General features: G+C 28.3%; 95 protein-coding genes, 1 tRNA gene, 1 riboswitch and 2 other annotated features. Of the genes, 17 read left to right on the top strand and 79 right to left on the bottom strand.

Annotated features, from left to right (window positions below):
* Positions 1-158: 158 nt before the first annotated feature.
* The 9 genes from spoVE to ychF form a co-directional block, all read right to left on the bottom strand.
* The gene (gene spoVE / locus QK892_RS07445) at positions 159-1277 is read right to left on the bottom strand and encodes a stage V sporulation protein E (protein WP_317272908.1); all 1119 of its coding nucleotides are present in this window, start codon (positions 1275-1277) and stop codon (positions 159-161) included.
* A 21-nt stretch (positions 1278-1298) separates the two neighbouring features.
* A complete protein-coding gene (gene mraY / locus QK892_RS07440; protein WP_317272907.1) occupies positions 1299-2273 on the bottom strand; it encodes a phospho-N-acetylmuramoyl-pentapeptide-transferase in 975 nt (324 codons plus the stop codon).
* Positions 2274-2306: 33 nt separating this feature from the next.
* Positions 2307-3668 carry a UDP-N-acetylmuramoyl-tripeptide--D-alanyl-D-alanine ligase gene (locus tag QK892_RS07435; protein WP_317272906.1) on the bottom strand — a complete coding sequence of 454 codons (1362 nt, stop codon included), beginning with the start codon at positions 3666-3668 and terminating at the stop codon, positions 2307-2309.
* Positions 3669-3679: 11 nt separating this feature from the next.
* Positions 3680-5134, bottom strand: coding sequence for a UDP-N-acetylmuramoyl-L-alanyl-D-glutamate--2,6-diaminopimelate ligase (locus tag QK892_RS07430; protein WP_317272905.1), 1455 nt, complete (start codon positions 5132-5134; stop codon positions 3680-3682).
* A gap of 99 nt (positions 5135-5233) precedes the next feature.
* Positions 5234-7429: a stage V sporulation protein D gene (locus tag QK892_RS07425; RefSeq protein WP_317272904.1), complete on the bottom strand. Its 2196-nt coding sequence runs from the start codon at positions 7427-7429 to the stop codon at positions 5234-5236.
* A gap of 86 nt (positions 7430-7515) precedes the next feature.
* Entirely contained in the window at positions 7516-7953 is a 438-nt protein-coding gene (locus QK892_RS07420) for a cell division protein FtsL (RefSeq protein WP_317272903.1), read from the bottom strand.
* A gap of 39 nt (positions 7954-7992) precedes the next feature.
* On the bottom strand, positions 7993-8925 hold the full coding sequence (rsmH, locus tag QK892_RS07415; RefSeq protein ID WP_317272902.1) for a 16S rRNA (cytosine(1402)-N(4))-methyltransferase RsmH: 933 nt from the start codon (positions 8923-8925) through the stop codon (positions 7993-7995).
* A gap of 11 nt (positions 8926-8936) precedes the next feature.
* Complete coding sequence (gene mraZ, locus QK892_RS07410; RefSeq protein WP_317272901.1) at positions 8937-9365, bottom strand: division/cell wall cluster transcriptional repressor MraZ; 429 nt, start codon at positions 9363-9365, stop codon at positions 8937-8939.
* A gap of 476 nt (positions 9366-9841) precedes the next feature.
* Positions 9842-10939 carry a redox-regulated ATPase YchF gene (gene ychF, locus QK892_RS07405; RefSeq protein WP_317272900.1) on the bottom strand — a complete coding sequence of 366 codons (1098 nt, stop codon included), beginning with the start codon at positions 10937-10939 and terminating at the stop codon, positions 9842-9844.
* A 194-nt stretch (positions 10940-11133) separates the two neighbouring features.
* On the opposite strand from ychF, the gene pdaA reads away from it, so the two are divergent.
* Positions 11134-11889 carry a delta-lactam-biosynthetic de-N-acetylase gene (gene pdaA, locus QK892_RS07400; RefSeq protein WP_394855011.1) on the top strand — a complete coding sequence of 252 codons (756 nt, stop codon included), beginning with the start codon at positions 11134-11136 and terminating at the stop codon, positions 11887-11889.
* Positions 11890-11914: 25 nt separating this feature from the next.
* Here the strand turns inward: pdaA and QK892_RS07395 are convergent, their stop codons facing one another.
* The 8 genes from QK892_RS07395 to QK892_RS07360 form a co-directional block, all read right to left on the bottom strand.
* Positions 11915-12577 carry a cyclodeaminase/cyclohydrolase family protein gene (locus QK892_RS07395; protein WP_317272899.1) on the bottom strand — a complete coding sequence of 221 codons (663 nt, stop codon included), beginning with the start codon at positions 12575-12577 and terminating at the stop codon, positions 11915-11917.
* Positions 12578-12581: 4 nt separating this feature from the next.
* Positions 12582-13727: a glycosyltransferase gene (locus QK892_RS07390; RefSeq protein WP_317272898.1), complete on the bottom strand. Its 1146-nt coding sequence runs from the start codon at positions 13725-13727 to the stop codon at positions 12582-12584.
* Positions 13728-13729: 2 nt separating this feature from the next.
* Positions 13730-15010, bottom strand: a complete 1281-nt coding sequence (locus QK892_RS07385; RefSeq protein WP_317272897.1) for a glycosyltransferase family protein — start codon at positions 15008-15010, stop codon at positions 13730-13732.
* Positions 15010-16545: a murein biosynthesis integral membrane protein MurJ gene (gene murJ, locus QK892_RS07380; protein ID WP_317272896.1), complete on the bottom strand. Its 1536-nt coding sequence runs from the start codon at positions 16543-16545 to the stop codon at positions 15010-15012. The genes QK892_RS07385 and murJ overlap by 1 nt, the downstream gene beginning before the upstream one ends.
* The gene (locus QK892_RS07375) at positions 16545-17276 is read right to left on the bottom strand and encodes a WecB/TagA/CpsF family glycosyltransferase (protein WP_317272895.1); all 732 of its coding nucleotides are present in this window, start codon (positions 17274-17276) and stop codon (positions 16545-16547) included. The genes murJ and QK892_RS07375 overlap by 1 nt, the downstream gene beginning before the upstream one ends.
* Positions 17277-17406: 130 nt before the next feature.
* Positions 17407-18495, bottom strand: a complete 1089-nt coding sequence (locus tag QK892_RS07370) for a tetratricopeptide repeat protein (RefSeq protein WP_317272894.1) — start codon at positions 18493-18495, stop codon at positions 17407-17409.
* Between the two features lie 185 nt (positions 18496-18680).
* On the bottom strand, positions 18681-20408 hold the full coding sequence (locus tag QK892_RS07365; RefSeq protein ID WP_317272893.1) for a phospho-sugar mutase: 1728 nt from the start codon (positions 20406-20408) through the stop codon (positions 18681-18683).
* 112 nt (positions 20409-20520) lie between these two features.
* The gene (locus tag QK892_RS07360) at positions 20521-21120 is read right to left on the bottom strand and encodes a 50S ribosomal protein L25 (RefSeq protein ID WP_317272892.1); all 600 of its coding nucleotides are present in this window, start codon (positions 21118-21120) and stop codon (positions 20521-20523) included.
* 203 nt (positions 21121-21323) lie between these two features.
* Here QK892_RS07360 and QK892_RS07355 point away from each other — a divergent pair, with 203 nt between their 5' ends.
* The gene (locus QK892_RS07355) at positions 21324-22787 is read left to right on the top strand and encodes an aminotransferase class I/II-fold pyridoxal phosphate-dependent enzyme (protein WP_317272891.1); all 1464 of its coding nucleotides are present in this window, start codon (positions 21324-21326) and stop codon (positions 22785-22787) included.
* A 40-nt stretch (positions 22788-22827) separates the two neighbouring features.
* Here the strand turns inward: QK892_RS07355 and QK892_RS07350 are convergent, their stop codons facing one another.
* The 16 genes from QK892_RS07350 to ytxC all read right to left on the bottom strand — a co-directional run bounded on the left by QK892_RS07350 (position 22828) and on the right by ytxC (position 40967).
* The gene (locus QK892_RS07350) at positions 22828-23952 is read right to left on the bottom strand and encodes a M15 family metallopeptidase (protein WP_317272890.1); all 1125 of its coding nucleotides are present in this window, start codon (positions 23950-23952) and stop codon (positions 22828-22830) included.
* A gap of 43 nt (positions 23953-23995) precedes the next feature.
* A complete protein-coding gene (locus QK892_RS07345) occupies positions 23996-25030 on the bottom strand; it encodes a hypothetical protein (RefSeq protein WP_317272889.1) in 1035 nt (344 codons plus the stop codon).
* 3 nt (positions 25031-25033) lie between these two features.
* Positions 25034-25480: a DUF523 domain-containing protein gene (locus QK892_RS07340; protein ID WP_317272888.1), complete on the bottom strand. Its 447-nt coding sequence runs from the start codon at positions 25478-25480 to the stop codon at positions 25034-25036.
* A gap of 80 nt (positions 25481-25560) precedes the next feature.
* On the bottom strand, positions 25561-27918 hold the full coding sequence (locus QK892_RS07335) for an endonuclease MutS2 (protein ID WP_317272887.1): 2358 nt from the start codon (positions 27916-27918) through the stop codon (positions 25561-25563).
* 16 nt (positions 27919-27934) lie between these two features.
* On the bottom strand, positions 27935-28291 hold the full coding sequence (locus QK892_RS07330) for a hypothetical protein (protein ID WP_317272886.1): 357 nt from the start codon (positions 28289-28291) through the stop codon (positions 27935-27937).
* A gap of 2 nt (positions 28292-28293) precedes the next feature.
* Entirely contained in the window at positions 28294-30645 is a 2352-nt protein-coding gene (locus QK892_RS07325) for a U32 family peptidase (RefSeq protein WP_317272885.1), read from the bottom strand.
* Positions 30646-30783: 138 nt separating this feature from the next.
* Positions 30784-31437, bottom strand: a complete 654-nt coding sequence (gene zapA / locus QK892_RS07320; RefSeq protein WP_317272884.1) for a cell division protein ZapA — start codon at positions 31435-31437, stop codon at positions 30784-30786.
* Positions 31438-31684: 247 nt separating this feature from the next.
* On the bottom strand, positions 31685-32494 hold the full coding sequence (locus QK892_RS07315) for a DUF368 domain-containing protein (protein ID WP_317272883.1): 810 nt from the start codon (positions 32492-32494) through the stop codon (positions 31685-31687).
* A 66-nt stretch (positions 32495-32560) separates the two neighbouring features.
* Positions 32561-34936: a phenylalanine--tRNA ligase subunit beta gene (gene pheT / locus QK892_RS07310; RefSeq protein ID WP_317272882.1), complete on the bottom strand. Its 2376-nt coding sequence runs from the start codon at positions 34934-34936 to the stop codon at positions 32561-32563.
* Between the two features lie 19 nt (positions 34937-34955).
* A complete protein-coding gene (gene pheS, locus QK892_RS07305) occupies positions 34956-35975 on the bottom strand; it encodes a phenylalanine--tRNA ligase subunit alpha (RefSeq protein WP_317272881.1) in 1020 nt (339 codons plus the stop codon).
* Between the two features lie 71 nt (positions 35976-36046).
* Positions 36047-36263 (bottom strand) — a binding site (T-box leader).
* 66 nt (positions 36264-36329) lie between these two features.
* Positions 36330-37112 (bottom strand): TrmH family RNA methyltransferase, encoded by a 783-nt coding sequence (locus tag QK892_RS07300; RefSeq protein WP_317272880.1) that lies wholly within the window; start codon positions 37110-37112, stop codon positions 36330-36332.
* A 13-nt stretch (positions 37113-37125) separates the two neighbouring features.
* Entirely contained in the window at positions 37126-37794 is a 669-nt protein-coding gene (locus QK892_RS07295) for a potassium channel family protein (RefSeq protein WP_317272879.1), read from the bottom strand.
* A gap of 13 nt (positions 37795-37807) precedes the next feature.
* Entirely contained in the window at positions 37808-39148 is a 1341-nt protein-coding gene (locus tag QK892_RS07290) for a TrkH family potassium uptake protein (protein ID WP_317272878.1), read from the bottom strand.
* A 106-nt stretch (positions 39149-39254) separates the two neighbouring features.
* On the bottom strand, positions 39255-39614 hold the full coding sequence (rplT, locus tag QK892_RS07285) for a 50S ribosomal protein L20 (RefSeq protein ID WP_317272877.1): 360 nt from the start codon (positions 39612-39614) through the stop codon (positions 39255-39257).
* Between the two features lie 20 nt (positions 39615-39634).
* Positions 39635-39832 (bottom strand): 50S ribosomal protein L35, encoded by a 198-nt coding sequence (gene rpmI, locus QK892_RS07280; RefSeq protein WP_073019840.1) that lies wholly within the window; start codon positions 39830-39832, stop codon positions 39635-39637.
* Positions 39833-40076: 244 nt separating this feature from the next.
* Positions 40077-40967: a putative sporulation protein YtxC gene (gene ytxC, locus QK892_RS07275; RefSeq protein WP_317272876.1), complete on the bottom strand. Its 891-nt coding sequence runs from the start codon at positions 40965-40967 to the stop codon at positions 40077-40079.
* A gap of 128 nt (positions 40968-41095) precedes the next feature.
* Here ytxC and QK892_RS07270 point away from each other — a divergent pair, with 128 nt between their 5' ends.
* A complete protein-coding gene (locus QK892_RS07270; RefSeq protein WP_317272875.1) occupies positions 41096-41797 on the top strand; it encodes a DUF6873 family GME fold protein in 702 nt (233 codons plus the stop codon).
* A 109-nt stretch (positions 41798-41906) separates the two neighbouring features.
* Here the strand turns inward: QK892_RS07270 and QK892_RS07265 are convergent, their stop codons facing one another.
* Positions 41907-42566 (bottom strand): HD domain-containing protein, encoded by a 660-nt coding sequence (locus tag QK892_RS07265; RefSeq protein WP_317272912.1) that lies wholly within the window; start codon positions 42564-42566, stop codon positions 41907-41909.
* A 98-nt stretch (positions 42567-42664) separates the two neighbouring features.
* On the opposite strand from QK892_RS07265, the gene QK892_RS07260 reads away from it, so the two are divergent.
* Positions 42665-42739: transfer RNA gene (locus QK892_RS07260), tRNA-Cys, on the top strand.
* A 50-nt stretch (positions 42740-42789) separates the two neighbouring features.
* Here the strand turns inward: QK892_RS07260 and hslO are convergent.
* The 3 genes from hslO to QK892_RS07245 all read right to left on the bottom strand — a co-directional run bounded on the left by hslO (position 42790) and on the right by QK892_RS07245 (position 44775).
* Positions 42790-43674: an Hsp33 family molecular chaperone HslO gene (gene hslO / locus QK892_RS07255; protein ID WP_317272874.1), complete on the bottom strand. Its 885-nt coding sequence runs from the start codon at positions 43672-43674 to the stop codon at positions 42790-42792.
* 20 nt (positions 43675-43694) lie between these two features.
* Positions 43695-44429, bottom strand: a complete 735-nt coding sequence (locus tag QK892_RS07250) for a class I SAM-dependent DNA methyltransferase (protein ID WP_317272873.1) — start codon at positions 44427-44429, stop codon at positions 43695-43697.
* A 94-nt stretch (positions 44430-44523) separates the two neighbouring features.
* Positions 44524-44775, bottom strand: a complete 252-nt coding sequence (locus QK892_RS07245; protein ID WP_317272872.1) for a small, acid-soluble spore protein, alpha/beta type — start codon at positions 44773-44775, stop codon at positions 44524-44526.
* Between the two features lie 192 nt (positions 44776-44967).
* On the opposite strand from QK892_RS07245, the gene QK892_RS07240 reads away from it, so the two are divergent.
* The 4 genes from QK892_RS07240 to QK892_RS07225 all read left to right on the top strand — a co-directional run bounded on the left by QK892_RS07240 (position 44968) and on the right by QK892_RS07225 (position 47888).
* The gene (locus QK892_RS07240; protein WP_317272871.1) at positions 44968-45960 is read left to right on the top strand and encodes an aspartate-semialdehyde dehydrogenase; all 993 of its coding nucleotides are present in this window, start codon (positions 44968-44970) and stop codon (positions 45958-45960) included.
* Positions 45960-46841 (top strand): 4-hydroxy-tetrahydrodipicolinate synthase, encoded by an 882-nt coding sequence (gene dapA / locus QK892_RS07235; RefSeq protein WP_317272870.1) that lies wholly within the window; start codon positions 45960-45962, stop codon positions 46839-46841. Before QK892_RS07240 ends, dapA begins: the two co-directional genes overlap by 1 nt.
* Before the next feature lie 9 nt (positions 46842-46850).
* Positions 46851-47606 (top strand): 4-hydroxy-tetrahydrodipicolinate reductase, encoded by a 756-nt coding sequence (gene dapB, locus QK892_RS07230; protein WP_317272869.1) that lies wholly within the window; start codon positions 46851-46853, stop codon positions 47604-47606.
* 117 nt (positions 47607-47723) lie between these two features.
* Positions 47724-47888, top strand: coding sequence for a hypothetical protein (locus QK892_RS07225; RefSeq protein WP_317272868.1), 165 nt, complete (start codon positions 47724-47726; stop codon positions 47886-47888).
* Positions 47889-47923: 35 nt separating this feature from the next.
* Here the strand turns inward: QK892_RS07225 and QK892_RS07220 are convergent, their stop codons facing one another.
* The 7 genes from QK892_RS07220 to QK892_RS07190 all read right to left on the bottom strand — a co-directional run bounded on the left by QK892_RS07220 (position 47924) and on the right by QK892_RS07190 (position 55662).
* Positions 47924-49570, bottom strand: coding sequence for a peptide ABC transporter substrate-binding protein (locus QK892_RS07220; protein WP_317272867.1), 1647 nt, complete (start codon positions 49568-49570; stop codon positions 47924-47926).
* A gap of 56 nt (positions 49571-49626) precedes the next feature.
* Positions 49627-50610, bottom strand: a complete 984-nt coding sequence (locus QK892_RS07215; protein WP_317272866.1) for an ABC transporter ATP-binding protein — start codon at positions 50608-50610, stop codon at positions 49627-49629.
* Positions 50610-51617: an ABC transporter ATP-binding protein gene (locus QK892_RS07210; RefSeq protein WP_317272865.1), complete on the bottom strand. Its 1008-nt coding sequence runs from the start codon at positions 51615-51617 to the stop codon at positions 50610-50612. Before QK892_RS07210 ends, QK892_RS07215 begins: the two co-directional genes overlap by 1 nt.
* 12 nt (positions 51618-51629) lie before the next feature.
* Complete coding sequence (locus QK892_RS07205) at positions 51630-52589, bottom strand: ABC transporter permease (RefSeq protein ID WP_317272864.1); 960 nt, start codon at positions 52587-52589, stop codon at positions 51630-51632.
* A 14-nt stretch (positions 52590-52603) separates the two neighbouring features.
* On the bottom strand, positions 52604-53524 hold the full coding sequence (locus QK892_RS07200; protein ID WP_317272863.1) for an ABC transporter permease: 921 nt from the start codon (positions 53522-53524) through the stop codon (positions 52604-52606).
* 440 nt (positions 53525-53964) lie between these two features.
* Entirely contained in the window at positions 53965-55104 is a 1140-nt protein-coding gene (locus tag QK892_RS07195; protein ID WP_317272862.1) for a pyridoxal phosphate-dependent aminotransferase, read from the bottom strand.
* Between the two features lie 18 nt (positions 55105-55122).
* Positions 55123-55662 carry a cob(I)yrinic acid a,c-diamide adenosyltransferase gene (locus QK892_RS07190; RefSeq protein ID WP_317272911.1) on the bottom strand — a complete coding sequence of 180 codons (540 nt, stop codon included), beginning with the start codon at positions 55660-55662 and terminating at the stop codon, positions 55123-55125.
* Positions 55663-55814: 152 nt separating this feature from the next.
* On the opposite strand from QK892_RS07190, the gene dapD reads away from it, so the two are divergent.
* Positions 55815-56528, top strand: a complete 714-nt coding sequence (gene dapD, locus QK892_RS07185; protein WP_317272861.1) for a 2,3,4,5-tetrahydropyridine-2,6-dicarboxylate N-acetyltransferase — start codon at positions 55815-55817, stop codon at positions 56526-56528.
* A 44-nt stretch (positions 56529-56572) separates the two neighbouring features.
* Here dapD and QK892_RS07180 read toward each other — a convergent pair whose 3' ends face one another.
* Both QK892_RS07180 and QK892_RS07175 read right to left on the bottom strand, forming a co-directional pair.
* Complete coding sequence (locus QK892_RS07180; RefSeq protein ID WP_317272860.1) at positions 56573-57238, bottom strand: single-stranded DNA-binding protein; 666 nt, start codon at positions 57236-57238, stop codon at positions 56573-56575.
* 110 nt (positions 57239-57348) lie between these two features.
* Positions 57349-58107 carry a polysaccharide deacetylase family protein gene (locus QK892_RS07175; RefSeq protein ID WP_317272859.1) on the bottom strand — a complete coding sequence of 253 codons (759 nt, stop codon included), beginning with the start codon at positions 58105-58107 and terminating at the stop codon, positions 57349-57351.
* Between the two features lie 130 nt (positions 58108-58237).
* On the opposite strand from QK892_RS07175, the gene QK892_RS07170 reads away from it, so the two are divergent.
* Complete coding sequence (locus QK892_RS07170; RefSeq protein ID WP_317272858.1) at positions 58238-58771, top strand: DUF4364 family protein; 534 nt, start codon at positions 58238-58240, stop codon at positions 58769-58771.
* On the opposite strand, the gene QK892_RS07165 is transcribed toward QK892_RS07170, so the two are convergent.
* On the bottom strand, positions 58768-59661 hold the full coding sequence (locus QK892_RS07165; protein WP_317272857.1) for a YncE family protein: 894 nt from the start codon (positions 59659-59661) through the stop codon (positions 58768-58770). The genes QK892_RS07170 and QK892_RS07165 overlap by 4 nt on opposite strands.
* Positions 59662-59830: 169 nt before the next feature.
* Here QK892_RS07165 and QK892_RS07160 point away from each other — a divergent pair, with 169 nt between their 5' ends.
* On the top strand, positions 59831-60079 hold the full coding sequence (locus QK892_RS07160; protein WP_317272856.1) for a TIGR03905 family TSCPD domain-containing protein: 249 nt from the start codon (positions 59831-59833) through the stop codon (positions 60077-60079).
* A gap of 12 nt (positions 60080-60091) precedes the next feature.
* On the opposite strand, the gene QK892_RS07155 is transcribed toward QK892_RS07160, so the two are convergent.
* Positions 60092-60742: a peptidoglycan recognition protein family protein gene (locus tag QK892_RS07155; RefSeq protein WP_317272855.1), complete on the bottom strand. Its 651-nt coding sequence runs from the start codon at positions 60740-60742 to the stop codon at positions 60092-60094.
* Positions 60743-60837: 95 nt separating this feature from the next.
* Positions 60838-61212, bottom strand: coding sequence for a hypothetical protein (locus QK892_RS07150; RefSeq protein WP_317272854.1), 375 nt, complete (start codon positions 61210-61212; stop codon positions 60838-60840).
* A gap of 406 nt (positions 61213-61618) precedes the next feature.
* Between QK892_RS07150 and QK892_RS07145 the strand changes: the two genes are divergently transcribed.
* Positions 61619-62248: a biliverdin-producing heme oxygenase gene (locus QK892_RS07145; protein ID WP_317272853.1), complete on the top strand. Its 630-nt coding sequence runs from the start codon at positions 61619-61621 to the stop codon at positions 62246-62248.
* 74 nt (positions 62249-62322) lie between these two features.
* Here QK892_RS07145 and QK892_RS07140 read toward each other — a convergent pair whose 3' ends face one another.
* The 18 genes from QK892_RS07140 to QK892_RS07055 form a co-directional block, all read right to left on the bottom strand.
* Positions 62323-62754, bottom strand: a complete 432-nt coding sequence (locus tag QK892_RS07140; RefSeq protein ID WP_317272852.1) for an RrF2 family transcriptional regulator — start codon at positions 62752-62754, stop codon at positions 62323-62325.
* Between the two features lie 85 nt (positions 62755-62839).
* A complete protein-coding gene (gene cysK, locus QK892_RS07135; protein WP_317272851.1) occupies positions 62840-63766 on the bottom strand; it encodes a cysteine synthase A in 927 nt (308 codons plus the stop codon).
* Positions 63767-63971: 205 nt separating this feature from the next.
* Complete coding sequence (locus tag QK892_RS07130; RefSeq protein ID WP_317272850.1) at positions 63972-64919, bottom strand: TDT family transporter; 948 nt, start codon at positions 64917-64919, stop codon at positions 63972-63974.
* 209 nt (positions 64920-65128) lie between these two features.
* A complete protein-coding gene (locus tag QK892_RS07125) occupies positions 65129-66079 on the bottom strand; it encodes a TDT family transporter (protein WP_394855010.1) in 951 nt (316 codons plus the stop codon).
* Positions 66080-66095: 16 nt separating this feature from the next.
* Positions 66096-67319: an NAD(P)/FAD-dependent oxidoreductase gene (locus QK892_RS07120; protein WP_317272849.1), complete on the bottom strand. Its 1224-nt coding sequence runs from the start codon at positions 67317-67319 to the stop codon at positions 66096-66098.
* Positions 67319-67732, bottom strand: a complete 414-nt coding sequence (locus tag QK892_RS07115; RefSeq protein ID WP_317272848.1) for a 4Fe-4S dicluster domain-containing protein — start codon at positions 67730-67732, stop codon at positions 67319-67321. Before QK892_RS07115 ends, QK892_RS07120 begins: the two co-directional genes overlap by 1 nt.
* Positions 67719-69824, bottom strand: coding sequence for a molybdopterin oxidoreductase family protein (locus QK892_RS07110; protein WP_317272847.1), 2106 nt, complete (start codon positions 69822-69824; stop codon positions 67719-67721). Before QK892_RS07110 ends, QK892_RS07115 begins: the two co-directional genes overlap by 14 nt.
* Positions 69825-70010: 186 nt before the next feature.
* Complete coding sequence (locus tag QK892_RS07105; RefSeq protein ID WP_317272846.1) at positions 70011-70466, bottom strand: MOSC domain-containing protein; 456 nt, start codon at positions 70464-70466, stop codon at positions 70011-70013.
* A gap of 5 nt (positions 70467-70471) precedes the next feature.
* Entirely contained in the window at positions 70472-71443 is a 972-nt protein-coding gene (moaA, locus tag QK892_RS07100; RefSeq protein WP_317272845.1) for a GTP 3',8-cyclase MoaA, read from the bottom strand.
* A 14-nt stretch (positions 71444-71457) separates the two neighbouring features.
* Positions 71458-71940 (bottom strand): cyclic pyranopterin monophosphate synthase MoaC, encoded by a 483-nt coding sequence (gene moaC / locus QK892_RS07095; protein ID WP_317272844.1) that lies wholly within the window; start codon positions 71938-71940, stop codon positions 71458-71460.
* Between the two features lie 9 nt (positions 71941-71949).
* Positions 71950-72966 (bottom strand): molybdopterin-binding protein, encoded by a 1017-nt coding sequence (locus QK892_RS07090; RefSeq protein ID WP_317272843.1) that lies wholly within the window; start codon positions 72964-72966, stop codon positions 71950-71952.
* Positions 72967-72990: 24 nt separating this feature from the next.
* Complete coding sequence (locus tag QK892_RS07085) at positions 72991-73482, bottom strand: MogA/MoaB family molybdenum cofactor biosynthesis protein (RefSeq protein WP_317272842.1); 492 nt, start codon at positions 73480-73482, stop codon at positions 72991-72993.
* Positions 73482-74045: a molybdenum cofactor guanylyltransferase gene (locus tag QK892_RS07080; RefSeq protein ID WP_317272841.1), complete on the bottom strand. Its 564-nt coding sequence runs from the start codon at positions 74043-74045 to the stop codon at positions 73482-73484. Before QK892_RS07080 ends, QK892_RS07085 begins: the two co-directional genes overlap by 1 nt.
* A 9-nt stretch (positions 74046-74054) precedes the next feature.
* The gene (locus tag QK892_RS07075; protein WP_317272840.1) at positions 74055-75257 is read right to left on the bottom strand and encodes a molybdopterin molybdotransferase MoeA; all 1203 of its coding nucleotides are present in this window, start codon (positions 75255-75257) and stop codon (positions 74055-74057) included.
* A 140-nt stretch (positions 75258-75397) separates the two neighbouring features.
* Positions 75398-75533: riboswitch (molybdenum cofactor riboswitch) on the bottom strand.
* 4 nt (positions 75534-75537) lie between these two features.
* Positions 75538-76035, bottom strand: coding sequence for a molybdopterin-guanine dinucleotide biosynthesis protein B (gene mobB, locus QK892_RS07070; protein WP_317272839.1), 498 nt, complete (start codon positions 76033-76035; stop codon positions 75538-75540).
* Positions 76036-76177: 142 nt separating this feature from the next.
* The gene (locus tag QK892_RS07065) at positions 76178-77404 is read right to left on the bottom strand and encodes an NAD(P)/FAD-dependent oxidoreductase (protein ID WP_317272838.1); all 1227 of its coding nucleotides are present in this window, start codon (positions 77402-77404) and stop codon (positions 76178-76180) included.
* Positions 77404-77811: a 4Fe-4S dicluster domain-containing protein gene (locus QK892_RS07060; RefSeq protein WP_317272837.1), complete on the bottom strand. Its 408-nt coding sequence runs from the start codon at positions 77809-77811 to the stop codon at positions 77404-77406. Before QK892_RS07060 ends, QK892_RS07065 begins: the two co-directional genes overlap by 1 nt.
* 11 nt (positions 77812-77822) lie before the next feature.
* Positions 77823-79907, bottom strand: coding sequence for a molybdopterin oxidoreductase family protein (locus tag QK892_RS07055; protein ID WP_317272836.1), 2085 nt, complete (start codon positions 79905-79907; stop codon positions 77823-77825).
* Between the two features lie 301 nt (positions 79908-80208).
* Between QK892_RS07055 and QK892_RS07050 the strand changes: the two genes are divergently transcribed.
* The gene (locus tag QK892_RS07050; protein WP_317272835.1) at positions 80209-81198 is read left to right on the top strand and encodes a DUF4003 family protein; all 990 of its coding nucleotides are present in this window, start codon (positions 80209-80211) and stop codon (positions 81196-81198) included.
* Positions 81199-81215: 17 nt separating this feature from the next.
* Here the strand turns inward: QK892_RS07050 and QK892_RS07045 are convergent, their stop codons facing one another.
* The 5 genes from QK892_RS07045 to QK892_RS07025 form a co-directional block, all read right to left on the bottom strand.
* Positions 81216-82157: a ribonuclease Z gene (locus QK892_RS07045; RefSeq protein WP_317272834.1), complete on the bottom strand. Its 942-nt coding sequence runs from the start codon at positions 82155-82157 to the stop codon at positions 81216-81218.
* 129 nt (positions 82158-82286) lie between these two features.
* Positions 82287-82997 (bottom strand): purine-nucleoside phosphorylase, encoded by a 711-nt coding sequence (gene deoD, locus QK892_RS07040; RefSeq protein WP_317272833.1) that lies wholly within the window; start codon positions 82995-82997, stop codon positions 82287-82289.
* A gap of 96 nt (positions 82998-83093) precedes the next feature.
* Positions 83094-84410 (bottom strand): bifunctional folylpolyglutamate synthase/dihydrofolate synthase, encoded by a 1317-nt coding sequence (locus QK892_RS07035; RefSeq protein WP_317272832.1) that lies wholly within the window; start codon positions 84408-84410, stop codon positions 83094-83096.
* On the bottom strand, positions 84411-85202 hold the full coding sequence (locus QK892_RS07030) for an ATP-grasp domain-containing protein (RefSeq protein WP_317272831.1): 792 nt from the start codon (positions 85200-85202) through the stop codon (positions 84411-84413).
* Positions 85199-86092: an ATP-grasp domain-containing protein gene (locus QK892_RS07025; RefSeq protein ID WP_317272830.1), complete on the bottom strand. Its 894-nt coding sequence runs from the start codon at positions 86090-86092 to the stop codon at positions 85199-85201. The genes QK892_RS07030 and QK892_RS07025 overlap by 4 nt, the downstream gene beginning before the upstream one ends.
* Positions 86093-86205: 113 nt before the next feature.
* Here QK892_RS07025 and QK892_RS07020 point away from each other — a divergent pair, with 113 nt between their 5' ends.
* Positions 86206-86637 (top strand): hypothetical protein, encoded by a 432-nt coding sequence (locus tag QK892_RS07020; RefSeq protein WP_317272829.1) that lies wholly within the window; start codon positions 86206-86208, stop codon positions 86635-86637.
* A gap of 134 nt (positions 86638-86771) precedes the next feature.
* Here the strand turns inward: QK892_RS07020 and QK892_RS07015 are convergent, their stop codons facing one another.
* The 3 genes from QK892_RS07015 to QK892_RS07005 form a co-directional block, all read right to left on the bottom strand.
* A complete protein-coding gene (locus tag QK892_RS07015) occupies positions 86772-89414 on the bottom strand; it encodes a valine--tRNA ligase (RefSeq protein ID WP_317272828.1) in 2643 nt (880 codons plus the stop codon).
* A 73-nt stretch (positions 89415-89487) separates the two neighbouring features.
* Positions 89488-89710 (bottom strand) — a binding site (T-box leader).
* Positions 89711-89791: 81 nt separating this feature from the next.
* The gene (locus QK892_RS07010) at positions 89792-89917 is read right to left on the bottom strand and encodes a CPC_1213 family protein (protein ID WP_317272827.1); all 126 of its coding nucleotides are present in this window, start codon (positions 89915-89917) and stop codon (positions 89792-89794) included.
* Positions 89918-89975: 58 nt separating this feature from the next.
* Positions 89976-90920 carry a carbohydrate kinase family protein gene (locus QK892_RS07005; RefSeq protein WP_317272826.1) on the bottom strand — a complete coding sequence of 315 codons (945 nt, stop codon included), beginning with the start codon at positions 90918-90920 and terminating at the stop codon, positions 89976-89978.
* 221 nt (positions 90921-91141) lie between these two features.
* Between QK892_RS07005 and QK892_RS07000 the strand changes: the two genes are divergently transcribed.
* Positions 91142-91498, top strand: a complete 357-nt coding sequence (locus QK892_RS07000) for a tetratricopeptide repeat protein (protein ID WP_317272825.1) — start codon at positions 91142-91144, stop codon at positions 91496-91498.
* Positions 91499-91549: 51 nt separating this feature from the next.
* Here QK892_RS07000 and QK892_RS06995 read toward each other — a convergent pair whose 3' ends face one another.
* The 3 genes from QK892_RS06995 to QK892_RS06985 are packed head-to-tail and all read right to left on the bottom strand — an operon-like array spanning position 91550 to position 94533.
* Complete coding sequence (locus tag QK892_RS06995) at positions 91550-92620, bottom strand: transglutaminase-like domain-containing protein (protein WP_317272824.1); 1071 nt, start codon at positions 92618-92620, stop codon at positions 91550-91552.
* A gap of 22 nt (positions 92621-92642) precedes the next feature.
* Positions 92643-93278: a recombination regulator RecX gene (gene recX / locus QK892_RS06990; RefSeq protein WP_317272823.1), complete on the bottom strand. Its 636-nt coding sequence runs from the start codon at positions 93276-93278 to the stop codon at positions 92643-92645.
* A 13-nt stretch (positions 93279-93291) separates the two neighbouring features.
* Positions 93292-94533 (bottom strand): M16 family metallopeptidase, encoded by a 1242-nt coding sequence (locus QK892_RS06985; protein WP_317272822.1) that lies wholly within the window; start codon positions 94531-94533, stop codon positions 93292-93294.
* A gap of 198 nt (positions 94534-94731) precedes the next feature.
* On the opposite strand from QK892_RS06985, the gene QK892_RS06980 reads away from it, so the two are divergent.
* Together QK892_RS06980 and QK892_RS06975 are read left to right on the top strand one after the other, a co-directional pair.
* Positions 94732-95412, top strand: coding sequence for a response regulator transcription factor (locus QK892_RS06980; RefSeq protein ID WP_317272821.1), 681 nt, complete (start codon positions 94732-94734; stop codon positions 95410-95412).
* Between the two features lie 43 nt (positions 95413-95455).
* Positions 95456-96907: a sensor histidine kinase gene (locus tag QK892_RS06975; RefSeq protein WP_317272909.1), complete on the top strand. Its 1452-nt coding sequence runs from the start codon at positions 95456-95458 to the stop codon at positions 96905-96907.
* Positions 96908-96978: 71 nt separating this feature from the next.
* On the opposite strand, the gene QK892_RS06970 is transcribed toward QK892_RS06975, so the two are convergent.
* On the bottom strand, positions 96979-97199 hold a 221-nt coding region (locus QK892_RS06970; RefSeq protein WP_317272820.1), incomplete at its 5' end, for a hypothetical protein.

Here is a 97199-nt window from a genome sequence, read left to right as displayed (position 1 = left end):
CATAGTTCTCCCACTTTTACATAATAATATATATTTTAATAATATCACTTTTTGGTTATTTTTTCATCATAAATTTTACTTAATTTAAAATTTAATAATAATTATTACACATAAATTAAAAAAGAGTGAAATTTAATATTAAAATTCACTCTTTTTTATTATATATTTTTACCTTGAACCTGCCTTGATATGTTTAAAAGTATTCCCATAGCCATCATATTAATAACTAATGATGTTCCTCCGTAGCTAATAAAAGGCATTGGTACCCCGGTTACAGGCATTGATCCTGTAACAACAGCAATATTTATAATTGCTTGAACTGCAATTATTGATGTAATACCTATGGCTAACAAAGTTCCATAAGAATCCATAGCTTTCATAGATACTTTTATTCCCCTCCAAACAAAAAATACAAATAGAAGTATAATAAATAAACAACCAATCAAACCAAGTTCTTCACCTATTATAGAAAAAATAAAGTCATTATGTGGTTCTGGCATATATAAAGTTTTTTGCCTGGATTGGCCAAGCCCAAGTCCAGTTACTCCACCAGCTCCCAATGCATAAAATGATTGTATTAATTGATACCCATCTCCTGCTGGATCTTGCCACGGATTTAAAAAGTTAAGCATCCTTGCTCTTCTATAATCTTCTCCAAATATAAAAAACATTACTGCAACTAATAAAACAGGAGCAACTTTCCCAAACAAATCTTTTAATCTTCCTCCTGCTACAAAAAGCAAAATGAATGTAACTATCATAATAATAGCTGCAATACTTAGATTCTTTTCTGCTAAAATCAACGCCGCAAAAAAACCTGATATCCCCAAATAAGGAACTATTCCTGTCCAGAATTTCTTAATTCCATCACCTTTTGCATCTAAGCTCATAGCTAAAAACATTACTACAGCGTATTTAGTTAGCTCAGATGGTTGGAATGACAATGGACCTAATTGAATCCATCTTTTAGCTCCATTTACTGCTGGGAAGAAAAATACAGCAATTAATAATGGTATAGTAATAATAAGTATATGCGGAGTAATCTTGCGTAATTTATGGTAATCAAAGTTTGCCATAATTGCCATTGCTATTAACCCAGTTATAGCCCAAATTAATTGTTTCTTTAAATATACCATACTATCGCCTTCTTTAAACATAGCATAATATGAACTAGCTGAATAAATCATTATTACTCCAATTGCAAGTAAAAGAATAACAGCATAAAATATACCATAGTCAATCTCACCTAACTTAGCTTTTTGTTTTGCTGCTCTCATAAAACCTCCTCCAATCGATGATTAAAGGGCCATAAATCCTATAAAGCATAAAACTACAGTAATAATCGCAAAAATTGTTACTATTTTAGTTTCACTCCATCCTATTTGCTCGAAATGATGATGAATTGGTGCCATCTTAAATAATCTCTTACCTCTTAATTTATATGATGAAACTTGTAGAATTACTGAAATAGTTTCAAATACATAAATTCCACCAACTATAAATAAAATAAGTGGCAATTCCAATATTAATGCAATAGTTGCTATTGCACCACCTATCGCTAATGAACCTGTATCACCCATAAATACCTTAGCTGGATATGCATTAAACTTTAAGAAACCAAGTAATCCACCTGCTAATATTATAGAAAAAATAGCTAGTGATTCATGTCCCATTGTGAATGCAACAACACCAAAAAAAGTTAAAACTAATACGCTAACAGTGGATGCTAATCCGTCTAACCCATCAGTTAAATTAACTGCATTGGTTGCACCTGCATAATAAACAATTACAAACGGTATATATAGCATTCCTAATGGTATTATTGTATTTATAAATGGTATTCTTAAAGCAGTACCTAAATTTACAGATCCATAAACTGCTATTGCAGTAGAAAAGATAATTAGTAGTAACATTTTTTGCCAAGCTTTTAGTCCTTCATTATCTTTTTTCACTATTTTTAATATATCATCTAAAAATCCAATAAATCCAAAAGCTAATAACGAATAAAGCGCTATCATTGCTTCATCCGTAGGGCTAAATCTCATCGCAATCATAACTATTAATGTTGAAATAATAAATATTAGTCCTCCAATAGTAGGAGTGCCTGCTTTTTTTAGATGGCTTTTAGGCCCTTCTTTTCTTATATTTTGACCAAATTTCAATTTAGTTAGCATAGGTATTATTATCGGTCCTATAATAATTGATACTATAAAAGATAATACTAATCCTATAGCTATTTTCGATGTTACAATGTCTATTAACTTCTCCCCCATTATTACTGCCTAAAAGGCAGTTCACCTCCTTTGTTATATTTCTACCTTTTCTAGTGAAATTACTATTTCTTCAAATTTCATGCCTCTTGATGCTTTTACTAAAATCACATCATTCTCTTTGACGATTGTACTTATACTACTGATAAAGTCCTCTTTATCATCAAAAGTTATAATATTATCTAATTCAAAGCCTTTCTTATAGCAATCTATATATTTCCCAATTACTATTAATAAGTCAACTTTATTTTTAGCATAATATCCAACTTCGGTATGTGCATTTATAGATTCATCACCAAGTTCATTCATAGTTCCTAGTATAGCAATTTTTCTTCCATTTTCATAAGAATTAAGAACATCAATTGAAGATTTCATTGAATCAGGACTTGCATTATAGCAGTCATTTATTATAGTGAATTTTTCTTTTTTAATAACTTGTAGCCTCATTGAAGTAGCTTCAAGATTCTTAATTCCTTTTTCCATGTCTGAAAATGATACATCCAACTTTTTACCTACTGCTATAGCCAACATCGAATTTAAAATATTATGTTTGCCAGCCATAGGAATCTCAAAATTAAATTGACCATCTTTATCTTTCACCGTAAAGGAAGTTTTATCCTCCTTTAGTATAATATTAACAGCATAGACATCATATTCATGATTATAGCCAATTCTTATAATTTCAAAACATTTATTTTTTATTTTTTGTAAATTATCATCTTCGTCATTAATAATTAAAGTATTGCTTTCATTGAAATAATTAAATATTTCCGACTTCGCTTTTAGTATATTATCTTGAGTCTTTAAATTTTCAATATGAGATAATCCTATGTTTGTAATTACAGCAATATCAGGTCGTGCACAATTAGCTAGTACATCTATTTCTCCTAAATTGCTCATTCCCATCTCTAATACTGCAACATCATAAGAACTGTCAAGTTCTAAAATCATAAGTGGTAATCCTATTTGATTATTAAAATTTCCTTTTGTTTTAAAAACCTTATACTTATGACTTAAAAAAGCTGCTATTAAATCTTTTGTTGACGTTTTACCACATGATCCTGTAACACCTACAACCTTAATTCCAAGTTTTTTTCTATAAAAGCTTGCTAGGTTTAATAAAGCTTCTTCTGAATCCTCTACCTTTATTACTGTTCCTAAATTATCACATTTTTCTATATCAAATAAGACTTCATCTACAATTGCTATGGAAGCACCTTTTTCAAAAGCTTCCATAACAAATTTGTTCCCATTAAATCTCTCACCATTAATTGCTAAATATATATTATTAGCTTCAATTTTTCTTGTATCTATACAAATTTTATTAAATTCCTTTTTTCCTTCTATTATCACTTTTCCTGCTGTAGCTTCTAAAACTTCATTTAAAGATAATTCCACCTTATACACCTCTATTTTTTTCTCTTATTTGCTAGGATTTCATCAACAACTTCTCTTTCATCAAAATGAATTATCCCTTCATTAGTTATTTGATAATTTTCATGGCCTTTGCCTGCTAGTACTACTACATCTCCTTCTTCAGCCATGTTTAATGCTAGCTTTATTGCTTCCGATCTATCTTCTATAGCTATATAATTTGATTTACTTATACCGGCAATTATTTCTTTTATTATAGCCATAGGATCTTCTTCTCTAGGATTATCAGATGTAATAACAGCTAAATCTGCTAGTTCAGTTCCAATCCTGCCTAATTCTGCTCTCTTTACCTTATCCCTATCTCCACCACATCCATATACTGCAATCAATCTGTTTTTAGTATAATCTTTCAGTGTTTCTAGTATATTTTTTAACCCATCAGGAGTATGCGCAAAATCAATTATAATATCATAAGGAATATTATATTTATGACCGATTCTTTCGCATCTTCCTGGAACAACTACATCTACAAGCCCTTGTGCAATATATCTATTATCAATATCTAAAACATCCATAGCAGCAATTGCTCCTAATGCATTATATACATTATATTCTCCTGGTAATATAGAATTGTAATTTTCCCCATTGACTTTAAAGTGAATGTCTCCTTCTTTTAACATAACTTCAGAAGCCTTAAAATCACTTTCATCTTTAATTGAATATGTCCTTACTTCCTTATTATCAAGGCTTTCAATGTCTCTTACAATTCTATATCCATAATCATCATCTATATTTATTACGCAAGTTTTACTTCTTTTAAACAGTTTGAATTTTGCATCATAATAATTTTCAAATGATTTATGAAAATCTAGATGGTCTCTTGTTAAATTAGTAAATATTCCAACTTCAAATTCACATCCGTAAACTCTATCTAGGTATAATGAGTGGGATGATACCTCCATAACACAATATTCACAATGGTCTTCAACCATATCTTTAAATAACTTTTGAAGTTCTAAAGATTCTGGAGTTGTCCTTTCAGATTTTACTTTTTTATCTCCAATATAATTCGCAATTGTGCCAACTAATCCAACTTTTTTTCCTGCTTTTTCTAAAATTGATTTTAATAAGTACACTGTTGTTGTTTTACCATTAGTTCCAGTTACACCTATTAATTTTAACTTACTTGCTGGATTGCCATAATAATTAGAAGACATAGTAGCTAAAGCTTTTCTACCTTCTTTAACTAATAATACAGTTATTCCTTCTTCTCTTATATTTATATCTCTCTCACATAGAATAACCTTTGCTCCAGCTTCTATTGCTTTCAAAGCATAGTTATGTCCATCAACTTCAAAGCCTGTAAGACAAACAAATAGGTCTCCAGCTTCTATTTTTCTACTATCATATTGGATGTGGTTTACCTCTACATCTTGGCTCCCACTTAAGACTTCAAAACTTACTCCTTTTAATAACTCTAATAACTTCATTTAACCATCTCCTTAATATTCTAAACGAAATCCCTATGTCTTTTGTATATAAATTTAGCATGTGAGTTTCCCACATGCTAATGTAAAGGGATATTCTAATTAATCTCCATATTCATTATTTAATACTAAATTAACATTAGTACCTTTAGAAATCATCTCACCTTTTGGTATGCTTTGTTTAACTATTGTTCCTTCACCTTCATAACTAAAAGTTATTCCGAGATCATCTAAAACGCTTGTCGCTATCTCTAGAGTGCTACCCCTTAAATCTGGCATAACGACATATTTATTATAAAACTCTATCTCTCCTGTGTCTATATTAATCTTAGAATTTTCTTTAACTGTATATCCTGGATAAGGTTTCATATCTGTTATTATAGACCCATTTCCTTGAATATTATACTCCAAATTATACTCTTTCAATATTTTTTTAGCTTCACTTATCTCAAGCCCTCTTAATTCTGGAATAACAACATCTTTCACTATACTGTTTATATCATCTTTAGGCATATTTTCATTCATGTAATTAAATATATCTGTAAACAACTCATTTGCTAAAGGAGCTACAATTTGACCTGCATAATATGTTCCGGTTCCAGGCTCATCTATTGAAATAAATACTGTAACTTGAGGATCATCTGCTGGAGCAAACCCTGCTAAAGATGAAATATATTTACCTGATTCATACCCTCCACCTTTAGGATTTACCTTTTGAGCTGTACCAGTCTTTGCTCCCACATGATATCCTTCAACATATGCTTTGCTTGATCCTCCATATGAAACAGTCCTTTCTAGGTAATCTCTTAATATAGCAGTTTTTTCTTCTGTAAGTACATCAACTATATTAGGCTCAAAAGATTCTTCTACAACATTCTCTCCTTTATCATTTACAGAAGTTATTTCCTTCATTAAATGAGGTTGTATTAACTTTCCACCATTTATAATACTATTATAAGCAGTCATATATTGAACTGCATTCACAGTATTTGTTTGTCCAAATGAAATCGTAGCTAAATCTGCTTCGTTAATATCTTCAGTCTTCTTAGTTATTCCCTTTGCTTCTCCAGGTAAATCTACCCCACTTATTTGTCCAAACCCTAATTTTTTAATATATTCATTTAATTTCTCCTTACCTATTCTCTTACCAATTTCCATAAATCCTACGTTACATGAATTTTGTAATATTTCTGGTAAAGTTTGAGTTCCATGGCCAGATGTCTTCCAACATTTTATAGTATGTGGACCTATTTTTAAACTTCCATTACAAACAAATGTATCATCTTCTTTAACTAATCCTTCTTCCAAATTTCCTATCATAGTAACTACCTTAAAAATAGAACCTGGTTCAAATGTATCGTTAACTAAATGATTTCTCCACATTTTTTGCACCTTTTCAGCTAAAGATTCTCCCTCATAATTCTCAGCACCTTCATATGGATTATTCGGGTCAAAATCTGGTTTGTTTACCATTGCAAGTATTTCACCATTATTAGGATCCATAATAATAATTGAAACTTGCTTTGCTAAATTATCATTATAACCTTCTTCAGCAATTTTTTCAGCAAATGCTTGTAAATTTGCATCTATAGTTAGAACAACATCTTTTCCATTTATAGGAGAAGTAAATTCTGAAATTGTATAAGGAAGTTCATCGTTATACTTGCTTAATTCTGAAATTCTAAGTCCAGGAGTACCTGATAAATAATCATTATATTCTAGTTCTATTCCAGTTAGCCCTTGTCCATCAATGTTAGTACTTCCTAAAACATGTGCTAGAAAATTTCCATTAGGATAGTATCTCTTTGTATCTGGAGAAACTATAACTCCTGGTATGTTTAAATTTTTAACCTTATCCGCTTGTTCTTTTTCTATTCTTCTTACAAGAATTGCAGCTCCTGCATCAGCCCCACTAGGCAATTTAGTATTTAACTTATCTAAAACCTTTTTCTCTTCCATACTAAGTGCTTCAGCGATTTCTGGTGCTATATCATTATTTGTGAGATTTTCTTTTCTCAAATGTCCTTTAATAGAGTTTAAATCAAAATCCACTCTATATACATTAGCAGACACTGCAAGTTCAACCCCATTTCTGTCCAATATACGTCCTCTTCTCGCATCAATTTTAACTTCACTTGTCCATTGTTCTTCAGCGCCTAAAGCATAATCTTCCCTTTTAACTATCATTATATAAGATAGTCTTATCATAAGAAGACTAAATAAACATATCAATACTATAAGCGCTAATGATATTCTCTTTTTCATTAGCGCTTTATCTCTATAACTCTTTCTATTCACATCAATGCCTCCATGCAATTAATTAATAACATGTTGAGTATAATTAATACTCTTTATCTGGCAAGTGTACTATTTTATTACTTATGTTACTCTCTAATATCAGCGAAGAAATCCTTAGTTATATTTATAGTTATAGTATCTTCCTTTTGAGGCACTACCATTCCTGTTTCACTGGCAACTAATTTTATCTCATCAAGGGAAGCAAGTTTTAATAAATTAACTCTTAAGGCCTCATTTTCCGCTGTAGCTGTCTTTATATTACTCTTAACACTACTTAAATCATTCTGCATTCTATAAACTTTCCCATCTCTAGCAATAGTTAAAACCCCAAAAACTAAGGCGATAGATGCAACTTGTAATATATTCTTTACAACAGCTTTTTTAGTTTCTTGTGCTTTTCTAAGTTGTTCTTTTTTTTGTCTCTCTATTTCTTCTCGTACTTGTCTTTTCTTTTCCTCATCATATCTTCTCTTTGGATTTAAAGCTGTATTTCCCCTTATATAATCATATTCCTTATTAACCATTTTATTACACCCCCATTGTCTTTTACTTAGTTTTTTTTATTATATTCTCTCTATTACCCTTAATTTAGCACTTCTACTTCTTGGATTTTCATCAATTTCTTCTTTTGTTGGCTCAATTGCTTTTCTTGATATAAGCTTTACTTTTGCTTTTCCCCCACATACACATATAGGGAACTCTCTTGGACAAGTACACGCTGTAGCTAACTCCTTAAATTTAAGCTTTACTATCCTATCTTCTAAAGAGTGGAATGTTATTATAGCCATTCTTCCACCTTTATTTAATCTGTTTACTCCGTCTTCAATAGCCTTATTAAGTATAGATAACTCGCTATTAACTTCAATTCTAATGGCTTGGAATGTTCTTTTAGCTGGATGCGGTCCTTCTCGTCTTGCCTTCGCAGGTATTGCAGCCTTTATTATCTCAACTAATTCTAGTGTAGTTTCAATATTTTTCTTTTCTCTATTTTCCACTATAAATCTTGCTATTCTTTTAGCAAATTTTTCTTCACCATAATCTCTAATTATTTTATAAATTGTCTCTTCGTCATAATTGTTTACTACATCATAAGCTGATAATGAATTTTCCCTATTCATTCTCATATCTAATTGTGCATCCTGCATATAGCTAAACCCTCTATCTCCTGTATCTAATTGATAAGAAGATACACCTAGATCCATTAGTATTCCATCAACCTTTTCAATATCTAACTCATTTAATATAGAATCTATATTATAAAAATTATTATGTACGTATTTTACATTTTTATAATTCTGTAACCTAGCACTTGCTGCCTTTAATGCATCTTTATCTTGGTCGATTCCTATTAATAGTCCATCATCAGAAAGATTTTTCAATATTTCTGATGAATGTCCACCTCCACCTAGAGTTCCATCTACATAGATTCCATTTTCTTTTATTTTCAATCCCTCTATACACTCATTTAAAAGTACAGATACATGTTTAAATTCCATAATGATTCTCCTTATATTCCTAAATCACTCATTTTTTCAGCAATAGAGTCAAAATCTATATCTGATTCGTTATATTCTTCCCATTTTTCTTTGCTCCAGATTTCTACTCTGGTTAATACCCCTATACTTACTATTTCCTTTTCTATACCTGCATATTCTTTTAAGTTTTGAGGAATTAATCCTCTTCCTTGTTTATCTACTTCAATCTCACAAGCACCTGAAAAAAAGAATCTTACAAATGCTCTAGCATCCTTATTGGTAAGTGGTAAAGATTTCAACTTAGTTTCTAAAGTTTTCCATTCTTCCATTGGGTAAGCATAAAGACATCCATCTAAGCCTTTAGTAATAACAAACTTACTACCTAAGCCTTCTCTTATTTTAGAAGGAACTATCATTCTGTTTTTGGCATCTATTGCATGTTGATATTCTCCAATAAACATCTTTAACTCCACCTTCCAAGAAATTCTCCACCACTTCTAACCACTTTCAACCACTTTATACTTTAATTTTATAATTTTTTGCTAAATACTTCAAGGTTTATTTCATTTTTTGATGCTATTTATTTGCAAAATAAATAAGTGTGATATATAAGGTCACTTATTCCGTCGCGTTGCTCCAAGTCATCGTAACCTTATATATCACACTTCAAAACAAAAGGAAGGAATTTATAAAAGGATATTCTCAAGGGTAATCCTTTTATAAATTCCCCGTATAATAATAAAGAAGGGTCAAATATTATATTTCTCGGGACCTCGGATTCGCTCCAAGTCACACTAGCATTATATTTTTCTCTCTTATATCTAAAGGAAATAATTCCTCATTTCATTCGGAATTATGAAAATTAATAATGAGGTAATATTTTTATAAATTCCCAAAAAATAAAAAGGTTGATTTTTATCAACCTTTTTTATTAATTTTATACATTAAATCTGAAATTAACAACATCTCCATCTTTCATAACATAATCTTTACCTTCTAATCTGTAAAGACCTTTTTCCTTTGCTGCTGCTTCAGAACCACATTCAAGTAAATCATCATACGAAACAATTTCAGCTCTTATAAATCCTCTCTCTATATCTGAGTGAATTTTGCCAGCAGCTTGTGGAGCTTTTGTTCCTTCTTTTATAGTCCACGCTCTTACTTCTTGAACTCCAGCAGTTAAATAACTAATCAATCCTAACAACTTATAACTTGCTCTTATTAACTTGTCTAAACCTGATTCTGTTAGTCCATATTCACTAAGCATTTCTAACTTTTCATCATCTTCTAATCCCGATAACTCTTCTTCAAGTTTAGCACAAACTATAACTACTCCAGAATTTTCTACTTCAGCATAAGCTTTTACCTTTTGTACATACTCATTATTTAAATTGCCTTCCATCATATCATCTTCTGATATATTACAAGCATACAGAACTGGCTTAGAAGTAATTAAGAATAATCCTTTTATTATTTCTTCTTCTTCTTCAGTAACTTCTAATGTTCTAATAGGTAAATTTTGCTCTAAATGAGCTTTTACTTTCTCCATTAAAGCATATTCTTCTTTGGCCTTTTTATCTCCAGACCTTACTTGCTTCATACTTCTTTCCATTCTTCTTTCAAGAACTTCTAAATCAGCAAATATAAGTTCTAAATTAATAGTTTCTATATCTCTAATAGGATCAACTGAACCCTCAACATGCACTACATTTCCATCATCAAAACATCTAACTACATGAACAATTGCTGATACTTCTCTTATATGAGATAAGAATTTATTTCCTAGTCCTTCTCCTTTAGATGCACCTTTAACTAGTCCCGCTATATCATAAAATTCAACAGCAGTATAAACTTTTTTCTTAGTATTATACATTTTTTCTAAAACATCTAATCTCTTATCTGGAACACTTACTACTCCAACATTTGGTTCTATAGTACAAAAAGGATAGTTTGCTGATTCAGCTCCAGCTTTTGTTATTGCATTAAATAAAGTACTTTTACCTACATTAGGTAAACCAACTATTCCTAAATTCATCTATGTACATTCCTTTCCTTACTTATTCACATCTTAACATCTTTAAAATTATACTCTACTCTCCAAATTATTTCAACATATAAAGATACAAGTCATGTTTTGATTACTTTCATTCTATTTCCAGAATAAAAGAATTATTTTAGATAAAAATAATTCTAAAGGAGGCGAGAATTTTGAAAAACACAAAAAAATTTATGATATTGATGATTGCTTTGTTCTTTACTCTTACTTTATCTCCTAAAATAGTAAAGGCATCAGATGATTTAGAACTTAATTGGTATTTCGTTAAAAGAGGAAACGGTACTACTCCAGAACAACCAAAAGAATCAGCCAGCTTTCTATCAGAATATAATGCTTATTATGTAGGAGATACCAATTCAAAAATTCTTTACTTAACTTTTGATGAAGGATATGAAAATGGCAATACTCCCAAAATACTAGATACATTAAAAGAAGAGAATGTACCTGCAGCATTTTTTGTAGTTAAACCATATATAAAAAAAGAACCAGAAATAATTAAAAGAATGGTAGATGAAGGTCACTTAGTTTGTAATCATTCCTCTCATCATCCATCAATGGCTAGCATAAAAGATAATGAAAAATTTAAAATAGAGCTTTCCGAGGTCGAAGATGAATATAAATCTTTAATTGGTGAAGATATGCCAAAATTCTTTAGACCGCCTATGGGAAAATACTCAAAGAATTCATTAAAGAAAACTAATGATTTAGGTTATAAAACTATATTTTGGAGTTTTGCTTATAAAGATTGGTTAGTTGATAATCAACCTGAAGAAACTGCAGCAATTCAAAAAATAGTTGCTGGAGTTCATCCTGGATCAATAATTCTTTTACATGCTGTTTCCGATACAAATGCTAAAATATTAAAGAATGTAATTCAACAACTAAAATCTCAAGGTTATGAATTTAAATCTTTAACGGAATTACCTTAAAATAACTATCCTAAAAAAGTCTCTATTAATTTATAGAGACTTTTTTAGGATAAATAATTTCATCTACTTCATTCATTAAGTTACACTTTTTTACATAAGAATTATTTATAATACTATTACATTTTTTCTCTATTTCAATAGTAAATTTCTCTTCTCGTAAAAAATTTAAATTTACTTTAACATTAATAATTGCACTTTCTATAGCAGAATGTAACAAAGTTAATGCAACTCCCGCATCAGAAATCAAATTTTTATTTCCATATTTTATAGCAAACTCAATATTATCATAAAACTTAATACATTCTTCAGCTAGTTGTAAAGGAGTTTCCATTGCCTTTATAGTAAATTCTTTAATCTTTTCTTTTCGAAATTTTATTTCCTCATTATTATTCTTAGGTAATTTATAAGAGTTCATTAAACTTAAGAAATCTTCTCTATCCTTCTCCATTAATTCTTGAGCTTTTAAAATTATTTCTTTGGCATCATTTTGTAAAATAATCATCTTTTCTTTTTCTTCTTCTTTTAAGCTGTCATAAACTTTCTTGCCTATAGTTAATGAATATACCATGGAATTCAAACTTGCAGAAAGAGCTAAAACTAGCGCTGCAGTACTTCCACCTCCTGGAGATGGTGCATCAGAAGATAATTCATTTAAAAATTCTTCTATTCTATATTCTTTAAATAACATTTAATCACCTTTCTTTCAAAAGTTCATCATATACATTCAATATTTCACTAATTATTTTTTTCTTTGAATATTTTTCTATGCATTCCTTTCTAATTGCTTCTGGATTATATGAACCTAAATTATTAATTATATTGTTCATTGCATTTCCTAATTCATCAATATCATTTACCTTAACTAATAAGCCATTATTTTTATTGATAATGTCCTCTGCCCCACCATTATATGTACCTATAATAGGCTTTCCAGATGCCAACGCTTCTATATATACTACACCAAAGGTTTCATATTTTGAAGCAAGTACAAAGACATCACATTTACTCATATAGCTAAAAACTTCTTCTCTAGATAAAGCTCCTAAGAAATCAACTTGTTTATCTATATTAAGCTCTCTAGATAAATTAATTAAATAATCCTTTTGACTTCCATCTCCACCTATTATAAGTCTTGTATTAGTACTCTTAAAATAATTAGAAAAAGCTTTTAATAAAACATCCATCCCCTTTTCCCCTTCTAAAAAGGCTAAAGAAAAAAATGTTACTACATTATTTTTATTTTTATTTATATTGAATTTTTCAACTGGAATTAAGTTATGTATTACCTTTATATCTCTTCTTCCAGAGAATTCTATCATCTCTTTTTTTAGTCCATTCCCTACAGCAATTAAAGCATCAGCATCCAAATATGACTTTTTAATAAAAGGCTTGTAGCTTTCTTTAATATACATGGCAGTCTTTAACGATGAATGTTCTGTTATAACTAAGGGAATATTATATTTTTTAGCAATATACGCTGCACTTATTCCAGCCCAAAAAGAAGATTGGCAATGTATCAAATCAACTTTTCCTTCTTTTTTTACAATCTCTTTATATAACTTCTCTAATCTCTTATTAAACACACTAAACATCTTAGGATTCTTAGGTAAATAATTAAAATTTTTATATCTATATGTTCTTAATTTATCTTCAAGACTATAACTAATCCCTATTTTTTCATTAACTTTAAATAATTGTGTTAAAGGCCAAATTTCATTATAAGCTACTGTAACCTTTACTCCACTTTCTTGAATAGCATCTGCTTGCTCTTTAAAAAAACTTCCATGGACAGGATTTCTTTTATTATTATACCATGATGGTATAAACATAACGTGCATTGTTAATCCTCCCTTAATATCGAATCTAATCTCTTAGATATATTTTCCCATTCATATTCATGAATTTGATTTGATTTATAACCATTTATAATTTTTGTTGATAGCTCTACTATGGCAGTATTTATATTATCGCTATCATTTATGGCTACTCTACACTTATCTATATTACTAACAACATCAATTATAGGATCATTTTCATCACCTAAAACAACCAATATATATGCTAAACAACCAAAATAATCGTATATTTTAGCAGGAATTTGCTTAGAGTTTTTGTTTCCAAATAGCAATAGTATATCAGCATTCACCATATAACCCAATGCTTTCTTATAGGGAATTCTATTTGATACTTTGACATTTTCTATTTGAATAAGCTCATTTTTCACATCTTCATTATCAATATTTCCAAAAAATAAAATATTGAATTTTTCATACAGGCTTCTATTTTCTTCTTTTATTTTTTTTACCGCGCTTATAAATGGTCTTATATCCCTTAGCTTTGAAAATATCTCCCCTGCATATACTATATTAATCTTATCTTTTTCAATCAATGAAGGAGTTTCATTGTTCTTTATATCATCATATACCTTGGCATCATACCCCCTAGTTATTATGAAAGTATTTTCTATCTTTAGATTATATGTTTGTAAATAGTCATCTCTATTGGCTTTTGTGACAAAAATATGCTTATCTGCTAAGTTAATTATTTGCCTTTCATATCGTCCCTCAATCTTTCTTCTTATAAAGCTAGAATTCTCCCTTGTTGAATCTTTAAGCCATGGATCGCTCCAATAAGCTATCCATTTAAGAAATTTAAACTTCTTCTTAATTCTATAAGCACAAATATGACTTGATGGAGGTTCATGCATTGAAAACATAACATCAAAATTTTCATTTTTCATTAATTCTACTCCATACTTACTAGCTTTTATAGCCCAATATAAATACATATCTGGAATAGCAAATAATCTCTTTATTTTTCTTAGTAATCCCTTTATACCATTCTTTCGTTTATTAATAGTATTATTTAATGAATTATTTCTTTTTTTAGGCATAATCTTTTCAAAAATTTTCCCTCCAGAAATAATATGTGTGTTTATTTTTGGATCTAACATACTAAATATATATTCGTCATAATAGATTGAATCAGGAGGAAAATTTACAGTTAAAAGATGTATTTCATTTTCATCAAACTTAGCTAAATTATTCAAATATTGTAGTGTTTCTATTGATGCTGAATTATTAATTAATGGTGAATAACAAGCTATAAATAATATTTTCATTAACTTATCCTCCTTCCAAATTTCTCTTCAATGATATTTAAAAACTCTTCAAATTCTTCAATTTTAAAAACTTTGCACAATATAAAAAATGTAATTGCCCCTACTGAGGCATCTAATAGGATAATTAAAAATGAATTATCTATGAGAATAAATTTATTTAAATAATAAAGTACTATTATCATAATCAAAGAACTAATAGTAATTTTGGAAACCTTAATGAAAAGTTCTTTAACATTGAAACTACCTATTAATCTTCTTGTAGAGTTCAATAATAATATAGATATTATAAATGCTGATATAGAAGTTGCAATTGCAATTCCTAATACTCCTAAAAATTTAGATAAAGTAATACTTAATACGATATTAACAAAAACTCCTACTATACCATTTATAGCTGTTACCTTTGTCTTTTTCATTGAAAATAAAGAGGAGTTTAATATATCTCTAATTCCTGCAAAAGGTAATTGAATGGCATATCCAAGTAAAGACATAGATGTTAAAATAACCGCATTAGAATCAAATCTTCCTCTTTCGTATATCACTTTCACAATATCATCACTTAAAAAGATTACTCCAAATGTAATTGGAATTAAAAATAAGCAAATAATAACAATTGACCTGCTCAAATATTTCAAGAAACCTTCCTTGTCTCCTTCATTTAATCTATTTGCCATAAGAGGGTAAACTACAGAAACTAATGAAGTTGTAATTGCAGTATTTGCAAATTGTATAATTCTTTGTGAGTACTCTAACGCTGCCATAGATCCAGTAACTAGTCCAGATGCTACACTTTTATCTACTAACATATTTATAGAATTGGCACCTGCTCCAATTATTACAGGAATAATAAGTACCATCATTATTTTTAACTTTTCATCATTTAAATTAATTTTCAATTTAATTCTATATCCATTTTTATATAATGAAGGTATCTGCACTATAACTCTCAATAAATTTCCTAAAACATTGGCTATTGCTAATCCAACTACACTAACATCTCTAAATAATAATAGATATATTATTATAGGAACGTTAAAGAAAATTCCTAATAGAGCAGGTATAACAAAATCCTCACACACCTGAAGTATTGATGCAAAACAAGCATTCACACATAGAAGTATAATATTAAAAATTGTAATTCTTGTAAGCAGTATAGTTAAATGAATTTTTTCATCTCCAAAATTAGGAACAAAAATCCCAACAATATCTTTAGTAAAAACTAAGCCTAAAATTATTACCAATATAGAAATTACTGATAAAATATTAATAATGTTATTTGAAAAATCAAACATTTCTTCCTTACTTCTACTATGTTTAACTTCGCTTAACATAGGTATAAATGTTGTTGAAATGGCAAGACCAACAATCATGAAGACAGATTCAGGTATTGATACAGATGCTACATATATATCATAGGAATCTTCAACACCAAAATGATAGGCAGCTAAAATGTCTCTTGCAAAACCAATAACCTTACTTAAAATTGTCATTGCCATAACTATAAAAGTTGCTTTAAATATTTTATTTCTACTCATTATTTAATCTTTTTTCTCCTTATTACAAGTAATAAAAACTTAGGAATACTACCTAATCTTTTTATTCTCCAAGGTTCTTTTGATACCCTATATAACCACTCCAAACCAAGTTTTATCATCCATTTAGGTGCTCTGTTAACTTTTTCAGCAATTACATCAAAACTTCCGCCAACTCCCATAAAGATTTTACATGGAAGTTCATTCATATATCTCACTATAAACTCCTCTTGCATAGGGCAGCCCATTGCTAGAAAAATAGCATGTGGTTTTTTTTCTTTTATTTCTTCTAAAACTTCAGTAGCATTATCAATATTAAAATAACCATTCCTATATCCAGCTATATTTACATTTGGAAACTGTACTATAATATTAGCTACACATGCTTTTAAATTCTCCTCTTTAGTTCCTAGTAAATATATACTTTTATTTTCCAATGATAATTTTTTAATTATTTCTTTCATTAAGTCTATTCCTGCAATTTTTTCTTTAACAGGAGTTTTTATAAATTTAGCCGCTATTTGCACTCCTACTCCGTCAGGGATAATTATAGAACTACTAGAAGTAAAATTTTCAAATAGTGTTTTATTATTTAAACCAGTATAAAGCACCTCAGGATTACCAGAAATTATATGAATTTTATCTTTCATATCTATATATTCAATAGCATCCCTAAGACTATTCTTAAAAATTTTATAGCCTAATATATTAATAAAGTTATTATTCTCTTCCATCTTATCTCCTTAATAATTAATACGTAAAATTATCCATAACTATAATATCATATTTATTTAATTTACTAAAGTTATTACTTAATAATCTATCATATAAAAATTGGAAGTTTATAAAAACTTCCAATCAACATTACTTATTCAGTATTTTTTCTAAATCCATAACTATTTCATCTTCTGGACTTAATTTCTTTGCAATTTCTAGATGAAGTTTTGCTTCATCGTAATTCCCTAAATTCATGTAACACATAACTATATTAGTGCATACCTCTACTTCTTTATTTACTTCAAAAGCTTTTTTAAAGTACTTGATAGCACCTTCAAAGTCATTGATACAAGCATAATTAATTCCTAATTCTACTACTACTTCATAAATTCCACTCTCTCTTGCTATGCTTTCATTTAAATAATATATAGCTTTCTCATAATTTTCTAATTTTCTATATGCAACGCCTAAATAATAGTATATTAACGGATTATTATCAAAATTATCAAGTAACTCTAATAACATTTTTATTGTTTTAACTGGATCATCTTTTAAATGTTCAATTGCTATTTCATAATTTGAAATGTTATTTATATCATCAATTAAACCCTTAATTTCTTCTGTTACCTTACCACCCATATTAATAAATTCATTAATTGCTACTTTTGAAGCTTTATAATCATCACTATCCTTAAGTATTAGTGCTTTATATAAATATGCTTCTGGAATCTTTAATAAATGTTTTTCACAATAATCAATATCGTTAAGTAAAATATCCTTAAACCCACTATCCTTTTCTCTTATACTTTCTCCAACTAATAAAAGTTTCTTCATAATATCTGTATCTTTAGAAAATCTATAATATCCTTTTAATAACAAATATCCATCAATAAGTTTATCATCTTTTATCTTATTAGAAATTATACTTCTTATACAATTATCGCTATCTTTAATATAAGATAAAATAATCTCGTAATCTTCAATGAATTTTAATTTTTCGTCTGCTCCTATAGCTAAAAACATTCCTTCAATAAAATAAAAGATAGGTAAATTTTTAATTTTAATTTCATCTTGAATATTAGTTGTTATATATTCAGATGATATAGGTAAATATAAATCTTTGTTAATAAAAGATATATAATTTGGTATACCTACACTATTTTTAAATCCATCTTTATCTATTTCTAAAAATAATAGTTTACTTAGTTTTTCCTTAAAAACTGCATTATAATCCAAAAAGATTCCTCCTTTTTATTGGCTTAATATACATAATACTATATATTTATTAAGCTTTCAAACCTCAATTTCAATTATTGTCGCCTTTTGGAGAATTATTCACTCAATTTCATTAAAAAGTGGAAGTATATTTGCTATACAAATAAAGTATAGCAACATAAAACTTCCACTTTTAATATATAATATTAATTTAATTTTTCATTAATTAATTTAACCACTTCTGATTTAAAGCTTTCAAGTTGCTCTTCAGCATCATTTAATCCACTACCTTGAACAGCCACATAAGCCTTCATCTTCGGCTCAGTTCCTGATGGTCTAACTACAAACCATGAACCATTTTCTAAAACAAATTTAAGAACATTAGATTTTGGAAGATTAATATCTTTTTTTCCACCATTAATCAAATCTTCTTCAACGCTTAATTTATAGTCATACTTAGTATTTATCTTAACGCCATTAACTTCTACAAGTTTTTCATTTCTTAGTGAATCAATGCATTTGACTATTTTTTCAGCACCTTCTTTTCCTTTTAATTCAAAGGATACTAAAGTTTCTTTAAAGTAACCATACTTATCATATAACTCAATTAATCCATCGTAAAGGCTCTTTCCTTTTTCTTTATAATATAAAGTCATTTCAGCAATTAGCATAGATGCTATAACCGCATCTTTATCTCTTACGAAATCTCCTGCTAAATACCCATAGCTTTCTTCAAAGCCAAATAAATATGTCTTATCTTTATTTTCTTCGAAGCCTTGCATCTTTTCTCCAATATATTTAAATCCTGTTAAAACTTCCATAAGTTCAATATTATATGCTTCAGCTATGTTCTTTGCGCCATCTGTTGTTACTATAGTCTTAATAACAACTCCATTTTCTGGTAGCCTATTTTCTTCTTTTAAAGCATCTAAAATATATTGTGTTAATAATAACCCTGTTTGGTTACCTGTTAATACTCTATATTCTCCTTCACTATCCTTTACAACTACACCTATTCTATCACAATCAGGATCAGTTGCAAAAATAACATCCGGATTTTCTTCCTTTGCCATTTCTAATGCTAGCTTAAATACAGCTGGCTCTTCTGGATTAGGATATGAAGCTGTTGGGAAGTTACCATCAGGCATTTCTTGTTCCTTAACTACTGATACACCAGTATAACCAAGTTCCTTTAGTACTCTTCTAACTGGCATATTTCCTGAACCATGTATTGGAGTATATATAACTTTTAAATCATTTGCATTTTCTTTAACTAATTCTTTTCTTATAGTTAATCCTTTAACTGCATCTATATATAATTTATCTATATCTTCACCAATATATACTAATAGATTTTTTGATATAGCTTCTTCTTCAGATATATTTTTAATCATATCAAAATTATCTATTTTATTAACCTCACTTATTATTATGTCTGCCTTTTCATCTGTCACTTGACCACCAAATTCATCATAAACCTTATATCCATTATATTCCTTAGGATTATGTGAAGCAGTAACTACTATCCCCCCAGTGCACTTTAACTCTCTAACTGCAAAAGAAAGCATAGGAGTTGGTCTTAATCCTTCATATAAATAAACCTTTATATTATTAGCACATAGAGTTAAGGCTGCAGCTTTTGAAAACTCTTTTGACATATTTCTAGAATCATATGCTATTGCTACTGCTGGATTTTCAAATCTTCCATTTAAATAATTTGCAAATCCTTGAGTAGCCTTTGATACAGTGTAGATATTCATTCTATTACTACCTGCTCCAATTACCCCTCTAAGACCACCTGTACCAAAGTCAAGATCTTTATAAAATCTATCTTCAATCTCTTTTTCATCTTTAATACTTCTTAATTCCTCTTTCATAACATCATCTACAACACTTGATGATAGCCAATCATTATACTTCTCTTTATACAACATATTATACCTCCTAAATGTAGTGATCAGCTAATATTATACACTAAAAATTTGAAATTTGAAATAAAAAAATGTAAAGAATGAAAAAGCTTCATATCTTTACATTTTTAGACACTTATCTATTATTTTCGCTATTTTCTTCTGCAGTTTCCATATCATCACTTACAGTTTTTCTTTCATATGTAACTGAAGCGATTACAGTATTTAAATCGTCAATTATAGATAATTCAGATGCCACTTCTAAATCTCCTGCCCTATATACATATCCATTATCACTAGAATTAATATTAATCTTTATATATTTAGGAAGCTTATCTGCATTACATTCCACTTTAATAGAGTCTTTCTCTTTTTGAAGTACCATACCTTTTTTATTTAAGTATCCTTCACCTTCATAATATATAGGTACACTTGAGACTATTTTTTTATTTTGATCTAGCTCTTCTAAATCCAAATGAATTATTTTATGAGTAACAGGGTCTCTTTGAACATTTTTTATTAACGCTTGACATCCTTCTCCCTCTAAATCAAAATTCACAATTCCATGTTCACCATTTTTTGAAATTTCTCTACATAATTCAAGTTCTGCTACTTCAAACATAAATTCATTTGTTCTCTTTCCATACAGTATTCCTGGAACCTTGCCACTTCTTCTTAATTTTTTTGCATTATTAGGTATACTCGTATCTCTTTTATTTAAATTTAGGCTATTCACAAATAACTCCTCCTATTATTTAACTTCTCTTCAAATATTGTTATCATTTTTCATTATTTTTATTCAAAATTTACTAATTTACTATTTATTAAATAAATTAAAAGTTTATATTGCATAGTTCTAATTTTTTAAATATAATATTTATGTTTGTATAAAACTATATAAATAACAACAATACTATTCTTAAGAAAGAGGGTGCTTTTGTGTATAAAATGAATCAAAATGAAACTCCATTGTTTAATGCTTTAATGGAATATGTAAATAGAGAAACTCTACCCTTTCATGTACCTGGACATAAAAAAGGAGAAGGAGTAGATAATGAATTCAAAAATTTTATAGGAGATAATCCTTTTAAAATAGATGTTACAGTTTTTAAATTGGTAGATAGCCTACATCATCCTACTGGACCAATAAAAAAGGCTCAAGAATTAGTTTCTGATGCTTATGGCTCGGACGCTTCATTCTTCTCAATCCATGGTACTTCTGGTGCAATACAAGCTATGATATTATCGGTGGTAAATGATGGGGATAAAATAATAGTCCCTAGAAATGTACATAAATCTGTTACTTCAGGGATAATATTAAGTGGTGCACGTCCTGTTTTTATAGAACCAGAAATCGATAAAAAGCTAGGAATTGCACATGGTGTTACTCCGCATACTGTTGCTAAAACACTAGAAGGGAATCCTGATGCTAAGGCAGTACTAATTATTAATCCTACTTATTATGGAGTTGCTACTGACATCAAAAAAATTGCAGATATCGTTCATAGCTACAATATACCTTTAATAGTTGATGAAGCCCATGGTCCACACCTAGCATTTTCAGAAAAGCTACCAATGTCAGCATTAGAAGCCGGGGCAGATATATGCGCTCAAAGTACCCACAAGATTATTGGATCACTTACTCAAGGTTCTTTATTACATGTTAAAAGCAAATATGTTGATCCTAAAAGAGTTCAACAAATACTAAACTTGTTACATACAACTTCACCATCATATATTTTAATGGCTTCTTTAGATTGTGCTAGAAGACAAATTGCTTTAGAAGGTAAAGATTTATTAGATAAGGCTATTGAGTTATGTAAATATACAAGATCTGAAATAAATAAAATCCCTGGATTTTATTGTTTTGGTGAAGAAGTATTAGGAAAACCTGGATCATATTCTTTTGATCCTACTAAACTTACAATTTCCTCTAGAGAACTTGGGATAACTGGTTTTGAATTAGATATGATTCTAGCAGAAAAATATCATATACAAATGGAATTATCAGATTTCTATAACGTATTGGCAGTTGGCTCCTTCGGCGATACTAAAGAAGGAATGGATACATTAATATCTGCATTGAAATCTATTTCTGAAGAATATTATGGTAAAAGAAAGCCTATTCAGGACTTCATAGATATACCTAATATACCTGAAAAAATATTAGAACCTAGAGAAGCTTTTTATAGTGAAAAAACTTCTATTTCTTTGAAAGATAGTATAGGAAAAATCTCTGGAGAATTTTTATTAGCTTATCCTCCAGGTATACCAGTACTTTGCCCTGGAGAAATAATTACTAAAGAGGTTGTAGACTATGTCTATGATTTAAAAAGGGCTAATTTATATGTTCAAGGAACAGAAGATCCAACTGTAGAAAATATAAAAATAGTTATAAGATAAAAAATAGGAAGTAAGTATAAAAACACTTACTTCCTATTTTTTATAAACCTAAATATTCTTCTAATGTTAAATCATTATTTTCAAAGTTTTTACTATGTTCTACTCCAATATACCTAAAGTGCCAAGATTCATGCATATATCCTGTAATCCATTCTTTTCCTTCTGGATATCTTAAAATAAATCCATATTTTGTGCAATTATTTTTAAGCCACTCACCCTCATCAGTATATTTAAAATTTTCATCTGCCCACAATGATCTATCTACACCACCTATGTCAAAAGCTAGTCCCGTTTGATGTTCACTAAATCCTGGTTTTGCTGAAAATGTATCTGTAGGGTCTTGTCCATAATTCGCAACATAGTTATTATAAAGTGTATTTTGTGTCCAATAGCTTCTATAAGTCGAAAATGCATTTAAATAAATTCCCTCTTGTGCAGCATCAGCTTTCATTTTTTCAAAAGCTTCTCTTGCCTCTTCATTTTCACCTGGAAGAAAAGTATCTGGAAGCCCATATTCTTTATTAACTATTAATATTCCATTTATATACTTTGGCTCCCTAAGGCTAGGATTCTCATTAGATTTCTCTTCATAAGTGGAATTTAATTTTCTAGTATAAGCTACTTTTTTTGTTTCGTCTATGTAATTATTTAATTCATCTAGCTTTTCTTTAGCTAAACTATATTTTTTTTCTTGAAATAAGTTATTATATTCGTTAATAAAATTATTTAACTTTTCTTTTTCAGTATCATTGAAATCATTAATACTATCATCATTGATACTATTAAAATATTCTTCTAACTCTATTTCATTAATAGCACTTAAATCATTTATCTTTGATTTTAATTCTAAAATTTGATTTTCTATCTCATCAGTAAAATCATTAGATAAATTTTTTTCAATACTCTTAATCAATTCATCTATTTCAGCCAAACTATCTTCATTCCCATAAAGATTTTGATAGCTAATCTTTAATTTTTTAAATTCATTTATATATTCTAAATTTTCATTAAACCTTTCATTCGCCTTAACTTCTCTTCTGATTAAAGAAAAATGTTGAAACTTTATTGGTACATATAACGCTGTCCATAAAATAAATAAAAATATAACTATTTTTATAAAATTAGATTTCAATATTTTTCTGTATTTTCTTGATTTTTTTCCCAATCTTAAACCTCCATTAATAATCTAATCAATTTTTATAACCATACTATTCCTTTAAAAGCTTTTTAAGATTATCTCTTAAGTTCCTATCTAACGAATATTCACTTAAATAGTGAATTCTACTATTTATATCGTCATCGCCTTTATCTAATGCAAAGTAAGTTATTGCAGCTTCTATACTTAAGTCATCATCTATTTTAGCTAACTTTATAGACTTTGGATCACCTTCTTCAAGCATCATTATCTCATCTAAGTTAAGAGTTCCCTTATTCATTGCTATTGCTTTTAAAAATTTTAGGTGTCCTTTAGTGAATTTTTCTGCGGCATTAATTAAATGATTTAAAGTTTTGTAGGCATATTCTATTTCTCCATTTTTAACGAATCCCTTATAAAAGTGCTGTATTAATCCAACTACTTGGCTGTTTCCCTTAATTTGAGACATAAATCCTAATATTTTTATTTTATTTTCATCATTAAAAGCTATTAAATTACCCATTATCCAATTAATTATTTTATTTGTCTCTACTCCTTCAGAAGCTAACTTACATAATAGATTTGTTGCTTTTAAGTTTAATTTAGAATTTTTTTGCGATACTCTTTGTAAAACTGGAACAGCATCTTCTTTAAAACTATATATTATCATCAAAATTGAATTTTCAACTACAATTGACCACTCTTGCTCATTAATATATTTTTCTATATATTTTGAAGGTCTATTAACCTTCCCATTTAAAAATTTAGGAATATTCCCTATATTGGCTTTTCCAATCTTTTTAGCTGCTTCATAAGAAGCAACCTTTACTTCTTTAAAATCATCATATAAATCTATAATCCTTATAATTTCGCCAGATATCAACTCATCTAATTCTTCCTGTGATAGTTTTACTTTTTCTTCATTATTTTCTTCATCGTCTTTAGCTTCACATTCTATATCTTTTTCCAATGTTTTAAACTCTGATTGAATATCTTGTTTTTTTTCATCATTTTCATAATATATATCTTCAGTCTTTTCTTCTAATTCATCTTCATATTCGTCGTATTTATCATTTTTTGCTTTCTTAAAAAAATTAAAAATCCCCATAATTTAACCTCCAAAGTCAACTTCACTTATAACATCTATTCCATTTTCATTTAAAATAGTAGCAGTTATACCCTTTCCGCATACTTTCGTTCCAGTGAAACTACCATCATAAATATAGTTTACTCCACAAGATGGACTACCTTCCTTTAATATCGCAGTTTTTACATTACTTAACTTCGCTATATGTAAAGTTTCAATTGCACCTTTTAAAAATGCTTCTGTCACATCTATATTGTCTTTAGTAATAACCTTATCATTTTTATTAATTACGCCCTTTGCTGTCCCTTTTATCTCAGCAGGTGTTCTAGGTGTTGAAAGCCCCCCTAATTGTTCAGGACAAACCAAAATCGCTTTTCCTTCTTTTAAAAGCTTTAAACATCTTTCATTTAAATTATTACTACCACTATATTTACAATTAACACCGCATAAGCAACTACTAATAAGATACATACTAACACCTCTTCTCTTTATTATTATATCATAAAAAAAGACTCGAAAAAACGAGCCTTTTTATTTTAATATTATTTTAATTATTTAAGTATTACTATAGTAACACCATCTCCACCTTCACCATATTCACCAAGTCGATAGCTCTTCACATGAGGATGTCTCTTTAGCATATCATTAATTGCTTTTCTAAGTACTCCAGTTCCTTTACCATGAACGACTGTTACTTCTCCTAAATTTGACATATAAGCTTCATCTAAATATTTATCTACCTTGTAGCATGCTTCTTCTGAATCCATTCCTCTTAAATCGATTCTACTCTCTATAGATTTTAAATTTAAATTTAATTCTCTTTTCTTTCTTTCCTTCTTTGTAGATGCATTCTTAACTTTTCTTAGGTCTTTAAGCTTAACATTTATTTTCATTATTCCAGCCTCTACTTGAACATCACCTTTAGAATCTGGCATTGAGATAATAATAACATTTTGATTTAATGATGGTAAATAAGCATCCATTCCTAATGTAACCTTATCTATCGCTTCACCATTATTTTCTCTTTCTTTAACTAATGAAGCTTCTTTACTTTCTAAGCTATCTTTAAGTTTCTTTCTTTCTTCTTCAAGTCTTGCTCTTCCACCTTGTGCAATTCCTAGCTTTTCAAGTTCCCTCATAGCTTTTAATATTTCATCAGCCTCATCCTTTGCCTTTAAAATGATATTTCTCGCTTCTTGTCTTGCTTCACTATAAGCTTTATCTCTTATTTCATCCAATCTTTTTAACTTTTCATCATATTTCTTTTTAATTGCATCTGCTTCAATTTTTAATTTTTTAGCTTCTCTTGCATCTCTATTTGCAATAATACTCTTCTCTTGCAGGTCTCTAATTAAGTCTTCAAACTTTAGATTTTCTGAAGATATATTTTCTCTTGCTTTAGAAATTACATCTTCTCTTAAACCTAATCTCTTTGATATTTCGAAAGCATTTGATTTTCCAGGAACTCCTATTAATAATCTATAGGTTGGTTTTAAAGTTTCAACGTCAAATTCTACAGAAGCATTTTCTATACCTGTTGTTCTTAGCGCATACCCCTTTAACTCACTATAGTGAGTAGTTGCAATTATTCTTGCTCCTTGTTCTCTTAAAGTATCTAAAATTGCGATAGCAAGTGCAGCACCTTCAGTAGGATCTGTTCCTGAACCTATTTCATCAAATAATACTAAAGAATTCTCATCAGCACTTTCCATAATTTTTACAATACTAGTCATATGAGAAGAAAATGTTGATAATGATTGTTCTATACTTTGTTCATCACCTATATCAGCAAAAATTGTTTTAAAAAAGCTTACACTAGAATTGTCTTTAGCTGGAATTAATAATCCACTTAATGCCATTAAATGTAGTAATCCTACTGATTTTAATGTTACAGTCTTACCACCTGTATTAGGTCCAGTAATCATTAAAGTGCTAAATTCCTTACCTAGGTATATATCTGATGGAACAACAACTTTAGGATCTATAAGAGGATGTCTCCCTTGAATTATATCAAAACTTTTATCTTCATTTACATCTGGGCATATAGCATTTAAACTTGAAGCATATTTTCCTTTAGCAAAAATGAAATCTAATTCTGTAAGAATATTATAATTACTTTCAATAGTCTCTATAACTTCATAAACTCTATTGGATAAATCCATGAGTATCCTTTCAATTTCTGCTTTTTCTTTAAGTTTAAGTTCTTTTATTTCATTATTTAAATTAACAAGACTCATTGGTTCTATGAAAAGAGTAGCTCCAGTTGAACTTTGATCATGTACAAGCCCAGGAACTGACCCCTTATATTCAGCCTTTACTGGTAATACATATCTGTCTCCCCTCATAGTATATAGTGAATCTTGAAGATATTTAGCATTAGCTCTTACAATTGAATTTATTTTATCTCTTACCGATGAATTCTTTTCTTTTAAATTTCTTCTTATTGAACTTAATGTGCTACTTGCCTTGTCACTAATTTCCTCTTCAGATATTATTGACATTTCAATAATATTTTCCAATTGTTTTATAGGTGTTAAAATATAAGCAAGATCCTCAAGTATTAAATGTGGTTTTTCATCATCTCTTCTTGAAATATAATCCTTAAATCTTCTTGAACATCTTAGCATTCCACCAATTTTCAATAATTGTCCAGCTGATAATATTCCACCCTTTTTAGCTCTTTCAACACCTTCTTTTACATCATGCAATCCTTCAAAAGGAGGATTTCCTTTTGTAATTAAAAGATCTAAAGCTTCATCTGTTTCTTTTAGTTTTTTTCTCACTTCATATATTGTTTCATAAGGTTCTAATTTATCAACTATTTCTTTACTGCTAGCTGTTACAGCATATTCTTTTAACTTTTCTTTTATTTTATTAAATTCTAATACTTTAAGAGTTCTTTTTTGCATATTATCTCCTCTTTTACTATTTACTAGTTTTATTAAGTAAAATTCCTATATTTTTATTAAATCTAGTGTAATTAAAAATTCCTAAACTGATACCAATTAAACTATATAAAGCACCTAAAATCTCAAATGTGTATAATACAATTCTATTATTAACATCAATAAAAATTGATAAGAAACATAGAGTAATCCCTAATGCAACTAAAATAATTTGTTTTTTCCAAAGTCTACTTAATAAACTAATACATTTACCTTTAGATTTATGACCTAATTCTGTTATTGACTTAAAATCTTTATATTTTTTAGTTAATAATATAAAAATTAAGTTTAACAGAGTAGTTGCTACAATTAAAATTGTGCTTATTATTAACCTCATTATTATTCTATTCCTCTTCTATAATGACCTTTAGTATATTCATTAGAATTTATTTTTTCTTCTCCCTTAATCATTCTTAAAACCTTTTTTACTTCATTGTAATTTTCATCTCTAAATTCAACTCTAAATGAGTTAACACCAAGACTTATTAAATCATCTTTTTCCTCAATAAGATTTATAGGTTTTGGATTTAGTATATAACTTCTACAGAATATATCAGTCATTACTCTAAATTTTTCATTCATTCTATCAATTAATGTAAATTTATCTCTAGTACATGCTAAGTTACAGTCCTTACAAGAAGATTTTTCTCCAAAAGTACTTCCAATAGGGCAATATTCACTTATCATAAGTTCCGTTTTTCCATAAATAATTCCTTGAACACTTCCAGTATTATTTTTTAATAAAGCCTTAATCTCTTTTCTATTTAATTCCAAACTAAGTGTTGGAATTGTTATTTCTTTTTGATAGAAATTTAAAGCCTGAGAATTTATTATATTAAGTTTGTAATCTCCTATTATAATTAATTCATTTTGATATTTTCTTATAATACCAACATTAACTGTTACAAGTCCTTTTATATAATCCTTAACTTTTTCTATTATATTAATAACTTTATCAAATTCACTCTTTATAATATTGGGTATTTTTATATATATATTTAGCCCCTCAATATTACTAAGTTCCTTAATATCATTAATTTTTAAAGCATCTTTATCCCTATTAAATACATCAACAGCTATATCCTTTATTCCTTCATCTAAAAGAGCTTTTAATTGTTCTTTAGTCACGCATTGGTATAATACATCTAAATCTATAGATTTATTAATTATATCAACATTCTTATTTAACTTATCTGGCCTTCTTCTTCTAAAAGATTTAGTTATTGATTTTTGAATACCTTCTACAGCTTCTCTTCTTAAACTATTTAAATCACTTACTCTTAAGAAGCCTTCCTCAAAATCAGTAAATTCAACTTCTTCTATTTTAAAAACACTTTCAGAAGATTTAATTAATGCCTCAATTACTCTCTCCTTACTTAAAGGTCTTTTTTCAGCAGCTTCTAGTTTTTCTCCATAAAATATATATTCTTCACCTTCATAATTAATAGTAAGTTTTATTGGTTCAGATACTTTGAAACTTAATTTGGCTTTAAGATTAATTTTTCTATTATAAGGTTTTAAAGAATCTTCTAGCGAATCAAAAAGTGCCTTATCGGAGGACTTAAATATTTCATCACCACTTTTATAAGCATTTGGAAATATCTTAACTTTTTCTCCTCTATTAGCCTCTTTAACTTCTTTTCCATCTTTTATTATTTTATTAATATTATAACCAGTATCTCTAAACCTGAAGCCATCGCCTAAACTAATATTCTCTTTTAATAGTATTTCCCCATTCTTTTCAATTCTTCCTAGTGGTAAACCAGTATTTCTTGGGTGTTTAAAGCTCATCATATCCTTACCTAAATTTTTATGTAAATATGCAGTTGAAAAACCTCCTCTATTGAAAAGTTGTAATAAATCTCTCTTTCCTTTAGCCACATTATATTCAGTTTTATAAAGTTCTTTTTCAACAGCCTTTTTATAATTATCTACTACTCCCGCTACGTATTCTGGTCTTTTCATTCTTCCTTCAATCTTTAAAGAATATGTACCTGATTCAATTATATCTTTAATACTGTCAAGAGTACATGTATCCTTAGGACTTAATAAATATGCTTTCTTTTCTCCAGAGTCTTCACCTTTAAGAGTGTACTCCATTCTGCATGGTTGAGCACATCTTCCTCTATTACCACTTCTTCCACCTATCATTGAACTCATAAGGCATTGACCTGAATATGATACACATAAAGCACCATGTACAAATATTTCAGTTTCAATTCCTAAATCTTTAGATATATATTTAATTTCATCTAAAGATAACTCTCTAGATAAAACTATTCTATGAAATCCTTTATCCTTAAAAAATAAGGCACCTTCACCATTATGAATTGTCATTTGAGTAGATGCATGTATTTCAAAGTCAGGATAGTCTTCTTTAACTCTCTTAAACAATCCAAGATCTTGTAAAATTATTGCATCAACTCCTATTTCATATAAAAAACCAACATATCTTACAGCTTCTTCAATTTCATTTTCTTTTAAAATAGTATTTAATGTTACATAAACTTTAGCCCCATAGCTATGTGCATAGTCTATTGCTTTAATCATGTTGTCATTATCAAAATTTGAGGCATATGCCCTTGCTGAAAACTTATTACCCCCTAAATAAACTGCATCTGCACCTTTATTCATAGCTGCAATAAGGCTTTCCATGCTCCCAGCTGGAGCTAAAATCTCCACTCTTTTCATAAATACTTCTCCTAAACTTTAGTATAATCATCTAAAATCTTTACTATAATATATAACATAATTTTAGACCTTTTTCTATTGTATATTCAAATTACTATAAATAACATTTATATGCTATTTATATTTTTATCCATAGATTTATTTAAGCAAAGGATTAATTTTCCTTTTTTCTGACGCTAGTTCAACTTGAGCATCTATTAATTTTTTTTCTAAATCTAATACTTTATACTTTAGATTCTGTGATTTAAATTTAGCATCTCTATTTACCTTTTTAAGGTTGTCCTTTTCTGATTTAATTTTTTTGTAATCTTCTTCCATTAATCTATATTCTTCATTTAAAGCCATAAATTTCTCTTTATATAAGTTTTCATTTTCCTTCATTACGTCATAGTCTTTTGTCGCAGATTCAATTTCTCTTTGGTAATTTTCGACTTCTTCCCTAAGTGCAACATTTTCGCTCTTTAAATCTTCTATTATATTCTTTAATATATCAACATTTTCAGCCGTATCTCTAATTTCTTTTAAACGCTCTTTAAGGGTGTTATTCCTTTCTTCTAAAGAAGTATTCTTCTTTAGTAATGTTTCTACTTCTTCATCTGCCTTAAATAACTCATCTGCGATGTTTAAAGCAACTAGAGTTGCTCCTGCTGTAGTACTTAACTTTTTATTCTTTATCATTAATTCTTTAACTTTTTCATCCACGTATTTAGCTATCTCTAATAAATATTCTTCACTTTCTTTTCCTTTTAAATTATAATCCATTCCATTTATATTTATAGTAACTGTACTCATAACACACCTCGTTAACATAATAATTATATACTTTAATTTTAACATAAAAGCTTCTTACTATGTATAAGAAAATATAATCTATTAGTAAGTTCAATAAAAATGGAGATAAATATTATATACCTTAAGACTTCAACTTTCTTCAAGTCAGTCTCATATAATATTTATCTCCTTATATATTAAAGGTAATAATTCCTCATTTTATTCTAAAATTATAAAAGTTATTTACATAGTGAACTTTTATATATATTTAATTTTCATTTTTACCTATAATATAAGCAATAATAAATCCAGCAATAAATGCAATTATAGATACTATACCCATTATTCCAAATGTAAAGCCTGGATATATTACGCATACTGAACCTATAACCAAGCCAAAAATAATACAGTATGCTGTTTGAGGATACTTATTAAAAATACTTTCTATTAATTTAGTCATCAATAGAAATCCTCCTATTACACCTATCCCAACAATACCTATATTTATAATATCGAAATTTTTGATTATTTCAATTATTGGTTCATATAATCCAATTAGTAATAGAACAAATGATCCGCTTATACCTGGTAATATCATAGTTGCAGCTGCAATAAATCCTGCTACAAAAAATCCTAATCCATTTGGTTTAAATATTGAACTTAATAAAGAAGCTTCTGGATTTACTTTTTCTAGTACACCAAGTCCAGCAACTATTATAAATCCAATTATAAAAGCTATATAATTCCCCTTTTTGACCTTAGTTTCTGTTGCCTTTTTATATAATAGTGGAGCGGTACCTATTATTAATCCAATAAAGAAGAAATTAGTTTGCTCATTATAATGCTTTAACATATAATCTATTATATTTGTAAATAACAAAATTCCTGTAACTGCTCCAATACCTATAGTTCCTAAAAACAAACTATTTTTCTTAACATCTTTGAAGAAATTATTTACTGAATATAATATTTTATCATATATTCCCATAACTACAGCCATTGTTCCACCACTTACTCCTGGTATAACATTAGATATACCTATAACCATACCCTTTAACAAATCTATTATATATTTCATAATATCTCCTCTTTTTAAACAATATTCAAAAGAAAAAGCTGCATTTTCATACAGCTTATTCTTAAATTATCTTAATGTAGCACCAAGCTTGTGTTCAAGACTTCTTAAAATCTTATCGTGAACCTTATTAACATCATTATCTGTTAATGTCTTCTTTTCATCTCTATATGCTATTGCATATGCTATACTCTTCTTACCTTCTGGTATTTGAGCTCCTTTATATATATCAAACAATTCTACTTTTTCAACTAAATTTCCACCAGCTCTTCTAATAGTATCTTCTATTTCTTGTACTAATATTTCATCATCTACAAGTAAAGCAATATCCCTTGTAACTGCCGGGAATTTAGGTAAAGCCTTATATTTCTTATCAGTTTTAGCATATTCAAATAATAAATCTAAGTTTAATTCTGCTAAGTAACAGTTTGTATCTACACCATAGTTTTCTGAAACATCTGGATGCACTTCTCCTAAAACACCAACTTTTTTATTCCCTATCATTAAAGCAGCTGTTTTTCCTGGATGGTAACTTGGATTATCACTTTCTCTAATAAACTTAACTTTACTTAATCCTAATTTTTCAAGAGCATTTTCTACTACTCCCTTTAAATCTAAATAATCACAATTACCATACATTCCTATAGTTAAAATATTATTTTCAGTTGGAATTACAGTTTCATCCTCATTAGGAATATAAACTTTTCCTATTTCAAATAATCTAGCATAATCATTGTTTCTTGAATAGTTTCTTCCTAATGATTCCATCATAGAATGAATTGTAGTTGTTCTCATTACAGAATAATCTTCACCTAATGGATTTTTAATTTTAATAACATTTCTTAATTCACTATCTTGTGGTAAATTAATTTTGTCAAAAACTTTAGGAGAAATAAATGAATAACTTATTGATTGATTTAATCCACTTGATACCATTGCATCAACTATTAAATCTCTTAATATTTCATTTTTATATTTTGGTTCTCTTCCAGTAGATGCACTATATATTGTTGTAGGAATTTTATCATAACCATAAATTCTTGCAACTTCTTCAGCTATATCTTCTTTTATAGCAATATCTATTCTAAAAGTAGGTATTGTTATATTTAAATTATCACCATTTATTTCTGTTTTTAAATCTAATGAATCAAGATATTTTTTCATATCTTCTATAGAAATTTCAGTTCCTAAGAACTTATTTATCCATTTAGAATCTACAGTTATATGTCCTTCTTCTTTTCTAGAGTTATATATATCTATAGTTCCTTCCATAACTTCGCCACAACCAAGTTCACATACTAATGCACATGCTCTATTTATAGCTATTTCTGCTAAGTTTGGATCTATATCCTTTTCAAATCTAGCTGAACTTTCACTTCTTAAATTTAACTTTTTAGAATTAACTCTAATATTAGTTCCATCAAAATTTGCTGCCTCAAAAATAACTTCAGTAGTATCTTCTTGGATTTCTGAATTTAATCCTCCCATTATTCCTGCAAGGCCTATAGAAGTTTCATTATCCTTAATACATAGGAAGGATGAATCTAATTTTCTTTCTATTTCATCTAAAGTAACAAATATTTCATCCTCTTTAGCTCTTTCAACAACTATTTTGCCACTTTTAATTTGTCTTGCATCAAAAGCATGCATAGGTTCTCCTATTTCTAACATAACAAAGTTAGTAATATCTACTATATTATTTATAGGTCTAACCCCTGCCTCTAATAATCTTTCTTGCATCCAACCTGGTGATGGCATAATTTTAACATTTTTAACTCCCCTAGCAATATATCTTCTGCATAGTGAGTCTCTAACTTCTACTTTAATTTTATCATTTATATTTTCACTGCTCTTTACTTCATAGTTTAAGTTTGGCATTTTATAAGATGTTCCTAATGTTGCAGCTGTTTCTCTTGCCATACCAACCATACTTAAGCAATCTGGTCTATTTGAAGTAATATCGAAATCTAATATAGATTTATTAAGATTTAAATATTCTTTAATATCCATACCAAGTGGAGCATCAGATGGTAATATCATAAGACCATGAACTGGTTCATCACCAGCTATACCAAGTTCTTCTTCTGAACAGAACATACCATTAGATACTACTCCTCTAAGTTTACCTTTTTTTATTTCAGTTCCGTCAGCTAATATTGATTTATGAAGAGCAACTGGTACTATATCTTGCTCCTTCATATTAGTAGCTGCCGTAACTATTTGAATAGTTTCTGTTCCAATATCCACTTGACAAACCTTTAATTTATCAGCATCTGGATGTTGTGTTATTTCAACTAGTTTACCTGTAACAATATTTTTAATTTCATCACCTTGAGTAATTACCTCTTCTAGTGCTGATCCTGATAATGTTAATCTATCTCCAAGTTCTTTTGCATCTATATTTACTTCAACGTAATCTTTAAGCCAATTAAATGGTACTTTCATTTCATTTACCTCCTGTTAATTAAAATTGATTTAAGAATCTCATATCACTTTCATATAATAATCTGATGTCATCAATACCGTACTTAAGCATAACCATTCTATCAACACCAAATCCGAAGGCAAATCCACTATATACTTCAGGATCTATCCCACAGTTTCTAAGCACCTCAGGATGAACCATTCCACATCCTAATAATTCTATCCAACCGCTTCCTTTACAAACTCTACATCCCTCACCTTCGCAAACGAAACAAGTTGCATCCATTTCTGCTGAAGGTTCTGTGAATGGGAAGTGATGAGGTCTAAATTTAGTTTTAACCTTATCTCCAAACATTTTTTTTGCAAAAAGTTCTAACGTCCCTTTAAGGTCAGCAAAAGTTACTCCCTTATCAATTACCAGCCCTTCCATTTGATAGAATATTGGTGAGTGAGTAGCATCAACTGCATCTGATCTATAAACCTTACCTGGTCCTATCATCTTTATTGGTGGAGTTTGGTTTTCCATAACTCTTATTTGAACTGGTGAAGTTTGAGTTCTTAATACTAAATTATCATTTACATAAAAAGTATCTTGCTCACTTCTTGCTGGATGATTCTTAGGTATATTTAAGGCTTCAAAATTATAATAATCTAATTCCACTTCTGGACCTTCTTCTACAGTGAATCCCATAGATATAAAGATGTCTTTCATACTTTCTAAAGTTAAATCAAGTGGATGTCTCTTACCTATTATATTTTTCTTTCCAGGCATAGAAATATCTATAATTTCAGAAGCTAATTTGTCATTTTTTTCTTTTTCCTTAATTACATTAAGCTTTTCTTCAATCTTATCTTCTACTTCTTTTTTTACTTCATTAACAAGCTTACCTACAATTGGTCTTTCTTCTTTAGATAAACCTCCCATACTTCTTAGTATAGTAGTTAATTCCCCTTTTTTACCTAAATACTTTACTCTTATTTCTTCTAATTTTGAGCTACTATCTGCATTTGTTAATTCATTAAATGCATATTCTTTAATAGACATTAACTTTTCTTGCATGTTTTTTTCCTCCCTTAAAATATAATTAGAAAAATATACTTTTCTAAATAACAAAAAAACTCCGTCCCCATAAAAGGGACGAAGTGTCGCGTTACCACCCTAATTGGTCATACAAAAGTATAACCCAACTTAATTTAAATAACGGAAAACCCGCTAGAAACTACTATTATTTCACTTCTAGGACTCCTGAGCGAACTTCAATATAAATTTCTATAAAACAGCTTCCAGTCTAAGGCTGTTTCTCCCTGAAAAGTCCTTTATATTTACTCTCTCATTCACAGTCTTTACATATTCATTTACAATTTATTATACAAATAAAAATAATTAATTTCAATAGCAATTCTCTATTTATTACTAAAGTAAATTCTGTCTAACTTTTTCGAATAGTATTATTGAAGTCGCAATAGATACATTTAGTGACTCTGCTCCACCAGGCATAGGTATTTTAACCTTTTTATCTGCTAATTCAAAAAGTTCATCACTTATACCATTTCCTTCATTTCCAACTGCTAAAATAGTCTTTCCCTTAAGATTCTCCTCAAAAAAATTTTTTGATTCACTTAAAGAAGTTGCAACTAAATTAAATCCCTTTTCTTTTAGCTCTTTAATAATACTATAGTATTCATCATCATAAAAAATTGGAATATAAAAAATAGATCCCATAGTAGATCTAATAGTTTTATCATTATATATATCTACTGTTCCCTTAGTTAATATAATTCCATCTACTCCTGCTGCATGAGCTGTCCTAATTATAGTTCCAAGATTTCCCGGATCTTGGACCTTATCGCAAATTAAATAGAAATCTCCATTTAACTTTTTTATACTATTCTTTTTTCTAACAACAGCTAGGATTCCTTGAGGATTTTCTGTAGAAGCTATTTGCATAAATAAATTATTAGCTAAAATATTTGTTTTTGAAGTTAATATACTATTTTCAACAAAAAAACTTTGAAATTTTTCTTCATAGTCCTTTGATATAATAACATATTCTATATCCATACCCGCTCTTATAGCTTCTTCCGTTAATCTTAATCCTTCTATTATAAACAATCCTTCTTTATCTCTAAATCTTCTTTCTTTAAGTTTCTTAATATTTTTAAAGAAACTATTATCCTTACTTTCTATATAAATCAAAATAGACACCTCATTAATTTGATTTAACTATCATACCTTCTAATCTACTTAAGTCTTCTGCTGAACCTATAGCAACTATTATATCATTTTCTTCAATAATGTCATCTGCTGATGGAGATAAATTCACCTCATCGCCTCTTTTTATAGCCATTACATTTATTCCATATTTACTTCTAAGCTTTAATTCTTTTAAAGTATTTCCTGACCATTCTTTTAAAACTTGAATTTCCATAACACTATAATCTTCAGAAAGTTCAATGTAGTCTAATATATTTGCAGAAACTAAATTATGAGCAACCCTAATTCCCATATCCTTTTCTGGAAGAACAACTCTATCCGCTCCAATTTTATATAAGACCTTAGCATGTAAATCACTATGTCCTTTTGCTATTATATATTTAACACCAAGTTCCTTAACTAATAGTGTCGCCATAATACTTGATTGAATGTTATCTCCAATAGTAACAACTGCAACATCAAAGTTTCTTATTCCTAATGATCTTAATGCATTCTCATCGGTTGCATCTAATTGAACTGCATGAGTCACACTATCTGCTATTTCTTGAACTACATCTTCATCTTTATCTATAGCCAATACATCATTTCCTAAAGAATATAATGTCTTAGCTATAGATGAACCAAATCTACCAAGTCCTATTATTACAAATTGTTTATTTAACAACTTATTCATCTCCCTAACCAATTAAAATTTTTCCTTCTGGATATTTGTATCCTGATTTTTTACGATTTCTTGTTAGTGCCAACATTACAGTAAGTGGACCTACTCTTCCTAAGTACATCATTATCATAATAAGAATTTTCCCTATTGGACTTAAACTTGGTGTAAGGTCAAGAGTTAACCCAACAGTTCCTAAAGCTGATGATGTCTCATAAAGTAAATCGATAAAGCTTACGCCAACTTCTGTGTAAGATAATATCATAGTAACACCAATAACTAAAGATAAACCGATAAAAACGATAGTAAATGCTTTATAAACTAGTTCTTTTGTAAATCTTCTACCAAAACATTCTACATCTTCTCTTCCTTTAATTACTGAAATAACTGTAAGAACTAAAATCCCACAAGTTACTGTTTTTAATCCACCTGCTGTAGAGCCTGGAGATCCACCTATAAGCATTAGAATTATAGTTAATGATTTGCTTGCTAATGTCATACCGCTTGTTGATACACTGTTAAATCCAGCAGTTCTTGGAGTTACTGACGCAAAAAATGAATTTAATAATTTATCTTTTATATTCATATCAGCAATCGTTTGTGTGTTATTATATTCAAATAGTAACATTAATATAGTACCACCAAAAACCAATATTAAAGATGTTATAATAACTAACTTGGCATGAAGTGATAGTTTCTTAATACCATTAAAATTATATAGTTCTAGTAAAACAGTGAAACCTAGTCCACCTATTATTATTAAAGCACTAATAACTAATATTACCACACTATTACTAGAATAACCCACAAGACTGGTTCCAAACAAATCAAATCCCGCATTACAAAATGCAGATATCGAATGAAAAATGCTATAAAAAACGCCTTTTGATATTCCATATTCGGGAACAAATTGAGTAGATAATAATAAAGCTCCAAAAAATTGTACAGAAACAGTAAATATCAACACATATTTAACCATTCTAACAAGACCTTGAATCGAGAATGTATTCATTGCTTCTTGCATTACTAATCTTTCTCTTAAAGTTATTTTTTTACCTAAAATTAAGGAAATTAACACTGCAAATGACATAAACCCTAATCCACCTATTTCTATAAGTGTCATTATAACCGTTTGCCCAAAAGTATTCCAATGAGTACTAGTATTTAACGTAATTAAGCCAGTAACACATACTGCTGACGTAGATGTAAATATTGCATCTAAGAAATTTGTTGGTTCACCACTTCTTGATGATATAGGTAATGATAAAATAATTGCACCTATAATAATAACCATCAGGAATCCTAATGCTAAAATTTGCACTCCATTTAACTTCGTTTTATTTTTAAACACATTCTGCACACCCTCACCTCTTAGATACACATAATTTATATAAATTATTATACACTATTTTTCTCTATATTATTATATTAATCTACAAAAAATGCGACCTTTAGGTCGCAGTATGTTACTTGTTTAATTGACTTTTTGCTAATTCTACTAAATCTGCAAATGCCTTTGAATCATTTATTGCTATTTCAGATAACATTTTTCTGTTCATATCTATGCCAGCTAATTTGATTCCATTTATAAATTTTGAGTAAGAAAGACCATTCATTCTTGTAGCTGCATTTATTCTAGCTATCCAAAGTCTTCTAAAATCTCTCTTCTTTAATCTTCTACCAACATATGCATTTCTTAATGCTCTTATTACTGATTCATTAGCAGTCTTAAATAATCTGCTCTTTCCACCATAGTAACCTTTTGCAAGCTTTAATACTTTTTTATGATTTTTACGTGAATTAACCGCTCTTTTAACTCTTGCCATGCTCCAATCCTCCTATAATCTTATAAATATGGTAATAACTTTTTCATTGCTTTTTCTTGAGTAGTTGAAACATAAGCTGCTTTTCTTAAGTTTCTCTTTCTCTTAGAGCTTTTTTTAGTTAATATATGGCTCTTAAAAGCTTTAGCTCTCTTTAACTTTCCAGTTCCAGTCTTTCTAAATCTTTTTGCTGCACCTCTGTGTGTTTTCATTTTTGGCATAATAAAATCCTCCTCTCAAATTATGCTTAATAACAAACTAAAAAATATCATTACTTAAAAGCTTGTAAAATAAAAAAGACAGCATTAAGCCGTCCTCATAATATTCATCTCTTTAATTTATTATATAAATCAATTAAATTAGAATATAATACCTTACTAAGCTTTGCCGTAAGGTGAGAAACGGCTAAGTTCCTTCTTAACACTAGTAATTATATTATTTGGTAAAAAACTTGTCAATATTAAATTACAATTTAACTTGCTTTTCTGCACATAATTCGCATCCACTACAAAAGCTTACCTTATTTTCAAAAACACTTTCTATCGTATCCATGAACTCTTTATTTGTACAATTATTTCTGCCATGTATAATTACCCTTTTCGGAGAATTTGTTATTAATCCACTTATAATTATATCCTCCATTTTTACATCACTATCTACTTTACATTCTATTAGTTCTTTCATAAACTCATTAAAGATATCGTTTTTATTTCTATCTACTATAGAATAATTTCCTGATTCACCTATTACAATATTAATTTCTTCTATCTTACTTTCTTGTATATCTACAAAGTATTTTAATAGCTTTATAAATTCTTTGTATTCTTTTTCAACCATGTAACCCTCAATTACCTTATCTATTACATTTTCTATATCTTCTCTTAATTCCTTCATTCTAAATCTTATGAACCCATCAATATTCATTACTGAATTTTCTTCTAAACAGCTTTTTATTTTTTCAATGATATTATTTACTTTATTTAGACAGTATATTAAATTATCAAAATTTAAAGATTTATTTTCTAAGAATACATTCATTATTTCTTCTTCAACTTCTATTATTTCCTCTTGTTTAAGGAAGTAATAATTTTCTGTTAAGTATCCAAACATCTCCTTCTCTTTATATTCATTTAAAACCACCTTATATAATACATTACTTATATATAAATTTATAATATCTTTAACTCTTTCATTATAACTATTATCATCACATAATATTTTTATTATATGATTATCTAATTCCACACTTTCTACAACTCCTATTTTTATGTCTTTTTTCTTCAGCACTAACCTTAACTCTTGAATTTCATTTACAAAATTCAAATCACTGTTGTAAATAATTTTTAATACAAGCATGGACTCCACTCCCTTTCTAATAATAGTATGTATAAAAAAAATATCTATATTCAAAAATTATTTCTTAATAATCGACAAATATATATTAATATCTTATAATATACAAAAAAATATACTAGGAGATTAATATGATTTGCTTTATAGATTACAGAACCACAACAAGAGAAAAAGAAGCTTTAAACTCTTTGAATTTAAACATAATTGAAATCCCTAAATGCCATACTGTTTACGAGGCTATTAATGGTCATGCAGATATCCAAATGAATATATTAGATAAAAAGTTAAAAAAAATAATAATTAATAGGAATATAGATGAAAACTTCAAAAAAAAATTATCTGATTTAAATATCAAATATATTGAAAGTGAAAATTCTTTAAAGGAAACTTATCCTAGCAACATCTTTCTTAATGCTTTAATCTTAGAAGATTATTTTGTACACAACTTGAATTATTCAGATAAAAATCTATTAAAATATCAAACTGAAAAAACTTTAATTAATGTAAAGCAAGGTTATACAAAATGTTCATGTCTACCTGTAAATAATAAAGCCTTAATAACAAGCGATATCGGCATTTATAAAGTTTTATCAAAATATGGATTTGACATACTGTTAATCCCTCCTGGAGATATTATTTTAAAAGGCTTAAACTATGGATTTATAGGCGGTTCAGGTGGGTTAATTAATGATGAAACCATGGCTTTCTTTGGTAATTTAAAATATTATAAATATGGTTATGAAGTTAAAGCTTTTTTAAAAAAGCATAATGTTAATCCTATATATTTAAGTGATGAAAAGTTACATGATAGAGGTAGCATCTTCATTATTTAGTCTTTTATATAATACGTTATTCATATATAAATGTTTCTAATTTTATAATATATAAAAACACCTCAAAGTATTAAAATTACATTTTGAGGTGTTTTTATTTTTCATATATCTATATTAATATATTTTTTATTTCTTTGAATTTTTTCGTAATAGAATCATTAATTTTATTATCTTCTTTTTGTAGCTTGTCTAAAATTATATTTACTTCATTTAATGCTTTTTCTTTTTCATCATAGGTATTATTCCCACGCCCCAACTTATCACAAATAAAAAGCATTATAATATCATCATAGTATCTACTCTTTATCAATTCAGGAATATTAGAAAATGGTAAGTCTTTCAATATATATATATGATGCATATGGAAACTTACAATTTCAGCTATTTTATTAGCTTTTTCTTCATCCATATAATTAATTAATATATTCTTTGTAACATTTTTTCCAACCTTATCGTGATTATATGATCTATATCTTCCTTTAATAAATTTTGTGGTTTCAATTTTACCAATATCATGAAATAACGCTGCCCACATAAAACTATTACTATCTTCTGAAAAACCTTTAATCTTAGCTGCGTTGTCAATAACTAACTTAGTATGATTCCATACATTACCTTCAGGGTGAAACTCTTTATCTTGAGGTACATTTTTCAACTTATTTAAAATACCTAAATGACTTTGTTTAAAATCTGAATTATTCATTAGAAGCTCTATTGCTATCGAAGGTTTCTCTTTATTTATCAATATATTATTTAATTCTTTAAACATATCCAAATTTATCGCCTCCTAAATATATTATTTCAAGAATTTTAAAATTTATTTTATGTATCAAAATTTACTTTACAGCATAATCTATAAATATACTAGGCACTATAGCCAAGTGGCAAGGCAGAGGTCTGCAAAACCTTTATTCCCCAGTTCAAATCTGGGTGGTGCCTCCAATAATATAAAACGCACTGAAATTAAAACATTCAGTGCGTTTTTTTACATACTATTTTTGTCTAGCTTGATTTAAAATTTTACCAATTTCTTCATTAGAAAACTTATATGCTGCATTACAAAAATTACATTTAATTTCTTCTTCTTTACCGTCATTATATATTTCTTCTAAGTCTTTTTCTCCTATAGAAATTAAAACAGACTCAACTTTTTCTCTTGTGCAATTACATTTAAATTCTGGTGATACCTCTTCTAATATATTTAAATCCATTCCATCAAATATATATTCTATAACTTTTTCAATACTTCCATGTTCTAATAACATTGTTGTTATTGAAGGAATTTCTTCTAATCTATATGTAAGTAAATCTGAAAGTAGTTCATCTGCATCTGGCATCATTTGAATTATAAAACCACCAGCTACCTTTATTGAATAGTCTTTATCAACTAATACACCTAATGCAACTGCAGATGGAGTTTGCTCAGAAACTGTAAAATAATATGCTAAATCTTCACCTATTTCTCCAGTATATATAGGAACTTGACCAACATAAGGATCCTTCATTCCTAAATCTTTAATAACAGTAAATTCACCATTTATTCCTACATATCCACCTACATCTAATTTACCTTTAGAGTTTAAAGGTAAATTTCCATAAGGATTGCCTATAAAACCTTTAACAACTCCACCTTCATAAGCGGTTACAGTGATTCCTTTGGCTTCCCCTCCACCATTTATTTTTAATGTCATAACTTCCTTATCTGATTTTAAAGTCACACCCATTAAAGCTCCTGCTGTTAGCATTCTTCCTAAAGCTGCTGCTGCAACTGGAGCACACTCATGAACACTTGTACCTGTATTTACCAAATTTGTTGTTTCACCAGCAATTATTCTAATCATTCCATCCTTTGCTGTTGCTCTTATTATTTTATCCATTAAAATTCCTCCATTTTAATTTATTTTTTTACTACATATACAATTCTTTCAGTTTTATCATTTACTTTTTTATCTGTATATCCATCAAATTTTCCTAGTATTTTTAATCCAACAGTATTTAGTTTTTCTTCTATAAATTCTTCAGTATATGCTTTTTCTAAATGTTCTTCTTCAAATCTTTCAAATAAATCGCCTCTCTTAACAAAAAAAGTCAAATACATACTTAGTAAATCTTCTTCAAAAGTATTTTCCCATGTATAAAAAACTTCTTCCTCACTATAAGTATATATATTGTTTCCTAAAATATTTGAAAGCTTATAATATGAATTTATATCAAAAATAAATAAACCATTGTCATTTAAGTGTTCCTTAACTCTAACTAAATAATTAACAAGTTTATCCTCTTCAATTATATAGTTCGTTGAATCTAATACTGATGTAATTAAATCAAATTTTCGATTTAAAGTAAATTCGCTCATATCTTGACAGACTATTTTACATTTAACTTTTTCTTTTTTTAATTTTTCAAAAGCTTCTCGTAACATATCTTCAGATAGGTCAACAGCAAACGACTCATTAAAACCTTTAGCTAACCTCAAAGTTAAATTTCCTGTACCGCAAGCTAAATCTAAATAATTATTAAATGTTATTCCTTCTTTATTACATATTTCTATTACCCTTGAACACATAGAATCATAATTTATATCTTCATAAATTAATTCATCATAAATTTCTGCAAAGTCTCCATATGCCAAAGTAATTCCCCCCCACCTTAATACTTTTCTAAAACTATATTAAATGTAATTTTTCCTTTAGTCAATGCTACATAATAAAGGATTATAAAATAAATCACTTTCTGCCTAAAATTTCATCATTCGTTGGTATTTTTAACATTCTTTTTCTCTTAGTCATTATACCTCCTATTCTTCCAGTTTCTTCTGCAGTTAATCCTCCCCATCCATAAGAATCAACTTTGTCCTTTAATCCCAATTCCTCTGCAATTTCATATTTAATTTTTTCTCTAAGAACTTCTGCATCATTAAGTTCCTTATTTGACTTAATTTTTGATTTTATAATTTTCTTAAGCGGTGTTTTACTCATTTATGTACCCCCTATAATATAATATCTATAGTTTTCCCAAATCGCTTTTGAATATACTGCCAAAATTATTTATCACTATATAAGATAGAAATCTATATATTATAATAAAGTATTGAATTTTTTGAAAAATTTGACTATAGTTATTAGTAAGTATATTTTTATACTTACTATAACAAAAAGGGGGAAAATGTTATGTACAATGTTGCTATAGTTGGGGCTACTGGTAACGTAGGTAGAAAATTCTTAGAAATTCTAGAAGAAAGGAACTTTCCAATTAAAAACCTATATCTTTTTGCATCTAAAAGATCAGCTGGTTTAAAGCTTTTATATAAAGAAGAAGAATATATTGTTGAAGAAACTGCTGAAGAAAATATCAAAAATAAAAAAATAGATTTTGCATTATTTTCAGCTGGTGGTGATGTAAGTTTAAAGTATTCTCCGATATTTTCTTCATACGGAGCTATTGTCATCGATAATTCTAGTGCTTTTAGAATGGATAAAAATGTTCCATTAGTTGTACCAGAGGTTAATCCAGAAGACATCAAATGGCATAATGGTATAATAGCAAATCCAAATTGTTCTACAATTCAAGCTATGCTTCCATTAAAAGTTTTATCTGACAACTATGGAATTAAAAGAATAGTCTACTCTACTTATCAAGCAGTTTCAGGAGCTGGTATACAAGGAATTTTAGATTTACAAGATGGTTTAAAAGGAGAAGGCCCTAAAAAATTTCCTTATCCAATTGCAGGAAATTGTCTACCGCATATTGACGTATTTCTTGAAAATGGTTATACAAAGGAAGAAGTTAAGATGATAGAAGAAACAAAGAAAATCCTTCATAATTCTAACTTAAAAATTACAGCAACTGCTGTTAGGGTACCTGTTTTAAATAGCCATAGTGAAAGTATTAATATAGAACTAGAAAAACCATTTGAATTAAACGATATTTTTAATTTATTTAATAATACAAAGGGAATAACACTTTATGATGATGTATCTAAGCTTAAATATCCTACTGCTTTACAAGTAAGTGGAAAAGATGATGTTTTTATTGGTCGCATACGAAGAGATTATAGCTTAGAAAACGGGCTAAATCTATGGGTAGTTGCTGATAATATTAGGAAAGGAGCTGCTTTAAATGCAGTTCAAATAGCCGAACTATTAATAGGGAGTGATGATTAATGTCAATTTTTAAAGGCTCTGCAGTTGCTATTGTAACGCCATTCAGCACTGATAATGAAATTAATTATGCTAAATTAAAGGAACTAATAGAATGGCAAATAGAAGAAAAAACAGATGCTATTGTTATTTGCGGTACTACAGGTGAAGCAAGTACAATGACTAAAGAAGAAAAAGAAAAAGCAATTAAGTTTACAGTTGATACAGTAAACAAAAGAATACCTGTTATTGCTGGTACTGGAACAAATAACACAGATGCTTCCATTCAAATGAGTAAATATGCAGAATCTGTTGGTGTTGATGGCTTATTATTAATAACTCCATATTATAATAAAACCAACCATAAAGGTTTGCTTAAGCATTTTGAAGCAATTAATAATGAGGTCAATACTCCTATAATATTATATAATGTTCCTAGTAGAACCGGTGTTAATATAACTCCAAAGCAACTATTAGAATTAAGTAAACTTAAAAATATCGTTGCCATTAAGGAAGCTAGCAGTAATATCAGTCAAATTGCAGAAATGAAAGCTTTATGCAAAGATAGCATGGATATATACTCTGGAAATGATGATCAAATAATACCAATAATGTCTTTAGGCGGGATAGGTGCTATATCAGTTTTATCAAATATTGTACCAAGAGAAGTTCATGATATGGTTTATGCCTACTTAAATGGTGATATTAAAAAGGCTACAAATCTTCAATTGAATGCAATAGAATTGATAAAAATGCTTTTTATAGAAACAAACCCAATACCTGTAAAAACAGCTTTAAATTTTATGGGCAAGGAAGTTGGAAGCTTTAGATTACCATTATATGAAATGGATAATACTAATCTTTCATTATTAAGAGAAACATTAAGAAAATATAATTTAATTTAAGGAGGAACTATGGTAAAAATATTATTAAATGGTTGTTGTGGAAAAATGGGACAAGAAATAGTGAACACTTCAAAAAACTTCCCTAATATTGAAATAATAGCTGGTATAGATAGATATCCTAATAATAACTATAATTTTAAGGTATTTAGTAATGCAGATGAAGTAGATACAGAATATGATGTATTAATTGATTTTTCAAGACCAGAAGCACTTGAGAGTTTACTTAATTTATCAATAAGAAAAAATAAGCCTATTATTTTATGTTCTACAGGATATAATGAAGATGAATTAAAGTTAATTAACGAAAAAAGTAATCTGATACCAATTTTTAAATCTGCTAATATGTCTTTAGGGATTAATTTACTAAATTTCTTATTAAAAAAAATTGTCCCAACTTTATATGATAATTATGATATTGAGATTATAGAAAAACACCACAATCAAAAAGTAGATTCTCCTAGTGGTACTGCTCTTTTATTAGCAAATACAATAAAAGACTCGATACCAGATGAAAGTAATTTCATCTATGGTAGAAATGGAATTGCCAAAAGAGAAAAAAATGAAATAGGTATTCATTCTATAAGAGGTGGTTCTATAGTTGGTGATCATGATATTCTATTCTCCGGTGCTGGAGAAATTATAGAATTATCACATAAAGCTTCATCTAGAGAAGTATTTGCTGTAGGTGCACTAAAAGCTGCTGAATATATGAAAGATATCATTGCACCTAAACTATATAGTATGGAAGATGTCTTGGGTATTTAAATGAGTTAGGTTGTCTTTAAGACAACCTAACTTTATTATATTTTAGCTTTTTATTTCCAGTTTAAATTTTAAATAAAGTGTAAAAATATAATATAAACATTTAAAGGAGGGTTTCCAATGCCAAAGGATAGTCAACCTGATAATAAAAAATCCAGAATGGAGAAATGTAATTATCAAACACCAATAACAGAAGAAGGACATAATCATAATCCAAACGCAAAACATAAATCAATTAAAAGAGAAGGATTTTCTAGTCAAGATTTTAATAGAGCAGGTAATTAAAAAAGAAGAGTCAAATGACTCTTCTTTTTAATTTATTATTCTTCACCTTCAATATATGCATTATAGAAATCTACATGTCCTAAAGTTGAAACTTTAACGCCTTTAATTTCTGGCTTAGCTCCCTTAACTTTAGTATAGTAGTATAATGGAATTATTGGCATATCTGCCATTAATATATCTTCAGCTTCCTTCATGATTTCCCATCTCTTAGCTTGATCAGCTTCACTCTTAGCAGCTGCAACTAATTCGTCATACTTAGCATTTGAGTATCCAGCATCATTATTTCCTCCGCCTGTTACCCATAAATCTAAGAATGTCATAGGGTCAACATAGTCTCCTGACCAACCATGTCTAGCGATATTGTATCCGCCTTCTTGTCTAGTATTTAAGAATACCTTCCATTCTTGGTTAGTTAATTCAACATTAACTCCAATCTTAGCCCAGTCTTGTTGTATAGCTTGAGCTATTAATTTATGATCTCCTTCAGTATTATACATAAACTCTAATGTAGGAAGACCTTCACCATTTGGATATCCAGCTTCTTCTAATAATTTCTTAGCTTCTTCAATATTAGCTTTATTTGCATCATAGTACTCTCTATCAGCAAAATCTTCTCCATCAGCATTTAAAATCCCCTTTGGAACAAAGCTGTATGCAGGAACTTGTCCTGATTTAGTAACATTTTCAGTAATAGCTTTTCTATCTATTGCTAAATTTAAAGCTTTTCTTACTTTTACATTACTTAAAGCTTCTTTAACATCATCACTTAACGTATCTTGTTTACCAACATTTACTACTAACATGTAAGTAGCAAGATTTGGATATATTGTAACTAATCCATCTTCTATACCCTTAGCTATTTCTGCTGGAGGTACTGTATCAACCATATCAAATTCACCTGATAATAAAGATGAATAAGCAGTGTTTTGATCAGTAACTAATTTCCAAACTATTCCTGCAAGTTTGATTTCTTTAGCATTCCAGTAATTTTCATTCTTTTCAAATATTAATTGATCTTTTAAATCCCATTGAACTAATTTGAAAGCTCCATTTGAAACGTAAGTTTCTGGATTAGTTGCCCATCCATCTGGATCTGCACTAACTATATCTTCTCTTAAAGGCATATAAGTTGTAAATGCAGTAAGTTCTGGGAAATAAGCTGTAGGTGCTTCTAAAGTAACCTTAAGTGTATTATCATCAACAACTTCGATTCCTAGTTCTTCTCTAGTAGCTTCTCCATTGTAGAACTTTTCACCATTTTTTATATAGAATAATTGATAGTTATATTCAGAAGCTGTTTCTTTAGTTAAAGCTCTAACCCAAGAATATTCAAAATCCTTAGCTGTTACTGCTTCTCCATCAGACCACTTAGCATCTTTTCTTAATGTGAAAGTATAAACTAAGTTATCTTCTGATACTTCCATTTTTTCAGCAACTCCAGGAATTGCTTTTTCATTTTCATCTAATCTCATCAATCCTTCAAACGCATTATCAATTATAGAACCTGCATCTGAAGCAGTGTTTAATGTAGGATCAATCGTTTCTGGATCTGCTCCTAAATTATAGATTAGTTTTCTTCCACCATCTCCTGAATCACTATTTCCGCATCCTGCAAAAACAGACATCCCAAGCGCAAGTGTTAGTGCTACGGCACAAATTTTTCTAAGCTTATTGCTCTTCATTGTTTTTTCCCCCTTAATATATATATTTATAGAAATTGCTTAATTGCAATAGCTAACTATTTATTAAATAGATGACATGCTACAAAATGACCTGGTTCAACTTCCTGAAGTTCAGGAGTTTCTTGACCACAAATCGGCATAGCATATTTACATCTTGCTTTAAATCTACATCCAGCTGGTGGATCTATCGGTGAAGGAATATCTCCTTCTAAAATTATTCTTTTATTACTCTTAGCTACTTTCGGATCTGCTATTGGAACAGCTGAAAGTAATGCTTGAGTGTATGGATGCTTAGGTGTTAAATAAACATCATCAGCAGGTCCTTTTTCGACCATTTGTCCCAAGTACATAACCCCAATATGAGTTGATATATGCTTAACCATTGATAAGTCATGAGCTATAAATAAATATGTTAATCTAAATTCTTCTTGAAGTTCTTCTAACATATTTATAACTTGAGCTTGAATAGATACATCTAAAGCTGATATAGGCTCATCACAAACTATAAAATCAGGTTGTACAGCAAGTGCCCTTGCAATACCAATTCTTTGTCTTTGCCCACCTGAAAATTCATGAGCATATCTATTAATATGGCTTCCATTAAGACCAACTCTATCTAAAAGATATCTTATTCTTTTAGTTCTTTCTTCACCTTTATATAATCCATGTATATCTATTGCTTCACCTATAATATCTCCTACAGTCATTCTAGGATTTAATGAAGCATATGGATCTTGAAATATCATCTGCATATTCTTTCTCAATGAAACCATCTTTTTTTCACTGTGATTAGTAATGTCTTCCCCATTAAATATAACTTGGCCCGAAGTTGGTTCATATAATTTTAATATTGTTCTTCCAGTAGTAGTTTTCCCACAACCTGATTCCCCAACTAATCCTAACGTTTCTCCTCTTTTTATTGTAAAAGAAACATTATCAACCGCCTTTACAAAACTTTTTTGAGCAAAAAGGCCTTTATTTACAGGGAAGTATTTACAAAGATTATTTACTTCTAAAATAATATCTTTATCTTTTTCCATTATTCTTCCCTCCTTATTGGTGACTCAACCTTTGGTGCATTTTCATGACATAACCAGCATGCTGCTCTATGTCCTTCAGAAATTTCAAACAATGGTGGCTGTTTTTCTAAACAAACCTTCATTGCATACTTACATCTTGCAGCAAAAGGACATCCAGTTGGTGGTTTTAATAAATCAGGCGGTTGTCCTTCAATTGGAGTAAGCTTTTCCTTTATTTCACTCTTAGGATTAGGTACACTATTTAATAGCCCCCATGTATATGGATGTCTACCATTATAGAATATATCTTCATCTGTTCCTTCTTCTACAACTATTCCACCATACATAACATTAATCCTAGTACAAAGATCAGCAACTACACCTAAATCATGAGTTATTAATATTATTGAAGTATTAATCTTATTTTTAAGATCTTTCATTAAATCTAGAATCTGCGCTTGAATTGTAACATCTAAAGCTGTTGTAGGCTCGTCCGCAATTATAAGCTTAGGTTCACAAATAAGACTCATTGCAATCATCACTCTTTGTCTCATACCACCAGAGAACTCATGAGGATATTGTTTCAGTCTACTTTCCGGACTTGGAATACCTACCATATCTAGCATTTTTATAGCTAAATTTTTAGCTTCTTGCTTACTTATTTTTTTGTGTTTAATTAAATGTTCAGTTAGTTGTTCTCCAACTGTAAACAAAGGATTTAAAGATGTCATAGGGTCTTGAAATATCATTGCCATTTCATTCCCTCTAATTTCTTGCATTTCCTTTTCAGTTGGATTAGTAATATTTTGTCCATTAAATATTATTTCATCCGAGTCAATAATTGCATTATCTGCTAATAATCTCATAATTGACATCATAGTAACAGATTTACCACAACCTGATTCACCCACAATACCTAATGCTTCACCTTTGTTTAAATATAAAGAAACCCCTCTAACCGCTTGTACATCACCTATATGTGTTTTAAAGGAGGTCTTCAAATTCTTAACTTCCAATAATTTATCCATCAGTCATTCCTCCTATTTCTTATTCTTAGGATCTAAAGCTTCTGTTAATCCGTCACCAAACAGGTTAAATGCTAATATTATTACACAAATAGCTGCTGCTGGGAATAATAATTGATATGCAGAAGTACTTAATAATCCACTAGCATCATTTGCTAAAGTACCTAAAGATGCAAGTGGTGCATTTATACCTAATCCTATGAAACTTAAAAACGCTTCATTAAATATAGCTTGCGGAACGAATAATGTTAATGTAACTAAAATAGATCCAATACAATTTGGAATTAAATGCCTAAATAATACTCTTAACTTGGAAGCTCCTAGAGCTTTAGCTGCTAGAACAAACTCTTGTTGTTTCAATTGAAGAATATCTCCTCTTACTATTCTAGCCATACCAACCCAATAAGATATTGACATTGCTAAAATTATTGTCACAAGCCCAGTTGATCCTTCCTTTTTGAAAGCCGCCATTAAAATAATTACATATATTTGATTAGGAATAGAATATAAAACATCTACTATTCTCATCATTATATTATCTACTTTCCCACCGAAGAATCCTGCAATTCCTCCATATAATACACCAACAACTAGATTTATAGCTGCTGCACAAATTGCGATTATAAGTGAGTATCTAGATCCATACATAACTCTTACAAACAAGTCTCTACCTAAATTATCAGTTCCAAACCAATGCGTTGCACTTGGTTTTAAGTCAGTTGCTTGTAAATTTGTATCATAATATGTGTAACCAAATAGCTTCTCCATTAAGAATGGACCTACGAAAGCAAAAATAATTACTATAAAAATCATTACTAAAGAAAATAATGCCACTTTATTGCTTTTTAATCTTCTCCAAGCATCTGCCCAATATCCAACACTTGGTCTAACTATTTCTTCAAAATTCTTTTCCTCTTCACTTAAAGGAGTAAATAATTCTTTATCAATATTTAAGTCAACCTTTAAATTTTCCATTGCTTTACCCCCTATTATCCTTCTAGTTTAATTCTTGGATCTATTAACACGTAAACTATATCAACTAAAAGATTGCATATTACTATTAGTGTACAATAAAAAGCTGTTACTCCTAATAATGAAGTATAATCTCTATTAGTTATTGATAAAGTAAATTCATTTCCAAGTCCAGGAATTGCAAATATTTTTTCTACTACAAATGACCCAGTTAAAACTCCTGCAACTAGTGGGCCTAAGTAAGTAACTACCGGAATTAATGAGTTTCTTAATGCATGCTTAAAAATTATAGTCTTCCCACTTAATCCTTTAGCCTTTGCTGTTCTTATATAATCTGATTTTAATACATCAATCAGTTTACTTCTTGTTAATCTTGTTATAAATGCCATTGAACTTCCTGAAAGTGCAAGTACTGGCATTATATAATTCTTAGGATTACTTAATCCAGTTGCCGGTAAGAAGCCTCTTATCTTTACTGTAAAAATAAAGATTAAGAATGTCCCCATGACGAAACTAGGTATTGTTATTCCTAAAGTTGCTAATATCATACATAAATTATCTGGCCATTTACCAGCCTTCAATGCAGCTACTATACCAAGAGAAACACCTACTACTACAGAAAATGCTATTGCTACAGCTCCTACTTTAGCTGAGTTAGGAAAACTTTTTTCTATAGTTGTTAATACCTCTCTACCTTTGTACTTCATTGATTTACCGAAATCACCTTTTAAAAGGTTCTTCATGTAAATTGTATATTGTTCACCAACAGGTTTGTCCAATCCATATTTTTCATTCAATTGAGCTTTCATCTCAGGTGTAGTTTTTTCACCGTCAAATGGACCACCTGGCATCATCCTTACTAGAAAGAAAACTATTGTAACTACAGCCCAAATAGTAATTACACTAGTAAAAAGTCTCTTCCCTATATACTTTACCATTTGTTTTCAACCCCCATTCATAATTCTACGCACATTCCATTTTGTAGATATTATTAATTATATTATATTATCGGAAATTGTCAATTAACATTTTAAAATTACATTCACTATTTTGATAATGTATCAATAATTTAGTAGTTTTTTTTATAATTGATTAAAGATTGTTTGTATTTTTAGAAAACGCTTACACGCCCTAAATTTCGGCATTTATGCAAGTATAAATATTAATCTTTCATTTTTCCTAATTTTTATTAATATATTAATTTTTTAAATTATCACATTGATACTCCATTATCACCAGTGGACATTTATAAATATTTGTACGTTTGAGGTGCACATCTCAATATAATAATTCTCTTTAGATTTATATATTTTCATAGTATATTTATTTACAAAAGTACCCGCTAAAATGATTAATAACATTCTAGCGGGTACTTCTATTACTCTCTATTTTTTTTAACAAATTTTTCAATTCTATTTAACGCCTCTTCCAGTTCAGCGTGTGAATAACAATAAGACAATCTTATAAACCCTTCTCCTCCACTTCCAAACGCATTTCCTGGAACACAAGCAACCTTTTCTTCATATAACAATTTTTCACATAATTCTTCTGAATTTAAATTGAATTTCTTTATTGATGGAAATATATAAAAAGCTCCTTTAGGTGAAACAAAGTCTACATTCATTTTTCTTAATCTATTTTCAACATAACTTTTTCTTTTTATAAATTCATCTTTCATATTGCAAACATTATATAATCCATATCTAAGTCCTTCTATAACTCCGTATTGTCCTATAGAATTACTACAAGATACGTTGTATTGATGTACTTTTCCAATCTCATCTATAATTTCCTTATATGCTGCAATATATCCAATTCGTATCCCTGTCATTGAAAACATCTTAGAAAATCCACCAATATATATAACATTTTTCCTAATATCCTCACACATAGCAACGCTATAATATTCATCATAACAAAAGGCTTCATATACTTCATCACTTATTACTGTTAAATTATTTTCTTCTATAATTCTCGCTAATTTAATATATTCTTCCTGACTTAATATAGCTCCAGTAGGATTAGATGGATATGATAATATCATATATTTAATATTTTCTTTCTTTATCAACATTTCTAAGCCTTCAAAATCAAGGGAAAAATCTTCATTTAATTTAAAATTTATAACTTCTCCACCAATTATTTTTACAATATTTTCATATGCTGGATATGCAGGTGTAGGAATTAGCACCTTATCTCCTTTATTTATAATCGCTGCTAAGGATGAAAATAAAGCCTCACTCCCTCCAACCGTGACACATATCTCATCATATTCATAATGAATCCCTTTATGTTTTAAGTATTTTGATATTTCTCTTCTTAAATCTAGAACTCCAAAATTATCTGTATAGACAGTTTTATTCTCTTCAATTGCTTTTATCATTCCATACTTAATTTCCATAGGTGTATCAAAGTCCGGTTGTCCTAAAGTTAATGATATTGCCCCATCTACATTTTTTACCTTATTAAAAAATCTTCTAATTCCAGACATTTCAATTCTAAATAAATTATCATTCATTTGTTAGCCCCCTAATATTTAATACTCTATACCTTCTCTTGCTGAGACTCCTTCCTCGAAATAATGTTTAATACATTTCATTTCCGTTACTAAATTACTCTTCTCTATTATTTCTTGTGGAACATTTCTTCCAGTTAATATAATCTCCATAGTTTTAGGCTTATTATCTATAATATATAGCACTTCATCAATTGTAAGAAATTTATTTGATAAAACAGCCATTATCTCATCAATAATTAATAAATCGCATTTGTTTCCTTTAATAGCATCTAATATGAAATTATATCCATCTCTTATTTCTAACTTTAACTCTTCCAATTCTTCTTTTGTTAAATTCCATGTAAAATCTTTAGGCTTCTCAAATCTGAAGATTTTAAAATTATCTCCCAGCTCATCAATTGTTGCAAGTTCCCCAGTCCTCCCACCTTTTAAGAATTGTAACATATATACCTTTAAACCATTGCCATAAGCCCTAATTCCTTGCCCGATAGCAGCAGTAGTCTTTCCTTTTCCCTCACCTGTATAAACTTGGACTAATCCTTGTTTTAGTTTCAAAATTATCAACTCCTTTTTTTATAAATTTTACCTTAAGTATAACTTACTTGCAAATAATATTGTTTTTTAATTTTCTAGCTTCCTAACACTTGCTATCCTTCCAATATATTGATATAATTTTTAAAACTTATTATACATTTGGGGAGGATTTTTTTATGAATTATACAGATTTAACTGATCCTTATGAAATTGCAAGATTTATAAGAGATACAGTAAAGACTACACCTGTCAAAGCTTATATTAACGGAGATTTAAGTAAAGCTAATTTAAATAATATAGAGTGGTATGGAAATAATGATTTTTATGTAATTTTTGCTGAATCAAACCTAATTAAAGAATTCATAGATACTAATAGCTCATTAATAAACCATTTCAGAATTGAAAATGATAGAAGAAATTCTGCTATACCTATGCTTAATCTCTTAGATATTAATGCAAGAATTGAACCAGGGGCTATAATTAGAGATAGGGTAAAAATAGAGCAAAATGCTGTAATTATGATGGGGGCAGTTATTAATATCGGTGCAGAAATAGGCGAAGGTACTATGATAGATATGAATGCTGTACTTGGAGCTAGAGCAAAGATTGGTAAAAGATCTCATTTAGGTGCAGGAGCTGTAGTAGCTGGAGTACTTGAACCACCAAGTAAATCTCCTTGTGAAATAGGCGATGATGTCTTAATTGGAGCAAACGCAGTAATATTAGAAGGAATAAAAGTAGGTAATGGCTCTGTAATTGCTGCTGGATCTGTTGTAACTAAAGATGTTCCATCAGGTGTTGTAGTAGCAGGTAGTCCAGCTAAAATTATCAAGTCTGTAGATGAGAAGACAAAGGACAAAACAAAACTTTTAGATGATTTACGAAAATAAAATACATAAATAAAAGGTGAAAAGAAAACTTTTCACCTTTATTTCTACATCACTTCTTGTTCGTTAACTTCAATCTCAGGTTCAGATTGCTCTTCTTGAACCCTTTCCATCTTTGAAACTGATACTTCATAAGCAACCTTTTTAATCACTTCTGTATCACTTACTTTCTTTTGATATTCTCTACTTTGAAGTCTACCCCAAACTCTAATATTGTCTCCTACTTCTAAATTTTGGCAGAATCTTGAGTTTCTTCCCCAAGCAATTGTAGGAATATAATCTGATTTATTATAAGCTCTATTTACAGCTAATAACACATCAGCAATTTCTCTTCCAAATGGTGTAGTTCGATACACCGGCTCCTTACATATATATCCATCCAAGAAAATTTCATTAGGATTTTTACTCTTTTCAATACATGGTTCTATGTTTCTAGCGAAAACTGTTAATATCAACTTATTTGAACCATCTACAAATTTATTATAAGACCTTAATTGACCATCAACTATAATTTCTTTACCTATTGATAAATCCATATTAGCTATTAATCTCTCTGAAACCGTTATATTTAAAATATCAACTGAATCACTAAGTCTCGTAACCTCCATAGTAAATGTATAAAACCCTTCCCCATACATTTCATGACTAAATTCTAATTCTGATATTACCTTTCCCTCTAAATAAATCTTGTTATTTAACATCAAGTTGTCCATCACTAACCCCTCTCTCCCTTAGTAATAATTTTTATTCCTTTGCTTTTTTTAATCTTAATGGATACATTTCCATTATAATACATTATATCATCATTTTTCAATATTTTTAATTATTTTTTTATTTGCTCTCCTTTTTCATCAATGTAATAATCATTATAGTAAATCATTTCTCCTACTTTAACAAATTTATAGTCATCTTTTAGTAATTCACTAATTATCTTATCTAAATTCCCTGGAGTGTACTTACCATTATTATGAAATAATGCTATTGAACCTGGAGAAACCTTCTTCATGACCCTATCATATTCACTTTCAGCACTAATTTGCTTCCAATCTAATGAATCAACATCCCATTGAATACTAATCATTCCATTGTTATAAATGAATTCACATGATTTTTTGTTATAGTCCCCACTTGGAAATCTAAATAATTTAATATCTTCTCCAATAGTATCTTTTATAATCTTATTAGTTTTTTCAAGTTCTTCCCTCATCCTTTCTTCAGTAATATTACTAAACATAGGATGTTTATAACTGTGGTTTCCTATCTCATGACCTCCCTCCTTTATTTTTATAAGTTTATCCTTATTTTCTTCACTATAATTTACCCAACCTCCCATTATAAAAAAGGTTGCCTTTACATTATATTTATCTAGTACCTCTAATATGTTATAAAGCTCATCATTTTCTGCCCAGTTTATATCGAAAGTAAGTGCTAATATTTTTTCTTCTGTTTTAACTCTATAAATTGGCTTATCGCTTTTAATTTCTGCTAAGCTTAACTTAGATTCCTCTGTAAAAAAGATAGATACTATAACTGTAGAAAGTAATAAAAATAAACTTAATCCAACTCTATGCCTTCTATTCATAAAAGCTCCTAAAAATTTATTTATTTAATATATATTCTGTGTTTACTATATTAATGACAATAATATGTAGTTATGAATTTTTTAAATAATATGTTATAATAAATTTATACTTTCTAAATGGAGGTTTAAGATGTACGAAAACTCAGCTGAATTAGCAGAAAATAAATTATTAGTTTTATACGTAACTGATTCATTAAAACAACCTATTACTAATACTCAACTAACTGAAATCATATTAGAAAATAATTTTATAAACTACTTTACACTCCAGCAGTATATCAGCGAATTGATATCTTCGGATTTTTTAAGATATGAAACAGTTAACGAAAAAAAACTTATTAAAATTACTGAAAAAGGTGCTAATACACTTTCATTCTTTTCTGATAGGATTTCTTCAATTAAAAAGAAGATAATCGATGATTACCTTCTTTCAATTATAGACTCTATTAAAAAAGAACTTACTATTCATAGTGATTACACAATAAGTAAAGATAATTCCTTTATTGTAGACTTACAAGCTTTAGAAAATGATAATTTACTAATTTCTTTAAAAGTCTCAGTACCATCAAAAAAGCAGGCCTTATCTTTATGCAATAGGTGGAAGGAAAATCCTTCTGATATCTATAATAAAATTATGAACTCTTTATTTAATGATTCAAATTAATTTAAAGTCATAGCATTAGGTTCTTTTCCTACTGTTATGGCTTTTGTATCATTATTCCTTAAATCTAAACAAATAACTCTTCCGTTTAAATAATCTGAAATATATAAGATATCTTTATATTTAACTATAGCTCTTGGCATACCACCAACCTTTATTTCACTCATTTTATATAGATTAATCTTATCAATTAGAAATATACTGCTATCTATAAGATTACATACATACAAAATATTTTCTTCTTCAATTATGTCTATTGGTACTTTTCCGACCTCTATCTTCCCTAATGATTTTAAAGTAGTTAAATCAAATATTTCAATATACCCATTTTCTTCATCTCCCATGTAACTTTCACATACATATAATTGCTTTCCATCTTCAGAGACTTTAACTTTAGTTGGGTATTCTAATGTTTTTAACTCTCCTATGACTTTATTTGTTATAATTCTTATAATAGATATATTATGACTTTGAAAATTTGTTATAAAAAGTAACCCTAACTCTTTACTAATTTCAATATTATAAGGCCAATTATTTGTTTTTATTTCTAATATTATTTTCTTCTCTTCTAAATCATATAGAACAACTGCATTAGATTCCGAGCATACAATATATAAACTATTGCCATATCCGATTAAATCATTTGGATTTGCTCCAATATAAATTGTCTCAGTATCCTTTAATGTATCCATATTTAGAATTGATATAGAATTGCTATAGCTATTTGTTATATACGCTATATTGTTTTTAATATAAATTCCATTTGGCCCTAAAGGCCTTTCTCGTACAGTTAATAATATTTCCTCACATATAATATCAGTATTTAAGGATTCAACTAAAGATATCTTACTAATATTATCACTTCCTGTATTGCATACAATTAAAGAGTTCATGCTACACCACCTTTTGCTGCGCAAATAATAATATATACAGTTATACTATGATTAAAAAATATTTTCGGCACAATATTTTATCTTTTTATTCAAAATTCTACAAGTATCCTTTATTTTTAATGAATATAATTATATAATATTCTTGCAATAAAATTTGGAGGTATTACATATGTTCGTTTATAAAACTAAAGGGGTTTGTTCAACTGAAATTCATTTAGATATTGAAAATAATATTATTAAAAAGGTTGACTTTATAAGAGGTTGTGAAGGAAATTTACTTGGTATATCAGTATTAGTGTCAGGCATGAATGTTGATGATGCTATCATTAAACTAAAAGGCATAGATTGCAAAAATAGAGGTACTTCTTGTCCTGACCAATTATCAAAAGCCTTAGAAGAATACAAGTTAACTGCATAATAAAAATGGGGGCTACAAGCTCCCATTTTCATATTCCTTTATTGAATTCACTATTTCATTTTTTACTATATCTAGTGGGAAGTTTTTTCCTGGACAAAGCGTATCATATACATCTTTATGCCCAATAATCTTATATACATCATATTTAAGAGAAAGATATATCGATAAGTTTTTCAAACTATCTATTTGCATTGTCGTAGCTTCTTCCTTTTCAAAATTTCCTTCTAAACAAATTCCAATAGAACTACTATTTTCTCCAATAGTATGCGCTCCTTCTGAATCTTCAGGTCTGCCAGAATAAATAGTACCATCCTTTCTTATATAAAAATTATAGCCTATCCCCTTCCATCCTTTCGATTTATGATATTTATCAACTTCTTCAGGACTCCATTCTTCTCTAGCTGAGTGATGAATTATTATTTTATTTGGATTATTATTCTTAATTAAGTCACCATTCCATTTATAATCTATATCTACTATTTCTAATTTATTTTTCATCTCATTTATTTCATAAATTGTAATATCAATATTATAGTAATTCTTATAACTAATCTTAAAGTATTCTCTAATATTAGTCCTAAAAATAAACCCAAATAAAATAAGAATTAATATAGATAACAAAAAATAAATATACTTTCTTTTTATTCTTAAAATGATAATCAAATCAGCACCTCCAAGCTTATTCATATATTTATAATTTATTATAAAAAAAAGTAAGTATTCTAAATTAGAATGCTTACTTTTAAACATTGTATATATTATAATAAATAACTACTAATTAAAGCTATAATAGCTCCTACTATTATAGAAGTGCTAACTAAATCAATATTAATCTGTAAATTGGAATTATTTGTTGTTCTCTCTTTAATTATACCATTAGGTCCTAAAGTTATATTGGCAAAGCACTGTGGATTTACTATGACAAATTCTTTTATATCTAAACTTTTTTGACTTCCACCTATCGAAGAAAAAATTCCTATCATCAAGACCACTATGCCTTCAATAAAAATTACATCTTTTAATTGAAATCCATTTAAGTTAGAAATAACTCCTCCAATTAGAAATATAAATACTAAAGCAGTAAGAAAAATTGATATAAATTTTTTTAAACTTTTAGAATTATTTTTTACCATAAGAAGCATCATCCACCTTTCTTTGATATCAATTACATATTAGCATTTATGGGGATTTATTACAATATAAGTCCCACACCTATTAGTTAATCCCAATTACTACTTTTATAAAATTTGATCATATTTTTTAACTATAATATCAATTGCTATTTAATCAGATTTTTTATGTTTAATATAATTGATTTTCTTTTATCAGTTTCCTAAATTTTATTTTTTTATCTATATTATTACTCAATCTAAATCTTTAAATGAACAATGTTCAAAAAGTCTTCTAATATTATAAAAACAGAAGATTTATAGAGAAAATTACCATAATTTAAGCATATTTGAGATTTGATATTTCTAGTTTTAAACAGTAACATTAAATCTATATTAATTAATAATAATTATTAGAGAGGTGTTTTAAATGAACAATTTTATGCTAGAAATAAAAAATAAAAGTCATCTTCTTCATAAAGCAACTGAAATTTCAGGTTTTACACATAGATTCCTTGCAAAAGGTGCAGATTTAGAAAGTTATACAGAATATATTTATAATTTATCTTTTGTATATGAAGCTATTGAAAATTATTTAAACAAATACAAGGATTTAGAAGATGTTAAACCTTTTGTAACAACTGAACTATTTAGAACTGAAGCAATTAAAAATGATGTAAAAGAATTATCAAATAATAAAGATTTAGAAATTCTTTCTTCAACTTTAGCATATGTTGATAAATTAAATACTGTTGCTGAAATTAATCCTAAGTTATTAATACCTCATGCATATGTAAGATTTTTAGCTGATCTATTTGGTGGAAGAATGTTCTATTCTCTATTAAAAGAAGAATTCAATGTTTCAGATGAGGCTTTAAAATACTATTCATATGAAGACTTAGGTGATATAAAAGCTTATGTTATGAAATATCATATGATGTTAGCAAAGCTTAACCTTAATGAAGAAGAACAAAAACAATTTATTATTGAAGTAAGTAATTCATATATTTATAATATTTCAATATCAAATGAATTAGATGCTAAATACTTTGCAAAATAAATAAAATAAAGGCTGTAATTAAACAGCCTTTATTTTATTCTTAAAAATTTTAAAATCTAATTATGTCTATATTGTTAAATATAATATATAAGTGTATCTTTTGATTTTTTATAGTTATCTACTAAATCTTCTAAAGTTATAGAATAAAAATACTCTTCAATTATAGAGTTTATACCTATCCATAAATTCTTATTTATAAAATCCTCTAGTTCATTTTCTTCCTTACTATTTATATCAATAAAAATATTATCACCTTCTAAAACCTTCAAAATTTCTAGGATCGTTAATTCACTTATATTTTTCCCCAAACTATATCCACCTTGTGCTCCCTTTTTTCCTACTATAATACCAGCTTTTCTTAATAAAGAAAAAATTTGTTCTAGGTATCTTTCAGAAATGTTTTGCCTTTCAGATATAGCTTTAATACTAACATTCTCACAATCCATATTAATAGCTAGGTCAATTAGAGCCCTTAATCCATATCTTCCCTTAGTTGAAATTTTCACTTAATCACCTTTTTCTTTTTATTCTATATTCTATATAATAAAAGTCATCACTAAAAATAGCAATGACTTAATTATTAATTATTTATTATTTATATAAATCAGTTGATAAATATCTTTCCCCTGTATCAGGTAAAATTACAACTATAATTTTATCTCTATTTTCTTCTCTATTTGCTATCTCTGTAGCTGCAACAAGTGCTGCACCTGATGATATTCCGACTAATAAACCTTCAGTTCTTGCTAAATCCTTTGATGCCTTAAATGCATCTTCATTTTCAACCTTTATAATCTCATCAATTATTGATACATTTAAATTCTTTGGTATAAACCCTGCTCCTATTCCTTGAATTTTATGCGGTCCAGGTTTACCTCCTGAAATAACTGGTGAATTCGTTGGTTCAACAGCTACAATTTTCACATCAGTTTTTCTAGCTTTTAAAACTTCTCCTATACCTGTTAAAGTACCACCTGTACCAACTCCAGAAATCACTATATCTACTTGCCCATCTGTATCATTCCAAATTTCCTCTGCAGTTGTAACCCTGTGTATTTGAGGATTTGCTGGATTATCAAATTGTTGAAGTATTATTGAATTTTCAATTGATGCTTTTAATTCATTAGCTTTTGCAATAGCACCTTTCATACCTTCTGCACCTGGAGTTAAAACTAATTCAGCTCCTAATGCCTTTAGTAAATTTCTTCTTTCAATACTCATTGTTTCTGGCATCGTTAAAATTAATTTATATCCTTTTGCTGCTGAAATATAAGCTAAAGCTATTCCAGTATTCCCACTAGTTGGTTCAATAATAACTGAATCTTTATTTAATAGTCCGTCTTTTTCAGCCGCCTCTATCATTCCAAATCCGATTCTATCTTTTACACTTCCACCTGGATTAAAATATTCTAACTTAGCAATAATTCTTCCTAGAGTTCCCTTCTCAGTATTATAGTTTTCTAATTCAAGTAATGGTGTATTACCTATTAATTGTACTAAACTTTTGGCTATTTTCATATTCATCTCTCCCTTTTCCTACTTTTCCGATATGTTTATTTTCTATAATAATATAATACTCCATTTTACTTTATTTGTGAATACCTTTTTATTTATTTTTATAAAAAATAAGATAAATATCATATTCACTGCAACATAGTAAAATCTAAGCCACACTTATATGATATTTATCTTATGGAATATATTTATTAATATTTTTAAAAACTTACTTTTCTTTTATTGCTATTAAAAACATTTTAAAGAAATTAAACAATACATATCCTATTATAGCTGTAGTTATATATATTTGAATTCCTGATATTTGTTTTATTACATTACCAATGGCTTCATAACCAGAATTAGTTAAAAACCCTGCCATTTTAACTGATGCTACAATTCCAATTGCCATAGGGAATGTTAATCCTGCAAAAGCTGGAGTAAATTTAAATGAGAAGAATCCAGGTAGCTTGTACAATACATATAGTAATGTAACAAAAACAACTAAGTATAATAAAGAAATAACTAGTTTATTAGGATTTTCTACAACATTTAAATATGAAACAACACAAAGACTAGATGGTGCTAATAATATTGCTTGAGTATGATAAAAAGCTTCTTTTATTGGATGTTTTACTAGTCTTAATATCATAAATGGCATTATAATCATTAAAGCCAAAATTCCATAGTATAGAACTATTTTACCAATAAAAGGTTCATTCATATTAGAACCAACTACTACAGATACCATTATTCCATTAAATGTTACAAACCAACTTGGTACAAAAGTGTCTTTATTAAAGCCTTTAATTACATTTCTATATATAAAAATTAATAAATGTACCGTATGTAATATTAATCCTATAGACCATAATGATTTTCCTAAGAAATTGTTATAATCGAAATAATATGATCCTAAAATCATAGTAATCATTGTAAAACCTGCATATAAACTAGCGGGAACTGTATTAGAGTATTCCTTCTTGCAAGTATTATTGAATGCTATAATTTTAACTAAGTAAGTTAATAAAATTATTGTTGCTACCCACATAGTCAAATGTCTTATCCAGCTATATCCTAGAGTAGAATAAACATTTGATAAAGTCGCAGCTCCTACCATAGTTGGTAATAATGGTACAGGGATGTTTTCAATTTTTTTTAGTAAATTATTTTTCATGTCTTCCTCCTAGTATAATATAATAATGTACTAAATTTACCTCTTCATTCGTTTTTTATGTTAATTTTTTCACTTATTAGTGCGTGTTGAACAAATTTCATACTTAATTATACTTTAAATTAATTATTTTTCTGTGATTATTATCACAGTTTTAAACTTTTTCAAACAAAAAAATAAGTCGAAGAAAAAACTCTTCGACTTATTATCAACTAACTTTTATTATAACTTTTAACTAAAATACGAATAAAGTTATATAAAACAAAAGCTATTATAGTTGTTGATATATATATTTGAATACCACTTATTTCTTTTAATATATAAGATATAGATTCATGACCTATATTGTTAAAATAAGAAGAAGCTTTAGCAGATGCTACTATTCCTATAGCCATAGGGAAAGTCAATCCCGCAAAGCCTGGTGTAAAAGTGTAAGAAAAAAATTTAGGAAGCATATATATTATAAATAATAATGTTGCTAAAATAATTATGTACAAAATTGATATTATAATTATATTAGGATTACTTATAAAATTTAAGTAACTCACTAAACAAAGACTTGATGGAGCAAGTAAAATTGCCTGCGTATGGAATAAAGCTTCTTTTATAGGTTCCTTTTTTAATCTTATAATCATAAAAGGAAGTATTAATATAAAGATTATTATCCCATAATAAACAATTATCTTACCTATAAAAGGTTCATTCATGGGCTTCCCTACTACCGTTGAAACCATAATTCCATTATAAGTCACAAACCAACTAGGTACAAAGGTTTCTTTATTAATCCCCTTTATAACATTTCTATAAGTAAATACTATTATATGTATTCCATGTAGAACTAATCCTATAGTCCACAAACTCTTTCCTAAAAGATAGTTATAACTTAAATAATATGATCCTAATATCATCAATATCATTGTAAATGCTGCATAAAGACTTGCCGGTACAGTATTACTATATTCACTTTTACAAGTATCAAAATATAATATTATTTTAATTAAATAAGCTATTAATATTATAGTAGTAACCCACATAGTTATATTCCTTATCCAATTATACCCTAATGTTTGGTACACATTTGATAAAGTTGCTGCCCCCACCATAGTAGGCAAAATTGGTAAAGGCATATTCTTAATTTTTTTAATAATACTTCTTGATTCCACTATTCTCACCTACTTCTTAATACACAAATTCTAAATTTTGCGTTTCATTAAAGAAGTCAGAATAATCTATATCAAATAGAGGCTTTTTAACTTTATTTACATTTATTTTTTCTTTTATTAATTGAGTTAAAACGCCTACATAAGATAAGTCTCCTTGGACTATTGCTCCATAAATAGCACCATCTTTATATATTATTTTCTTATAATCTTTTCCATCAATATCTACCGCTTCTTCATAAGTATCGTCCGGCTTATTAACCACTCCAAGTGACATAGTAGCTAAACCACAAAAATTCATAGTATTCTTACTTCCAAAGAAATCTTCCATATAGGTTTCTCTTCCTACCATATTATTTGCAGCAATTATGCCCTCTTTAACTGCTGTTGGCCATATAGGATTTCTACCAGTTATATCACCGGCTCCATATACATCTTTCACATTGGTTTCGCCTTTTTCATTAATTATTAATCCGAATTTATCACATTCAATACCACTATCCTTTAAAAATCCAACATTTGCTCTAACTCCAGTACATGCAATAATTAGTTCACAAGGAACTTCTTCTCCAGTATTAAGCATTATAGAAATCGGCATATTTTCTTCATCAACAACAACTTTTTCTGCTTTTACTCCAAACTTTAAATTAACTCCTTCTTTTTTTAATCTTTCTTCATACTTACTAGCTGCATATTTGTCTAGTTGAAGTGGAAGAATTCTATCTCCCATCTCTATTAATGTAATATTTACATCATAATCTAATAATCCAGCCAATGCATCTACTCCAACTAAACCCGCTCCTAATATAGCTATATCTTTTACTTTATTTGTCATTTCTTTAATTTTAATAACATCATCTAAGTTTCTTAAACCAATTACATTATTAGCAGTTATTAAATTCTCTATAGGTGGCAAGAAAGAGGATGATCCTGTTGCTAATAACACTTTATCATATGATATATTGTCTCCATTATCTAAAGATAATTTCTTTTCTTTTACTTCGATTCCTAATACTTCAACACCTTTAATCCACTTTATATTATATGTTTCAAAAAAATTATCCGGAGTAAAATCTAGAGCTTCTAGTTCCCTTCTTCCATCTAAAAAATGATGAAGTATACATCTCGAGTAAACATACTTATCTTTTGATACCAATACTATTTCACATTCCTTATTAAATTGCCTAAGAGTTCGTGCTGCATTTATTCCTGATGCTGATGCACCTACTATTACATATTTCATTATTCTTTAACCTCCTCTAATGTTAATGCATCCATAGGACATTTATCTACACATTGAGGATACTTGCTCTCCGTAGATAAACACATATCGCACTTCATAACCTCTCTATTTGTTTGATAGTCCATCTTCAACACTCCATAGGGGCAACCCATTATACACATATAGCATGTTGCGCACCTACTTTTATCATAAATTACATATCCAGTTTCATCATCTCTTCTCATTGCTCCAGTAGGACACGCATAAACACATTCTGGTCTAGTACAATGTCTGCAATAAATAGGTGCATATCTACCTTCACTATTAATCACAATCCTTCCTCTTGTATCTCTACACCTATGAGAAACCTTACAAGCTGTAGTACAAGTCAAACATCCAATACACTTTTTTCTGTCAATCTTAATTCTCTTCATAGTTATCACCTTTTATCTTTTCTAACTTTACTGGAACATACTTATAATTAGGCTCTTTTGAATAAGTATCAAAAACTGAGGTTAACACTGAATTAGTTTCTATATAATGCATAGGTGCATAAAGATCGTCTTTTTTTACAGCTCTACTTAATTTAACTAAAAAAGTATTTGTTATACCGTTTGGTGAACTTACTTTAACTTTATCATTTTCTTTAATATCTAATAACTCAGCTAAATCAGTATTTAGATTAATATATCCTTCTTTAGGTATTATAGCTTCAACATCAGGTATTTCCCTTGTTCTAGTTTGAGTATGCCATTGACCAACGGTTCCTCTACCAGTATTTAAGATATAAGGATACTCCTCCGTTCTATCAAATGGAGGATTTAAAATATCTTCATATATGAATTTAGCCTTTTTATTAGGAGTGTAAAATTTTCCATCTTCAAATAATCTTCTTTCTTCATCAACAATATCTTCACCTTCTCTATATGGCCATTGAATTCCTTTTGAGCCATTCAAAGCTTCATAATCTACACCAGTTATATCACATGCCATTCCTTTAGAACATTTTTTTAAAATCTCAAAGGCATCCTTAGGTGTTTTCCATTTATCTAGTAAACTTCCCATTCCCAAAGCTTTTCCTATTCCAAGCATAATATCGTAATCAGTTAATTCATTTTCCTTTTTTTCTAGAACAGGTTGAACTTTAGATAATCTCCTTTCAGTATTAATAATAACTCCTTCTTTTTTTAGACCACTTGTTGAAGGAAGTATTAAATGAGCATATCTCCCTGTCTCAGTATCCGAATATATATCTTGAACAGCTAAAAATTCTAATTTTTCTGCAGCTTTTTTAAACTCTAAATCATTAATCCAAGAAACTAAAGGATTAGTAGCTAAAACCCATAATGCCTTAATTTCACCATTGTTTATACCTTCAACTATTTCGTTATATGCTATTGTTGGCTTCTTAGGTAAAAGGGCTTCATCTATTTCTAATATTTCAGCTACTGCTTTTCTTCTTTTCTCATCACTATATTCACCACCGCCATAGAATCCTGTTGTATTACTAAAAAGCCTTGATCCCATAGCATTGCATTGTCCTGTTATGGAGTTTGCCCCTGTTCCTGGTTTTCCTATATTTCCTGTCATTAATGCTAAGTTAATAATAGATTGAGCAGTCCTTACCGCTTGAAACCCTTGATTTACCCCCATAGTCCACCAAAAAGATACTCTTTTCCCTTTATTAATTATATCTGCTAATTCTAAAACTCTTCCCTTTGATATTCCTGTATATTCTTCAACGTCATTAATATCATATTTTTGAACATGATTCTTAAATCCTTCGAAATCCTCTGTATTATTTCTTATAAAATCTGTATCTATCCATCCTTTTTCTATTAATACATTTGCTAAAGTATAAAATAATCTAATATCTGATTTTGGTTTGATATCCACCCACATATCAGCTCTTGAAGCAGTTTCACTTTTCCTTGGATCTATAACTATAACTTTTTTGTTTTCGTTTTTATTTTTACTAATTCTACTCCATAAAATAGGATGGGCTACAACTGGATTACACCCTATAAATATCATTACATCTGAATGTTCCAAATCATCTAAAGTATAAGGTGGCGCATCAAATCCAAAACTTTGCTTATAAGCTACTACAGCTGTAGCCATACAAAGACGAGTATTTCCATCGCCATTTCCCCCTAAAAACGTTCTACCAATATGACCTGCTAATGCCATCTCCTCACTTAAAAGTTGTCCAGTACTTAAAAAAGCAAAGCTTTCTTTCCCATATTTTTCTTGGATACCTTTTACATTCTTTGCAAAAATCTTAAAGGCTTTATCCCAAGATATATGTTCAAATTCTCCATTTTCTTTTCTTAATAGTGGTAATACAGGATTTTCATATAATGTATTTTGCTTATCTAAATTCAATCCTTTAACACAACAAAACCCTCTGTTAATTGGATAATCTTCAGATGGCTTTACTCTTTCTATAAATCCATCATCATCTACGTGAAAATCAAAATTACAAGCTATTGAGCAATAATTACAAGTGGATCTAACAACCTTCATAATACTTCTCCTTTATTTCATATTGTTTTCATAATTAGTATTACAAGGATTTAATTAACTATTCATATAAATATTCAAATTAAAAAAGGATATAAATATCATATTCCTTTGTACCTCAGATTCCCTCTAAGTCGCAGTCATACAATATTTATATCCTTCTATATTGAAGGTTATAATTTTATTTTTTTATAATGTAAATATCTTTTTCTCATTTTCTATAAGTTTACATTTATCTCCTACTTTAACTTTTCCACCTCTTAAAACTTTTGTGAAAATACCATTCTTAGGCATTATACATTCTCCTACTTGATAATAAATTGCACATTTATCATGACATTCTTTACCTATTTGAGTTACTTCTAATAATACTTCACCAACTTCTAACTTTTGGCCAATCGGTAACTTATTTAATTCAAAACCTTCTACAACTAAATTTTCTCCAAAAGCCCCAAAATCAACGTCTCCACCTTTCTTTCTGAATTCGTCAATTTTTTCAAAAGCTAATAAACTAACTTGCCTATGCCATTTTCCTGCGTGAGCATCGCTCTCTATACCAAAATCCTCAATAAAAATCGCTTCATTAACCTCATTTTTTAAGGTTCCCTTATGTTTACTAATACATATAGCTAATACCTTACCCATATCACTTATCCTCCAATTTGATTCATAAACTTTAATTCTTTACCTTCACTTTTTTTCATAAATAAATGTTTTTCTGGTTTATTATAAATATTATCCATAATCACTTTTGATATCTCATCTTCAGAAGCTCCACCTCTGAGTAGTTTTTTTAAATCAACACCGTAGTTATAATGAAGACATTGTTTTAAAAATCCTTCAGATGTAAGTCTTATTCTATTACACTCCTCACAAAAACAATTACTAATTGCACTTATGAATCCAACTTTCCCTATTCCATGATTCACTCTAATATAAGTCGCAGGTCCACCACTTTCATTTCTTCTTACTTCTTCTATATCTTTATAGTTCTTATTAATTAGCTTTATAATTTCTTCATTACTTACTCCTTTAAACTTACTTCCAACCCCTATTGGCATAAGTTCTATAAATCTAACATCAATATTTTTTTCAAGAGTAAGATTTACAAAGTCTAATATTTCAACTTCATTCATGCCTTTAATCATAACTGTGTTTATCTTAACTTTAATTCCATATTCTAAACATTTATCTATAGCAGATAAAACTTTTTTTAAATCTCCTAATCGAGTTAGCCTATTAAACATTTCCGCTTTCAATGAGTCTAAACTAATATTTACACCCTTTAATCCAGCATTTTTTAATCTACTAACCTTATCTTCTAATAGAATTCCATTTGTTGTAATGTATATTTCTTCTATACCTTCAATCTTATTAATTTCTTCCACTAACTCTACAATATCTTTTCTTACTAATGGTTCTCCACCAGTTAATCTTATTTTTTTTATTCCAAGTTTTGAACATGCCTTAACTACTTTACATACTTCATCATTTGTAAGTAGCTCTTTATCATTGAAAAATGTATTATCTTTATCCTCCATGCAATAAATACATCTTAAATTACATCTATCGGTTAATGAAATTCTTAAATAATCTATTTTTCTACCATACTTATCTTTCATTATTTATTAAAGAGCTATTCATAAAAGTTAAACTCTCCGCTCTTACCTCCTGTTTTTTTAAGTAAATGAGTTCCTTCTATTACCATTTTCTTATCAACAGCCTTACACATATCATATATAGTTAATGCAGCTATAGTTGCTGCTGTTAATGCTTCCATTTCCACTCCAGTTTTATCTACTATTTTTACTGTTGATTTAATATCTATACAGCTTTCTTCATCATTAATTTCAAAATCAACATTACAACTAGAAATCATTAAAGGATGACACATAGGTATTAAATTTGAAGTTTGTTTACTTGCCATGATTCCAGCTACTCTAGCAACTCCTAATACATCACCTTTTCCTATTTTCCCTTCCTTTATAAGAGATAAGGTTTCCTCGCTTACTCTTATTCTTGAAACTGCAATAGCAACTCTTTCAGTTTTATTTTTATCAGAAACATCTACCATTCTAGCATTTCCACTATTATCGAAATGAGTTAATTTATTATCCATGAATACCTCCTACTTTCCAAAAGAACAATGTGGGAATGTGCATACGTTACAATCTAAACATAGTCCTCCATGACCATAAGAAGCTATATCTTCTAAAGTCAATCTTTCATCTGCTAAAACCCTCGGTAAAACTAAATCTAATACTGTTCTTTTAGAATACATAGCGCAGCTTGGTACTCCAAGTATTGGCGTATTATTATAATATGCTAATAAGAACATTGCTCCAGGTAAAACAGGCGACCCATAAGTAACTAACTCTCCACCACATTCCTTTATAGCCGTTGGAGTTACATCATCTGGATCTACTGACATCCCACCAGTACAAACTATCATATCTACATTTTCATCTATGCCCTTTTGTATTTCTTCAATAATTCTTTCCTTAGAATCTGGTAAAATCACTTGTCTTATTACTTCACTACCATAATATCCAAGCTTAGATTTTATTACAGATAAGAAAGCATCTTTTATTCTACCTTTATAAACTTCATTTCCTGTAGTTATAAGTAAACATTTTTTTTGCTTAATTTCTTCTACATGAATTATATTTTTTTCTATTAATTCCTCTGCTTTAATAATCTTTTCTTCATCTATTATTAGCGGAATAACCCTAGTAGCTCCTATTTTTTCACCTTTTTTAATTGGGGTATTGTTATGTAACGTAGATACTATAATTTCTCCTAAACTATTTAATTTAAATAATTCATCCTTATTAATTTTTAATACTCCATCTCTATCTGAAAAAAAGTCTACTTTTCCTTCTTTTATTTCAGGCGATCTACTTACACCCTCACCAAGCACAAGATTTGCTAATCTAATTGCAGCGTCATTTTCATGTAATTCACCTTCTTTAGGCTCCCATACATAAATATGCTCTTTCCCTATGGATAAAAGTTTTTCTATATCCTCTTCTTTAATAATATGACCCTTTTTAAATAATCTACCTTTAAATTCTCCAGGTATTATTTGTGTAACATCATGGGATAATATGCATCCAACCGAATCATATACACTAATCATCTTCATACAAAACATCTCCCTATATTATGATTATTTTCTTGCACATTCCTTTTCTGCACCTAATAAAATTCCTAATCCATGTCTTAATTCTTCTAATACAAAACCTAACGCCTCTTCACAAGCCTTTGGACTTCCTGGTAAATTAACTATTAGTGTATTTCCTCTTATTCCCGAAACCGCTCTAGATAACATTGCTCTTTTAGTTATTTGTAAACTAAATACTCTTATAGCTTCGCAAATTCCTGGAGTTTCTCTTTCAATTACTTCCTTAGTTGCTTCTGGAGTAATATCTCTTTTTGAAAAACCTGTTCCTCCAGTGCTTAAAATTAAATTTAAATTCAACTCATCACTCATATAAATGAATTCTGTTTTTAACATTTCCTTTTCATCTGGTAAAACGACTTGTCTTTCAACCTTAAACCCGTTTTCTTCAATTATCTTTTTAATAACTGCTCCACTTTCATCTTCTCTTTCTCCTGCATATCCTTTATCACTACTCGTAATAATTCCAACAGTATACATTAAATCTCCTCCAGTAACTTATATTCTCTCTCTGTATTTATATTTGAAAAATCATTTACTGATAATTTATTTTCTAAAACTTTATAATTCGTAGATAGTATAAACCTTTGAAGCTTGTTTTCATCATTAATGAGTGCCTTTTCAATTTTAGGAATTAGACTTTTAGAATATATAGCACACATGGGCTGAAGCTTATCATTAATCCTAGGTACTAACACCTCATAATCTCCATCTATACTACCAATCATATTTAAGGTTTTTTTAGATATTAATGGCATATCACATGCTATACATAAAACCTTATGATTTCTTGAGTTCTTAAGAGCAGAATGAATCCCAGATAAAGGTCCATTACCCTTATAAATATCTGAGTACACCTTTAAATCTAAATTTTTATAATCTTCCATGTTATTAGCAATAATTATTATTTCATCAAATTCTTTTCCTGAATTTATTATATTTTCTATAAATGTTTTATCTTTATAAATCAATAATGCCTTATTGTTGTAGTTCATTCTGCTACTTTTCCCACCTGCTAATATAGCTAAAGTTTTATTAATCATTTTTCTCTCCTAAAGTTTTATAATATCTACTAAATCTCCAGTTTGTATTTCTTTATTATTAGGTTTAACTTCAATAATACAATTTGAATTTAATGCTGATCTTAATATTCCATTCCCTGATTTTTTTTGTGTAATATAAACCTGCTGTTTACAATTTACTATTTCAAAATATCCTCTTAAAAATCTATGCTTAAAATCTTTTTTTATCCTTCCCTCTGCTAATATTGCTTTATCTCTAATAATTTTTACTTCTCTATCTCCCGATAGCTTATTAAGAGAAGTTTTAGCTAATAATTCAAAAGTAGTTAAAGCTGCTGTAGGATTCCCAGATAAGCTAATAATAATACAATTATTAACCTTACTACATAAAACTGCTGAACCAGGCTTAATTGTTACTTTCCAAAATAATATTTCGCCTTCTATACTTTTTATAGCTTCCTTTAATAAATCTTTTTCTCCTACAGAAACTCCTCCAGTAGTAATAATTAAATCAACATCTTTAGAGGCTTCTTTTATTACTCTTCCTATTTCTTTATAATCATCTTTTATATGATCAACTTTATTTACTTCATATCCAAGTTCCAAAAGTCTAGAAATAATTGAAAATTTATTACTGTTATAAATTTTACCGTATTTAAGCCCCTCATTTAAGTCCATAACTTCATCGCCAGTACTGAAAAAAGCTATTTTAGGTTTTCTATAAACATTTATTTTCCCAATCCCAGAACTAGCTATAATTCCTACATCAGAGTAATCTAGTTTTTTATTAGCTTTTATAAGCAAATCTCCCTTAGATATATCCTCGCCTACTAGACAAATATTTTGATTTTCAGTAACTTTATTTCTTATAATTATATTACTTTCATCTATAATGACATCCTCTTGTTTTATTACCGCATTTGCCCCCTCTGGTATTGGAGCCCCAGTCATTATTTTTATTGCTGTATTTTTTGTTATCACTTTTTCACTAACGCCTCCGGCATAAACCTTATCTATCACCTTAAGCTTATTATTCATAAAAGCATCTTCAGCAATTAATGCATATCCATCCATGGCTGATTTATTAAATGGTGGATTATTAATGACAGAATATACATCGTTTACTAGAACCTTATTCAGTCCATTAATTAAATCTACTTCTTCAATATCTAAATTATTTATTTTTTCATTTAAAATCGATAAAGCCTCTTCTAAAGAAATATAGGATCTCACAATATTCCTCCTAAAATAAATAGACTTATTATTCATATGTTTTTGAATAATAAGCCTAAATTTAAATATATTTAACAACTATAAATAGTCTTAAATGCAAATTAGATTCTTTATATTAAAATCTAATTTTTAAACCAATATTTAAACCAACTTATTTTCCTTCCCATAACGTGGAGATACTATTTTTTCAAATATGTACCCTGTGAATTAAAAATTCAGGTATAAGTTCCATAGATGCTCCTTAGGAAACTAATACTCTAGAAAATTTTATTGATTATTATTAAATTTTATAATCTGCTTCTTTTAAAATTAAATCTACTAATTTTATAAAATCATTACTTTTTACTACTAAGCTATCTTCAAAAGTTAACTCTTCATCACTAGCTATTGCTATTATCTTATCTTTTGAAGATATTATTTTTTTGCTAAAGCCTTTTCTGAATACTTCTATTTTCCTTAAGTCGCTTTTTTTATAGCCTTCCACCAAAATTACATCTTTATCCTTTGCATATTTAATAAGCTCTTCTAAAGGCACCTCTTCATTAATCTCTTTTATTAAAGCTAATCTTTTAGATGAAGATATAATTACAGTTTCAGCTCCAGCTTCTCTATGCTTATAAGTATCTTTACCCTCTTTGTCAATATCAAAACCATGAACATCATGTTTTATGGTTCCAACACTAAGGCTTCTATTTTTCAATTCTTTAATAATTCCTTCTATAACATAGGTTTTGCCCACATTAGATTTTTCTCCAACTATATTTATAACTTTAGGCATAATACTCATCCTTACGCTTTACTTTTAAAATAATATACATTGTATACGGACTATTTCTATATTAATTAGAATTATCCTTTTTATTTTCACAATAAAATAAATTTATATGGAAATTAGTATGCTAATTTCCATATACGTAATTTTATTTATAACTAAATTCAAAATTCTTTTCTAAGTTAAAGAAATCTGCATAGTCTATATCAAAAATATTTTTAGTAACCTTTGATACATCAATCTTTTCTTTAATTAATTGAGTTAATATACCTGCGTATGATAAATCTCCTTGAATTATAGCACCGTATATTTTCCCATCTTTATGGATTATCTTCTTATAATTATCCTCTTCTATACTTAACTCAACTTTATAACTTTCATCTTTTGGCTCTACATCGCCTAATGACATAGTAGCAATTCCAACAAAGTTCATTGTATTTTTGCTTCCAAAGAAATCTGTCATTATCATTTCTTTATCTAACATATTATGGGCAGCTATTATTCCTTCTTTTACTGCAGTTGGCCATATTGGATTTCTACCAGTAACATCACCAGCGCCATATATAGATTCAACATTAGTTTTTCCTTTTTCATCTATTATTAAACCAAATCTATCGCATTCAACATTACTATCAGCTAGGAATCCAATATTAGATCTTACACCAGTTGCAACTATTACTAACTCACATGGTATCTCTTCACCCGTATTTAATAATAAAGCCTTAGGATTTTTTTCATCATCAAGTATTAACTTTTCTGCTCTAACTCCTAACTTTAAGCTAACTCCTTGCTCTGAAAATTTACTTTCATATACTGAAGAAGCATATTTGTCTAATTGAATTGGAAGAACTTTATCTCCCATTTCTACTAATGTTATATTAACACCAGTATCTATAAGACCACTTACAGCATCTATACCAACAAGTCCAGCCCCTAAAACAACAACATTCTTAACCTTAGAAGCTTCTTCTTTTATTAAAATTGCATCTTCTAAATTTCTAAGACCTACTACATTTTTTCCTTCTCTTAAACCTTCAACTGGAGGAATAAAAGCAGATGCTCCACTACAAATCATTAATTTATCATAATTAATGCTTTCACCATTTGAAAGACCTAAAACTTTCTCTTCACTCTTTAATGATACAACTTCTACTCCATTAATCCAGTTTATGTTATATTCTTCAAAGAAGTTTTTTGATGTAAAGTTTAATTTTTCAATATTTCTATGATTAGATATATAATGATGTAAAATACATCTTGAATATACTTCAGTATCTTTAGAAATTAAAATTATTTCAGCATCTTTATCTAATTCTCTTAATGTTTTTGCACCGCTAATTCCAGCTGCTGATGCTCCTATAACTACATATCTCATTAGTTACATACCTCCTCTAATGTAATAGCTGCCATTGGACATCTTTCTACACATTGTGGAGATCCAGCATTTTCACAACCATCACATTTCATAATTTCCTTATGAGTTCTACTATCAGCCTTTAAAACTCCATAAGGACATGCCATAATGCACATATAACAGCTAGCACAACGCTCTTTATCATAAGTTACTAAACCTGTATTCTTATCTTTACTCATTGCTCCTGTCATACAAGTATAAACACATTCCGGTCTATCACAATGTCTACAAAATATTGGAGCATATTTTCCATTACTATCTATTGTAATTCTACTTCTTGTATCTTCTGAATTATGAGATACTATACATGCTGTTGTACATGTTAAGCATCCAACACATTTAGCTCTATCAATTTTAATTCTCTTCATATTTAAATCTCCTATTTCTTAGAAATATTTATTGCTACAGTTTTAAAAGATGGTTCCTTTGAATAAGGATCATAAACTGAAGGAGTAAGTGAATTTGTTTCAATATAATGCATAGGTGCATATACATGATCTTTTTTCACATTTTCTGAATATACAACATTAAATTCACTAGTATTTCCATTTTGAGAAGTAATATTTACTCTTTCGTTTTCTTCTATATTTAGCTCTTTTGCTAGCTCTGGATTCATTAAAACATAAGATTCTTTGCTATAAATCTTATTGTGTTCTATTTCTCTTGATCTAACTTGAGTATGCCATTGTCCTACTGTTCCTCTTCCAGTATTAAAGATGTAAGGGAACTCATCAGAAGCCTTTGTTGGATTTTCAGCTATATCTTCAAAGAAAATCTTAGCCTTCTTAGATGGTGTATAGTAATTTCCATCCTCATATAATCTTCTTTCATCTTCTTCTAATACTTGTCCTTCTCTAAATGGCCATTGAACTCCTCTAGAACCGCTCATGTTTTCGCCTTCTAGCATTTCATAAGTAACTCCAGTTATATCGCAAGGCATTCCTTTAGAACATTTCTTTAATAATTCAAAAGCATCTCTTGGAGTATTCCAATTATCTAATAAGCTTCCCATTCCTAGCTCTTCACCAATTTTGAAGAATATTTCGTAATCAGAAAGTTCTCCTTCTTCCTTAGCTATAACAGGATTTACCTTTGATAATCTACGTTCTGTATTTATAAGTACACCCTCTTTTTTAATTGCTGGAACAGAAGGTAAATATAAATCGCAAAGCTTAGCTGTATCTGTATCTTCGTATATATCTTGAACTACTAAGAAATCTAAGTTTTTAACTGCCTCTAAGAATTGCTCATTATTTGTAAATGAGTGTCTTGGATTTGTACAAACAACCCATAAACCTTTAATTTCACCAGCAATAGCTTTTTCTATAATTACGTTATATGGTAATGTAGGCTTAGTTATAAGAACATCTTCCTCTACACCTAAAGCTTCTGCCACTGCCTTTCTTCTTACTGGATTATCAAAATCTCCTCCACCATAAAGTCCTGCAGTATTACTAAATGCTCTTGAACCCATTGCATTACATTGTCCTGTTAATGAATTAGCTCCAGTTCCTGGTCTTCCTATATTACCAGTAATTAAAGCTAAATTTATTATAGATTGAGCTGTTCTAACTGCTTGGTATCCTTGGTTAACCCCCATTGTCCACCAGAAAGATACTCTTTTTCCATTATGTATTATTTCTGCAAGCTCTAGAACTCTTTCCTTAGATATTCCTGTTTCTTCTTCTACATTGTCTAATGCAAATTTAGAAACATGGTTCTTAAATTCTTCATATCCTTCAGTATGTTCTTCAATATATTTTTTATCAATCCAATTATTTTCTATTATTACATTAGCTAATGTGTACATTAAAACTAAATCAGCCTTTGGTTTAATATCTATCCATAAGTGTGAATTTAATGCTGTTTCTGATTTTCTTGGATCTATTGTAATTATTTTTGCGTCTTTATTTGTTCTTATTCTACCCCAGAATACTGGATGTGCAATTACAGGGTTAGCTCCAATTAAAATTATTGTATCTGAAAGTTCAGCGTCATTTAAAGTATATGGAGGAGCATCAAATCCAAAGCTTTGCTTATGAGCAACTACTGATGTAGCCATACAAAGACGAGTATTTCCATCTCCATGCATACCCATATAGTTTCTACCTACATGACCTAATAAAGCCATTTCTTCAGTAGTCATTTGTCCAGTACTAATATATGCAACACTTTCTTTTCCATATTTATTTTGAATGCTTGTCATTTTTTCAACAAACGTCTTAATTCCTTTATCCCAAGTTACTTCTTTCATTTCCCCATTTTCATCTCTTAATAAAGGAGACTTTCTTGCCTTTATTTTAGTTTGTTGTTTATCTAAGTTTAAACCTTTTATACAACAAAAACCTTTATTAACAGGATAATCCTTAGTTGGTGTAACCTTCTTTATTTCTCCACCTTCAACATGAAAGTCTATATTACATGCTAAAGCACATAAGTTACAAGTTGATTGAATCTTTCTCATATCTTTCCATCTCCACTTCCAATAATCGAAATTAATTTAAGCGATTATATTTTAGCACTAATTAATTCTATAAACTGTGATAATAATCACATTATGATATTTTTTGTTATTTTATTCACAATAAAAATCTATAATTATCCTTAAATTCTTTAAAATATAAGTTATTTTTTAATTTATCAATAATATAAGAAACATTATCACGAATAATAAGTTATTTAATACCGTTTAATAAGTTATTGTTATTGACTTTCCTTAAATCTCTGTCTATACTATATTTATAGTTCACGAAAGGGTTGAGAATATGATAGAAAACAAATTAAATTTATTAATTAGAAATAGTGATGTATTAGAACATGTAAAGTCAAGTTTTGGAATGTCTATCTTTAAAAGATGTAGTGCATTAAATCTAACATTAAGAAATGTGGAATCAGATATTGATAAAATAAACAAATGCATAGATATAATTAAAGATAATTCAAGTATTTTTTCAAATTTTAGAGGAAATAATCTATTAACTACTGCTGTTAACTTATCAATAAAAGATAACCCTGAAGAGAGTTTAACTGAAATAATGAATATTTATGAAAAATTAAAGGATCATTTTTTTAATAACCAATTTTTAGTTTTAGCTGCTCAAATAATTTATAACTATAAAGGCAGTAAGGATATTGATACCCTAGTAAAAAACACAAGAAAAGCTTATGACTTAATGAAAGAAAACCATATATTTTTAACTGGCCAAGAAGATATTTGCTCAGCTGCTCTTATTTCTACAACATCAAATAACTTAGATGAAACTTTTGAAAATATGGAGGAGTGCTATGATATTTTACGAAAAAATGGTTTTTGGGCAGGTAATAATCTTCAAAGTTTAACTCACATACTTTCACTTTTTGAAGGTACACCTAAAGAAAAATGTGACAAAGTACTTTTATTAGATAAAACCTTAAAAAATTACTCAACACCTTTGACAAGTTATTCCCTACCAATTTTAGGTGCTGTGGCTCTAACTAATAATAATTATGAACGCTTTGCAGAGGACTTAATATCAGTAAATAACTTATTAAGAAAACAACGTGGATTTGGAGTTTTTTCTTTAAGTTCTGCTATTAGAAATATGATAGCAGCTTCGTTAATTTCATTGGAATCTATTGAAAATATTGATTCTTCAATTAAAGATAAAATAATTGAAACTACAAATAGTATATCATTAAATGTAGTAATAATCATGCAAATAGCAGCAGCTTCTGCTGCTACTGCAGCTGCTACAGCTGCTTCTTCAAGCAATTAATTTTTAAGCCTTAAGGTTTAATCTAAAAACTTTAAGGCTTTTACCATTCCATCTTCTCCTATAATAGTATTATCGAATACTGATATTGCATTTTCTATAAAATCCTTCGGCTCAGTCATAGCAGGGCTAAAGTGTGTAAGTAGTAGTTCATTAACATTAGCTAACTTTGCTAAAGTTGCAGCTTCTCTAAAAGTCATATGTTTATTTTTAATAGCTTTACTTATATCTTCATCACTTCCATATGTGCCTTCGCATATAAATAAATCACTTTCTTCTATAAACGCAATAATATTTTCAATGGGTCTTGTATCTGTTATATAACTTAACTTTATTCCTCTTCTTTCCTCTCCTAAAACCATTGAACTATTATAAATAATACCTTCATGTTCTACTGATTCATTTCTTTGCAATTTACTCCATAAAATTTGAGGAACATTCATTTCTATAGCTTTATCCTTGTTAAACTTTCTCTTCCTTTTAAAATACAAACTATATCCTAAACATGGTGATGAATGATCAAGTTCTTCTGTTTTAATAATAAGCTCACTTTTCTCTATATCACTTAGTAATAATTGATGCCTATTTAAAGAAAATGCAATTGACTTTATATTTTCTTCTATTATTAATTCATAAGGCAAATAAGGAAATAATACGCTTAATCCCTGAATAACATTTTTTATCCCTAAAGGCCCTACTATAATTAAAGGCTCTTCTCTTCCACTATTCCCAATTGTTGCAAGAAGTCCAGGTAATCCTACTATATGATCTCCATGTACATGAGTTATTAAAATAACGTCTATTGATTTAAATCCTAGTTTACTTTTCCTTATAGCTACTTGAGTACCTTCCCCTACATCTATTAATATTTTTCTTCCATTCAAATTAATAAAAAGAGATGATAGATGCCTGTTAGGCATAGGCATACCTCCTCCACAGCCAAGTAAAGTTAAATCTATCATAAAAACCTCCTGTGCTACGCACAATGCATAATGCATAATGCGTAATGAGTAATTATGGAAAAAACTCCTTTCGGAGTTTTTACCTTAATTCTTTCATTCTATCATTCTTTCATTTTTTTCATTATTTCATTACTTTGCTAGTTCTAGAGCAATTTCCATCATATCTGTAAAGCTTTCTTGTCTTTCTTCTGGTGTTGTTTCTATTCCTTTAAATACATGATCTGAAATTGTTAATATTGCTAATGCTTCTACATTATATTTTGCAGCAAGTGTATATAATTCTGCTGCTTCCATCTCTACAGCTAAGCATCCGTATTCAGCCCATAAATTTAAGCCTCCAACATTTGTGTCATCATAGAATAAATCTGAAGATAATACGTTACCAGCCTTTATATTTAAACCTTTTTCTTTTCCTATATTATATGCTTCTAATAATAAATCAAAGTTTGCTGTTGGAGCATAATCCATACCTAAAAATCTTCTATTGTTTATTCCTGAGTTAGTAGATGCACTTTGTGCTAATACTATATCTCTTACGTTTACATCATCACTTATTGATCCAGCCGAACCTATTCTAATAAGTCTCTTAGCTCCATAGAATCTAATTAACTCATTTACGTAAATTGAGTGTGATGGTAATCCCATACCTGTTCCTTGTACTGAAATTCTTTTTCCTTTATATGTACCAGTATAACCGTACATTCCTCTTACTGTATTATAACAAACAGGATTTTCTAAATAAGTTTCAGCTATAAATTTAGCTCTTAATGGATCTCCTGGTAATAATACTGTTTCAGCTATTGCTCCTTCATTAGCCATTATGTGTAAATGCTTTGCCATATTAAAAGCCTCCTTAATACATATTTATAATTACTTTTATTATACAAATATATTATATACTCATATTATTATTTTAAAAAGAGTTATCTTCTTTTCTTATTCATTATTATTCTCTAATAATTCATTAATTACTTCTCTCATTTTCCCAATCATATATAATGACCCAGAAGCTACTATAATATCATCTTCACTAGCTTTATTTATTGCATAATTAGCAGCACTTTTATAATCTTCAAAAGCTAAACACTTTTTATTATATTTTAAAGCTTCATTCTTTAAATCCTCTGCAGTCTTAGCTCTTATTGATGTAGATGTAACAGTATAAACTTCACTTGCCATAGGAGAAATTATTTCTAACATATTTTTTACTTCTTTATCAGCTAAAATACCTAGTATTAAATATAGATTTTTAAAGTCAAAATAATCCTCTATATTATTCTTTAAATATTTTATTCCATCTACATTGTGAGCTCCATCGATTACAATGTAAGGTTTTTCATTTAAAATCTCTAGTCTACCCTTCCACTTTACCTTTTCAGTAGCTAGTTTTACTTTGTTTATATCAAATTTAATATAATTTAAACTTTCTAATTCCTTTAATGCTTCAAGTGCTAAAGATAAATTAATAATTTGATGTTTTCCTAATAAAGATAAATTTAAAACTTCCTCATTACCTTTAATATTTACTGAAACCTTCTGATTTATAGTTTTATTTTTATTAATTTCTAGAAATTTATAATTATTAGGATTTACTATAATTAAATTTGAGCTTTCTTTTATAGCTTTTTCAGTAATAACTTTTAATGCTTCATCTTTCTGAACACAAGTTATTATAGGAACCCCTGTCTTAATAATCCCTGCTTTCTCCCTAGATATTTCTTCTAGTTTACTACCTAAAAGGTTCATATGATCAAAGCTAATAGATGTTATTACTGATAAAATAGGCGTAAGTACATTTGTTGAATCTAATCTTCCGCCTAAACCAACTTCTATAATTCCAAAATCCACTTCTTTTCTATATAAATATAAAAACATTATGCAAGTTATTACTTCAAATTCCGTAGGATGATTAAAACCTTCTTCAACTACTTGCTCTACATATGGTTTTATTTCATTTATTAAATATATTAATTCTTCTTCTTCAATATTTTTATTATTTATTCTTATAGTTTCTTCAATCTCATCTAAATGAGGAGAATTAAAAAAACCTATCTTATAGCCATGTTCTATTAACATTTCTCCTAAAAGTGCAGATGTTGAACCTTTACCATTAGTACCCGCTATATGTACTAGTTTTAATTTTTTATGTGGATTCCCTAGTAGCTCTAAAAGCCTTTCTGTACGCTCAAGTCCATAATTTGATCCAAGACTTCTTAACTTTTCTAAATACTTTAATGTATCTATATCTTTCATCTATAATCCATCCCTTTTTATTTCATTAGCTATGTGATTTAAGTATTTTTCCATTGTATCATTTATTCCAAGGTAGCTTAACATTCTACTACCAACAGCATCTTCAAATTCATTAAATAATATTTCTCCATTTTTAGAAAGTAAAAAATCTATTCCACCAAAATCTATTTTTAAATTATTTAATATCTTATTTATAATTTCCTCTTCCTTATTAGAATAATTATAAACTTTAACACTACCACCCTTGGTAAAATTAGAAACTAAATTACCTTCCTCTGCAATTCTAATAACTGCATGTTCAATTTTATTATTTATTATATAAAACCTTATATCTCCAATATAATCTTCTATATACTCTTGATAAACATTTTGGCTAAAATCTAAGTTTTTTAAAGTATCTAATATTTTTATATTAGCTCCACCATGACCATTTTTAGGCTTTTCTAGTATTTTTTTATTTTCATTTATTTCTTTTATGGTTCTATAAACCCATGGATACTTTATGCCTAATGTTTCAACATAGTCATAAGCAATTAACTTATCATTACCTAAAATACAAAACTTATAATTATTAAAAACTCTAATTCCCTCTTCTTCTAGTTTATATGTAATATTAAAATTTCTTGATCTGTTTAATGCAAATTTATAATTATATTTTACATTATCTATATCTTTATCTAATACAAGACTTATATTAATATCCTTTTTTCTTCCTTCTTCTATTAGCCAATTTATATAAGCTTTATTCTTTTCTACATCTTTTTCATTATAAATTACTATACCGTCAATCATAGAATTTCCTCTAAAATATATTCTAATATTTTTTTTCCGAAACTTTCCCCCCATAACTTCTCAAAACTTAAAAAGTTCAAGTTGGAATTAACCTCACAAAGTAAAGGTTTATTATTTTCACCAAATAATAAATCTACGCCTGAGAAATCTAGTCCAAGTGCTTTATGGGTTTTTAAAGCAAGTTCTTCTTGTTCTTTATTTAATTCTATTAAAGTACCTATGCCACCTTGAGAAATATTTGCTCTAAAATCAGTTTTCGATTCCCTAAGCATAGCCCCTACAACTCTATCACCAATAATATTAACTCTTATATCTTTGCCAAAGCTACTTTTTATATTTTCTTGAATTATAAAATCTATCCTATTTTTATTTAATTCTTTAACTTTATTAATAAATTCTTCCCTATTATTTATTAAGTAAACCTGCATTCCAAAAGAACCCATAGACTCTTTAATTATTACACTTTCCCCTAATGTTTCGTAGCAACTTATTAAGTAATCTTCACTATTTAATGCATAATCAAATATCATTGGAGATAATATAGTTTTCGGCATTCTTATACTATTATTTGAAAGAACTAAATGCATTAATCCCTTGTGGTCACAATTTTTAATAGCATTACTAGAATTAAATACTCTATATCCCATCTTCTCTAAATGACTAGCAAGCAATACATCTTTATCCCAAAAAATTATAAACTTTGGCTCTTCTGCTTTTTTAATATGAATAAGCCTAGCTTCTCCGTTATTATCATACATAGGAATTAATTCAGCATTTTTTATTGCTTCTAAATTTATATTTAACTTTTTTGCCTCTATAACTAAGGAATCTACTAATTCCTTTATTTTAGGAACATTTAATGTTCCATTATAAATTATCCATCCTGTCATATTCAACCTACTCTCTTATTATGTAGTATTAATTAACCTATTTTTATCACTTTTAAAATTCTTTGTCAACCTTTATACTATAATTATCTTATGTAAACAAAAGGAGCTTAATTATGAATGATTTAAATGAAGTTTTAGATTTAAATTTAAATAAAATATCCATATATGAAATAAATGAAGAAAAGCTGATTGCTTTAAAAAGTTGTGATTACTATTTAAAAAACAATTTCTATTTTTGGCTAATTAATAAAATAAATTCTCTAGAAAATAAAAGTCTTCATAAGGAATTAGCTTATGCTCATTATTTAATGTCTTATTATATATTTATTGTTCTAACACCATTATCTTATGAAGAATTAGCTTTTTATCATATACAAAAAGCTTTAAAATATGATGATAACATAGACTACAAAGAATGGACTCTTATTTTTGCAACATTACCTACTCCATTTTTAAAAGCTTATGATGCAATAAAAATGGCAGAAAAAGTTCTTGAAAAAGATCCATCCAGCACTTTAGCAAATACTATTTTACAAATCTTTTAGTTTTTTAAATAAAAAATAATAAAGGGGTCATCGCTAATATACTTTAAGCTGTTAACGATGGTCCCTTTAATAAAATCTCGTAATTTATAACAAATTACATTCTTACCTATTCACTTTTACTTCTTCATTATGAACTATTTTAAAGTATCTATTCTTACTAAAACTGCATTTAGCATTTCTTGATACTTTTCTCTCTTTTCTTTTTCGCCATCTATTACAGCTTGTGGTGCTTTAGATACGAAACCTTGGTTAGAAAGCTTTTTATCTATTCTTTCAACTTCGCCTTCTAATTTCTTCTTTTCTTTATTTAATCTATCAAGTTCCTTTTCCTTATCTACTAAGTCAAGTAAAGGCATAAATAATTCTCCACCTTTAACAACTAGAGATACTGCATTTTCTGGAACTTCATTTTTATCATTAATAAATGCTACTTCAGAAGCAGATGCTAATTTTTCAATATAATTAACTCCTGCTGTAAATGCTTCTTTAGCTTCATTTGTAGTATAAGCTATAACCTTAGCCTTTCTTGATGGTGGAACATTCATTTCTGCTCTTACATTTCTTAATCCTTTAATAGCTTCAATTATAAAGTCCATATCTTTTTCAGCTTTATCATTCTTTAAAGCTTCGTTATATTCTGGCCAGTTTGAAAGAACAATTGAATCTCCATCAGTTAAAGTAGTATATATTTCTTCAGTTATAAATGGCATTACAGGGTGTAATAACTTAAGTCCTGTTTGTAATACTTCATTTAAAACATTATAAACTATACCCTTAGCTTTTTCGTCTTCACCGTATAGTACTCCCTTAACTAATTCTATATACCAATCACAGAATTCAGTCCACATAAAGTCATATACCTTTTGAAGAGCAATTCCTAATTCATATTTTTCCATGTTTTCTGTTACTTCATTTACTAAAGTATTCATTCTTGAAAGAATCCACTTATCAGCTAAGCTGTATTCTTTGCAATCTTCATATTTCTTCATTACTTCTTTATCTAAATTCATCATAACAAATCTAGACGCATTCCACATCTTATTTGCAAAATTTCTAGCTGCTTCAACTCTTTCAGGAATATATCTTATATCATTTCCTGGTGAGTTACCAGTTACTAACATAAATCTTAAAGCATCAGCACCATATTCATCGATAACTTCTAATGGATCAACACCATTTCCTAGTGACTTACTCATTTTTCTTCCTTGAGAGTCTCTTATAATTCCATGAATTAATACTGTATCAAAAGGAGTCTTATCCATATTGTGTATTCCTGAGAATATCATTCTTGCAACCCAGAAGAATATAATATCATATCCAGTAACTAATACATTTGTTGGATAGAAGTATTCTAAGTCTTCTGTTTTATTTGGCCAACCTAAAGTTGAGAAAGGCCATAATGCTGATGAGAACCAAGTATCTAACACATCTTCATCTTGATGTAAGTGCTTAGATCCACACTTAGGACAAGTTTCTGGTGCATCTACTTCAACTATAATTTCTCTACAGTCATTACAGTACCAAACTGGGATTCTATGTCCCCACCATAATTGTCTTGAAATACACCAATCTTGAATATTTTCCATCCAATTGAAGTATATCTTATCAAATCTTTCTGGAACAAATTTAGTTTCATTATTTTTTACTGCTTCTATAGCTGGTTTTGCTAAAGTTTCCATTTTAACATACCATTGTTTTGATATTATAGGCTCAACTACAGTTCCACATCTATCATGTGTTCCTACATTATGAGTATGAGGCTTAACCTTAACTAATAAGCCTTGTTCTTCTAAATCGCTAATCATTTGCTTTCTAGCTTCATATCTATCTAAACCTTGATATTTTCCACCTAATTCATTAATAATACCATTATCATCCATAACTCTTATTTGAGGTAAGTTATGTCTAAGACCTACTTGGAAGTCATTTGGGTCATGTGCAGGAGTTATCTTTACTGCTCCAGTTCCAAATTCAATCTCTACATAGTCATCTCCAACTATAGGAATTTCTCTATCTGTTAGTGGTAGTTTTAATGTTTTTCCTATAAGATGCTTAAATCTATCATCATTTGGATTTACAGCAACCGCTGTATCCCCAAGTAAAGTTTCTGGTCTTGTAGTAGCAATTTCTATATATCCACTACCATCAGCTAATGGATAATTTATATGCCAGAAGCTTCCTTCTTTTTCTTCATATTCTATTTCTGCATCTGAAAGTGCTGTTGTACACTTTGGACACCAATTTGTTATTCTATTTCCTTGATAAATTAAACCTTCATTATATAGCTTAACAAAAACAGTTCTAACAGCCTTATTTAAGTTTTCATCCATAGTGAAAGCTTCTCTTGTAAAGTCACAAGAAACTCCCATCTTTTTAAGCTGATTTCTTATAGTTCCTCTATATTCATCTGCCCATTCCCAAACTTTTTCAAGGAATGCTTCTCTACCCATTTCTTTTTTTACTAAACCCTCTTTTAAAAGTTCATTTTCTACCTTTACTTCAGTAGCTATTGAAGCATGGTCTTGTCCTGGAAGCCATAAAGTACAATATCCTTGCATTCTCTTAAATCTTATAAGCATATCTTGAAGAGTATTATCAAGTGCATGACCTAAGTGAAGCTTACCAGTTATATTTGGTGGTGGCATAACTATTGAAAAAGGCTTCTTATTTTTATCAATTACAGGTGTAAAATATTTATTTTCTTCCCAATTTTTATAAATTCTTTCTTCAAATTCTTTCGGGTTATAAGTTGTGGCTAAATTCTTATTTTCAGACATTATTTTTCCTCCTCTATTTAATAAACCAATATGGCTTTAATTATTTTTTTATATAAAAAAAGAGCCTTCATCACAAAAGGACGAAGACTCGCGGTACCACCTTTTTTCTTAATATAAAAAATTATATTAAGCTCTTTATTTATTAACGACTAAGAACAGCCGCCTTTACCTACTTAGTTTCAGTAAAGATGCTCAAAAGCTACCTTCAGGATACTTTAATATAGAAGGCTTTCAGCCGGTGACCTTCATTCTCTTTATATACAGTATTCCTTACTCCTCTTTATCATTGCTTTTAATATATGATTTTGTAAAGTTATCTTATACTATATTATAATTTTTGTCAATATTACACTATATTTAATAAAAATTATATTTTGTTAAATTTTAAAATCCTTTGGATTGTGCTCTTTCGCTTTTGGCTCACCAAAAGTTGCTTTCACACTTTCTACTTGTGGATTATGATTAATATTCTTTTTATGACTATTCTTACTTTTTTTACTCATTTCTTTCACCTCCAAGCTTGTATAAATAGCTTATGTAAAAGAAATATAATTTATGTAATTAACCTTCTATCCACTTCATATCTTTAATAAATTCATTTACAAAGTCTTCACTCATACTTGGATTTATAGTTTCTTCATGTGTTATAGTTACTACAGACATTGCAATGGCATATTTTACAGTATCTTTAATAGATAAATTATTCATATATCCATATCCAACACCTGCTACAAAGGAATCTCCTGCTCCAGTTACGTTTCTTACTTCAACACAAGATGTTTTTATTTTTCCTTCTTCCTTTGAATTCTTATAATATATCCCATCAGCATCTAAGCTGATAAATACATTTTCTACTCCCAAAGATCTAAAATAATTAGAAGCATTAACTAAATCCTCATCATTTTCTATTTTAAATCCACATAAAAGTTCTGTTTCTAACCTATTTGGTTTTATTGTATGAAAATATTTAATTAAATGTTTTACTTTTTCTGCTTTTGATGCAGAAACTGGATCTAAAATGAATTTAGTTTTTCCTGCAAACTTAGTTAATATATATTCTAAAAGTTTTGGATTATCAGCATCTAAAATAACATATTCCGCATTTTCAATTATACTTGCTTTTGAATCAATAAATGAAGAATCCATTTTATTTAAGCATTCCATATCTACTATAGCTGATTCCATTTCCCCCTCTTCATTTAAAACTGCCATATAAGTTGGTGTACATTCACTTTCTAATATCAAAGAGTTTTTCATACAATACCCTATTTCCTTAGAATTAGCTAATATATTTCTACCTTGTTCATCCCCACCTAAGATAGAAATAAATTCTGTATTAACATTAACTCTAGCTAAATTTTCAGCAATATTTCTACACACACCACCTAGAGATATTTTTATATGGCCAGGTATAGAATCCCTTTTATGATACTTCCTTCTACTAAAACCTATAATATCTACTATTGATGCCCCTAACACTAAAATATAAGGATTTTTCTTACACATACCATCTCTCCCGATCTTTATAGTCCATTCTAAAAATATAAATACATTATATTAAAGAAAACTAAAAAAATAAAGTAATTTTTTAAAACTTTGTCGAATTTTATTGTTTAATTAAATTTATTAATTTTATTCTCAAATAATATATAAGAGCCATATATTGAATATTAATTAATTAAACAGGTAATACTTATATTAATAGAAAATATATCCAGGAGGTATCTATGAATTTCTTCAACGAAGGCAATAAATATTATAATCTTAAAGACTATGAAAAGGCTATAGAGTTATACAAAATGTCCATAGATAATAATGAAAATACAGCATGTTCTTATTATAACTCCGGAGTTTGTTTTATTAAGTTGAAAAATTTCGACAAAGCCATTGAAATGATAAAGACAGCTTTATCTATACAACAGGAAAGTAAATATTATTTTAATTTAGCATATTGTTATGCTATGAAAGAAGATGTAAAAAAAGCTTTAATTTATTTTAATATGGCTTGGTCATTAGATTCATCAGACGCTGATTGTGAAAAAGCAATTAGATTAATTCTTTCTAAAAACAAAAAAGCCCTATAGCCTTTTAGGTAATAGGACTTTTTTTATTTTTAGCTTACTAAAACATACATTTTACATCCATTCTCCAGCAATTTCTTCATTTAGATGATCTTCATAAAAATCAGCATTATCAAAATAATCTCCAGATAAGTAAAATGTTGGGTCTATATTTATCCAGGTTCCTTCGTCTTCAAGATACACTTGATTCCACGCATGAGGTCCATAATTTTGACCATCATATGCATCTCCTGTAATAATTCTACTACCTAATCCTACAGCTTTCGCCATTGAAACATAAAGACATGCATAATCAAAACATATTCCGCTTCTTCTATTCCAAGCCTCAATTGAACCACTATTTGAGACTCCTTCTTGACTTAAAGCTTTTTCAGCTTTATTGAAATCATATTTTATATTAGATCCGATCCAAGCATATAGCCTTTGTGCCTTTTCCCTATCTGTCTTAGCACTACTTACTATTTCTTTAGCTTTAGCATCTATTTCTGGTAATGATTTTATTCCCTCTTCCAAAGTAACTCCATTATAATATATGATTACATTAGAATTTACAGGTAAATATTCTTTAAAATCATTGTAAGGCAAAATAGGTTTGTTTATAGTGACTATGCTTTCTAATCTACTATAACCATTTATATTATTAAATAAATTTATCTTATTATCTCTTCCAAAGGTAGTATTGTATGCAATTATCCCCATAAACATTATTAGTATAATTACTAAACCTTTTAAAGAACCAAAAAGAGTAGAAAATAAAATTATTCTAACTTTTCCTTTATTCAATAAAACATTATATGCTTTAGTCAAAGGATCATTTAAACATTTCAATATCCAGTAAATAATTGATTGAACTATAAGAAACAAAACACCTAAAATCAACGCTTTAAATATATTATTATTAAGAATATATAAATTAGGATTATCACTAATATATTTTAAAATGAGCAAATATATCTTTTCTAAATTCAAAAGCATAAGCGAAAATGTCATAAATATTGAAAAATAATATATTAACCTATTTAGTGAGTATTTTGCACTTTCATCTTCTAGCGATCCCTTAATGCTTTCCTTTATTGAAAAAATCATTATTAAGACACATATGATATGTGGCAAATATTCAATCATTAATGTCTCTCCTTTTTAATAATTAATTATCATCAACCTTTGTAATTTTTTTTACAACATATGAAACTGTATCATAGTCATATCCTTTTGATAATAAGAATCTATATAACTTTTGAGATAACTTAAACTTATCTTCCTCTCTTTTAGCTATTGTATTATATTTTTTTATCGCTAAATTATACGCATTATTTCTTTCTTCATCATTATCAATACTATAAATCTGTTCATCTATTATTTTATCATTAATACCTTTTTTAGCTAAATCATATTTTATTTTCTTCTTACCTTGTATTCTACTTTTATCTTTGACGTACATCTTAACATAATTTTCATCACTAATAAAATTATACTCTTTTAATACGTTCATAGTCCTTGTTATAGCTTCATTGTCATATCCCTTTAATATAAGTTTCTCTCTTAATTCTTTTTCACTTTTATAAGTTTTTTCTACTATTCTAAATGCAGCTGTTTTGCATTTTAAATAATTATCTTCCTTTGCAATGATATTGATTTTTTCTATGTCTACCTTGTCATTAACTTTGAGTCCTTCCTTATATACTAATTCATTACTTAAAGAAAATGCATAATCATTATCAATATATATATTTACTCTATCTTTATTTCTTTTTTGTATCTCAATTTTTGTAATTACATTCATAATTTTCTCCACGTTAATTAGACTTTAGTATATGAATCGTTGGATTATTTAATACTGTATTTGCAACTTCATGAATCTTATTTAGATTTAGACTATTAAGTTTTTTCATATCATCAACAAACTCATAGAAATCTTCTCCATCTAGACCTTGGTGTAACATATAATTGCATAATTCTGATGGATCTTCTAAAGTAGAAATGACTGCTGTTTTATGAACTTTTTTCATAAGTTCTAAATCTTTTTCCCCTATTGCTAAATCACCATTTTTTATTGAGCATATAGTTTCATCAATTGCTTCAATAGCTGAATTTAAGTCTTCTTCTCCAACTGAAGTATATATATATAGAGTCTTAACATTATTTGTCATATCTATACTAGTATAAATATCATATGCAAGTCCTCTTTTTTCTCTTACTTCTCTAAATAATAAAGAATTTGAGCTTTCTCCTAACCTATGATTTAAAATTCTAAGTGGTAATTCTAAGTCTTTACTTAAATTATAAAAAGTATATAAATATACTATAGTATTTTGCTCAATATTATTTTTAATTGTAGTTACAAATTTAGGATTATTATTTTCTTTAATTATTGTTTTTTCAGTTTTTTCTCCAGCTTTCCATGATGAAAATACCTTTTTAATCTCATTTAAAGCATCATCATGTTCTAAAGAAGATACAATAGTTATTAATGAATTATTAGGTATATAATATCTGCTATAATAATTTAATAAATCATTTCTCTTATATGATTTTACATTTTTCTCCAATCCAGCAACATCATATCTTAACGGATTTCTTTCAAATGCTAATTCATTTATTCTTTTAAAACTTAAGTCTTCTATATCATCTTTACTTGCTCTCATCTCTGCAAGTATTACTCCTCTTTCCTTTTCTAGTTCCTTACTATCAAATGTAGGATTAATTATCATATCTCCTAAAATATCAATTGCATTTATCAATTCCTCTTCTAAACAACTAATTGTATAAACAGTTGATGTATAATCTGTATATGCATTGTACTCTCCGCCTAGAAATTCTAATTCATCATTTAAAACTTCATAATTTCTATTCTTAGTACCTTTAAATAGCATATGTTCTATAAAATGTGATATTCCTTTTTCATTTAGCTCCTCATAAAGTGATCCAACTTTTATTCCTACATTAATAGAATTTATTTTTGTATCCTTTTTAATAGTTATAACTTCTAATCCATTATCTAAAAAATGCCTTTTTGCATCAAAATTCAATTTAAACATTATAGTTCACCCATCTCTCATATTATTTATTAGAAAATAATATGACTCCCTTAAAAATATATTAATATAATTATATCTATGTTTTAAGTAATAATCTACACAATTAGATTTTTTTGATTTAAATAATTATTAATAATACTTTACCATATTTTTATTGGCATTTATAATAATTATAATGATGTTAAAAGGAGGGCTTTTATGAAAAAGAATATCTTAATAATTGAAGATGAAATACGTATAAGATTTTTACTAAGAGATTATTTTTTAAAAGAGGGGTTCAATATTATAGAGGCATCTGATGGTGATGAAGGATTAAACTACTTTATGTCTAGCAAAATAGATTTAGTTATACTAGATATAATGATGCCTAAAGTCGATGGTATAACAGTTTTAGAAATGATAAGAAAAATATCTTCTGTTCCTGTTATCTTACTAACAGCAAAAGGACAAGAACAAGATAAACTTTTTGGATATGAAATGGGAGCAGATGATTATATGACTAAACCATTTTCTCCTAAAGTTTTAGTTGCCAAGGTAAAAGCTCTACTTAAAAGAACTGCCGAAGATACATTTTCAAATTTAAATGAATATGATGGGTTAACTATAAACAAATTATCTCATGAAGTTAAAATTAATGAAGAAATTATTAATCTTTCACCTAAGGAATTTGAACTTCTTTCTTATTTATCTGATAACGAAGGAATAGCTTTATCAAGAGACACTATTTTAGATAATGTTTGGGGATTAGACTATTATGGTGATTTAAGAACAGTAGATACTAATATAAAACGATTAAGAGAAAAGCTTGGAGAAAAAGCCTCTTATATTATTACTGTCAGAGGAAGTGGATATAGATTTGAAGCAAAGAAGAAAATTTAGTCTATCAAAAAAATTATTTACAATAACATTTGGATTAATATTTATGGTTTTAATTTGCAGTATGTTGTTCCAAGTACTATTTTTCGAAAATTTCTACTTAAATAAAAAAATTAATGGTATGACAAGAGAAGCAATAAAATTTAGTGAAATGTATTCGTATGATATTTCAAATCAAAATAGGTTAACAGAAGCCTTGTTTAGATTTGAGCAATCAACAAACTCAAAAATTGCCATATTTTCTACAGATGGAAAACTTAAATATCTTCTAAATTATAATAATAATGATGCTGATTTTCAAACACTAACATCATTTTGTAAGGAGCTTATAGACGATAAGTATCTAATTAATAAGGTTCTTACAACTGGTAAATCTCAGACTAGTGTTTTTGAAAATGAGTATAGTAATACTAGAAAGATAGGTATTTTAACTCCTATGTCATTAAATTCAAAAAATGATTCTATAGTAGTTACTGTATCTTCTATGCAACCTATTAATGAGGCTACTGATGTAATTAGAGAATTCTATTTTTACTTGTTTTTAGGATTTACTATAGTAGGAATTTTTCTTTCTTCTGTTTATGCAAACTTAATTTCGAAGCCATTAGTTAACATTAACAAAGTAGCTAAAAGAATGTCAGCTATGGATTTTACCGCAAAATGCGAAGAAACATCACAAGATGAAATAGGTAATCTTGCAATAACATTAAACTTTTTATCTTCAACCTTAAAAAATGCTTTAGAAGACTTAAAGCATAAAAATAAAAAGCTAGAAGAAGATATTGAAAAAGAACGTAAACTAGAAGAAATGAGAAAAGATTTTGTTGCAAGTGTTTCACATGATTTGAAAACTCCTATAGGAATTATTGAAGGATATGCTGAAGGATTAAAGGACGGAATAGTATCAGGTAAAGATGCTTTGATTTATATTGAGACAATAATTGATGAATCTCATAAAATGAACAAATTAGTTACCAATATGTTAGAACTATCAAAATTAGAATCAGGTAATTTAGAGTTAGTAATTGAAAGATTCAATATATTAAGATTAATTCAAAAGCTTTTAAAAAGTTTTAAATTAGAATTTGATTCAAATGAAATAAACTTAGAATTAAAAACTGATTTAGAATATTGCTATGTTTTAGGTGATATATTTCAACTAGAACAAGTTATAACTAATCTATTAAGTAATGCATTAAAATATACACCATCTAAAAATAACGTAATTGTTATGTTAAATAGTGATGATGAGTTAGTTACTATTTCTATTGAAAACAAAGGAGCTCATATCCCTGATGATGAAATAGAGAATTTATATAATAAATTCTATAGAATAGATAAAGCAAGAAATTCTTCAAATAATAGTAATGGTCTAGGACTTGCAATAGTAAAAAGAATTTTAACTTTACATGAAAGTTCTTATACTCTATGTAACACAGAAGATGGAGTTAAATTTGAATTTACTCTAAAGAAGTCACATGATAAAGAAATATTATAATAATGAGAGGACAGTAGTTATTTATAATGAAAAGTAAAACTACTGTCCTTTAATAAATTTTTCCATGTCATTTAAATAATAATGTTATATATGAAGCCTATGATTATCAGAATAGCTAAAATACTATTTATAATTAAACATATTTTACTATTAATAGCAATTGATTTTAAATCCTTTTCTTCCTTGCTCTCAATCATATCTACCATTATTAATAATTGATCTAACTTATTAACAATATCTTTATTTATCTTTTTATTATTATTTGTATCATTTATATTTTCTAACACCTCAT

The sequence above is a fragment of the Clostridium lamae genome, from assembly GCF_033043255.1.
Taxonomy (GTDB): domain Bacteria; phylum Bacillota; class Clostridia; order Clostridiales; family Clostridiaceae; genus Clostridium; species Clostridium lamae.
This window is presented reverse-complemented; position numbering and strand designations above follow the sequence as displayed.

Bases quoted from the DNA above. Each gene is read 5' to 3' on its own strand.
- QK892_RS07105 (WP_317272846.1), bottom strand. From the start codon at position 70,466: ATGGGTAAGGTATTAGCTATATGTATTAGTAAACATAAGGGAACCTTA.
- QK892_RS07025 (WP_317272830.1), bottom strand. From the start codon at position 86,092: ATGACAGGATGGATAATTTATAATGGAACATTAAATGTTCCTAAAATA.
- QK892_RS07330 (WP_317272886.1), bottom strand. From the start codon at position 28,291: ATGAGGTTAATAATAAGCACAATTTTAATTGTAGCAACTACTCTGTTA.
- QK892_RS07080 (WP_317272841.1), bottom strand. From the start codon at position 74,045: ATGATTAATAAAACTTTAGCTATATTAGCAGGTGGGAAAAGTAGCAGA.
- QK892_RS07115 (WP_317272848.1), bottom strand. From the start codon at position 67,732: ATGAAGAGAATTAAGATTGACAGAAAAAAGTGTATTGGATGTTTGACT.
- QK892_RS07200 (WP_317272863.1), bottom strand. From the start codon at position 53,524: ATGGTAAAGTATATAGGGAAGAGACTTTTTACTAGTGTAATTACTATT.
- QK892_RS07170 (WP_317272858.1), top strand. From the start codon at position 58,238: ATGTACGAAAACTCAGCTGAATTAGCAGAAAATAAATTATTAGTTTTA.
- QK892_RS07205 (WP_317272864.1), bottom strand. From the start codon at position 52,589: ATGGAAAATTTAAAGGTTGACTTAAATATTGATAAAGAATTATTTACT.
- QK892_RS07050 (WP_317272835.1), top strand. From the start codon at position 80,209: ATGATAGAAAACAAATTAAATTTATTAATTAGAAATAGTGATGTATTA.
- rsmH (WP_317272902.1), bottom strand. From the start codon at position 8,925: ATGGAATTTAAACATGTATCTGTACTTTTAAATGAGTGTATAGAGGGA.
- QK892_RS07325 (WP_317272885.1), bottom strand. From the start codon at position 30,645: ATGAAAAGAGTGGAGATTTTAGCTCCAGCTGGGAGCATGGAAAGCCTT.
- QK892_RS07000 (WP_317272825.1), top strand. From the start codon at position 91,142: ATGAATTTCTTCAACGAAGGCAATAAATATTATAATCTTAAAGACTAT.
- hslO (WP_317272874.1), bottom strand. From the start codon at position 43,674: ATGGATAAAATAATAAGAGCAACAGCAAAGGATGGAATGATTAGAATA.
- dapB (WP_317272869.1), top strand. From the start codon at position 46,851: ATGGTAAAAATATTATTAAATGGTTGTTGTGGAAAAATGGGACAAGAA.
- recX (WP_317272823.1), bottom strand. From the start codon at position 93,278: ATGAATGTAATTACAAAAATTGAGATACAAAAAAGAAATAAAGATAGA.
- QK892_RS07395 (WP_317272899.1), bottom strand. From the start codon at position 12,577: ATGTTATTTAAAGAATATAGAATAGAAGAATTTTTAAATGAATTATCT.
- QK892_RS07240 (WP_317272871.1), top strand. From the start codon at position 44,968: ATGTACAATGTTGCTATAGTTGGGGCTACTGGTAACGTAGGTAGAAAA.
- pdaA (WP_394855011.1), top strand. From the start codon at position 11,134: ATGATATTGATGATTGCTTTGTTCTTTACTCTTACTTTATCTCCTAAA.
- moaC (WP_317272844.1), bottom strand. From the start codon at position 71,940: ATGGATAATAAATTAACTCATTTCGATAATAGTGGAAATGCTAGAATG.
- QK892_RS07215 (WP_317272866.1), bottom strand. From the start codon at position 50,610: ATGGAAAAAGATAAAGATATTATTTTAGAAGTAAATAATCTTTGTAAA.
- QK892_RS07030 (WP_317272831.1), bottom strand. From the start codon at position 85,202: ATGATTGACGGTATAGTAATTTATAATGAAAAAGATGTAGAAAAGAAT.
- QK892_RS07225 (WP_317272868.1), top strand. From the start codon at position 47,724: ATGCCAAAGGATAGTCAACCTGATAATAAAAAATCCAGAATGGAGAAA.
- QK892_RS07375 (WP_317272895.1), bottom strand. From the start codon at position 17,276: ATGGAAGAGAATAATAACTTTATTAATATATTAGGCTATAAAATTTTT.
- mobB (WP_317272839.1), bottom strand. From the start codon at position 76,035: ATGCCTAAAGTTATAAATATAGTTGGAGAAAAATCTAATGTGGGCAAA.
- QK892_RS07245 (WP_317272872.1), bottom strand. From the start codon at position 44,775: ATGAGTAAAACACCGCTTAAGAAAATTATAAAATCAAAAATTAAGTCA.
- QK892_RS07265 (WP_317272912.1), bottom strand. From the start codon at position 42,566: ATGTTTAAAGAATTAAATAATATATTGATAAATAAAGAGAAACCTTCG.
- mraY (WP_317272907.1), bottom strand. From the start codon at position 2,273: ATGGGGGAGAAGTTAATAGACATTGTAACATCGAAAATAGCTATAGGA.
- QK892_RS07385 (WP_317272897.1), bottom strand. From the start codon at position 15,010: ATGAAAATATTATTTATAGCTTGTTATTCACCATTAATTAATAATTCA.
- QK892_RS07315 (WP_317272883.1), bottom strand. From the start codon at position 32,494: ATGAAATATATAATAGATTTGTTAAAGGGTATGGTTATAGGTATATCT.
- QK892_RS07055 (WP_317272836.1), bottom strand. From the start codon at position 79,907: ATGAGAAAGATTCAATCAACTTGTAACTTATGTGCTTTAGCATGTAAT.
- QK892_RS07020 (WP_317272829.1), top strand. From the start codon at position 86,206: ATGAATGATTTAAATGAAGTTTTAGATTTAAATTTAAATAAAATATCC.
- moaA (WP_317272845.1), bottom strand. From the start codon at position 71,443: ATGAAAGATAAGTATGGTAGAAAAATAGATTATTTAAGAATTTCATTA.
- QK892_RS07090 (WP_317272843.1), bottom strand. From the start codon at position 72,966: ATGAAGATGATTAGTGTATATGATTCGGTTGGATGCATATTATCCCAT.
- zapA (WP_317272884.1), bottom strand. From the start codon at position 31,437: ATGAGTACAGTTACTATAAATATAAATGGAATGGATTATAATTTAAAA.
- cysK (WP_317272851.1), bottom strand. From the start codon at position 63,766: ATGAAAATAGCCAAAAGTTTAGTACAATTAATAGGTAATACACCATTA.
- QK892_RS07210 (WP_317272865.1), bottom strand. From the start codon at position 51,617: ATGGATAAATTATTGGAAGTTAAGAATTTGAAGACCTCCTTTAAAACA.
- QK892_RS06980 (WP_317272821.1), top strand. From the start codon at position 94,732: ATGAAAAAGAATATCTTAATAATTGAAGATGAAATACGTATAAGATTT.
- QK892_RS07335 (WP_317272887.1), bottom strand. From the start codon at position 27,918: ATGCAAAAAAGAACTCTTAAAGTATTAGAATTTAATAAAATAAAAGAA.
- QK892_RS07045 (WP_317272834.1), bottom strand. From the start codon at position 82,157: ATGATAGATTTAACTTTACTTGGCTGTGGAGGAGGTATGCCTATGCCT.
- QK892_RS07165 (WP_317272857.1), bottom strand. From the start codon at position 59,661: ATGAACTCTTTAATTGTATGCAATACAGGAAGTGATAATATTAGTAAG.
- dapD (WP_317272861.1), top strand. From the start codon at position 55,815: ATGAATTATACAGATTTAACTGATCCTTATGAAATTGCAAGATTTATA.
- QK892_RS06985 (WP_317272822.1), bottom strand. From the start codon at position 94,533: ATGTTTAAATTGAATTTTGATGCAAAAAGGCATTTTTTAGATAATGGA.
- ychF (WP_317272900.1), bottom strand. From the start codon at position 10,939: ATGAATTTAGGAATAGTTGGTTTACCTAATGTAGGTAAAAGTACTTTA.
- spoVE (WP_317272908.1), bottom strand. From the start codon at position 1,277: ATGAGAGCAGCAAAACAAAAAGCTAAGTTAGGTGAGATTGACTATGGT.
- dapA (WP_317272870.1), top strand. From the start codon at position 45,960: ATGTCAATTTTTAAAGGCTCTGCAGTTGCTATTGTAACGCCATTCAGC.
- QK892_RS07035 (WP_317272832.1), bottom strand. From the start codon at position 84,410: ATGAAAGATATAGATACATTAAAGTATTTAGAAAAGTTAAGAAGTCTT.
- QK892_RS07110 (WP_317272847.1), bottom strand. From the start codon at position 69,824: ATGAAGGTTGTTAGATCCACTTGTAATTATTGCTCAATAGCTTGTAAT.
- QK892_RS07270 (WP_317272875.1), top strand. From the start codon at position 41,096: ATGATTTGCTTTATAGATTACAGAACCACAACAAGAGAAAAAGAAGCT.
- rpmI (WP_073019840.1), bottom strand. From the start codon at position 39,832: ATGCCAAAAATGAAAACACACAGAGGTGCAGCAAAAAGATTTAGAAAG.
- QK892_RS06975 (WP_317272909.1), top strand. From the start codon at position 95,456: ATGGTTTTAATTTGCAGTATGTTGTTCCAAGTACTATTTTTCGAAAAT.
- QK892_RS07365 (WP_317272893.1), bottom strand. From the start codon at position 20,408: ATGTTGTATAAAGAGAAGTATAATGATTGGCTATCATCAAGTGTTGTA.
- QK892_RS07120 (WP_317272849.1), bottom strand. From the start codon at position 67,319: ATGAAATATGTAATAGTAGGTGCATCAGCATCAGGAATAAATGCAGCA.
- mraZ (WP_317272901.1), bottom strand. From the start codon at position 9,365: ATGTTTATTGGAGAATATCAACATGCAATAGATGCCAAAAACAGAATG.
- pheT (WP_317272882.1), bottom strand. From the start codon at position 34,936: ATGAAAGTACCATTTAATTGGCTTAAAGATTACGTTGAAGTAAATATA.
- rplT (WP_317272877.1), bottom strand. From the start codon at position 39,614: ATGGCAAGAGTTAAAAGAGCGGTTAATTCACGTAAAAATCATAAAAAA.
- QK892_RS06995 (WP_317272824.1), bottom strand. From the start codon at position 92,620: ATGATTGAATATTTGCCACATATCATATGTGTCTTAATAATGATTTTT.
- QK892_RS07150 (WP_317272854.1), bottom strand. From the start codon at position 61,212: ATGGTAAAAAATAATTCTAAAAGTTTAAAAAAATTTATATCAATTTTT.
- QK892_RS07065 (WP_317272838.1), bottom strand. From the start codon at position 77,404: ATGAGATATGTAGTTATAGGAGCATCAGCAGCTGGAATTAGCGGTGCA.
- QK892_RS07180 (WP_317272860.1), bottom strand. From the start codon at position 57,238: ATGGACAACTTGATGTTAAATAACAAGATTTATTTAGAGGGAAAGGTA.
- QK892_RS07160 (WP_317272856.1), top strand. From the start codon at position 59,831: ATGTTCGTTTATAAAACTAAAGGGGTTTGTTCAACTGAAATTCATTTA.
- deoD (WP_317272833.1), bottom strand. From the start codon at position 82,997: ATGGCAAAGCATTTACACATAATGGCTAATGAAGGAGCAATAGCTGAA.
- QK892_RS07085 (WP_317272842.1), bottom strand. From the start codon at position 73,482: ATGTATACTGTTGGAATTATTACGAGTAGTGATAAAGGATATGCAGGA.
- ytxC (WP_317272876.1), bottom strand. From the start codon at position 40,967: ATGCTTGTATTAAAAATTATTTACAACAGTGATTTGAATTTTGTAAAT.
- pheS (WP_317272881.1), bottom strand. From the start codon at position 35,975: ATGCAAGAAAAGTTAATGTCTATTAAAGAATATGCATTTAATGAATTA.
- QK892_RS07175 (WP_317272859.1), bottom strand. From the start codon at position 58,107: ATGAATAGAAGGCATAGAGTTGGATTAAGTTTATTTTTATTACTTTCT.
- QK892_RS07345 (WP_317272889.1), bottom strand. From the start codon at position 25,030: ATGGGGATTTTTAATTTTTTTAAGAAAGCAAAAAATGATAAATACGAC.
- QK892_RS07220 (WP_317272867.1), bottom strand. From the start codon at position 49,570: ATGAAGAGCAATAAGCTTAGAAAAATTTGTGCCGTAGCACTAACACTT.
- QK892_RS07060 (WP_317272837.1), bottom strand. From the start codon at position 77,811: ATGAAGAGAATTAAAATTGATAGAGCTAAATGTGTTGGATGCTTAACA.
- QK892_RS07390 (WP_317272898.1), bottom strand. From the start codon at position 13,727: ATGCACGTTATGTTTATACCATCATGGTATAATAATAAAAGAAATCCT.
- QK892_RS07340 (WP_317272888.1), bottom strand. From the start codon at position 25,480: ATGTATCTTATTAGTAGTTGCTTATGCGGTGTTAATTGTAAATATAGT.
- QK892_RS07430 (WP_317272905.1), bottom strand. From the start codon at position 5,134: ATGAAGTTATTAGAGTTATTAAAAGGAGTAAGTTTTGAAGTCTTAAGT.
- murJ (WP_317272896.1), bottom strand. From the start codon at position 16,545: ATGAGTAGAAATAAAATATTTAAAGCAACTTTTATAGTTATGGCAATG.
- QK892_RS07130 (WP_317272850.1), bottom strand. From the start codon at position 64,919: ATGAAAAATAATTTACTAAAAAAAATTGAAAACATCCCTGTACCATTA.
- QK892_RS07195 (WP_317272862.1), bottom strand. From the start codon at position 55,104: ATGAATGATAATTTATTTAGAATTGAAATGTCTGGAATTAGAAGATTT.
- QK892_RS07015 (WP_317272828.1), bottom strand. From the start codon at position 89,414: ATGTCTGAAAATAAGAATTTAGCCACAACTTATAACCCGAAAGAATTT.
- QK892_RS07420 (WP_317272903.1), bottom strand. From the start codon at position 7,953: ATGGTTAATAAGGAATATGATTATATAAGGGGAAATACAGCTTTAAAT.
- QK892_RS07010 (WP_317272827.1), bottom strand. From the start codon at position 89,917: ATGAGTAAAAAAAGTAAGAATAGTCATAAAAAGAATATTAATCATAAT.
- QK892_RS07005 (WP_317272826.1), bottom strand. From the start codon at position 90,920: ATGTGTAAGAAAAATCCTTATATTTTAGTGTTAGGGGCATCAATAGTA.
- QK892_RS07145 (WP_317272853.1), top strand. From the start codon at position 61,619: ATGAACAATTTTATGCTAGAAATAAAAAATAAAAGTCATCTTCTTCAT.